Annotated in this window: 108 protein-coding genes, 1 tRNA gene and 1 riboswitch (2 of these 110 cut by a window edge); of the genes, 84 read left to right on the top strand and 25 right to left on the bottom strand. The window is 46.2% G+C overall.

From position 1 onward, the window contains the following. Both MHB71_RS16700 and MHB71_RS16695 read right to left on the bottom strand, forming a co-directional pair. Nucleotides 1–984: the 5' portion of an MFS transporter gene (locus MHB71_RS16700; RefSeq protein WP_101313291.1), read on the bottom strand. Its footprint begins 123 nt before the window's first position; 984 of the gene's 1,107 nt are visible here — the first part of the coding sequence; its start codon is at nt 982–984; its stop codon lies off the left edge, out of view. A gap of 88 nt (nt 985–1,072) precedes the next feature. Further along, entirely contained in the window at nt 1,073–1,603 is a 531-nt protein-coding gene (locus MHB71_RS16695; protein ID WP_036610260.1) for a TetR/AcrR family transcriptional regulator, read from the bottom strand. A 235-nt stretch (nt 1,604–1,838) separates the two neighbouring features. Between MHB71_RS16695 and MHB71_RS16690 the strand changes: the two genes are divergently transcribed. The 3 genes from MHB71_RS16690 (at nt 1,839) to MHB71_RS16680 (ending at nt 3,810) form a co-directional block, all read left to right on the top strand. Beyond that, nucleotides 1,839–2,684: an AraC family transcriptional regulator gene (locus MHB71_RS16690; RefSeq protein WP_340026970.1), complete on the top strand. Its 846-nt coding sequence runs from the start codon at nt 1,839–1,841 to the stop codon at nt 2,682–2,684. Between the two features lie 213 nt (nt 2,685–2,897). After that, nucleotides 2,898–3,029 (top strand): hypothetical protein, encoded by a 132-nt coding sequence (locus MHB71_RS16685; RefSeq protein ID WP_340026968.1) that lies wholly within the window; start codon nt 2,898–2,900, stop codon nt 3,027–3,029. Nucleotides 3,030–3,075: 46 nt separating this feature from the next. Further along, nucleotides 3,076–3,810 carry a YdcF family protein gene (locus MHB71_RS16680; protein ID WP_340019818.1) on the top strand — a complete coding sequence of 245 codons (735 nt, stop codon included), beginning with the start codon at nt 3,076–3,078 and terminating at the stop codon, nt 3,808–3,810. Nucleotides 3,811–3,910: 100 nt separating this feature from the next. Here MHB71_RS16680 and MHB71_RS16675 read toward each other — a convergent pair whose 3' ends face one another. Then, nucleotides 3,911–5,242, bottom strand: coding sequence for a M56 family metallopeptidase (locus MHB71_RS16675; RefSeq protein WP_340026967.1), 1,332 nt, complete (start codon nt 5,240–5,242; stop codon nt 3,911–3,913). 6 nt (nt 5,243–5,248) lie between these two features. Beyond that, complete coding sequence (locus MHB71_RS16670) at nt 5,249–5,623, bottom strand: BlaI/MecI/CopY family transcriptional regulator (RefSeq protein WP_017689706.1); 375 nt, start codon at nt 5,621–5,623, stop codon at nt 5,249–5,251. A gap of 167 nt (nt 5,624–5,790) precedes the next feature. On the opposite strand from MHB71_RS16670, the gene MHB71_RS16665 reads away from it, so the two are divergent. From MHB71_RS16665 to MHB71_RS16585, 17 genes are all read left to right on the top strand, one after another. After that, on the top strand, nt 5,791–6,312 hold the full coding sequence (locus tag MHB71_RS16665; RefSeq protein WP_340026966.1) for a hypothetical protein: 522 nt from the start codon (nt 5,791–5,793) through the stop codon (nt 6,310–6,312). 116 nt (nt 6,313–6,428) lie between these two features. Further along, the gene (locus tag MHB71_RS16660; RefSeq protein WP_340026965.1) at nt 6,429–7,319 is read left to right on the top strand and encodes a TIGR01777 family oxidoreductase; all 891 of its coding nucleotides are present in this window, start codon (nt 6,429–6,431) and stop codon (nt 7,317–7,319) included. Nucleotides 7,320–7,858: 539 nt separating this feature from the next. Next, nucleotides 7,859–8,860: a beta-ketoacyl-ACP synthase III gene (locus tag MHB71_RS16655; protein WP_340026964.1), complete on the top strand. Its 1,002-nt coding sequence runs from the start codon at nt 7,859–7,861 to the stop codon at nt 8,858–8,860. After that, nucleotides 8,850–10,142 (top strand): ATP-grasp domain-containing protein, encoded by a 1,293-nt coding sequence (locus tag MHB71_RS16650; RefSeq protein WP_340026963.1) that lies wholly within the window; start codon nt 8,850–8,852, stop codon nt 10,140–10,142. Before MHB71_RS16655 ends, MHB71_RS16650 begins: the two co-directional genes overlap by 11 nt. Beyond that, nucleotides 10,139–11,134, top strand: coding sequence for an NAD-dependent epimerase/dehydratase family protein (locus tag MHB71_RS16645; protein WP_036610249.1), 996 nt, complete (start codon nt 10,139–10,141; stop codon nt 11,132–11,134). The genes MHB71_RS16650 and MHB71_RS16645 overlap by 4 nt, the downstream gene beginning before the upstream one ends. Beyond that, nucleotides 11,128–11,988, top strand: a complete 861-nt coding sequence (locus tag MHB71_RS16640) for an MBL fold metallo-hydrolase (protein ID WP_340026962.1) — start codon at nt 11,128–11,130, stop codon at nt 11,986–11,988. Before MHB71_RS16645 ends, MHB71_RS16640 begins: the two co-directional genes overlap by 7 nt. Next, nucleotides 11,985–13,313, top strand: coding sequence for a F390 synthetase-related protein (locus tag MHB71_RS16635; RefSeq protein ID WP_340026961.1), 1,329 nt, complete (start codon nt 11,985–11,987; stop codon nt 13,311–13,313). The genes MHB71_RS16640 and MHB71_RS16635 overlap by 4 nt, the downstream gene beginning before the upstream one ends. Before the next feature lie 60 nt (nt 13,314–13,373). Next, on the top strand, nt 13,374–14,294 hold the full coding sequence (locus MHB71_RS16630; protein WP_340026959.1) for an SDR family oxidoreductase: 921 nt from the start codon (nt 13,374–13,376) through the stop codon (nt 14,292–14,294). Between the two features lie 214 nt (nt 14,295–14,508). After that, a complete protein-coding gene (locus MHB71_RS16625) occupies nt 14,509–15,090 on the top strand; it encodes a DJ-1/PfpI family protein (protein WP_017689696.1) in 582 nt (193 codons plus the stop codon). Further along, a complete protein-coding gene (locus MHB71_RS16620) occupies nt 15,087–15,665 on the top strand; it encodes a GNAT family N-acetyltransferase (protein ID WP_076252494.1) in 579 nt (192 codons plus the stop codon). The genes MHB71_RS16625 and MHB71_RS16620 overlap by 4 nt, the downstream gene beginning before the upstream one ends. Further along, a complete protein-coding gene (locus MHB71_RS16615) occupies nt 15,662–16,537 on the top strand; it encodes a serine/threonine-protein kinase (RefSeq protein WP_340026958.1) in 876 nt (291 codons plus the stop codon). Before MHB71_RS16620 ends, MHB71_RS16615 begins: the two co-directional genes overlap by 4 nt. A 100-nt stretch (nt 16,538–16,637) precedes the next feature. Beyond that, complete coding sequence (locus MHB71_RS16610) at nt 16,638–17,006, top strand: hypothetical protein (RefSeq protein WP_076327072.1); 369 nt, start codon at nt 16,638–16,640, stop codon at nt 17,004–17,006. Nucleotides 17,007–17,008: 2 nt separating this feature from the next. Further along, the gene (locus MHB71_RS16605; protein WP_340026957.1) at nt 17,009–17,725 is read left to right on the top strand and encodes a GNAT family N-acetyltransferase; all 717 of its coding nucleotides are present in this window, start codon (nt 17,009–17,011) and stop codon (nt 17,723–17,725) included. Between the two features lie 174 nt (nt 17,726–17,899). Further along, on the top strand, nt 17,900–18,196 hold the full coding sequence (locus MHB71_RS16600) for a GNAT family N-acetyltransferase (RefSeq protein ID WP_340030183.1): 297 nt from the start codon (nt 17,900–17,902) through the stop codon (nt 18,194–18,196). Between the two features lie 67 nt (nt 18,197–18,263). After that, nucleotides 18,264–18,650 (top strand): hypothetical protein, encoded by a 387-nt coding sequence (locus MHB71_RS16595; RefSeq protein WP_340026956.1) that lies wholly within the window; start codon nt 18,264–18,266, stop codon nt 18,648–18,650. Between the two features lie 295 nt (nt 18,651–18,945). Beyond that, nucleotides 18,946–19,728, top strand: a complete 783-nt coding sequence (gene murI, locus MHB71_RS16590) for a glutamate racemase (protein WP_340026955.1) — start codon at nt 18,946–18,948, stop codon at nt 19,726–19,728. A 24-nt stretch (nt 19,729–19,752) separates the two neighbouring features. Further along, nucleotides 19,753–20,304: a histidine phosphatase family protein gene (locus tag MHB71_RS16585; protein ID WP_340026954.1), complete on the top strand. Its 552-nt coding sequence runs from the start codon at nt 19,753–19,755 to the stop codon at nt 20,302–20,304. Nucleotides 20,305–20,372: 68 nt separating this feature from the next. On the opposite strand, the gene MHB71_RS16580 is transcribed toward MHB71_RS16585, so the two are convergent. After that, complete coding sequence (locus MHB71_RS16580) at nt 20,373–20,735, bottom strand: DUF423 domain-containing protein (protein WP_036610220.1); 363 nt, start codon at nt 20,733–20,735, stop codon at nt 20,373–20,375. Nucleotides 20,736–20,799: 64 nt separating this feature from the next. Continuing rightward, nucleotides 20,800–21,729 carry a type I pantothenate kinase gene (gene coaA / locus MHB71_RS16575; RefSeq protein ID WP_091014881.1) on the bottom strand — a complete coding sequence of 310 codons (930 nt, stop codon included), beginning with the start codon at nt 21,727–21,729 and terminating at the stop codon, nt 20,800–20,802. A 195-nt stretch (nt 21,730–21,924) separates the two neighbouring features. On the opposite strand from coaA, the gene MHB71_RS16570 reads away from it, so the two are divergent. From MHB71_RS16570 to odhB, 6 genes are all read left to right on the top strand, one after another. After that, nucleotides 21,925–22,713, top strand: a complete 789-nt coding sequence (locus tag MHB71_RS16570; protein ID WP_340026953.1) for a DUF3891 family protein — start codon at nt 21,925–21,927, stop codon at nt 22,711–22,713. A 238-nt stretch (nt 22,714–22,951) separates the two neighbouring features. Further along, nucleotides 22,952–23,461, top strand: coding sequence for an 8-oxo-dGTP diphosphatase (locus MHB71_RS16565; protein WP_133384110.1), 510 nt, complete (start codon nt 22,952–22,954; stop codon nt 23,459–23,461). 359 nt (nt 23,462–23,820) lie between these two features. Further along, complete coding sequence (locus MHB71_RS16560; RefSeq protein WP_036610208.1) at nt 23,821–24,318, top strand: GNAT family N-acetyltransferase; 498 nt, start codon at nt 23,821–23,823, stop codon at nt 24,316–24,318. Beyond that, a complete protein-coding gene (locus MHB71_RS16555) occupies nt 24,319–24,753 on the top strand; it encodes an NUDIX domain-containing protein (RefSeq protein ID WP_340026952.1) in 435 nt (144 codons plus the stop codon). A 634-nt stretch (nt 24,754–25,387) separates the two neighbouring features. After that, the gene (locus tag MHB71_RS16550) at nt 25,388–28,261 is read left to right on the top strand and encodes a 2-oxoglutarate dehydrogenase E1 component (protein WP_047842236.1); all 2,874 of its coding nucleotides are present in this window, start codon (nt 25,388–25,390) and stop codon (nt 28,259–28,261) included. 5 nt (nt 28,262–28,266) lie between these two features. After that, a complete protein-coding gene (gene odhB / locus MHB71_RS16545; RefSeq protein WP_338708198.1) occupies nt 28,267–29,538 on the top strand; it encodes a 2-oxoglutarate dehydrogenase complex dihydrolipoyllysine-residue succinyltransferase in 1,272 nt (423 codons plus the stop codon). A 129-nt stretch (nt 29,539–29,667) separates the two neighbouring features. On the opposite strand, the gene MHB71_RS16540 is transcribed toward odhB, so the two are convergent. The 4 genes from MHB71_RS16540 to MHB71_RS16525 form a co-directional block, all read right to left on the bottom strand. Continuing rightward, on the bottom strand, nt 29,668–30,648 hold the full coding sequence (locus MHB71_RS16540) for an alpha/beta fold hydrolase (RefSeq protein ID WP_340026951.1): 981 nt from the start codon (nt 30,646–30,648) through the stop codon (nt 29,668–29,670). A gap of 41 nt (nt 30,649–30,689) precedes the next feature. Continuing rightward, entirely contained in the window at nt 30,690–31,667 is a 978-nt protein-coding gene (locus MHB71_RS16535) for a type I phosphomannose isomerase catalytic subunit (protein ID WP_340026950.1), read from the bottom strand. Nucleotides 31,668–31,856: 189 nt separating this feature from the next. Then, nucleotides 31,857–32,441 (bottom strand): class I SAM-dependent methyltransferase, encoded by a 585-nt coding sequence (locus tag MHB71_RS16530; protein WP_340026949.1) that lies wholly within the window; start codon nt 32,439–32,441, stop codon nt 31,857–31,859. After that, nucleotides 32,442–33,395, bottom strand: a complete 954-nt coding sequence (locus tag MHB71_RS16525) for a TIGR01212 family radical SAM protein (RefSeq protein WP_036669734.1) — start codon at nt 33,393–33,395, stop codon at nt 32,442–32,444. 318 nt (nt 33,396–33,713) lie between these two features. On the opposite strand from MHB71_RS16525, the gene MHB71_RS16520 reads away from it, so the two are divergent. Further along, nucleotides 33,714–33,914 (top strand): hypothetical protein, encoded by a 201-nt coding sequence (locus MHB71_RS16520; RefSeq protein WP_036610190.1) that lies wholly within the window; start codon nt 33,714–33,716, stop codon nt 33,912–33,914. Nucleotides 33,915–34,066: 152 nt separating this feature from the next. Next, nucleotides 34,067–34,822: a tRNA (guanosine(46)-N7)-methyltransferase TrmB gene (gene trmB / locus MHB71_RS16515; protein ID WP_036610187.1), complete on the top strand. Its 756-nt coding sequence runs from the start codon at nt 34,067–34,069 to the stop codon at nt 34,820–34,822. A 129-nt stretch (nt 34,823–34,951) separates the two neighbouring features. On the opposite strand, the gene MHB71_RS16510 is transcribed toward trmB, so the two are convergent. After that, nucleotides 34,952–37,204, bottom strand: a complete 2,253-nt coding sequence (locus MHB71_RS16510; RefSeq protein ID WP_340026948.1) for an AraC family transcriptional regulator — start codon at nt 37,202–37,204, stop codon at nt 34,952–34,954. Between the two features lie 408 nt (nt 37,205–37,612). Here MHB71_RS16510 and MHB71_RS16505 point away from each other — a divergent pair, with 408 nt between their 5' ends. The 3 genes from MHB71_RS16505 (at nt 37,613) to MHB71_RS16495 (ending at nt 41,132) form a co-directional block, all read left to right on the top strand. Continuing rightward, nucleotides 37,613–38,518 carry an ABC transporter permease subunit gene (locus MHB71_RS16505; protein ID WP_017689672.1) on the top strand — a complete coding sequence of 302 codons (906 nt, stop codon included), beginning with the start codon at nt 37,613–37,615 and terminating at the stop codon, nt 38,516–38,518. Nucleotides 38,519–38,548: 30 nt separating this feature from the next. Continuing rightward, on the top strand, nt 38,549–39,478 hold the full coding sequence (locus MHB71_RS16500) for a carbohydrate ABC transporter permease (RefSeq protein ID WP_340026947.1): 930 nt from the start codon (nt 38,549–38,551) through the stop codon (nt 39,476–39,478). A 106-nt stretch (nt 39,479–39,584) separates the two neighbouring features. Further along, the gene (locus tag MHB71_RS16495; protein ID WP_340026946.1) at nt 39,585–41,132 is read left to right on the top strand and encodes an extracellular solute-binding protein; all 1,548 of its coding nucleotides are present in this window, start codon (nt 39,585–39,587) and stop codon (nt 41,130–41,132) included. Between the two features lie 140 nt (nt 41,133–41,272). Here the strand turns inward: MHB71_RS16495 and MHB71_RS16490 are convergent, their stop codons facing one another. After that, entirely contained in the window at nt 41,273–42,424 is a 1,152-nt protein-coding gene (locus MHB71_RS16490) for a UDP-N-acetylglucosamine--LPS N-acetylglucosamine transferase (protein WP_036669745.1), read from the bottom strand. Between the two features lie 50 nt (nt 42,425–42,474). Further along, the gene (locus MHB71_RS16485) at nt 42,475–43,002 is read right to left on the bottom strand and encodes a phosphatase PAP2 family protein (protein WP_017689668.1); all 528 of its coding nucleotides are present in this window, start codon (nt 43,000–43,002) and stop codon (nt 42,475–42,477) included. A gap of 711 nt (nt 43,003–43,713) precedes the next feature. Between MHB71_RS16485 and MHB71_RS16480 the strand changes: the two genes are divergently transcribed. The 8 genes from MHB71_RS16480 to MHB71_RS16445 all read left to right on the top strand — a co-directional run bounded on the left by MHB71_RS16480 (nt 43,714) and on the right by MHB71_RS16445 (nt 51,951). After that, the gene (locus tag MHB71_RS16480; RefSeq protein WP_036610177.1) at nt 43,714–44,952 is read left to right on the top strand and encodes a glycosyltransferase family 2 protein; all 1,239 of its coding nucleotides are present in this window, start codon (nt 43,714–43,716) and stop codon (nt 44,950–44,952) included. A gap of 334 nt (nt 44,953–45,286) precedes the next feature. After that, nucleotides 45,287–45,781, top strand: coding sequence for a translation initiation factor IF-3 (gene infC / locus MHB71_RS16475; protein WP_017689666.1), 495 nt, complete (start codon nt 45,287–45,289; stop codon nt 45,779–45,781). A 24-nt stretch (nt 45,782–45,805) separates the two neighbouring features. Next, nucleotides 45,806–46,009: a 50S ribosomal protein L35 gene (gene rpmI / locus MHB71_RS16470; RefSeq protein ID WP_017689665.1), complete on the top strand. Its 204-nt coding sequence runs from the start codon at nt 45,806–45,808 to the stop codon at nt 46,007–46,009. A gap of 88 nt (nt 46,010–46,097) precedes the next feature. Next, nucleotides 46,098–46,457 carry a 50S ribosomal protein L20 gene (rplT, locus tag MHB71_RS16465; RefSeq protein ID WP_017689664.1) on the top strand — a complete coding sequence of 120 codons (360 nt, stop codon included), beginning with the start codon at nt 46,098–46,100 and terminating at the stop codon, nt 46,455–46,457. A gap of 580 nt (nt 46,458–47,037) precedes the next feature. Beyond that, the gene (locus tag MHB71_RS16460; protein ID WP_127544459.1) at nt 47,038–48,078 is read left to right on the top strand and encodes a BMP family ABC transporter substrate-binding protein; all 1,041 of its coding nucleotides are present in this window, start codon (nt 47,038–47,040) and stop codon (nt 48,076–48,078) included. A gap of 299 nt (nt 48,079–48,377) precedes the next feature. Further along, entirely contained in the window at nt 48,378–49,916 is a 1,539-nt protein-coding gene (locus tag MHB71_RS16455; RefSeq protein WP_036610171.1) for an ABC transporter ATP-binding protein, read from the top strand. Then, nucleotides 49,909–50,988 (top strand): ABC transporter permease, encoded by a 1,080-nt coding sequence (locus MHB71_RS16450; RefSeq protein WP_036610168.1) that lies wholly within the window; start codon nt 49,909–49,911, stop codon nt 50,986–50,988. The genes MHB71_RS16455 and MHB71_RS16450 overlap by 8 nt, the downstream gene beginning before the upstream one ends. After that, a complete protein-coding gene (locus MHB71_RS16445; protein ID WP_047842245.1) occupies nt 50,989–51,951 on the top strand; it encodes an ABC transporter permease in 963 nt (320 codons plus the stop codon). Between the two features lie 227 nt (nt 51,952–52,178). Here MHB71_RS16445 and MHB71_RS16440 read toward each other — a convergent pair whose 3' ends face one another. Next, nucleotides 52,179–53,501 carry an IS4 family transposase gene (locus MHB71_RS16440; protein ID WP_340026944.1) on the bottom strand — a complete coding sequence of 441 codons (1,323 nt, stop codon included), beginning with the start codon at nt 53,499–53,501 and terminating at the stop codon, nt 52,179–52,181. 321 nt (nt 53,502–53,822) lie between these two features. Between MHB71_RS16440 and MHB71_RS16435 the strand changes: the two genes are divergently transcribed. After that, nucleotides 53,823–54,212: a hypothetical protein gene (locus MHB71_RS16435; protein ID WP_340026943.1), complete on the top strand. Its 390-nt coding sequence runs from the start codon at nt 53,823–53,825 to the stop codon at nt 54,210–54,212. Nucleotides 54,213–54,218: 6 nt separating this feature from the next. On the opposite strand, the gene MHB71_RS16430 is transcribed toward MHB71_RS16435, so the two are convergent. Next, the gene (locus MHB71_RS16430; RefSeq protein ID WP_340026941.1) at nt 54,219–54,665 is read right to left on the bottom strand and encodes a GNAT family N-acetyltransferase; all 447 of its coding nucleotides are present in this window, start codon (nt 54,663–54,665) and stop codon (nt 54,219–54,221) included. Nucleotides 54,666–55,266: 601 nt separating this feature from the next. Here MHB71_RS16430 and ilvB point away from each other — a divergent pair. The 4 genes from ilvB to MHB71_RS16410 all read left to right on the top strand — a co-directional run bounded on the left by ilvB (nt 55,267) and on the right by MHB71_RS16410 (nt 60,431). Further along, nucleotides 55,267–57,018, top strand: coding sequence for a biosynthetic-type acetolactate synthase large subunit (gene ilvB / locus MHB71_RS16425; protein WP_036610160.1), 1,752 nt, complete (start codon nt 55,267–55,269; stop codon nt 57,016–57,018). Then, complete coding sequence (ilvN, locus tag MHB71_RS16420; protein ID WP_340026940.1) at nt 57,015–57,497, top strand: acetolactate synthase small subunit; 483 nt, start codon at nt 57,015–57,017, stop codon at nt 57,495–57,497. Before ilvB ends, ilvN begins: the two co-directional genes overlap by 4 nt. A gap of 261 nt (nt 57,498–57,758) precedes the next feature. After that, nucleotides 57,759–58,751 (top strand): ketol-acid reductoisomerase, encoded by a 993-nt coding sequence (ilvC, locus tag MHB71_RS16415; protein ID WP_036669754.1) that lies wholly within the window; start codon nt 57,759–57,761, stop codon nt 58,749–58,751. 138 nt (nt 58,752–58,889) lie between these two features. Beyond that, nucleotides 58,890–60,431 (top strand): 2-isopropylmalate synthase, encoded by a 1,542-nt coding sequence (locus MHB71_RS16410; protein ID WP_017689653.1) that lies wholly within the window; start codon nt 58,890–58,892, stop codon nt 60,429–60,431. Nucleotides 60,432–60,691: 260 nt separating this feature from the next. Here the strand turns inward: MHB71_RS16410 and MHB71_RS16405 are convergent, their stop codons facing one another. Beyond that, nucleotides 60,692–61,672: an aldo/keto reductase gene (locus MHB71_RS16405; protein ID WP_340026939.1), complete on the bottom strand. Its 981-nt coding sequence runs from the start codon at nt 61,670–61,672 to the stop codon at nt 60,692–60,694. 233 nt (nt 61,673–61,905) lie between these two features. On the opposite strand from MHB71_RS16405, the gene leuB reads away from it, so the two are divergent. From leuB to MHB71_RS16335, 14 genes are all read left to right on the top strand, one after another. Beyond that, a complete protein-coding gene (gene leuB / locus MHB71_RS16400) occupies nt 61,906–62,991 on the top strand; it encodes a 3-isopropylmalate dehydrogenase (protein WP_036610148.1) in 1,086 nt (361 codons plus the stop codon). Between the two features lie 277 nt (nt 62,992–63,268). Beyond that, nucleotides 63,269–63,808: a peroxiredoxin gene (locus tag MHB71_RS16395; protein WP_036610146.1), complete on the top strand. Its 540-nt coding sequence runs from the start codon at nt 63,269–63,271 to the stop codon at nt 63,806–63,808. 356 nt (nt 63,809–64,164) lie between these two features. Further along, entirely contained in the window at nt 64,165–64,581 is a 417-nt protein-coding gene (locus tag MHB71_RS16390; protein WP_017689649.1) for a hypothetical protein, read from the top strand. A gap of 447 nt (nt 64,582–65,028) precedes the next feature. Continuing rightward, nucleotides 65,029–66,135, top strand: coding sequence for a PAS domain-containing sensor histidine kinase (locus MHB71_RS16385; RefSeq protein WP_036610143.1), 1,107 nt, complete (start codon nt 65,029–65,031; stop codon nt 66,133–66,135). A 121-nt stretch (nt 66,136–66,256) separates the two neighbouring features. After that, nucleotides 66,257–67,222: a MoxR family ATPase gene (locus tag MHB71_RS16380; RefSeq protein ID WP_340026938.1), complete on the top strand. Its 966-nt coding sequence runs from the start codon at nt 66,257–66,259 to the stop codon at nt 67,220–67,222. A gap of 4 nt (nt 67,223–67,226) precedes the next feature. Further along, nucleotides 67,227–68,342: a DUF58 domain-containing protein gene (locus tag MHB71_RS16375; protein ID WP_340026936.1), complete on the top strand. Its 1,116-nt coding sequence runs from the start codon at nt 67,227–67,229 to the stop codon at nt 68,340–68,342. Then, nucleotides 68,339–69,652, top strand: a complete 1,314-nt coding sequence (locus tag MHB71_RS16370) for a DUF4129 domain-containing protein (RefSeq protein WP_340026934.1) — start codon at nt 68,339–68,341, stop codon at nt 69,650–69,652. Before MHB71_RS16375 ends, MHB71_RS16370 begins: the two co-directional genes overlap by 4 nt. An 83-nt stretch (nt 69,653–69,735) precedes the next feature. Continuing rightward, on the top strand, nt 69,736–70,692 hold the full coding sequence (locus tag MHB71_RS16365; RefSeq protein WP_047842252.1) for an aldolase catalytic domain-containing protein: 957 nt from the start codon (nt 69,736–69,738) through the stop codon (nt 70,690–70,692). A gap of 289 nt (nt 70,693–70,981) precedes the next feature. Continuing rightward, nucleotides 70,982–73,108 (top strand): EAL domain-containing protein, encoded by a 2,127-nt coding sequence (locus MHB71_RS16360; protein WP_340026932.1) that lies wholly within the window; start codon nt 70,982–70,984, stop codon nt 73,106–73,108. 160 nt (nt 73,109–73,268) lie between these two features. After that, nucleotides 73,269–73,339 (top strand) — tRNA-Gly (locus MHB71_RS16355). Between the two features lie 519 nt (nt 73,340–73,858). Further along, entirely contained in the window at nt 73,859–75,751 is a 1,893-nt protein-coding gene (gene abc-f / locus MHB71_RS16350) for an ABC-F type ribosomal protection protein (RefSeq protein ID WP_340026931.1), read from the top strand. A gap of 410 nt (nt 75,752–76,161) precedes the next feature. Further along, nucleotides 76,162–77,196, top strand: coding sequence for a phenylalanine--tRNA ligase subunit alpha (pheS, locus tag MHB71_RS16345; RefSeq protein ID WP_017689641.1), 1,035 nt, complete (start codon nt 76,162–76,164; stop codon nt 77,194–77,196). A gap of 82 nt (nt 77,197–77,278) precedes the next feature. Continuing rightward, complete coding sequence (gene pheT, locus MHB71_RS16340; protein WP_340026929.1) at nt 77,279–79,732, top strand: phenylalanine--tRNA ligase subunit beta; 2,454 nt, start codon at nt 77,279–77,281, stop codon at nt 79,730–79,732. Between the two features lie 138 nt (nt 79,733–79,870). Further along, complete coding sequence (locus MHB71_RS16335; RefSeq protein WP_340026928.1) at nt 79,871–82,579, top strand: hypothetical protein; 2,709 nt, start codon at nt 79,871–79,873, stop codon at nt 82,577–82,579. A gap of 104 nt (nt 82,580–82,683) precedes the next feature. On the opposite strand, the gene MHB71_RS16330 is transcribed toward MHB71_RS16335, so the two are convergent. Both MHB71_RS16330 and MHB71_RS16325 read right to left on the bottom strand, forming a co-directional pair. Then, entirely contained in the window at nt 82,684–83,076 is a 393-nt protein-coding gene (locus MHB71_RS16330) for a cytochrome c oxidase subunit II (RefSeq protein WP_036669784.1), read from the bottom strand. 220 nt (nt 83,077–83,296) lie between these two features. Continuing rightward, entirely contained in the window at nt 83,297–83,656 is a 360-nt protein-coding gene (locus tag MHB71_RS16325; RefSeq protein ID WP_036610114.1) for a phage holin family protein, read from the bottom strand. A 187-nt stretch (nt 83,657–83,843) separates the two neighbouring features. On the opposite strand from MHB71_RS16325, the gene MHB71_RS16320 reads away from it, so the two are divergent. The 4 genes from MHB71_RS16320 (at nt 83,844) to MHB71_RS16305 (ending at nt 88,731) form a co-directional block, all read left to right on the top strand. Further along, nucleotides 83,844–86,210, top strand: a complete 2,367-nt coding sequence (locus MHB71_RS16320) for an endonuclease MutS2 (RefSeq protein ID WP_340026927.1) — start codon at nt 83,844–83,846, stop codon at nt 86,208–86,210. 71 nt (nt 86,211–86,281) lie between these two features. Further along, complete coding sequence (locus tag MHB71_RS16315; protein WP_036610109.1) at nt 86,282–86,701, top strand: DUF350 domain-containing protein; 420 nt, start codon at nt 86,282–86,284, stop codon at nt 86,699–86,701. Between the two features lie 119 nt (nt 86,702–86,820). Then, entirely contained in the window at nt 86,821–87,387 is a 567-nt protein-coding gene (locus tag MHB71_RS16310; RefSeq protein ID WP_340026925.1) for a hypothetical protein, read from the top strand. 129 nt (nt 87,388–87,516) lie between these two features. Beyond that, complete coding sequence (locus tag MHB71_RS16305; RefSeq protein ID WP_340026924.1) at nt 87,517–88,731, top strand: MFS transporter; 1,215 nt, start codon at nt 87,517–87,519, stop codon at nt 88,729–88,731. Between the two features lie 95 nt (nt 88,732–88,826). On the opposite strand, the gene MHB71_RS16300 is transcribed toward MHB71_RS16305, so the two are convergent. Beyond that, complete coding sequence (locus tag MHB71_RS16300; protein WP_340026923.1) at nt 88,827–90,047, bottom strand: FAD-dependent oxidoreductase; 1,221 nt, start codon at nt 90,045–90,047, stop codon at nt 88,827–88,829. A 97-nt stretch (nt 90,048–90,144) separates the two neighbouring features. Here MHB71_RS16300 and MHB71_RS16295 point away from each other — a divergent pair, with 97 nt between their 5' ends. The 7 genes from MHB71_RS16295 to MHB71_RS16265 all read left to right on the top strand — a co-directional run bounded on the left by MHB71_RS16295 (nt 90,145) and on the right by MHB71_RS16265 (nt 94,401). Continuing rightward, nucleotides 90,145–90,381: a hypothetical protein gene (locus MHB71_RS16295; protein ID WP_211081151.1), complete on the top strand. Its 237-nt coding sequence runs from the start codon at nt 90,145–90,147 to the stop codon at nt 90,379–90,381. A 31-nt stretch (nt 90,382–90,412) separates the two neighbouring features. Continuing rightward, nucleotides 90,413–90,808, top strand: coding sequence for a spore coat protein (locus tag MHB71_RS16290; protein ID WP_062833450.1), 396 nt, complete (start codon nt 90,413–90,415; stop codon nt 90,806–90,808). A 160-nt stretch (nt 90,809–90,968) separates the two neighbouring features. After that, nucleotides 90,969–91,469: an Lrp/AsnC family transcriptional regulator gene (locus MHB71_RS16285; RefSeq protein WP_024628343.1), complete on the top strand. Its 501-nt coding sequence runs from the start codon at nt 90,969–90,971 to the stop codon at nt 91,467–91,469. Nucleotides 91,470–91,482: 13 nt separating this feature from the next. Next, a complete protein-coding gene (locus MHB71_RS16280) occupies nt 91,483–92,691 on the top strand; it encodes an aminotransferase class I/II-fold pyridoxal phosphate-dependent enzyme (RefSeq protein ID WP_036610094.1) in 1,209 nt (402 codons plus the stop codon). Nucleotides 92,692–92,834: 143 nt separating this feature from the next. Continuing rightward, entirely contained in the window at nt 92,835–93,101 is a 267-nt protein-coding gene (locus MHB71_RS16275) for an aspartyl-phosphate phosphatase Spo0E family protein (protein WP_017689627.1), read from the top strand. Nucleotides 93,102–93,269: 168 nt separating this feature from the next. Next, nucleotides 93,270–93,821, top strand: a complete 552-nt coding sequence (locus MHB71_RS16270; RefSeq protein ID WP_307414228.1) for a hypothetical protein — start codon at nt 93,270–93,272, stop codon at nt 93,819–93,821. Nucleotides 93,822–93,858: 37 nt separating this feature from the next. Further along, nucleotides 93,859–94,401 carry a bifunctional adenosylcobinamide kinase/adenosylcobinamide-phosphate guanylyltransferase gene (locus MHB71_RS16265; RefSeq protein ID WP_036610092.1) on the top strand — a complete coding sequence of 181 codons (543 nt, stop codon included), beginning with the start codon at nt 93,859–93,861 and terminating at the stop codon, nt 94,399–94,401. A gap of 85 nt (nt 94,402–94,486) precedes the next feature. Here MHB71_RS16265 and MHB71_RS16260 read toward each other — a convergent pair whose 3' ends face one another. Further along, on the bottom strand, nt 94,487–95,098 hold the full coding sequence (locus MHB71_RS16260) for a DedA family protein (protein ID WP_036610090.1): 612 nt from the start codon (nt 95,096–95,098) through the stop codon (nt 94,487–94,489). A 148-nt stretch (nt 95,099–95,246) separates the two neighbouring features. Between MHB71_RS16260 and MHB71_RS16255 the strand changes: the two genes are divergently transcribed. From MHB71_RS16255 to MHB71_RS16220, 8 genes are all read left to right on the top strand, one after another. After that, nucleotides 95,247–95,822: a cob(I)yrinic acid a,c-diamide adenosyltransferase gene (locus MHB71_RS16255; protein ID WP_036610088.1), complete on the top strand. Its 576-nt coding sequence runs from the start codon at nt 95,247–95,249 to the stop codon at nt 95,820–95,822. Next, the gene (locus tag MHB71_RS16250) at nt 95,819–96,802 is read left to right on the top strand and encodes an RluA family pseudouridine synthase (RefSeq protein WP_340026922.1); all 984 of its coding nucleotides are present in this window, start codon (nt 95,819–95,821) and stop codon (nt 96,800–96,802) included. The genes MHB71_RS16255 and MHB71_RS16250 overlap by 4 nt, the downstream gene beginning before the upstream one ends. 411 nt (nt 96,803–97,213) lie before the next feature. Next, nucleotides 97,214–97,579 (top strand): arsenate reductase family protein, encoded by a 366-nt coding sequence (locus MHB71_RS16245; RefSeq protein WP_340026921.1) that lies wholly within the window; start codon nt 97,214–97,216, stop codon nt 97,577–97,579. A gap of 139 nt (nt 97,580–97,718) precedes the next feature. Continuing rightward, nucleotides 97,719–98,612 carry a 5'-3' exonuclease H3TH domain-containing protein gene (locus MHB71_RS16240; RefSeq protein WP_017689620.1) on the top strand — a complete coding sequence of 298 codons (894 nt, stop codon included), beginning with the start codon at nt 97,719–97,721 and terminating at the stop codon, nt 98,610–98,612. Between the two features lie 5 nt (nt 98,613–98,617). Further along, nucleotides 98,618–99,724 (top strand): phosphodiester glycosidase family protein, encoded by a 1,107-nt coding sequence (locus tag MHB71_RS16235; RefSeq protein WP_301291341.1) that lies wholly within the window; start codon nt 98,618–98,620, stop codon nt 99,722–99,724. Between the two features lie 30 nt (nt 99,725–99,754). Further along, nucleotides 99,755–100,441: an MOSC domain-containing protein gene (locus MHB71_RS16230; protein WP_340026920.1), complete on the top strand. Its 687-nt coding sequence runs from the start codon at nt 99,755–99,757 to the stop codon at nt 100,439–100,441. A 72-nt stretch (nt 100,442–100,513) separates the two neighbouring features. Further along, nucleotides 100,514–101,392 carry an ROK family protein gene (locus tag MHB71_RS16225; RefSeq protein WP_340026919.1) on the top strand — a complete coding sequence of 293 codons (879 nt, stop codon included), beginning with the start codon at nt 100,514–100,516 and terminating at the stop codon, nt 101,390–101,392. A 176-nt stretch (nt 101,393–101,568) separates the two neighbouring features. Beyond that, nucleotides 101,569–102,570: an HRDC domain-containing protein gene (locus tag MHB71_RS16220; RefSeq protein ID WP_047844208.1), complete on the top strand. Its 1,002-nt coding sequence runs from the start codon at nt 101,569–101,571 to the stop codon at nt 102,568–102,570. Between the two features lie 70 nt (nt 102,571–102,640). On the opposite strand, the gene corA is transcribed toward MHB71_RS16220, so the two are convergent. Further along, nucleotides 102,641–103,576: a magnesium/cobalt transporter CorA gene (gene corA / locus MHB71_RS16215; protein ID WP_036610074.1), complete on the bottom strand. Its 936-nt coding sequence runs from the start codon at nt 103,574–103,576 to the stop codon at nt 102,641–102,643. Between the two features lie 451 nt (nt 103,577–104,027). Further along, nucleotides 104,028–104,151, top strand: a riboswitch (SAM riboswitch). Between the two features lie 236 nt (nt 104,152–104,387). Between corA and metA the strand changes: the two genes are divergently transcribed. From metA to MHB71_RS16185, 6 genes are all read left to right on the top strand, one after another. After that, nucleotides 104,388–105,305, top strand: coding sequence for a homoserine O-succinyltransferase (metA, locus tag MHB71_RS16210; RefSeq protein ID WP_340026918.1), 918 nt, complete (start codon nt 104,388–104,390; stop codon nt 105,303–105,305). Between the two features lie 24 nt (nt 105,306–105,329). Next, nucleotides 105,330–106,517 (top strand): PLP-dependent transferase, encoded by a 1,188-nt coding sequence (locus MHB71_RS16205; protein WP_340026917.1) that lies wholly within the window; start codon nt 105,330–105,332, stop codon nt 106,515–106,517. Then, a complete protein-coding gene (locus MHB71_RS16200) occupies nt 106,514–107,686 on the top strand; it encodes an aminotransferase class I/II-fold pyridoxal phosphate-dependent enzyme (protein WP_340026916.1) in 1,173 nt (390 codons plus the stop codon). Before MHB71_RS16205 ends, MHB71_RS16200 begins: the two co-directional genes overlap by 4 nt. Nucleotides 107,687–107,927: 241 nt before the next feature. Continuing rightward, on the top strand, nt 107,928–109,064 hold the full coding sequence (gene mqnC / locus MHB71_RS16195) for a cyclic dehypoxanthinyl futalosine synthase (protein ID WP_340026915.1): 1,137 nt from the start codon (nt 107,928–107,930) through the stop codon (nt 109,062–109,064). A gap of 232 nt (nt 109,065–109,296) precedes the next feature. Then, on the top strand, nt 109,297–110,271 hold the full coding sequence (locus MHB71_RS16190; protein ID WP_340026914.1) for an aldo/keto reductase: 975 nt from the start codon (nt 109,297–109,299) through the stop codon (nt 110,269–110,271). Then, entirely contained in the window at nt 110,271–111,284 is a 1,014-nt protein-coding gene (locus MHB71_RS16185; protein WP_340026913.1) for a zinc-binding alcohol dehydrogenase family protein, read from the top strand. Before MHB71_RS16190 ends, MHB71_RS16185 begins: the two co-directional genes overlap by 1 nt. An 85-nt stretch (nt 111,285–111,369) precedes the next feature. Here the strand turns inward: MHB71_RS16185 and MHB71_RS16180 are convergent, their stop codons facing one another. The 4 genes from MHB71_RS16180 to MHB71_RS16165 all read right to left on the bottom strand — a co-directional run bounded on the left by MHB71_RS16180 (nt 111,370) and on the right by MHB71_RS16165 (nt 114,825). Then, complete coding sequence (locus tag MHB71_RS16180; protein WP_051447155.1) at nt 111,370–112,275, bottom strand: YitT family protein; 906 nt, start codon at nt 112,273–112,275, stop codon at nt 111,370–111,372. A 113-nt stretch (nt 112,276–112,388) separates the two neighbouring features. Beyond that, the gene (locus MHB71_RS16175) at nt 112,389–113,627 is read right to left on the bottom strand and encodes a cation:proton antiporter (protein ID WP_036610060.1); all 1,239 of its coding nucleotides are present in this window, start codon (nt 113,625–113,627) and stop codon (nt 112,389–112,391) included. Between the two features lie 4 nt (nt 113,628–113,631). Further along, nucleotides 113,632–114,126 carry a cation:proton antiporter regulatory subunit gene (locus MHB71_RS16170; protein ID WP_036610059.1) on the bottom strand — a complete coding sequence of 165 codons (495 nt, stop codon included), beginning with the start codon at nt 114,124–114,126 and terminating at the stop codon, nt 113,632–113,634. A gap of 294 nt (nt 114,127–114,420) precedes the next feature. After that, nucleotides 114,421–114,825 (bottom strand): hypothetical protein, encoded by a 405-nt coding sequence (locus MHB71_RS16165; RefSeq protein ID WP_338708227.1) that lies wholly within the window; start codon nt 114,823–114,825, stop codon nt 114,421–114,423. A 171-nt stretch (nt 114,826–114,996) separates the two neighbouring features. Between MHB71_RS16165 and MHB71_RS16160 the strand changes: the two genes are divergently transcribed. Next, a protein-coding gene (locus MHB71_RS16160) for a putative sporulation protein YtxC (RefSeq protein ID WP_051447153.1) crosses the window boundary here: on the top strand, nt 114,997–115,343 show its start. 607 nt of this gene lie beyond the right edge of the window; only the first 347 of its 954 coding nucleotides appear in the window; it begins with the start codon at nt 114,997–114,999; its stop codon lies beyond the right edge, outside the window.

Raw genomic sequence — 115,343 nt, 5'->3', positions numbered from 1 at the left:
CAGCGCGAGAAAGGCAAGGCTAATTCCGATGGACACATTTGGACTGAATAGTCTCGTCGCCCAAACGATAAATACACTGGTCAGGAAAATATACGTGCTGCCAAATATGATCGCAGAGATGAGACTGGCAGTCATTGAAGGCAGAAGGATAACCCCGAGCGAAATAGCCAATAAAAGTATGCCTATTCGGTAGGACCACCCAATCTCGAACCGTTCAATAATGCGACCAGCGCATCCACCGAGTATCCCCATAACCCCCATCACAATCCAGAACAACACGGCTTCCGAATCGGAGGCCCCTTTCTCGTCTGTGAGGAAGTTCCGGGCAAAGGTCCAGTAGATTGCAGAACTGAAACCTGTCAACAGACAAGCCATGAGCAGAGCAGACCCTGGTCTGGTAGGTTTCATACATGTCCAGAGAGACTTGGTACAAGGCAGTGTCTTGGTTGCCGGAATAACACGTCTGTTCCACAAAAGAACCACAACACCGATTACAGCAAACAGGATGTAGGTTAGACGCCAGTAATCCGTGAACAGCCAGTAGAGTGGACCTGATATTACAATTCCGAAGCTCGTCCCTGTGTTAATCCAGCTGTTGCCTCTTGCTTGTAGCTCGGGAGCAAGCTCCGCATTAACCGTGTTACCGAGGGCTGGAGAGGCCCAGCCTGTACTCAAACCGGCTAGAAATATACTAAATGTAAGAACCCATGCATTCTGAGCCAAGGCGATGCCGGTTAATCCGAGCACTGCGCTGATCCCTGCCAATTGAATGACATAATGATGTCCCTTGCGATTAATCAACAGTGGTGCAGTTAGAAGGGACAGACAGTAGGCAATATACGTTCCTGAGTTAATCGCGCCAGAGGCTGCATCATTTAATTGTAAGGCTTCCGAAATTTCCGGCATAAACAATCCATAACTGAATCGCCCGAATGCATAACATACAGCGATAAGTGCAATGCCTGGAAAGATAATTTTTTTCATTAAATCCACCGCCTTTTAGATAGAACGATCATTATATTTCTTATTAAATAAAAAAGTGAGTTGAAATATTAACTCACCCGGAATAGCTTTATTTGAAACTGGTCTGCGTCATATGGATCAGCTCAAGGCAGACGTCATTTACATTTTCTGTCTCAGCAAGTGCCGTGGAACCCTCCAGCAGCAGGGAGAATCGCAATAGATCTCGATCACTTGCAACAGGCGCCAATGTTTGGATTAAAGTTCGCATATGTCTTTTATGCGCATTTACTGTCTGCACGATGATATGATCTGCATGACCTCCGAATTCTTCTTTGGCGCGTAAAAATAAGCAACCTCTTGATTCGTGTTCCTTCAACCAAGTTGCATGTCCTTCAGCCAGATTGAGGAACATGGGCTGTGCTTTATTGTCTGCATATTGCCTGAGTTGTTCTAAATAACGCTGTTCGCGTCGTAAGAGTACCTGGACAATGAGATCATCCTTGGACTCAAAATGATTATATAACGTCATGATGGCAATCCCGGCATCCGTGATAATCCGCTTCAAGCCGATAGAATGGAAGCCGTGGAGGTAGAATAATTCTTCAGCCACGTTCAAAAGCATTTCCTTTTTGCTGCTCATGATCAGTGATACTCTCCCTTCAAAATAAGATAGAACGATCATTATACTTGTAGGCTATAATATATCTTTTACATTGTCAAATGTTGTGACTCCTCTTGTCTTTGGTTAGTTCAAAGCCTGGGCAGGGCGTTATATGAACAACGTCGTTGCACATTAACCGGACATATGAGAGCACAACATGACAGGTTTTTGGGTGGTTTATCCGTTATATTAGACATCAAGGAGTGATTATTACATGAACTGGATCAACGCATTACAGGTCGCTATTCAATATATGGAAGACCACTTGCTCGAAAATATGACAATGGAGCAGATTGCAGCGCAGGCCCATATCTCTCCTTTTCATTTTCAACGTACCTTTGCCTTATTAACAGATGTTACTGTAGGCGAATACATAAGACGAAGACGATTGACACTGGCGGCACATGAGCTGCTTCAAAGTGATCACAAAATCATTGATCTGGCATTTAAATACGGTTACGACACACCGGAATCTTTCTCCAAAGCATTTCGTAGACAACATGGGATCGCACCCAGTGAGGCTCGTAAAAATAGTAACGCTGTCCAATCGTATAATCGTCTGGTGATTCAAGTGAGTCTAAAAGGAGCAGAGCCGATGAAATATAAAATCGTTGAACATCCCGAATTTACGTTGGTAGGAGTAGAGGAAACTTTCTCATATGCAGATCAAGAACATCTGCAAGGAATCGGGAAGATGTGGCAGGAAGCGTGGACAAGCGGTACAGAGGATCGTTTATTTGAACTGAACAACGGGGATATACCAGGGTTACTTGGCGTCGTTGTGGATCAGAGCGAAATTCAGGAGAAACAGATGCAATACTGGATTGCTACGACTTACGATGGTGAAGTACCGGAAGGATTATCAAGCTTCACCATACCTGCTTCCAAATGGAGTGTATTTGAGGTAGAAGGCCCGATGCCGGAGAGTATGCAGCTTCTGTGGAAACGGATTATTTCGGAATGGTTTCCATCCAACCCTTATGAGCACGCATATATGCCGGAGCTGGAAGTATACCCGGGGCCCAATCAACCTCCACAAATCTGGATACCGATTAAATAAATTTTAACCGTTTCAAACTCGATCATTGTCGCCCATAAACATTCGGATAACCGAAGCTGTTTATGGGTTATTTGGTTGTGGTTAATCAGAGTTCGAAGTTGTACAGAGGATGTTCAAGCGTTGTTCATTTTATTGCAGATAGGTAAACATGATATATTGGAACGAAGGTTAACAGCAATAAGAGGACAATGAGGTAAACCGCAGGAGGCAGATATGTTATATGAGGACCCATTCATTCAGACGATTATCCAACACGAGCAATTAATGCATGACCTGCGGAGAGTTCGTAGTCTCCATTTGCCTCAAAGTTACATAGGTGCAGGATATATTGTAATTATTGAATAATAAGTGATTTGCGGAATAGTGGGTACAAGAAGGAGTGTCTACGGATTTGATAAAAAAGTTCTTACAAAAAAATGGGCTGATCATTGATCTTGTCCTGTTGGCATGTTTTGTGGCGTTCCTGGCCTTCTGGGGCCAAAGATTCCCAGTCATGTTTTTCGGAATGATCACGGTGGCTTTTATCGTTCTAAGACGGATTGACTATCAGAAGCATGTTATTCTGAAACGGATTATCCTTACCGGATTTGGCGTGGTTGCCGTCTCTTTTGTCATTATTGAAGCACTTGTATTCACACAGCTTGGTGCGAATGATCCGGAAGAAGCGGACTATGTCATTATTCTGGGTTCAGGCATCCGTGGAACGGAATTGTCATTGACCCTGAAGCAAAGGTTGGATGCCAGTCTGGACTACATTCGCAGCCACCCTCAGACACCGGTCATTGTATCGGGTGGGCAGGGACCTGGAGAATCGATTCCTGAAGCGCTCGCCATGAAAAACTATCTAATTGAACAGGGGATTAACCCTGCCCAAGTGATTATGGAAGATCGCTCCACAAGTACACAGGAGAATTTGGCCTTTTCCAAAAAAATCATTAATGAGTCCGGGCTGGAGCATCCCGAGATCATGATTGTCACCAGTGACTATCATATGTTTCGATCCAAGTATATCGCTGCCAAGAACGGTTATGCAGCAGAATACGGCATATCGGCTCCGTCACCGGGTTATCTGAAACCCGTCAACATGATCCGCGAATATTTTGCTACGATCAAAACATTTATCTAATGCACATGACAGAGAAACGGAAACAGGACGAAGCGGAGATCTATCATCTATGCTTCGTCCTGTTTGCATATAAGGATGGCTATTGCTCCTTAACGATAGGTTATTTTTCTGAAGGAGCAGGTACAGTTACTGAAACCTTATCCCCAGGGAGGGCTACGATTTCAGGAGATTCACCCGTAAAAGGAACAGTGGCTGATTCTACAACTTTAGCCTCAGAAGGTTCAGTAGTAGATGGAACAGTAATAGAAGGTACAGTAGCAGACGGAACTGGCACAGCTTCGGAGACTTCATCCTCAGGTAGAGCCACGATCTCAGGAGTTTCGGAAGTAGAAGGAGCAGTTACAGCTTCGGAAATTCCGACCTTGTTGGGAGAAGCTACGATTTCAGAAGATCCACCCGTAGAAGGAACAGGCACAGCTTCAGTGGCATGGGCCTCTACTTTAACTGTGTGGTTTGATGCCCATACGGCGGTGGACGTACTTACACCTGTAATAAGCAGGAGGGCTCCCATACTTAACATCCAATGTTTCTTTTTCATTTTATTTACATTAAACATAATCATCAATCTCCTTTTTAATTGTTTGCCTTCACCCGATAGGGACGAACAAAATTGAGCAGGTATTTTCTTGGTTCCCGCCATCACATTTAAAATTGTCTCACCATATCGTCTTCGTTCTTCGTGGGACATCTCTTTCACCACATCTTCATCACAGGCCAACTCGCTCCAGGTATGAATGTCCCGGCGAATCATATGAATCAGGGGATTGAACCAGTGTAGGGCACTAACCCCCAAGGTCAAAGCTTTGACCCACAGATCTTTATGTTTTAGATGTACCAACTCATGATGAATTACCATACTGATGTCCATTTTCAACGTATTTTCGGGTGGCAGATATATCGTGGGTTTAAACAAGCCAACCAGTATAGGACTTCGTACTAGCGTGCTGTGAGCAAGCGTGATATTACGTTTGAGACCCAAAGCCTCTTTGATTAATGGTAGCTGTACAGCTGCCTCACTATGACAGAGGACTGGGGTACGTGTACGAGATAATTCATTCAGAAATCTTCGATAACAGTACGCCTGCCATGCCGAAAAACCAATGACTCCAATGCCCCAGACGCATAACAAGAACCAGGCTGTGGTTACCGAAATGGTTTGTTCCGGGATAAATGTTCCTGCAAGTACGCCCGAAGTTGCTGCATTCTCCGTACCCGGTATAGTTGATGTCGTTTGGAATGCAATATCCAAAAGCCATGAAAGGCCAAGAGATACCGGGAAGAGATAAAACAAGATAGCCAGTTTACCGAGTCTGTAGAGCCACTTGGTCGGAAAAACAGATACGGGTATAAGTCGTAGTGCCAAAATACAAACAGAAACGATACTTCCCGCCACGGTCAGGCTGCACAGAATCTCAAAAAAGATATTCATCATCTGCACCTACTTCTCCGAAAGCCATTTTTTCAGTTCTGAAATGTCATCGTCTGAAAGCTTGTCACCGTCATACATGGCCGAAACCAAATTCTTGACTGAACCTTGATACAGTCCATCAAGAACATGCTGCGTTTCCTGTAGTTTGTAATCTTCGGGTTTCAGAAGAGGCTCATAATCATTGGTCCGTCCACGTCTCGTAACGGTAAGAGCGCCTTTATCCACCAACCGTGACAGAAAGGTAGACATGGTCTGCGCTTTCCACGCTTTCCCCTTCTCAGCAAATATGTCTAATAGTTCTGTGGAGGTGACCGGTGGGGCGCATGACCATATAACAACCATTAACTCCATTTCTGTTTCGGATAATTTTTGAATCTGGTTCACAGTGAACACTCCTTAACATCGTTATGCGTCCATAACGATCGTATTACTACACTACGTAGTACGTATAAACTACTACAACTTGTAGTGGATAGTCAAGTTATCCTGATAGATGATTGCCAAACCATGTTATAATATAGGTCATTAATAGAAGAACGATGTAGGAGTGAATGATCATTACAGCATATCAATTACCTGCTCTCTATGAGCAGAAGCGAGTTTCAATGCACGAGATGGAAGAGATTGTACGCCTGTTAGCTCAGGCACCGCTATTATACGATGATGGACAGAGCATTCAGGTTCAGGATTACATGGGAGGCTTGGAGGTCGAACTTGAGCATGAGGTACGCCGTGCAGTGACCGAGTTGTATGAACTGGCTGTTCAGGCTTGCCGCGTCTTCGCCGATCCATTGGCGTACGAGCAACTTCAGGATGCGCTTGGGTTACAGGCTGAGATATGGCAGGAGGAAGTGCTTACTCTTGCAAAGTGGATGGACTGGCTGAAGCAGATCAGTGAAGGAAAGAGAACACTGCCCGAGTACAACTTTACAGCGATGCTTGGGAACTTGCCGGACGGATTCATGATCCATGATTTTTATGATGAACTCCGATATCAGCTGGAACAAAACCCTGCAAACGCATGGGCTATCGAAGAGCGGGATCGCTTGTACGCAGCTCTGGGTGCTAAATAAATCAAACCAACGGGTCACCGGCGGTGTTAATCTATTATCTGCATTTTGCATGCATAGAAACATTCCAATCTATATCTTGCAAAATCTTTACCCAGTATGGGAAATGAGGGGATACCGTGAAGAAGGTTGTATTAGCTGGTGGAACGGGATTTGTCGGACAGGATTTTGCCCAAAGGTTCAGAAAGCTGGGGTATGAGGTGTTAATTATCTCGCGTCAGCCCGGTCATATTGCCTGGGAGGATCGTGCAGGAATTATAGGGGCACTGGAAGAAGCAGAAATGTTGATTAACCTGGCAGGTAAATCGGTGAACTGCCGTTATACGGATGAGAATCGCAAAGTCATTCTGGAATCCAGAACCCGGACAACGCGCATTCTCGGCGAAGCCATCCTGGCTTGCAATCAACCTCCCGAACTATGGATTAATTCGAGTACAGCGACCATATACAGACATGCTGAAGATCGTCCCATGACGGAAAAAGAGGGCGAGATTGGCTCCGGATTCTCGGTCGACGTTGCCAAGGCATGGGAACAGGCTTTCTTTGAATTCAGTCTGCCATCTACGCGTCAGATTGCACTGCGGATTGCGATTGTGCTGGGCGAGGGCGGCGTGATGGTGCCCATGACGAACCTGGTCCGTTTTGGCCTAGGTGGATCGCAAGGTACAGGAACACAGCAGTTCAGCTGGATTCATATCGAGGATCTGTTCCGTATGGTGATCTATCTGCAGGAGCATCCACACTTGAATGGTGTGTTCAATGCGTCCTCTCCGCATCCGGTGACGAATCGGGAGCTAATGTCGCGTCTGAGAGAACAGATGGGTGTGCGGATTGGACTACCTTCTCCTCGCTGGATGCTTGAACTGGGCGCACGTTTTATTCAGACCGAGACGGAACTGGTTCTCAAAAGCCGTTGGGTGATTCCCGAGCGAATGGAGAGGGAAGGCTTCACGTTCACATACGGTACACTAGATACCGCTCTTGCCGAGATTTTGAATAAGAAGAAATAACACTTCATACAAAAGAAAACACAACAGGAAGGGCAGAGGCATCTGCCCTTTTGTTATATATGTTCAACTAAACATTTACACGATAACGGAGAGGACAGAAATAACTTGAAGAAGCGAAGCGTTCGCCTAAAAGCTTTCTGAAAGAAAGCTGCATCGGAAGCATATGCTTATCCCCAGATTTTCCCTTTTTAAGAAGGGAATCAAAAAAATCTGGGGATAACAGCGATCGGAAAGTTGTTCTGTCATCGCAGTGTCTGTGTAAATACTAATTAGCTGAACTTATAGAGGTTTTTCAAAAAGTCCGCTTTTGATTACGAAGGATGCCTATCGGCATCATCAGCATCGAATATGGAATTCAGCCGAAATAAGCTGGAGGCTTACGAAGTATGTTTCCTTTGGAAACATTATGGTTGCTCACGTAGTTTTCCTACGCTCCGCTACTCCATTTCTAGCTTCATTCCATCTTCTCGGTACTGAAAACCGGTCTTTTTGAATACGAACTTATATATCTGTCAGATGAACAGAAAGAGGTTGGGGAAATGCAACTTAGAAGAGTAAGGATCGCAGGAACAGGGAAGTACCTGCCTGAACAGGAAGTTACCGATGAGGAACTGGATCGCCGCTTGGACGTGCCTGAGGGCTGGGTTAGCAAAGCTACAGGCGTAGGTGTACGTCATTATGCTTCGGGTGAAGAAACCTCCTCTTTCATGGGCGCACGGGCTGCGGAAGCTGCACTGGCGGATGCAGGATTACAATTTAGTGATATCGACTGTCTGGTGTGTACCAGTGGCACGAAGGAACAACCGTTGCCAAGTACGGCGGTATTTATCCAGCAGGCCATGGGGCAGCAAGATTCGGGCGTACCTGCCTTTGATATGGATGCAACCTGCCTAAGTTTCCTGAACGGACTGGATGTGATTTCCTATATGGTAGATGCTGGACGTTACCAGCGAGTACTGCTCGTAGCCACTGAGATTGCCTCAGCCGGACTGAATTGGTCGGATAAAGAAAGTGCGGCCCTGTTCGGAGATGGAGCGGCCGCTGTTATTATTGAGCGTTCGCCTGAAGGGTCATCCTCTCAGATTGTACATGCTTCCCTTCAAACCTACAGTCGAGGTGCTCGTTTCTCGGAGATTGCAGGTGGAGGTACACGGATGCATGCTTCAAATTATAAGGCAGATCAGCCTGAACCCTACCTATTTAATATGGATGGACAGGCGATCTTCCGCATGGCTTCCAGACTTTTGCCTGGATTCATTGGTGATATGCTTCAGGCGACCGGGAATCGAATGGAGGATTTCCAATTGGTCATTCCCCATCAGGGAAGTGCCATGGCGATGAGACTGATTCGCAAGAAGCTTGGCATTGCTGAAGATCGGTTTATGGACATCACACGAAATCACGGCAATACGATTGCGGCATCGATCCCGATGGGTCTGCATGAAGCGATTAGACAACAGCGTATTCAGCGAGGTGATCGGGTGTTGATGATTGGCACGGCTGCCGGATTATCATTGGGAGGACTCATTTTTGACTACTAGATCTGGGGAAACCAGACATCGTACAGTTGCTTCTCTCCGTGTGTTGCTTACAGGCGGAAGGGCTCCCGTAACGCTCGATCTGGCACGCATGCTTCATCGGGCAGGCCATCGGGTCTATGTTGCGGAGAGTGCCTTACGGCATCTGACCAGATCATCCAGTGCAGTGGAACAGTGCGCTGTGGTCCCATCGCCGCGTCATAACACACGTGCGTATCTGGCAGAGCTGGAACGGTTGGTTCAGGATTGGCAGATCGACCTGTTGATTCCGATGTGTGAAGAAGTCTTCTATGTTGCTCAAGGGGCAGACAGACTGCGTGTATATTGCCGTGTTCTGGTTACAACCTTGGAGCAGCTGCATGAGCTGCATCATAAATATGATTTTATCCAGCTTGCAGGGTCACTCGGTCTTTCGGTTCCGGATACACACCTGATCCACAGTCGGGAGGAATGGATGGAAGCTCAGTCTGTTCTGGGAAAAGTAGGAGATTGGGTGTGGAAACCGGTGTATTCCCGTTTCGCAGCCAAAGTTCGCATGCCAATACTCGTGACCGATGACGCTGGGGCAGGGACGGATCAGCAAGGAAACGTAAGTGAAAAGAAACGTCGACATTTCCGTAACGACCCTCCGGACGAGGTAGCATTATCATCTATTACACCTTGGGTTGCACAGGCCTACATTCCTGGTCAGATGTTATGTACATACAGCATAGCGCATGAAGGGCAACTGGTTGCACATGCCACTTACGACAGTCGCTATCGTACAGGAAGCGTGGGAGCCAGTGTTTTTTTTGAACAGGTGGAACATGAGGGTGCCCTTGCGTGGGTGAGACAATTTGTTGAGGCAACGGGTTTTAGTGGACAGATTGGGTTTGATTTTATAGAAGGTCCGGATGGGCAAGTATACGCGATTGAGTGTAATCCGAGGGCAACGAGTGGAATTCATCTGTTTCACCCCGGAGATGACTTGGTGCGTGCACTAACTGAACCGGAGACGTTGGTAAAAGAAAGAAAAATGATCACGCCCGCACGGGGCAGCAAAGCCATGCTCATGCTCCCCATGTTGGGAAGTGGAGTACAGCAGATCTTTGGCAAAGGGAAGCTCCGTGCATGGATAGCTGCATGGCGTGGAACCAGGGATGTGGTCTATGTAGGGCAGGATATCCAGCCTGTATTTGAACAATTCGGAGTGGTGCTAGCCGCATGGCGTCTGGCAAGATCGCAGAAGTGCTCGCTGACTGAAGCTTTGACTCATGACATAGAATGGAACGGTGAACAACAATGAATAGAGCATTGGTTACAGGAGCTACGGGATGTCTGGGCAGGCATCTCGCGATACGACTTGCCAAAGAGGGATGGGAAGTCACTGGCATGGGCCGACAGCCAAAGATTGGTGCAGAACTTGAGTTGGCAGGAATCCGATTCCTGAATGGAGATATACGGGATGAGGCTGCAGTGAACAAAGCGTGTACGGGACAGGATGTGGTGTTTCACTGTGCAGCTCTATCCTCGCCATGGGGCCGATATCGTGACTTTTATAGCAGCAATGTGGAAGGGACGCAGAATCTTGTAGATGTATGCCTGCATAATGAGGTACAGCGATTCATACATGTCTCAACTCCGAGTATATATTTTAATTACAATCTGCGATATAACGTACATGAGAATGATCCGTTGCCATCCAAACCAGCCAATCATTATGCAGCCACGAAGCTTCTCGCTGAGCAAGTTGTAATGGAGGGTCATGCGAAGGGACTTCCATCGATCATGATTCGACCGCGAGCCATTTTTGGTCCGTATGATCAGACGTTATTTCCCAGAATTGTCGCAGCAAACGCAAAATCAGGCGTGCCCATGATCGGTGGTGGACAGGCGTTAATCGATCTGACCTGTGTGGATAATGTGGTGGATGCCTTGTTGTTATGCCGTGATGTTGATGCCGCAGCACTCGGCAGAGCTTACAATATCTCCAATGGCGATCCGAGAGCGTTCAGTGAGTTGGTGAGCAGCCTGTTTGCCATGCTGGATATGCCCTTGCGTCGTCGAAACATTCCTTATCGGATGGCATATGGTGTGGCAGCGTTGCTGGAGCGAGTTCATGGCTATATTCCTGCGTTGGGTGAACCTGCATTAACACGGTATACAGTCGGCTCCTTATCTATTCCACAGACATTGGATATTACGGATGCACGGGAGCAATTGGGCTACATCCCTCGGGTGTCCATTGAAGAGGGATTGCAACAATTTGCAGACTGGTGGAGGGCTGAATCATGCTGACAACAACTCCGGTGAAACTATATTTGGGTGCGGCGGGTTACTGTACACATCCAGAGTTTCTGACGCTGCGTGGTGGTCGATTGAGTCCAGTACATTTCCCGGCAGGATTTGCCTGCATCATTCATCCCGTACATGGACCGATCCTCTTGGATACGGGATATAGTTCCCGCTTTTTTGAGGAAACGGCTCATTTGCCTAATGCAATGTATCGTCATATTACACCAGTGGTCTATCGTGAAGAGGATAGTGCCGTTCATTTTTTGGCTCGAATTGGACTGAAAGCATCGGATATTCGGTATATCATCCTCTCTCATTTTCACGGCGATCATATCGCGGGTGTACGAGATTTCCCAGAGGCACAATTCATTTATCTGCCAAGGGCCTATGATGCTGTGCGCTCACTTGGTCCGATTGCGGCTGTAAAAGCAGGTTTTCTTGCGGGGCTGTTGCCCGAGGATTTTATAGTCAGATCATTGCCAGTTACGTGTGAGCCTGAGCGATGGATAAGAGCGGGGGAAGCTTTCCCTTTTGATGAGGTCTACGACATCTTTGGTGATGGCAGTCTGCTTGGGGTGGATGTATCCGGTCATGCGGAAGGCATGATGGGACTCCTGTTGCGTACAGAAGAACATGACTATTTTCTCTGTGCGGACGCGGTATGGTCGAGTCGGGCTTTTCGTGAACAGCGCAGACCGAATATTCTTGCTGGAATCATTATGTCGAATCGACAGGAATACCATCGTAACTTTGACAAGCTGGTTCAGCTGCATCAGCAATTTCCCCACATTCGGATTGTGCCGAGTCATTGTCGAGATGTACTGGACGCTTGGGGTACAGGAGGGCCGAAACGATGAGTAATACCTTTCGTATTGTGGTTCATTATGCACTCGCACGTGGGCTGCGAACATGGAAAACACGAGAACAACTTGAGCGCTGGCAAGAGCGCCGGATTATTCGGCATGTTCATCAGATCCGTGCCCGATCTCCGTTTTACCGGAAGTGGTGGGGTGGCGTGGACGCAACCGACTGGAGAAGCTTTCCGTTGATTGACAAATCAACCATGATGGAACATTTTGATACACTGAACACGGTGGGTATTACCAAGGACAAAGCTCTGGCTCTTGCAGGTGAAAGTGAAGAAACACGTGATTTCAAACCTTCCATTCAAGGCGTGACGGTTGGACTGTCTTCGGGCACGTCAGGGAACCGGGGGATATTTCTGGTGAGTGATCGGGAGCAGGATGCGTGGACGGGTACGGTGCTGGCCAAGTTGCTGCCTGGTGGACTGTGGAAACCTGCGAAGATTGCGTTTTTCCTGCGGGCCAACAGTAATCTGTATGAATCGGTGCAACGTGGCAAATTGCAGTTTCAGTACTTTGATCTGCTGGAACGTGTGGAGACCTTGGTTAAGCGGCTGGAAACCTACCAACCTACCGTGTGGGTGGCTCCTCCATCCATGCTGCGTCTGTTGGCGGACGCTTATGTAGCAGGCCAGTTGACCGCTGTACCGGATAAAATCATCTCTGTTGCCGAGGTGCTGGACCCCCTGGATCGCAAGGTGTTGGAGAAGATCTTCGGACAGACCGTTCATCAAGTCTATCAGTGTACAGAAGGGTTCCTGGGTGCAACCTGTCGTTATGGCACACTGCATTTGAATGAAGATATCGTGCATATTGAAAAAGAGTTCATTGATCCCGCCACCCGACGGTTCGTGCCCATTATTACGGACTTCTCCAGAACATCACAGCCGATCATACGATATCGGTTGAATGATATTCTGACCCAAGCGGCGCTGCCATGTGCCTGTGGTTCCCCGTTTACTGCCATTGAGCGTATTGAAGGCCGCTGTGATGACACGCTTTATTTTTCAAACATGCATACGGGTGAGGCGGTACCGGTCTTTCCGGATTTTGTCACTCGTTCGGTCATAGCGGCTTCGCCGGATATTGAACATTATCGTGTGGTGCAGCAAGGGGACGGATCAATGGAAGTATCTCTTCGGCTTGGCGGGAGCGCAGTGCTGGAGCAGGTCGAGACCAATGTACTGCTGGAACTGATGAAGCTGGGAGAGCGTCTGGAATGTACTTTGCCTGAGGTCAGATTTGTTCCGTATACGTTTGAACCGGGAATTACAAAGCTACGCAGAGTTGAGAGACGGCATAACGGAGTGACGGATTAAGCAGGAGTCTTGCGGTCTAGGTAGGAAGTAAGCAATTTACCGAGGAAAGAAGGTCACGCCGTGACAGTAGAGGAACACTTAACAGAAGCCGGACAGGGGCGGATTAATGTAGGTTCTGATGTAGTGAAAAAGACGAAGGAAGGAACTAACGCTCCGGTGGCCTTAATTACGGGTACCTCCAGTGGTTTCGGTATGCTCACCGCAATCACCCTTGCCAAGCAGGGGTATCATGTTGTTGCTACAATGCGTGATCTGAGTCGAAGAGAAGAATTGGTGAAACTGGCTGAACAGGCGGGGTTAGCTGAACGTTTGCAATATGTGCAACTGGACGTGACCGATGCTGAATCCGTGCAGAAAGCTGTGCGGTCCGTACTTCATAATAATGGCCGAATCGACATGCTGGTGAACAATGCAGGATTTGCGGTGGGCGGGTTCATTGAGGAAGTGTCGATGGAGGATTGGCGGCGCCAGATGGAAACGAATCTGTTTGGATTAATCGCCGTGACACGGGCGGTCCTGCCTGTGATGCGTGAACAGAAGCAGGGGTTAATTATAAATTTGTCCAGCGTCAGTGGGTTGTCCGGTTTTCCAGGGTATGCGCCATATGCTGCCTCCAAATTCGCTGTGGAAGGATTCACGGAAAGTTTGCGGCATGAGATGTCTTCGTTCGGTGTTCGGGTGGTATTAGTTGAGCCTGGCTCTTATCGCACACCGATCTGGAATAAAGGTTTGGGTGAGATTCACCGGAGCGAGGACTCTCCGTATAAGCATAAGCTGGACGCGGTTCTTCGTTATTCCAAATATGCGAGCGAGACAGCGCCTGATCCACAGGAGGTAGGCGATTTGATTGGCCGAATTGCACGGATGCGTGCACCAAGACTTCGATATGCGCTCGGAAAAGGTTCGCGTGTGCTCATCATAGGTAAAGCACTGCTACCCTGGAAGTGGCTGGAGCGGATCATCGCCCGTGGATTAAAATAGAGATTAGGCAGGAACCAAAATTGTACAGTTTGCAGACGGGAGGGGTTAGCCATATTCGAATTCATCGTCATTATTTTACTTCTTGCGATTGTGGGTCTGCTCTTTCATATCAATAGCAAGCTGCCAGCGCGTGACCGGGTGAAGGAAGCAATGGAACGGGATCGGAATCAGAAACATAATCAGGATGCTCCAAATTAAAACGCGGAGGTTACCAATGAAAATGGCATTCGTTTTGTTTGATGGACTGACTTTCCTTGATTTTGCAGGATTTTATGATGTGATCAATCGGTTGAATTTCTTTGAACCTACCAAAGGAACGACGTGGGAAACCTGTGCCATGACAGACCAGGTCACGGATGAGTCTGGTCTAACATTGAAGGTGGATCGAGTGAAGCCTGACCTATCGGAATATGATCTCGTGTTTATCCCCGGAGGCATGGGAACGCGCAAGCTTCGATATGACGAGGCCTTTGTAGGTTGGCTGAAACAGGCTGAGTCTGTGCCTTTGAAGGTTTCGGTGTGCACAGGCTCTCTGCTGCTGGGTGCGGCTGGTTTTTTATCCGGCAAAAAAGCAACAACACATCCCCGTGCATATAATTTGCTTGAGCCGTATGTCACCGAGGTGATTCAGAAGCGGATTGTAAAAGATGGAAATGTAATAACTGCCGGTGGTGTGGCCACGTCCATTGACCTTGGGATTTATGTTGTTGGGTTGCTTGCAGGACAGGAAGCGGCAGCGAATGTAAAACTTCAGATCGATTATCCTTATGAGATGCAGGGAGTGGTCGAAGAATGAATGCAGATCGCAAGCAAGAGACTTATATCATTCGCAATATTCAGCGGGATGAAGCAGACATCTACTGGCCTTTGCGACTGGAAGCACTGAAAACACATCCTGAAGCCTTCGGGGCTTCGTTCGAGTTGTCCATTCAACTCCCCATGAGTGAAGTGCAGGAGCGCATACATAATGAACCGGATGATTATATTCTGGGAGCATACACAGAAGAAGGAACCTTGGCGGGAATGATGGGTTTCAAAAGAGAATATGGCCTAAAGCTCAGGCACAAAGGCATGATCTGGGGCGTCTATGTTGCTCCGCCATATCGGGGAAGTGGGCTGGCTTCGCTCTTGCTCCGCGAGGTGCTGGATCGTGGAAGACATCTGGAAGGCATCAAGCAGATTAATCTGAGTGTAGTGACAACGAATGAATCAGCCCGACGTTTATACGAGCGATATGGATTTGAAGTTTTCGGCATCGAGCGTAACGCATTGGAAGTCAACGGTCAGGGATATGATGAGGCGCATATGAATTACTTTTACACGGAGCATTCAACATTGAATGAAGATACCAGCACAGGAGGAGTCCGATGACAGATCAAGTTGAACTTGAGATCGACGGTGTTTCCTTTGTCTTAAAAGAGTCTCATTCTTTCGACTGGTTACAGCCCTTGGGTACGGTCTTTCGCGTATTCGATCAGCAGGATTCAGGGAATCTCTCTTTTGGTATTGTGCAAAAGGATGGAAAGCGATTGTTCGTTAAATATGCGGGAGCACATACAATTCATGCGAATCATACGGGAAGTCCCCCGGAAGCCATTCTTAATCTGAAATCATCTGTTTCCGTTTACGAAGATTTGGCGCATGACACGTTGATTCGACTAACGGATCATTTTGCAACGGATGAGGGGTATGCCTGTGTATTCGATTGGGTGGATGGGGAGTGTCTGCATTCCCACTGGTATTTTCCGCCTCCGGCCAAATATGAAGATCCGCGTTCGCCCTACTATCGGTTCAGACAGCTTCCTGTTGAGACACGCATTCGGGCAATGGAGCAGATTCTGAATTTTCATATCGATGTGGAACGGAGAGGTTATGTGGCTGTTGATTTGTATGATGGCAGTCTGATCTATGATTTTGACAGAAACTTTATGAAAATTTGTGATATCGACTTGTATCGGAAGGGCTCTTTTACCAATACCATGGGGCGCATGTGGGGATCTTCCCGCTTTATGTCCCCTGAGGAATTTGAGTTGGGTGCACCCATAGATGCGGTTACCAATGTATTCAACATGGGGGCAATGGCGTTTGGGTTGCTTGGTGGGGAGAAAGATCGTTCTTATGACAGATGGGATGCCGGAGAAGCATTGTATCAGGTTGTGATACGTGCAGTGAGCGATGATCGGTCCGAGCGGTACGCATCGATTGCGGAACTTGGTGAGGCCTGGAAACAAGCTACGATTTAAGGTCAATGAGTGAGTGGTGGAATTTTCGCAAATGTGCAAAATCCATTCGTATACGTGTGTGAAATCCCGTATAATGGAAATTATTAAGGGGGTGCAGATGATGTGCAGATATGCCTTGTCAGGACCATATAAAGACATCTATGCATGTTTCATTTGTCGCAAATCATTTAAACAAGTTTCCAGACATGACCTGAGCCCTGAGGTGGTGGCACAACTTGAATATAAATGCCCGCAATGTGCCACATCTATGGTTAGCATGGGACACGATTTCCAGGCGCCCAAGCAAAATGATACCAAACAATGGACCAAAGTGATGATGCTGTACCGTCATGGTTATACCTATCATAATTGCGGGTGCGGGGCTGGATATCGTCCTGCAGAATTACGTCAATTATCCGAATTTCTGGAGCAACAGGAAGCTGGTAAAGGCAGTGTAGGCAAACGATTATTGCAAAGGTTAACTTCTTAGTTATGGTTCCAAAATCGAACCTGTCGTCTATGGAAATGTTGAAAATACAGGTGAGTACTTTATATACGATCAACGAGCAGCAGCGTCTATTAAGCATCAACGAGCCGGGTGGTGGGCAGGCTCCAGCCATTTTTATCGGTATGACTTCTGCCAGTTCACTGATCTATTATCATGAGCAGTTACCGCCGGATCTAATGGATGAGTTGGGTAAGGATAGCGAGCTTCCATTGGATATTCCGAAACTGATTCGCAAGGTGGAAACCTTTGAGACAGTTAACCGTGTGTGGATAGGACCCGCCTATGCTTTTCCTGAGATATCTCACGAGTGGAATCAGAAGGTTCAGTTGATTGGTCAGGAGCAGCATTATTTGCTGGCAGAGCATTTCCCTGAATTAACAGACTACTTGTATGAAAAAAGCCCTGTTGCCGCTTATGTTATTGGGGATTCTGCTGTGGCAGTGTGCTGCTCCGCAAGGTTTTCCGATCATGGGGCGGAAGCGAGTCTGTATACGGCACCCGGTTATAGAGGACATGGATATGCAGCGGAGACAGTAAAGTGCTGGCAGTATTATGTCAAGGAGCGTGGACGCATGCCAATCTACAGTACATCTTGGGATAATCTTGCTTCACAGCAAGTTGCCCGTAAACTCGGATTAATTCAGTTCGGTGTGGATTTCAGTATCACAACTGTGGATTTGAGGAAGGACTGTGATGTCTGATGATTCGCACTTTCGTACAAAAGGATCTGAAGTATGTCATTGAAGCGCATATCCGAATTTATCGAAACGAGTATAATTATGATCATAGCTTTGCTGAATTTATCACCCATGCGGTGAATTCGTTTGGAATTAAAGGCAATCATTCGAGGGAGATGTTATGGATTGTTGAGTTAGATCAGACCAGCTTCCGGCTCCATAGGACTTACTCAGGTGAATGAAAATACGGCTCAACTTCGCTGGTTTTTGATCGAACCGGAAGCACGTGGTGCAGGATGGGGCGGGGAGCTTATCAAACAGGCAATTCTTTTTGCAAAAGAAAAGGACTACACATCCGTGATCCTGTGGACCAATGAGTCTTTGATCGGCGCGCGTAGATTATATCAATCTGTGGGCTTTGAAGTGAAGGAAGTCCGCAAGCAGATGTTGTCAGGTCAGGAGCTTACCGAAGAACAATGGGAACTTGTTCTGTAGTTGGCCGAGGGATTGAGCATGAAAGTCGAATCTGTTGCGTTAACTCGTTGTTGAAAGGAGTGGTACAGTGAATCGGAGAAGACTGATTCTGGGTTTGTTATCCGTATGCACAGCATTGACGGTAGCAGCATGTTCGATTCGGACAGAAGACCAAGCATTAACAGCATCGATTGAAAGCAACCTGCAGCAGATGGTTAGCGACCCTGTCCTCCTGACCAGCAGCAATCCGAATGATTATATTGCTGGTAACCGGGAGGCTTACGACGACATCTTGAATACGGGGGAGGCAGGACTGCCTTTCCTGCTACAGCAGCTCGAATCCAGTCCGGATAATGGTCTCAAGGAATGGATCATGGCTCAGGCAAGTACTGAACTGCTTGGAGAGCTTAACCCTCTAGAGGCGTGGCATAGTGGCAAGGACTGGCTCAGACAGTATAAAATGAGCGTAGAATAATGGCTCATCTTCTCTATAGTACCTGACTTAGCGGAAGTAATGGAGGGGGCGGAATCGATTCTGAAGAAGCGATAGCGTTCGCCTTTGTCTCCGAATTTATACATCTATAAGGTTATTTAAGAAAATTTGGAGACAACAGCGATCAGAAGAACGATCCGTAACCGGAATGGTTCCCGCAAGCCGTCAAGCACTGTAGTGTGTGATGAGCCGGAAGTACAAACCTCACCTCCAGTCAGCATGAGCAGCATTGAGAGGTTCTTGGAACCCGAAAGAATACATTATAGAGGTGAAATCCTTGAATAAAAAAATTGCTTTTTTTGATTCAGGCATCGGTGGTTTAACCGTTTTGCATAAGGCATTACTACAGTTTCCGGAAGAACAATTTTTGTACTATGCGGATACCCTACATGTCCCGTATGGAACCAAATCTGCGGATGAGGTTAGAGGACATATTTTTGATTGTGTGGAAGCCATCGTTCAGGAGGATGTCCAAGCAATCGTGATTGCTTGTAATACAGCAACAAGTCTGGCTGTGAAGGAACTGCGCGCCAAGTACGATATCCCGATCATTGGCATGGAGCCTGCAGTGAAACCAGCCGTGGAGATGAATCGCAACAGTGGGAAGAGGGTGCTTGTATTTGCTACGGCCCTCACCTTGAGCCAAACCAAGTATAACGAACTGGTATCACGTGTTGATGATCACCACAGTGTGGATTCCATTGCGTTGCCGGAACTTGTGGAGTGGTGTGAACAGCTGGATTTTGATCCGGGCAAAATCGCTGATTATTTCCGGTTCAAACTGGCAGATCTTGATCTTCAAGGGTATGGCACAGTGGTGCTTGGCTGCACGCATTATCCATTCTATACGTCCATTCTGCGCACGGTTCTGCCCGATCATATACAGATCATTGATGGCAGTACAGGCACAGTGAACCATCTGAAGCAGCGGCTTGGACTGGTGGCTCAACATGGAGACAGGACAGGGGAACAGGTCACTTTCCTCAGTTCATCAGGCCGACCGGAAGAGCAGGAGAAGATGTACAGTGCACTTCAATATCTTGAGATGAACTCCAAGTAAGTTACACCATAGGAGGTGATAGCTATGCAGTCCATTTATCTTATCCGTCACGCCAAGGCCACAGGGCAGGAACCCCATGCAGAGCTTACAGATGAAGGGATCAGGCAGGCTGAAAAACTTGCAGATATCTTGGCTCATCATTCCATAACGTATATTGTCTCCAGTCCATGGAAAAGGGCCGTTCAGACGGCTATGCCACTGGGCATAGCAACGCTGCAACATATACATACGGATGAACGTCTCCAGGAGAGGGTACTTAGCTCTCTTGATCTGCCTAACTGGATGGATGCACTGAAACGTACATACGATGATGTGGATTGGATGGAAGAAGGCGGGGAATCTTCGAGAAACGCGGCTACAAGGGGGCTGGCACTACTGGAAGAGTTGTGGAGCAGACCGGAACAGCACGCGGCCGTGGTTACACATGGAAACTTGTTATCACTGCTTATTCGTGAGTATGAACCATCCTTTGGTTATGAAGAGTGGACCAAACTGTCTAACCCGGATGTGTATGTGCTGGAGAGACAACGACCGGATGCAGGGCTGTCCACCATTCGAAGAATGTGGACAGATTAAACAGCAAAAGAGTGCTCCAGCGATATTATATCAGCCAGAACACTCTTTTCGTTTATCCACGGGGCATATTACAATGCAGCAATCATGATCATAACCCATCCAGCCAAAAATGCGACTCCGCCAAGTGGGGTAACGGCTCCCAATTTGCGAACACCCGTCACACTTAAAACGTACAGGCTGCCAGAGAACAGGATAATCCCGGCGAACATCAGCCATCCGGCAAGCATGACGAGTGAAGAGGATTCAAGACGGTCTGCCAGCAGTCCGATCAGGATGATGCCCAGTCCGTGGATGAGGTGATATTGAACACCAGTTTCATAGATTTTGATCATGTCAGCCGATAGTTTGCGCTTGAGCGCGTGTGCGCCAAAAGCACCCAATGCAACAGCCAGGAACATCATAATACTGCCGAGTATAATCAGGGTTTGCAATGTGTTTTTCTCTCCTTTTAAGGGTAATTAGATATAACATCAAAGTGTACTGCACGAGTGTTGTCTACAGTTTGCGCAATTGAATCTGCCCAATGGAGTGATCGGCTTCCTTTTTCAGAATCAGTCTGGCACGTCCTTTGGTTGGCAAAATGTTTTCATGCAGGTTTTTGGCATTGATATCTTGCCAGATCTGGTTGGCCGTACGTACGGTTTCTTCTTCATCGATATTGGCGAATCGTTGATGGAAAAAGGAATCTGTGTTCTGGAACGCTGTATTGCGGAGTAGCTTGAAACGCTCAACGTACCAGTGTCGTATATGCTCTTCTTCCGCATCAATGTAGATGGAAAAATCGAAGAAATCACTAACCAGCAAAGGCGTTTCCTTTTTGATCTGAAGTACATTGATACCTTCAATAATGAGAATATCCGGTTGACAGATCTGCTTCTCTTCTCCTTGAATGACATCGTAGGCGAGGTGAGAGTAGACGGGTGCTTTCACTTCGGGTTTGCCAGATTTCACATCACCCATGAACTGAATCAGGGATTTGATATCATAACTTTCCGGAAATCCCTTGCGGTTCATGATGCCCTTCTCTTGCAGCACCGCATTGGGATATAAGAAACCGTCGGTTGTGACAAGGTCAACCTTCGGGCTATTCTTACCTCTGGCGAGCAGTGCCTGTAGTAAGCGGGCCGCTGTACTTTTGCCCACGGCAACACTCCCCCCGATTCCAATGATGTAGGGAGTGGGGAGGGCTTCTTTTTTCATAAAGGTGGCCGTCAGTTGATTCAGCTCTCGTGAAACTCTTGCATATAGGTCAATAAAGTGGGTAAGAGGCAAATATATATCTTCGACTTCTTGAATCGATACCTCTTCATTCAATCCCTTTAACTGTTCTAATTCGGCTTCCGTCAGTGGAAGAGTGGTCTGATGTTCTTTAAGTTCAGCCCATTCCTTGCGGTTAAACTCGATGTAAGGAGAGTATAAATTCATGAGATCCCGCTTTCTGTATGTAATATAATTGTGGACACAACCTTTAGTGTATCAAATTTCAGCAAACTGACAACACCTTTACATTGTGCCTTTCATAATGCCTTTCGTCAAAATGGAGCGAAAAACAACTTACTAGGAAAGTTTAACCCAATTTATGTTAAAGTCAACGTATACCATGCGGAAGGGTGACAGCAAATGATCGTATATGAGAGAGAGCATGATTTTGTTTTGACTGCACAGCATGAGCATGGATTAGTAGCCGGAGAGATGGCTTCCCACTGGAAAAATGAATTACTAGCCGATGCTGCGCATCGGGATGAATTGATTCTAGCGGTCAAGGAACATGACCGTGGTTGGATTGAACTGGATTCATCTCCGTTCTGGAATGATTACAGTCAATCGCCGTATTCGTTTCGTGACTTTCCATTGCGTCCGCGTTTTGTATTCTACCATAAAGGGATTGAAGAAGTTCGTCAGAAAAACCTCTACGCCGGATTATTGTGTAGCTTGATGTACACGGAGCTATTTCAGAAAAATCTGGGGGCCAATGCTCAGGATGATGATGACATCCGAGATTATCTGCAACAAGAACACGAACGTCAGCTGGATTGGGAGAAACAGCTTGGTGGTGATGCTGAAGCACTGAAACAGAGGCTGCAAAGTGATGTGGAGATTATGCTTTTCTGTGATCAGCTCAGTCTGTTTCTCTGTATGGAGGAACCTGGAACACCTGCTGCGCGTTATGATTTTTTTGCAGAAGGACTCAGTTGTACATTTGATGCCTGTTCCAGACAACCGATTCAGGCAGAGTGGTTATCCAATGAAAAAGTAGGCCTGTCTTTTTTCCCGTTTGATGAGGACTTTACGATCGTTTTACCATATAAATCGGTACCAAAGGCAAGTATCCGCAAATTTGGTATGCAACAGGCTTATCGCCGGGCTGAATGGAAGGAACGCCGGGTGTTGATTACGGAATTGAACTGAGAACTGGAAACTCCAGGCTTGAGGAAATAGCAGCATAGAATATAACAAAACAGGCGGGCTTCTGATGTACAGGTGTACAGGGCGTCCGCCTTTCGTATGCATATATATCATCATAGACTATACTGTGAGACCGGTGAAAATACGAATGATTCAGAGTGGGAATAAAGAAGGAAAACACAGGTTATTCCCAGAAATGTTAGTGTACAGCAGAGAAGCGCATGTTAGCAGGAGGACGAATATGGATACTAGGATAGAAATATTAACGATGTGTATGGTATGGGACAAAATGAATGATCAGGTGTTGTTAATGAATCGGCCGGACCGCAAAGGATTTCCGGGATACATTGCTCCTGGGGGGAAGGTAGACTTTCCGGAGAGTATCGTGGATGGCGCCGTGCGGGAGGTTCTGGAGGAGACGGGGCTAGTAGTTAATGAAATTACGTATAAAGGGCTTGATGAGTTCTGTGATCCCGAACAAGGATTGCGGTACATGGTATTTAACTATTTGGCGACTTCATTCGAGGGTCAGTTATTGCAAGATCCGCCCGAAGGCGAGCTGTTATGGGTGCCGATGAAGCGGGTTTTTGAGCTGCCTATGCAGGATTGGTTCGCTGAACGTTTCCCACGTTTTTTCCAAAAAGGCACTTTTGAGCGGAGTGTGATCTGGGAGAAGTCATCCGGACGTACCCTGCAAGAGACATTTATGGTGTATAGCGATTCCGTACTTGAACAGAGTGGGACCCGATAAGTTAAACCGTCAGAAGGAGGAAAAATCATGGGATACCAGCATGCCCTGCAAGGATACATTGCGGCGACGCTTGATGGGGAATGGAAATTAATCCATGAGCATTTAAGCTTGGGTTAGGATAAAAATAATGCCTCATAATGTATCATCCATATCTATATATTTATATCCAAATATTATGATATAATGAAGTTTACTATTTTTATAGGAGATGACTAGTCTGTGGGTAATAGTGTGTGATTAATAGATTGAGTAAACTAGTTTGTTGAAATGAAGAATGATATATTTGTGGATTTGCCATACATAGGCTTCTGCAAACAGAACGTAAATGAATATTGTACGATGAAAAGGTGGAGATTGGCATGAAATTGTCGTTCCGGATTTTGGACTGGGAAGAAGAGAGACCCTACGAACTTTTGTTGATGGCTGATCCTTCAAAAGCAATTGTGGATGAATACCTGAGTCGGGGTGTTTGTTTTATTGCCGAGTATGAAGGAGAGATGGTTGGGGAGTTCGTATTGTTGAAGACTCGTCCAGAGACTGCGGAGATTGTTAATATTGCCGTACAGGAAGAACTGCAGGGACAAGGTGTAGGCAAACACATGATTAAGGAAGCGATGGAAGCTGCACGTAGATTGGGATGCCGAATTCTCGAGATTGGGACGGGCAACTCCAGCTTTCATCAATTGAAGTTATACCAACGTTGCGGTTTCCGCATTATCGGGGTTGATCGTGACTTCTTTGTGAGGCATTATGAGGAAGAGATTATAGAGGATGGTATCCGCTGTGTGGATATGATCCGTATGGCCATAGATCTGGATGCTGTTACAGAGGATGAAAACGAAAGGAAGAGTCCTTAAGTGAATCGGCATACACATATTGGGGTATATGGCTTGGTAGCTTGGGAGGGCCAATTCCTGTTGATTCATAAGGCTCGCGGAGCATATCAGGGGCAATGGGATTTACCAGGCGGAAGGCTGGAATTTGGCGAGCAACCAGAGACTGCTCTTCATCGTGAGATTGAAGAGGAGACGGGCCTGACCCATCTACAAGTGATGATTCGTTCTGCGGAGTCTACGGTACTGGAATGGGTGTATCAAGGTGAGCCGGAAGAGTTGCACCATATCGGGATGTTGTATGATGTTGTTTTGACCGCAGCCAGTCAGCCGGATCATATCAAAAAAGAACCCGATGGTGAAGATTCGTTGGGCGCGGACTGGTTTCCACTGGAGCAAGTTAGAGATCTTTCCCTAACGCCGTTTGCAGAGTATATGATTAGCAAAAGTACATCTTGATGTGCATCCTCAACTTTATTGTTAACTTAAATTTGATGAATCCAAAGAAGCTGCTCGGATAATTTATGTCTGGGCCAGCTTTTTGCTGTGGGTCTCCTGAAGAAACCCCCAATTATTTGTTGAATGTGACGTCAAATGGTTAATGTTTAACTTGACGGTTTGTTTTTGCACATAATGGACCACAATTCAATTAAGGAGGTAAAATGGGAGATCGTATGCCTATTTTGTTGTAATTAAGCGTTCGTTGTTCTACCCAAATTGATCGATTTATTCGATTCATCTAATTTATGCATCAATTGAACTAAAAATAGGAAATGCTCCTGAGCGTAAAAGTTTATAGAATAGATAGTAGAACATGGACTTCACTTGAAGAAGTGGAGAAAGTGTAACCTTCGAACGGATCAGGACAGTATTCGACATCTGTGCGACGGTATATACAATCATTGTTTTACTTTGATTTTGAAAACGCAGACAAACCTTGACGGGAGCGTCGGACTAACGTTACTACCACCAACAGCACGATTATTGGACTTCATGAAAAATTTCGCTTAAAATGTTGAACGAACGCAAATTACGGCTTAGTCAATGATTTCCGTCAAAAACTTATGACTAAATCAAGACGGAGGGAACGTCGATGACGATCGTGGAAGGCAACAAGAAGCCCTGGGAAAGTTACTATGGCCCCAATATGGGATACGTACAGGAACAATATGAATTATTCACTCAAGACCCTGGTTCGGTTACACCGGCTTATCGTGAACTATTTGAACAATGGGGTGCACCGCCGATGTCTGGCAGGGATGCACGCACAACCTTGAATTCCGGCAACGCCCAATCGGCTTCCGGAAGCGTAGACATTCAACTATTACAGAAAGCGGTTACAGCGGGTAAACTGGTATGGAACATCCGCACCTATGGTCATCTTGCTGCAGATATAGATCCGCTTGGAATCAGTGAAGATACAGACACATCTTTGCTGGAACCTCAGCATTTTGAATTAAACGAAGAAGATCTGAAAGCTTTGCCTGCTTCCCTGATCTGGGAAGGTGCAGATGGGCAGACAGCAACCGGATGGGATGCAATCCAACGTTTGCGTCAGATATACACTGGACCCATGGCCTACGAATTCAGTCATGTGCACGAAGTTCAAGAGCGTGAGTGGCTGAATCGTCGTGCGGAATCTCGGACATCACCGGCTCCACTTACGCCGAAAGAACGTAAGGCTTTGCTGGAACGTTTGGTTGAAGTCGAGCAATTTGAAGATTATCTTCACAAAACATTTGTTGGGCAGAAACGTTTCTCCATCGAAGGTAACGATGTGCTTGTGCCGATGCTGGATGAAGCTGTTCGCATCATGGCAGAAGCCGGATCAAGCCACATTCTGATGGGTATGGCCCACCGTGGACGGTTAAATGTACTGGCTCATGTTTTGGGCAAACCGTACAGCAAGATTTTCTCTGAATTTCATCATGCTCCGAACAAAGATTTGGTTCCATCGGAAGGTTCGACTGGGATCAACTACGGTTGGACGGGGGATGTCAAATATCATATGGGTGCCAACCGTTTTGTGAAAGACGGGGAAACTGTACAGGCACGCCTTACTCTGGCGAATAACCCGAGCCATCTGGAATACGTTAATCCGGTTGTACAAGGGTTTGCTCGTGCGGCTCAGGATGACCGTCGTGACCCTGGGTATCCGAAGCAGGACGTGACGAAGGCAGCTACCATTTTGATGCACGGTGATGCAGCATTCCCTGGAGAAGGGATCGTTGCAGAGACGCTTAACTTCAAAGCTCTGCCAGGATATCAGAATGGCGGAACCATCCATATTATCGTCAACAATCGTCTGGGTTTCACTACAGATAGCAGTGATTCCCGTTCAACGTACTACGCAAGTGACCTTGCTAAAGGGTACGAAATTCCGATTGTACACGTGAATGCGGACAATCCGGATGCTTGTATTGCAGCCATTCGTATGGCAGCCGAGTATCGCAATCGCTTCAAAAAGGATTTCCTGATCGACTTGATCGGTTATCGTCGCTACGGCCATAACGAAACCGATGATCCCGAAACAACTCAACCTATCGTTTATGACAAGGTGAAAAACCATCCAACGGTAAGCCACTTGTATCAGGATCAGTTGAAAGAGGAATCGATTATCGATGATGCATCCATTACGAGCATTCGCGATGGAGTAACGAACAAATTAAAAGAAGCTTATGACCAGATGAAGAAAAATGAAGTGCATGAATATTATCAGCGGAAAATCAGTGAGCCGGAGGCTGTTACGATTACTCCGACTGCGGTACCGCTTGAGAATCTTCGCAGCATTAATGCCGATCTGCTGAAATGGCCTGAGAACTTCAATGTGTATCCGAAGTTACAGCGAATTTTGCAACGCCGGAGCACTTCCCTGAACGAAGGGGAAAAAGTGGATTGGAGCCTTGCGGAGACACTCGCATTTGCAACCATTCTGGCAGATGGCAAGCCAATTCGGATTAGTGGACAGGATGCCGAGCGTGCTACATTCGCTCATCGGAATCTGGTGTTGCATGATTCGGAGAATGGAGCAAAGTTCTGCCCATTACATCACTTGCCACAGGCAAGAGCATCCTTTGCAATCTATAACAGTCCGTTGTCTGAAGAATCCGTTGTTGGATTCGAATACGGATATAACGTATATTCACCCGATACACTGGTCATCTGGGAAGCTCAATTCGGTGACTTTGCCAACTGTGCACAGGTTATCTTTGATCAGTTTGTATCCGCGGGTCGTGCCAAATGGTCTCAGAAATCCAGTCTGGTCATGTTGCTTCCACATGCGAATGAGGGTCAGGGACCTGAGCATACAAGTGCTCGTCTTGAACGCTTCCTGCAGCTTTGTGCAGAAGACAACATGACGGTTGCCAACTTGTCGAGTGCTTCGCAGTACTTCCACTTGTTGCGTCGTCAAGCTTCGTTGACTGAAACGGAAGATGCTCGTCCACTTGTGATGATGTCACCAAAAAGTCTCATTCGGAATCCGCGTGTTGCTTCACCGGCAGTCGAATTCAGTGAAGGCAAGTTTGAGCTTGTGCTGGAGCAAGCCGGACTGGGCACACAGCCGGATCGCGTAGAGCGCATTATTTTGTGCAGTGGCAAGATTGCCATTGACTTGGAAGATGCTTTTGAAAAAGATAAAGCTGATTGGTCATGGCTTCACATCATTCGAGTGGAACAGCTATATCCGTTCCCGGCAGAAGAGATCAAACGTATACTCGCACGTTTCAGCAATGTAAAAGAACTGGTATGGGTACAGGAAGAAAACAAAAACATGGGTGCCTGGACATACATGGAGCCTCGTCTTCGTGAAGTTGCCCCGGAAGGCACAACCGTTAGATACGAAGGTCGCCCGGAACACGCAAGTCCTTCCAGCGGTTATCAGCTTGTGCATAGTATGGAACAGCAACAGATTATTACATCTGCGTTGAAACAGACGACGAAGAATAATATTCCACTGGGGAGGTAACAGCTGTGAGTGAAATTAAAGTACCTGCAATGGGTGAGTCAATAACTGAGGGAACTGTATCCAGATGGATGGTTAAAGAAGGGGATACCGTTAATCAGGGTGATGTGCTTCTTGAACTGGAAACGGATAAAGTAAATATTGAGATCAGCGCAGAAGAAAGTGGCGTGCTGGAGAAGATCATTCGTCAGGAAGGAGAGACGGTAGTGATCGGTGAAACGATCGGTACACTCTCAGCTGGTTCTGGAGGAGGAAGCGGTGCACCCGCTTCCGAACCAGCAGCTGAAGAGAAAAAGGCCGTTACTCCTGCACCTGAAGCTCCAACACCACCATCGGCACCTGTTGCGGCAGCGCCAGAGTCATCTGATAGTGCTAAGACGGCTTCACCGTCTGCCCGTAAGCTTGCACGTGAACGTGGTATCGAGTTGGATCAGGTTCAGAGCAAAGATCCAATTGGACGGGTATACCAGGACGATGTGAAGAGTCATAACAATCAGGCTCCTGCTCCTGCTGCTCCACCTGCGAGTAAAGCTCCAGCAGCACCAAGTGCTCCGGCAGCTGGAAATTCAACCTATACCAAACCAGTGGAGCGTCAGCGGATGTCTCGCCGTCGTGCAACCATTGCGAAACGTCTGGTAGAGGCTCAGCAGACAGCAGCCATGTTGACTACGTTTAATGAAGTTGATATGACTGCGATCATGGATGTACGTAAACGCCGTAAGGACAAGTTCAAAGAGAAACATGAGATTAACCTGGGCTTCATGTCCTTCTTCACCAAAGCGGTTGTGGGGGCTCTGAAAAAATTCCCTACAATTAACGCAGAGATTGATGGCGAAGATGTTGTACTCAAAAAGTATTATGATATCGGCATCGCCGTATCTGCGAAGGAAGGACTGGTTGTACCGGTTGTGCGTGATGCCGATCGTCTGGGCTTTGCCGAGATCGAGAAGAGCATTGCGGACCTGGCATCAAAAGCTCGTTCCAACACGCTGGCGTTATCTGATCTGCAAGGTGGAACGTTCACCATCACCAATGGTGGAACATTTGGTTCCTTGTTGTCTACGCCAATTCTGAATACACCTCAAGTGGGTATTCTGGGGATGCATAAGATCCAGCTTCGTCCAGTGGCGATTGATGCAGAACGGATGGAGAACCGTCCAATGATGTACATCGCGTTGTCCTACGATCACCGGATTATCGACGGTAGTGAGGCTGTTCGCTTCCTCGTAACCGTGAAAGAACTGCTTGAAGACCCGGAATCCCTGTTAATTGAAGGTTAATCCATAACGTTTGATTATAGCTATTATTCATATCGCTTGACAAGAAAACCCCTGAACTGGTGCGCAGCGTGAGCTGTGCATCCGATTCAGGGGTTTCTTTTGGCTCTTGGTATGTTGTCTCCGACTCTATTATATAGAGTCAGCCGTCTCAGTCAGGTTCAACGGACTAGGGGGTGTATTCGAGTCAGGGGTATTCCGCTTTAGCCAGTTCACAACGTGCTGGGCCACTTCTGTTCGGTTAATCTCATGCAGCATTTCATGGCGTCCATCCGGATAAAGGCGATACTCAATATTCTCCAGGTGAAGTTTCTTATACTGCGAGACCAGATTAAGAACGCCTTTGCCATGAAGTCCGACAGGGTCCTTCTCACCTGAGAACAGGTATACGGGTTTGTGTTTGGGTATGCGCTCCATATTGTGTGGAAGATGGACTTCAAGTAGCAATTTGAAGAAGTCGCGGAAAAAGCCTGCTGTACAGACGGCTCCGCACAGGGGGTCATCAATGAATCGCTGAACCTCTTGTGAGTCCCGGGACAACCAATCAAACGGTGTCGTTGCAGGGCGGAAAGAGCGATTAAATCCACCAAATACAATCGCGTTGAGCAGCATGCTGGGGTGGGTAGCCCCCTGAATGCCGCATTGTAAAAAGGCGAGTTTCTCTCCAAACCGGAGCAGACCACGTCTGCCGTTTGTCCCGGATAAAATAAAGGCATGGTACTGCTCATGACCAGCGTACATGAGATGTTGTACCAAGAATGAGCCCATGCTATGTCCCATTAGAAATAGGGGCACCCCAGGATTCTCTTTGGCGGCTACTTCGCCCAGATTGATCATATCACTCGCCATCCAGCGGAAGGCATCGATACCAGCATTACCAAGCAACTTGGCATTCTCCACAGTTTTGCCATGACCCCGATGGTCATTGGCATAAACCGCATAGCCATTTTGGGTAAGGATGTCGGCAAATTCGGCGTATCGGGCTGCTGTCTCGCCCATGCCGTGTGCAATTTGCACTACACCTTTAACGTTGCATTCCGGATCGGGAAGCCAGCGGTACACATGAATACGGGTACCTTCACTAGCGACCAAGGCAAAGGTAGATTCCTGCATCTCGTGTAATTCCTCCTTCACAGGTTACATATAAGCTTGATTTAGGGCAGATAAGAGCGAAGAACAGTGGTGTTCCCGTTCAATGTATAAGAACCCAGATTGGCTGGCAAGAGATAACATTGTCCAGCTTTCAATTCAATGCTGTCTGATTCAGCATGTGCCCACTCCAAAGTTCCTTCTCCTTCACAGACAACGAGAATCGTGAAGCTGTCAGGATTGGTGGAGAGTTCCCAACGTTTATTCACAATACCTTTTTCAACTACAAAATAAGGGCATTCCGCAAGCTTGAGCCATTCACCAGGAGTAGCGTTATTTGTTTTCATCGTTGAGGCACCTGCGCCCTCATAGGCGGTGACATTTAATGAGTCTTCAACATGCAACTCACGTGGTTTGCCATCCAGCCCTGGACGATTGTAATCGTAGATCCGATACGTCGTATCTGAGTTTTGCTGAATCTCAGCGACAACGACACCTGCACAGAGCGCATGCACTGTTCCAGCAGGGATAAAGAACGTATCACCAGCTTCTACAGGTACCTGACGAAGGGTATCCATCACCGTGCCGTTTTCCAATGCTTCTTTTAATGTTGCCCGATCAACGCCTTCATTCAAGCCATAGATGATGTGCGCGCCCGGTTTTGCGTCGAGTACATACCACATTTCTGTTTTGCCAAGCTCGCCAAGAGGAAGTGCCTCATACTCGTCAGTTGGATGAACCTGAACGGACAGGTCATCGTTGCAGTCAAGCAGCTTAATCAGAAGGGGGAAACGGCCGCCTTTTTCAGAGACACCTTTGGTTCCAAGCCATTCGGTGCCCAGTTGTTCACGAACTTCATCCAGACCCTTGCCAGCCAGTGCTCCATTTAATACCTTGGTTGTACCGTTGGGATGATCTGCAATCATCCATCCTTCTCCGATATGTCCTTCAGGGGGCGTAAGGCCGAATTGCTCCAGCGCACGACCGCCCCACACACGTTCTTTGAACTCAGGTTGGAATTGTAATGGGTATGGCGTAGACATCAGTAATCTCTCCTCTAGTATATGAAATGGTGGATCGCTTTAATCAGTCATGGGCATGTAGTCGCCATGAGCAAACAAGTGAATACGTTTGCATATGTAGATGTAGAACACAGATCGCAGTAAGAAAAAGCCGTTAATAGCTCGCCTTGCGATTGTGTCTAGTTTATTGTATTTGGTGAACAAAGGAAATTATTTTTTCTCGATTCCGATCAGAAAAGGAGAAGTTTCTCGCTGCAATTGGCGATAGATCACAACCTGTGCCTGTTCCACCGGAAGGGCAGAGGACCAGCCCAATACAGCTTCTGCTTCCTGTGCCCCTCCGTCATGACCGGGGTAGAGCACAACCGTAATAATTCCGCGAGGACGTAATAAAGCGAGTGCAGCCTCGAGTGCAGCGATCGTGCTGTCAGTCTCGGTGATGATGGAGGAATCTGCACTTTCTGAAGGCAGGTACCCCAGATTGAACATAACTGCACCAACCGTACCAAGCCAGGACTCAGGAACTGCTTCTGCCATTCGATCATGGCTTAGTTGAAGCATGGAGATGGAGCCAAGCTTGGCTTCATCATTTTGTTTTCGAATCCGGGCCTGTGCCAGCGTGAGGGCTTCACTTTGAATATCGAATCCAATGACTTGACCACGCCGGCCAACTTGTTGTGCCAAAAATAGTGTGTCTGCTCCTGTACCCACCGTTGCATCTATCGCCAGATCACCTGGCTGCAGACGGGAAGCAATCCACTGATGCGCACAGCTGAGAACCGAAAGAAAGCCCATCTATGCTCGCCTCCAATACTTACCTTGCCATGAATCCCGCTCTCGCAGCTCACGATCAATGGAGTTTAACACTTCCCATTTGTTCATGGACCACATCGGTCCAATCAACAGATCACGCGGTGCGTCGCCTGTAAGACGGTGTACGATCATTTCCGGTGGAAGCATCTCCAGTGTATCTACGATCAGTTTGATGTACTCGTCCTGATCCAGAAAACGTAAAAGACCAGCTTCGTATTGCTTCACCATTGGTGTTTTGCGCATCAGATGTAACAGGTGAATCTTGATTCCCTGTACATCCATATTGGCAACTGCCCGTCCAGTGTCCAGCATCATCTCATGTGTCTCTTGAGGCAGACCATATATGATATGTGTGCACACACGTATATTCCGTTTACGCAGTTTCTCAACCGCCTCTTCGTAACACTTCGTGTCGTGCGCGCGATTAATCAATGTTGATGTGGAATCATGGATGGTTTGAAGCCCCATCTCAACCCACAGATAGGTGCGTTCGTTCAGTTCAGCCAAATAATCAACAACGTCATCTGGCAAACAATCCGGGCGAGTGGCGATGGACAAACCAACAACACCGGGTTGCTCAAGAATTTCTTCAAAATATTCGCGCAGCTCCTCAACCGGAGCATACGTATTCGTATAGGCTTGGAAGTAGCCAATATAATGGGCTTTAGGCCACTTGAGGTGCTGTTTATCTCGAATTGTATTGAATTGGGTGACCAGATCTTCACGTCTGCTGCCAGCAAAATCGCCTGATCCACGCGCACTGCAGAAGGTGCAACCACCTTTGGCAATGGAACCGTCGCGGTTGGGACAGGTGAATCCAGCATCCAGCATTACTTTGAAAACCTTATTGTTAAATTGATCTCGCATCTCATAATTCCAGGTATGGAATCGTTTATCTCCCCACAGGAGAGGGGACTGTAATGCAGGTGCATTCATTTTCAGGGTACTCCTTTGGTTGTCGAATTACCGTAATCATACGTGAACAAAAGAAGAAGCGCTATGCGATTTCCGTCATAGACGATGGATAGCGATTATAGGTGTCTTCATGAACTTTTATCATTGTATCAAAAAACTAAAAAAAAAGGGAATCGAAACGCAAAAATAGGCCGTAAAATCAAGGTTTTCTCCTTGCTATAGTTTACACCTTATGTTATATTTAAATCAGCGTCAGACACCATCTAATGGGTATTATTCATCATAGCATTTGAATCAACGTTGACGTCATGGACCATACTATACCGTGAGGTGATATGAATGAATTCCCAAGTTAAAAACAATGAATTGAATCATGTGTCTGTTGAATTGACGGCAGAAGAAGCACTGGCTTTAACAGGTGTTCGTTTTAATGGAAATCCGAAAGTGAAAGCGGCTGCAAGACAAAAAGTTCGCGATGCTTTCGAAAAGACATTTGATTTTTCACACCAAGATAAGGTAGACTATGAACTACTAAAGTAGTTGGACCCCAATTCCAAATAAATCGAAGAGGGAATCTTTGAGATTTGCCCAAAGTGGCAGATCCGAAGATTCCCTTTTCATTGCTCTTTACAATTTGCCAGTTCTTCGGCAAAATAAGTCTGAGACAAGTATGGGACAAACGGAGGAATAAAATGCGTTTACGTGGTAGAAAAGGGATAAGAGAAAATCTGGAGCAACAAGTTGATCTTGTTGTACTGGACCCGAAGCAACATAAAGGAAAATGGTCTGAACTGTTTGGCAATGATCACCCGATCTTCGTGGAATTTGGTATGGGTAAAGGTCAATTTATCAGCCAAATGAGTTATAAATATCCGGAATTTAATTTCATCGGTATTGATATGTATGATGAACTGGTGCGTCGTGCCAGTGAGAAAGCTCGTAATGCGTGGAGTCAGGCTGATGTGGAGACACCTCCGAACCTGAAGCTTGCGCTGGCGAATATTGAACAGATCGAAGAAGTTTTTGAACCGGAAGAACTGGAACGCATTTATTTGAACTTCAGTGATCCTTGGCCAAAAGCAAAGCATGCACGTCGTCGTTTGACGCACCCGCGCTTCCTGAAGAAATACACGGAATTGCTTAATCCCAAAGGTGAGATTCATTTCAAAACCGATTCGGAGACGCTGTTTGATTTCTCACTCAACGCCATTGCCGACTTCGGCCTGCAAATGACCAATATTTCTTTGAATCTGCATCGTGATGGTTTGAATGAAGAACATGTGATGACGGAGTACGAGCAGAAATTCATGGGTAAAGGTATGAACATTCACCGGGTTGAAGTGATTGTGGGTGAAGAGGCCCTGCGTGAGTATCAGCAGACACGTCTGGACAAGTATAAAGTTCGTGAAGCTTCTGATGAGTCTGGTGAAGATCAGGAACAGGAATAAATCGAAATCTAACTTAAACTCATTAAAGAAGAGCGACACATGAGGTGAATGATTCATTCTCATAGGTCGCTCTTTTTTTGCATAAACAATCCATGTGCAATGCTCCATAAACTCAAGTCTGGTATGATTTCAAAAGTTCTCTGAATGAAATTCTTTGCGGCGATAATCGTTTGGTGTAACACCATTGAACTTTTTGAACATGCGATAGAAGTATGAACTGTTGGTGAATCCGGTTCTCTCGGCAATGTCGGCAACGGAGTTCTCCGTCTCCACCAGCAGATGCTGGGCCTTGGCTATGCGGGTTTCGTTAATCACGTCCGTGAGCCCTTTCAGGGTGAGCTGTTTGTAGAGCCTGCTTACATAGATGGGCGACATGCCCAACTCATCTGCGATAGAAGTTAGACATAGATTGGGGTCCGCATAGTCCCGCTCAATAATGCCATTGATTTTACGAATCAATTCTTCGTGCTTCAGCGTACGTTTCTCCTCGACTTTGGAACCAAGCTCATCAAACATCCGATAAAAGTGTTCATGTACTTCACTGATGTCTTCCGCGTCTTTGACAGGCAGCATTAGACCATCCGAGACTGAATCAAGCGTAAGTTGATTATTCTTCTTGAGGGTATTTCGTACATGGTTCAGTGTCATCGTCAGATGGGATAAAGCTAGCTGAAAGACGGTAAATGGATATGCGGCTGTCTCGCCGACGATGTCTGCATAGACTTGTTTTGCTTCTCGCGTCTTACCTGTCATTAGATGATCAACAAGCTGTCTTTCCTTACCTGCTGGGAATGCGTACTCCTTGGTGTGATAAGCCATGATGTCAGAGGTATAGATTAGACAGCCCGGTCCCATGAACAAACGATGCAGTGAGGCTTCGGCTGATCTGGTGTAGGATGCAATACTGTCTTCCAATGAATCTTCTTCCGTGCCGATCGTACAGGAGATGGAGCATTTCAAATGGGTCATTACAGCTGCCTGCATCATACGTAGCAGCTCTTCGATCCGGTTATGAGCAGGTTGCTCAAGTTCATGGTTTTCCGCTTTTTCATTGAAGATGAGTGTGATCAGATCACCGCCCATATCCACAGCTTCCGCATTGTAGTGGAGATCGGCTGTCTCGGTGCAGATGTTCATCATGGCGTATTTTACAAGCTGGGTCTCATCACGATACGTTTCGCTGAATTCGGTAAAATGGTCAATACGCAGCAATACCAGTCTGGATGCACGGTGAACATCAATAGAGGAGCCGTAGAACTTCATCCGTTCTTCCAGCATACCCCCAGTTACTGTTTCGCGGCCCTGTAGGGCCCCTCGTAGAAAATCCTGCCGTAACAAATGAAGACTGCCACGTCGCTCTGCTTCCATCACACGTAAACGAACAAGCACCTTATCAATAGGGTGATATAGTTTTCGGGACACAAGGTAAGAGAGCAGTAACCCTGCGAAGAGAAGTCCAACACAAAACAGAACGGTATGTGTGCGCATACTCCGTATATCTGAGGTAATCAGATCATAAGGTGTTATTCTTACATAACGCCAACCCAGGTCATCGGGAGCGGTATAGGTGATGAGCGATTTTTCTCCGTCGACTTTCTCGGTAAAGTAAGCTGATTGCCCCGTATCCTGGATAATTGGCTTCATAAAAGCTTCGTTGGAGAGATTTTTCATCAATGCACGGTCGCCAAAGTCAGATAAAAGGTCTCCCTTCTCATTTACGATAAAGGTCTTGCCTGGTTGATCCACAGCATTCATATTTGGACTGAGCCAATCATCCTTGATATTAACGATGACAGCGTAGTTTAGTTTGGCATTGTCATTGATCGTGTCATAACAGAGATAGGTGTAGCTGTTAACCTCTGTCGCTTCGGTAGAACCGACCTGATATGTACGCGGGATGGGAACAAAAGGTTTATAGTCATGGAAGTTCTGGAGGATACTTTTAATCCCCTGATCGTCGATCTCCGAGATAGACTGCTGCCCATTGCGCACGTCGGAACTGATAAAGAATTCATTGCTTTTGGAGTTATATACATAGATAGATTCGATAAAGGGAAGGGACATACGGTAGTTGTCTAGCTGCTCCATCGCGGATGTGATTTCATAGATATTTGGTTTGGAATAGAGCAGTAATGAAGAGATGGTGTAGTCCTGATAAATCTGATATGACAATGATTTTGCAGTCTCGGTCATTTTGGCCACTTCACGGCTGGTTTGAGTAAGACTGTTCATATCTGTACGATACACCTGGCGAAGAGCAATCCGATTATAGTTGACGTACAAAATAGAAGAAGCCACAAGTAAGGTAGCGACGGTACTGATAATAATGCCGATCAGAATCCGTGTGAAGACCTTCTGACTGTCCTCTGAACGTTTACGCATTCTGTTTCCCCCTCAGACCTCCTATTTTGGGTGAACAACATAGAATTTCATATACATATGTGAGGCTTCATATATCGATGTACAGAAGAGCAAGAGTAACTTGAATTATATATTATGTATGCGTTTACATCAATGCTGGACAGGCCATTTTGCCTGTTTTCTCTACATAAAGTTCAACTTTCGCTGGATTGTTCACTAGGTGTAGCCTATGCACGATATCAACATTTGTGAACGGATGTATGTGAATGTCTGTTCATTTCATGGTTCGTTCATTTTGTTCATAGTTCATTTCGCAGAATCGTTCATTTTCTGAAGGGAAGCTTCAGTATCCGTGAGTGAAGAGAGCATCTACAATAAAAAGAGAGCTCCACCACGTAGCACCGCAAGAAATTCGGGAGGGATCGAGCCATGCTCAAAGAATTGAACAAAAACAAAATCATGTTTCTGATGCTGTTGCCCACGCTGATCTTTTTTCTGATTAACTCGTATTTTCCGATGGTCGGCATCTATTATGCGTTCACCCGGTATGATTTTGAAGGCGGATTATTTGGTAGTCCATTTGTCGGTCTGGAGAACTTTAAGTTCCTATGGCAATCCGGAATGTTGCTGAAGCTCACAACCAATACCGTGGGTTACAATCTCGCCTTCATTATATTAGGAAACGGTCTGGCGATCTTCTGTGCGATCATGCTTAGCGAGATCCGGGGCAGGTTATTCAAAAAAATCACGCAATCCGTCATGTTTTTGCCGTATTTCATCTCATTTGTACTATTAAGTGTAATCGCTTATAACATGTTCAACTACGAGTCGGGTTTTGTGAACACGGTGCTCAAACGTTTTGAGGCCGGCCCGGTCGACATTTATAACACACCCTGGATCTGGGTGTTCCTGATCATCATCTTTTATCTATGGAAAAATCTTGGATACAGCATGGTCATCTATCTGGCCGCCATAACGGGTATCAGTGACGAGTATTATGAAGCTGCCCGAATCGACGGGGCGAATATATTTCAGCGGATCTGGTACATTACGGTACCCATGCTGAAGCCAACCTTTGTCATCCTGTTGTTGTTCTCACTCGGCAGCATTATGAAGGGGCAGTTTGACCTGTTCTATCAACTGATCGGTAATAATGGGGTGCTGTACAATGCTACAGATATTATTGATACGTATGTGTACCGTTCACTGAAAGTAACGTTTGATATCGGGATGGCAACGGCTGCTGGTCTGTATCAGTCCTTGTTTGGATTCATTTTGATCATGACCGTCAACTATATTATCCGCAAAGTAAATGAGGACTACGCCTTGTTCTAGAACGCCCGCAGGGCAGGAGGGAGAACGATCATGAACACGCCAATGAATACTAACACTCGTACGAATACTCGTCTCAGAGATTCGGAATTCACTTTCATGTTTCAACTGATTTCCTACAGCTTCATCATCATTTTATCGATCATGTGTCTGCTACCGTTTCTGCTGATTCTATCCGGTTCATTCAGCAGCAACGAGTCCATTGTGAGGGATGGTTATCACCTCTTTCCAACGGACTTTTCCCTGGAAGGTTACAAAATGGTTTTTACATTCCCTACAAAGGTACTCAAGGCTTATGGGGTAACGGTCTTTACAACGGTGGTGGGGACTACGCTTGGGCTGTTCCTCATCACGATGGCCGGATTTGTGCTCCAGCGTAAGGATTTTAAATATCGGAACACGTTCTCGTTTTTTATCTACTTCACAACCCTGTTTGGTGGGGGACTTGTGCCTTGGTACATTATGTTGGCGAACTACTTCAATCTCACAGATACGTACACCGTACTGATTTTCCCGGGGTTGATGACGCCATTCCTCATTATCCTGATGAAAAACTTCATTCGCTCGGCAGTGCCGGATGAATTGATTGAGTCCGCCAAAATTGATGGAGCGAATGACTTCCGCATCTATTTCAGCATTGTGTTGAAACTGGCGATGCCTGGTATCGCCACCGTAGGTCTGTTCTTGGCACTCGGTTACTGGAATGACTGGTTTACCTCATCCCTCTTCATTAACAACCCGGATATGTACCAACTGCAATTTTATCTCTACAACACGATGAACACGATCACATTCATTGACCAGATGGCGATTGGCACAGGGATCACACTCAGTCAGGATGTGCCTACCGAATCAACCAAGATGGCAATGGCCATCGTTGTAACGGGACCGATTTTGTTCCTGTATCCGTTTGTACAACGTTATTTTGTTAAAGGACTCACCATTGGTGCAGTGAAAGGTTAGAACGTGAACGCGCTGTGGGCGTCAGGCCATTGACATCATTTCAGGTCTGAAGCATGGCGAGTCTGCGCTAACATATAAAGGTTCACCACAAAAAGGGAGGATGCGTATGCGTAACAAAACAATTCGGCACCTGTCTCTGGTACTTGCCCTGATGTTGTTCGCCGGGGTACTTGCCGCATGTAATAACGGTTCGGGGGGATCGACGCAAGGAAGCGAGCAGGGAGGAACATCCGGGAACAAAGGCGAGAAAGTCACGCTTCAATTTTACATGCTTGGGGATGCTCCGAAAGATCTGCCTGTCATTGAATCCGAGATCAATAAGCTGGCTGAGGCTGATCTGAACGTCAATGTGAAATTCAACTACACCTCATGGACCGACTGGGATCAAAAATATAAATTGTTGCTGTCTTCCGGGCAGCCGATCGATCTGATCTTCACAGCGGATTGGACATTCTACCAGTCCTATGCCAAGAAGGGCGCGTTCCTGCCACTGGATGAAATGCTGCCTACGGCAGCGCCGGCGCTGAAAGCTCATGTACCTGATGACATGTGGAATGCTGTCAAAATCAATGACAAAATCTATACTGTTCCATCCACTTGGATTGAGTATGTAACCGAGGGAATTGCGTACCGTGAGGACTTGCGCGAGAAGTACAATCTTCCAAAACCGGAATCCTTGGAGACGCTAGAAGCGTATCTGGAGGGCATCAAAGCCAACGAACCCAATATGATTCCGATTGCGGATAGCAATGCCAACCATACCCATGGTATTCGTCAATTGACATCCAAGCTGGTTAATACAGCAGGTCAACTTCCATATGGGCTGGATATTATGTATGAAACACCAACAACCGTGACGTCCTACTGGGGATCGGCGCAACATCTGGAAGACCTGAAAACATACAAACGCTGGATGGATAAAGGCTTTTTCCCGAAAAACGTACTGAATGTAAAGGATACTTCCAACTCATTGCTGCAAAATGGAAAAGCGGCTGTTGTTCTGTCCGGGGAGAACCCGAACAAATTTAATGCAGATGTTATCAAGGTGCAGTCTACTCATTCAGATTGGAAACTGGCTTATTTCCCGTACCCGAATGCGAAAGGGTTTGCACAACCGGTTCACCCGATCCACAATGGTTTTGCGATTCCGCGTAGCAGTAAAAACCCGGAAAAAGCATTGGCATTTTATGAGAAACTGGTGACAGACAAACGATATAATTGGTTGACTGAATACGGCGTTGAAGGCAAAAACTTCGAGGTAGATAATGGATACTACAAAATGGTCGGAGATGCACAAACCAACGGCTTCCCACGTGAGGGTATGAATGGTTGGGCATGGCGTAATCCGGAATTCATGCTCTATGATAAAACCTTTGATGACGTGCTAACCATGTTTGAAGATCTCGACAAAATCAAAAAGCCGGATATTTATACCGGATTTGCTGAAGACTGGACACCGTACCAAGCCGAGAAGGCTGCATTGGAACAAGTGGAAAAACAATATCTGTATCCGCTTAATGTAGGTTTGGTGGCAGACGTAGAGGCTGGGTTGAACACATTTATGGAGAAGGCTAAACAAGCAGGATTGGAAAAAATTCAGGCAGAATACACCAAGCAGTGGCAGGAGTATTTGAAGTCTACAGGCATACAATAGTTTGTACTTTCCTTCATAAAGAAAAGGTGCCTTCTGATTCGAAGGCACCTTTTCAATGTGGTTGCAGGCTTGTTTGAAGCCGTTGGTTAGAGGCGTGATTGGACGAAAAATACAGGAAGCGACATCCTAATGGGATAAATTCATAAACGGGCCTCTTCTGCGGATGAAGGACGAACGTCCTCCAGCAGATCGATAATACTTTGAGCGCTCTGCATTGGATGAACCTTGGCGATTTCCGCCAGATGACGTTTGCGTTTACGTACAACATCCGGGTAGTGATGCAACAGCTTGTTCATCCATTTAACCACTACGTCGGGCGAAGTTATGGGTTCTCCCAACCCTCTTGCTGTAAAATAATGGACGTTTTCTTCTTCCTGACCAGGTATAGGGTTGTGGAACAACATGGGAATTCCTTTCGCCAAGCCTTCACTGCATGTCATTCCCCCAGGTTTGGTGATCAGAAGGTCGGATACTTCCATTAATTTGTCCACTTCGTTGGTGTACCCCATAATGTGAATATTTTCTTTGCGATACATCGGGTTCTGTTCCATGCTGATCCGTGTTTTATCATTGCGACCCAGACAAAAAATGATCTGAATATCTTCATGCCAGCGTGTCAGCAACGGATGGACCAGCTTGTCGCTGAGCATTCCCCAACCGCCGCCCATCACCAGTACAGTAGGCATGTTCTTGAGGTTAAATCTGCTTCGGATCTCTTCTCGCCCGGGATGCTCCCAAAAATTTGGATGCACCGGAATGCCCGTGACTCGAATGTTGTCTGCAGGTACGCCTCGTAGCATTAGTTTGGACTTAACCTCATCTGAAGAAACCAGATAAAGGTCTACTTCACGGTTAATCCACGTCCCATGTGCATCATAGTCGGTGATGACTGTGCATAGGGGAACCTGTACACCCAGACGTTTCAGTCTGGATATGACAGCACTTGGAATCGGATGTGTACAGACAATCGCATCGGGACGTAACTGGCGCACAACGCTGCGTGTGTGTGTATAGAACAGTTTATGCAACGCCAGTGTGGTCAGCCTGTTCAATGATTTTTTATATTGGTGTCTGTATACGTATCCGAAAAGTTTGGGTTGGTTGGTAACCGTTTTTTTGTATGCTGTTATAATCAGAGGTGCAACCTTTGGATTTAAGAAACTTCCCAGTTCAAGCACTTTTGTCTGCACGTCTGGCGAGAGCTTTCGCAAATTGCTGGACAGTGCATAGGCGGCTTGAGTATGACCCGTACCAAAGCCTTCAGATAATAGTAATACTCTTTTTTTCTCCACGCTTACTTCACCTGTTCCTGCTAGGTTTTTCTGAGTCTAACATATCGGCTTTAAGACCAGAATGCAACTGTTGCAAGTGCGACTAAAGTACCTATTGTGGCACCCGCCAGAACATCGGAAGGATAGTGTAACCCCAGATAAATTCGAGAGAATCCGACAATAAGGGCCACAGGCAACAATATTAGCAATAAGATCGGATCAGTGGTCATAAAGGGAACTGTGACCGAAAAAATGGCAGTTGTGTGCCCTGAAGGAAACGAGTGATCCGTCAGGGGATTACGGAACGTAATTGTATCCGGCAAGGCCAGATAAGGTCGAATGCGTGGATACAATTTTTTCGCGATAGCTACAGGGATGTGGCTGACCGCAAGGGCGATACATGCCTGGAGTCCTGTTGTGCTCCATGGAGCTGGAGCAAGCAGCCAGATTAACAACGATATTGCAATAGATGAAGTTGCTCCACCCAGGTGGGTGAAATAATACAGCCAAAAATTCATAAAACGATTATGAAGTCGGCCGTTGATCCACATAAAAACATTTCGATCATAATCTTGAAACTTTAAGAATAAACGGCTCATATTGGCCTCCTGCCAGTCAGGCCGCCCGTAATGGCGGCATTATTTCCGGTGATTTTCTGCATCCGGTTTCGTCCTGATTAGTATATAACCGTTTTTCATGAACTTGAGGTTATTTCAGGTATATGTTTATCATATTTTTAAATGTTGTCCTTTTCAAGAAGAACCCATGTAAAGAACGTGAAATTCATGTTAAAGAGTGGATATATACCCATCTTAACTTTTTGACTTGGGTCAGCCAAAAAAGATACAATGATTCAACATGGCTGAAATGAGGTAAAAAAAATGTGAGTTCTGTTTCAAACTTTTTGAGGTCTGTTTGCGTTATTTGTTATAGAGCCTCTGACGAAGAATAACATGCTGATGAAAAAAGCAGGGACTTTAGAAATAAAAATCAAGTAAACGGCTGAAAATAAGATATAACAGGCATGAATGCGAGGTTGTGGTATCACGAAGTGTCTATTCAGCGTTTAAAGATCACATTTCTGCTTCAAAAAGTGGAATTGGGGTTTTGACAAATGACTGAAAAGGATACAGAATCGATAAAGCAGCCAACTGATAGCAACCAAGCTTTGAAACATTGCCTGATATATTCACGTAGTACACAAAAGAACAGGGTCATATTCTGCAGATCAAAAAAAAATAAATTGCAGAATCAGGAAGAGAAATGCTTGAGTAAACTGGGTTTTGAAAAAAAGGGGGTAACAGAGAACGATGTTGGACGCTATATTCGTCACGATGCAGGTCATTCTGGCACTGCTAGCCGTGTACCAATTCACGTTTTCGCTGTTCGGTCTGATTAAGAAAAAGAAAAAGAAACATTATCCGGCGACAAAGTCATTCGCTGTACTCGTCGCAGCACACAATGAGGAACAAGTCATTGGTGCCTTGATGGAGAACTTGAAACAACTTGATTATCCGGAAGATCTGTACGATGTGTTTGTCATCTGTGACAACTGTACGGATGGAACGGCTCAAATTGTCAGAGAGCATGGATTAAACGCCTGTGTACGTACCAATGCCGATTTAAGAGGTAAAGGGTACGCCATCGAATGGATGCTTAAGTACCTGTGGAAATTGCCACGTCAGTATGACGCAGTTGTTATGTTTGACGCGGATAACCTGGTTGACCGTAACTTCTTGCTTGAGATGAATGATGACTTGAACAATGGTTCACGTGTTATCCAAGGATACATTGATACGAAAAATCCGGAGGATTCCTGGATTACTGCAGCTTACGGTGTTTCTTACTGGTACATCAACCGTCTGTGGCAGTTGTCTCGTCATAACTTGAATATGGCGAATTTCCTCGGAGGAACCGGAATGTGCTTTGAGACCAACCTGTTGAAGGAAATTGGTTGGGGTGCAACAAGTCTGGTTGAGGATCTGGAGTTTACGATGCGCAGTGTGCAACGTAATGTGTATCCTGTTTTCAACTATGACGCCAAAGTATTTGATGAGAAGCCATTAACATTCAAAGCTTCAGCGAGACAACGTCTGCGCTGGATGCAAGGTCACTTTACAGTTGCGCGTAGATACTTCTTCCCGCTGCTATGGCAGTCCATTAAGGAAAGAAGCTTGGTGAAATTCGACCTTGCTATCTATGGAGCCAATGTCTATGTGGTGTTGCTTACGTTCCTGATGACGGCTGTGATGTGGGTAGACATGGCGATATTCAGTGGTCCGCACATTGCTAATATTTATGGATACTTCCCGTTATGGGTTGGGTTCGTGGCTATTGGTTTGAACATTCTGACGTTCCTGTTGTCCATGGCGCTGGAGAAGGTTACCTTTGCCAAAGTTTATCTATATCTGATTCTGTTCCCGATCTACCTGCTGTCTTGGTACCCGATTACGTTCTACGCTTTCTTTACGCAGAACAACAAACAGTGGAGCCACACTCAACATACACGTGTTGTACGGTTGGATGAGGTGCAAAGCAAACAAGGGTAAGGAACCTGCATTTGATACTTTGTTGACATCTGATATCACAAATGGGTAATTCACGAAAAAAGTTGTGAAAAATGTTGACAATGTATTTCATGGGTGATATAGTATTTAAGTGCCTTAAAGCGAATAGCAATGGAATCACAAGCAGAAGTCCGACTTCTCACCTGATCAACAAACATGTTGGCTGGTCAACGATCCCAATAATTTATGAAGTGTATACTCATGAAGAATTGTGTTGATTACAGGGATGTCGGTAGCTTGACCGGCATCCCTTTTATTTTTGTGTAACTGGATATTCAAAATGACCTGGAGGTGGACGATTATTAGTAAAGATCACATGATTAATGATGAGATTCGGGCGAAGGAAGTACGCCTTGTCGGAGCTGAAGGAGAACAAATTGGGATTACGCCCATTCGCGAAGCACTGCAAATGGCGATTGACCTGAATTTGGATCTGGTCAATGTGGCACCACAGGCTAAACCGCCGGTGTGTCGTATTATGGACTATGGCAAATTCCGCTATGAGCAACAAAAGAAAGATAAAGAAGCCCGTAAGAACCAGAAAATTGTTGATATTAAAGAAGTATGGTTCCGTTCCAATATTGAGGAGCACGATTATCAAACGAAGCTTCGTAATGTAGTTAAGTTTTTGAACGAAGGCGACAAAGTGAAATGTTCTGTTCGTTATCGCGGACGTGAAATTGCACATGCCGCGATTGGTCAACGGATTTTGGAGCGCGTTAAGGTAGAAGTTGCAGAACTTTGTACTGTTGAACGTCAACCGAAATTGGAAGGCCGCAGTATGATCATGATCTTGGCTCCTAAAGCCTGATAACATTGGAGGAGGAAACACAAAATGCCTAAAATGAAAACACACAGCAGTTTGAAAGGACGCTTCAAAATTACCGGTTCCGGTAAGGTCCTTCGTTACAAAGCTCACAAAAACCACTTGCTTTCCCACAAATCCAAACGTGCTAAGCGCGTTCTGAACGGTAACCCAGTTATGGCTGCCGGGGATGTTAGACGTTTGAAACAAGGCTTGGCTAACTTGAAAGGCTAATTCTAATTAGTAGATTCCGTATGGGGGATCGGCTACGGCCGTACACATACCACGGATACATTTATATTTATTTGGGAGGTTCTTTAATATGGCAAGAGTAAAAGGCGGTTTTGTAGTACGTCGTCGTCATAAAAAGGTTTTGAAACTGGCAAGAGGTTATTTCGGTTCCAAACACCGTATTTTTAAAACAGCTAACGAGCAAGTAATGAAATCCCTGGTATACGCATACCGTGACCGTCGCAACACGAAACGTAACTTCCGCAGACTGTGGATCGTTCGTATCAATGCTGCAGCACGTATGAATGGTTTGTCTTACAACAAACTGATTCATGGTTTGAAACTTGCTGGAGTAGACATGAACCGCAAAATGTTGGCTGATCTGGCCGTTAACGACATCAATGCGTTCAACTCTTTGGCTACTGTAGCTAAAGGCAAAATCAACGCTTAAATTGTATGATACAAGCCGCCGTACCTATATGGCGGCTTTTTTTACGGCTTGGAAGAAATTCGAGGATGAATCTCTGAATGAGTTAGAGCGAATAGGTTGTAGTCTGGAAGGGAACAATGAAACCAGATAACTGGTGAATAACGGTCCATGGGAATACATAAAATACGAACGGTGAAATAATACAAATAAAAACAGGTAAATCCCTCTCATCACTAAAGTTCGCGATATGTTTTTGTTATATAACATCACATCGTTGTAACGTTAGTGTGTTAAAACGCTAAATTATTAAGCGTTTTCAATAAAAAAAGAACAAAAATATGTGATATTTGGTGATGAAACATCTGGATTTTAACACTGGTTGATTGTATAATCACCTCTAGTAGGCTAGTCCTAGATTTTTCTCTCCATGTCATAATGTTCGGTTTTTCGACAGATGATAGGATGCTTCAAGGGTGAGAATGCGCTTGTAATGTCGAAGAAACCATACATTCTGCATAAAAGTCATTCCTGCTATCTGTTAACCGTTCAATTGTAGGCTGGATTGGAATGAGGGATATATCATTAAGGGGGAAAAAGAGAAATGAAAAAGATGCTCAGCTTGTCTTTGGTAATGTTGCTGGCGGTATCGGTTATGCTCGCAGGTTGTGGTAGCAAACCGAAAGAAGAAACAAATGCCGGAGGAGATACAGGTGGCACACCCACTGAAACGAAATCCGATCTCAATATCGGTATGGTTACTGACGTAGGTGGAGTTAATGACAAATCCTTTAACCAATCCGCTTGGGAAGCTTTGCAAGCGACTGAAACAGAAACAGGTACTGCTGTTAAATACCTGCAAAGTAAATCCGATGAAGAGTACATTCCTAACCTGAACGAATTCGTTAAAGGTGGATATGATCTGACTTGGGGTATCGGTTTCCAATTGGCTGATGCAATCAAAACTGTAGCTGAGCAAAACCCTGATGCTAAACTCGCGATCATCGACAGTGTTGTTGATGCTCCTAACGTTAAATCCGTAACATTTGCTGAAGAAGAAGGATCTTACCTAGTTGGTGTTGTGGCTGGTCTGACAACAAAATCCAACAAAATTGGTTTTGTAGGCGGTATGCAAAGCCCACTGATCAAAAAGTTTGAAGTTGGATTCAGAGAAGGTGTTAAAGCAGTTAACCCTGACGCTAAATTCATTTCTAACTACACAGGTGCATTTGATAAACCTGACTTGGGTAAAGCAGCAGCAGCAACACTTTACAATGAAGGCGTAGATATTATCTTCCACGCTTCTGGCGCAACAGGTAACGGTGTGTTTATCGAAGCAAGTGCTCGCAAGAAACAAGGTCAAGATGTATGGGTTATCGGTGTTGACAAAGACCAATCTCTTGAGTTTGGTGATGAAATCACTTTGACTTCAATGATCAAAAAAGTTGACGAAGCTGTTAAGCGCGTAAACCAAGAAATCATCGATGGTACCTTCAAAGGCGGAGCTGAGAATCTGACTTTGAAAGACAACGGTGTAGGTGTCGCTGATACTTCCACGAAAAATGTTTCTGCTGATACACTTGCAAAAGTGGACGAGTACAAAGAAAAAATCATCAGCGGCGAAATCAAAGTTCCTACAGAGTAATTTGATCTTCGTTGCAAAAGAATAATCATTGGGGCCGGTCTTGACCGGCCTTATGATTTCAAGAACAGGAACATTTGATCAAGTCATCATAACAATTGTACAAGGTCACTGTGCACCAACGCTCCGGTAGGAGCTTTTCTTAAGATAATGGAATTTATACGTTCTTAGCGGAGCTGAACCATTCGATTATCGCAAGAAAAACTTCAGCTAAGCGAGGTCTGTCTTCTTTGAAAGTACGTCGATAGACGTTTTTTTTTACGTTTGCGGAACCACACTATATCAGTTATAAGGGTGATTACATGGGTGCAGCAACCCCCGTCGTTGAGTTAAAACAAATTACGAAGCGTTTCCCAGGCATTGTTGCCAACGACGCCATCAGCCTTCAGCTTCGTAAAGGCGAGATCCATGCGCTACTGGGCGAAAACGGCGCTGGTAAGTCAACGTTGATGAATATTGTTTTTGGTCTCTATCAGCCAGATGAAGGTTCCATTGAAGTGAATGGCAAGCCTGTCATCATCGACAGTCCTAACCGAGCGATCGATCTTGGCATAGGCATGGTGCATCAGCATTTTAAACTTGTACAGCCGTTCACGGTAACAGAGAACATTATTTTGGGATCTGAACCAACGAAGGGTCTCAATATTAACTATAAAAAAGCAGCCGCTGAAGTTCAGCGTCTTTCCGAACAGTATGGACTGAAGGTGAATCCTCATGCCAAAATTCATGATATTTCTGTCGGAATGCAGCAACGTGTAGAGATTGTTAAAACGTTGTATCGCGGTGCAGACATTCTGATATTTGACGAGCCTACAGCCGTATTGACTCCTCAAGAGATCAAAGAACTGATGATTATCATGAAGAAGCTTGTAGCTGAAGGAAAGTCCATTATTTTGATCACGCACAAACTGAAAGAAATCATGGAAATCTCCGATACGGTAACGATTATCCGTCGGGGTAAAGTAATTGATTCGGTTAAAACATCGGAAACCAATCCGAATGAGCTGGCAGAGAAAATGGTGGGGCGGAATGTCACATTCAAAGTGGACAAAAAACCGGCTACACCTGGAGCCAATGTGCTCGAAGTCAGTAAATTAACGGCCAAGAATAAAGAAGGTATTTCGGTTCTGAACCAACTTAACCTAAACGTACGTGCAGGAGAGATTGTCGGAATCGCAGGCGTGGATGGTAACGGGCAAAGTGAACTGATTGAAGCTCTTACCGGACTTCGTAAAGTAGAGAGCGGTTCGATTCTTTTGGAAGGCAAGGAGCTGTCCAATCATTCTCCGCGCCATATCTCGGAGTCGGGTGTAGCCCACATTCCGGAAGATCGCCATAAACACGGACTTGTACTTGATTTTTCAGTGAGCGAAAATATCGTTCTGGAATCGTATTATAAAGCACCATACACCCGTAAAGGGTTCCTTAACTTCGATGCCATCAAACAGCAGGCGAAGCGGCTTGTTGAGGCATTTGACGTGCGTACACCAAGCATCGAGACCAAAGCTCGGTCCTTGTCCGGAGGAAACCAGCAAAAGGCCATTATCGCCCGTGAGGTAGATAAAAACCCTGAACTGCTTATCGCTGCGCAACCAACACGTGGTTTGGATGTAGGGGCTATTGAGTTCGTGCAAAAGCAACTGATTGCACAGCGCGACCAAGGGAAGGCTGTTCTGCTGATTTCATTTGAGCTTGATGAGATTATCAATGTATCTGACCGAATTGCTGTTATTTATGAAGGCCAGATCGTTGGCGAGGTGCTGCCGGAAGAAACCAATGACAGGGAGCTCGGCTTGATGATGGCGGGCAGCACCCAAAAGAGAGGTACTGCGCATGAATAACGTATTGAAATGGTTTACCCGAGATTCATTTATTTTGCCTGTAGTAGCTATTATTATGGGTCTTATTCTCGGTGGAGTTGTCATGCTGATTGGTGGTTACAATCCAATTGAAGCCTATGGTGCATTGTTCACCAAGGTATTTGGCGACATGTACAACTTTGGTGAAGCAGTACGGGAAATGACGCCACTGATCATGACTGGACTCGCATTTGCATTTGCATCACGTGCAGGGTTGTTTAACATTGGTGGAGAAGGTCAATTTCTCGTTGGTATGACCGCTGCAACATTTGTTGGTGTTAAGTTTGCAGGTTTGCCGATCTACCTTCATGCGCCACTGGCTTTGATTGCCGGTGCATTGTTTGGTGGTCTGTGGGCCGCGATTGCTGGTTATCTGAAAGCAGCGCGTGGGGTCAATGAAGTTATCAGTAGTATCATGTTGAACTGGATTGGTCTATATCTCGCCAACCTTATCGTTCGCCAATTCTTGCTGTTAAAGGGCGAGAATCGTTCCGTGGATATCAGCGAATCGGCTTCGATTAGTTTGACATGGCTCTCTGAACTGATGGGCAATTCCCGTGTACACATGGGGACGTTGATTGCCCTTGTGATGGCTGTGCTCTTTTATATCTATATGTGGAAAACAAAACAAGGTTATGAAATCCGCGCAGTAGGTTACAACCCTAATGCTGCTGAATATGCAGGTATGCATGTTAACCGGAATATCGTAAAAGCGATGTTTATCAGTGGTATGCTTGCCGGTCTTGGCGGTGCATTCCAGGTTCTTGGTGTGTTCCAATACCAAACCGTAATGTCGGGTTCACCGGGAACAGGCTTTGACGGAATTGCGGTTGCCCTGATTGGTTTGAATCATCCGTTTGGGGTGTTATTGGGGGCAGTGTTGTTTGGTACCCTCACGTACGGATCTGCAGGTATGAGTTTTGCTGCGGATGTTCCGCCTGAGATTATTCGGATTGTGATCGGTTCGATTATCTTCTTCATTGCGGCACAAGGCATCGTGCGCTGGATACTTAAACCGTTCTATTCGAAGCGTAAGAAAGAGAAGGTGTTGTAGATGGACTTGTTGACAATTGGGCAAATTATCAATACGACGCTTGTCTTTGCTACGGCATTGATTTTTGCATCACTCGGCGGAATTTTTTCGGAAAAATCAGGTGTAACCAACCTTGGACTTGAAGGTTTTATGGTCTTTGGTGCCTTTGCAGCTGGAATCGGGGCGCATTATGCTCAAGAATCGGGCATGGGCGGAACGACATCGGCCTGGATGGGAGTTTTGCTCGCGATTGTATTGGGCGTACTGGTATCTCTGATTCATGCCGTTGCGTCTATCACATTTAAGGCAGACCAGATTATCAGTGGTATCGTCATTAACTTTTTGGCAGCAGGAAGTACGTTGTACTTGGTTAAACTGTTGTTTGAAGGTTCTGGTGATTCACCGTTGGTTCAAGGCTTCAGCAAGTTTGATGTGCCATTGTTGAAAGACATTCCTTTGCTTGGAGAAGCCTTCTTCAAGAACGTATATCCAACAACATATCTGGCCATTCTGTTCGTATTCCTGACGTATTACATCATGTTCAAAACGCCATTTGGTCTGCGCCTTCGTTCTGTAGGTGAACATCCAAGTGCGGCTGATACGGTTGGTGTTAAAGTGCTTCGTTATCGCTATATTGGCGTTATGATCAGTGGTGCGCTTGCGGCTATTGGTGGAGCTGCGATTACTTTGACGACTACGGGTACATTCTCACACAATACGGTTTCCGGCCAAGGTTATATTGCCATTGCAGCTATGATTTTTGGTAAGTGGAATCCGATTGGTGCCTTTGGTGCGGCTGTCTTCTTTGGATTCTCACAAGCGATCCGAAACTATGTACAGTTGTTTGAATGGTCACAAAGTATTCCCCAGGAAATTATTTTCATGTTGCCTTACCTGCTTACCATCATCGTTCTCGTTGCAGCGGTTGGACGTTCTTCGGCTCCGTCTGCACTCGGTGAAGCATATGATCCGGGGAAAAGGTAACAACCTTTTCCATATCAGTTTAGCTATTCAGAGTTTTGATAAAGGGTCCGCCTTGTGCGCAATGTCATTAAGTTTAGCTCAAAGACAAAACTGAGAATAAAATGAAATCTGAAACGGCATGGGAAAAAGTCCCGTGTCGTTTGTTTTTTTGTGTATGCAAGGAAAAAAGCGTACAGCAAACAAACGGATGGATGATCCGCTTAAAAAAGTGTTCATACGAACCGAATTTATGCTACTCTGTAGACGAAGCTAACCGATGATTTATAACGTATTTTGCGCGTATTCTGCTGCCCTGGTCGAATGGGTCGAATCGGCAAAACGTTTTTGCGAATCAGTGCTTCAACATCGGGCGGGGGGTCATCGTCTCTTGAGCGCAGGAAATGTCTACAAACATGAACGGCAACCGTGAAGTTGACTTGGTAGTGGTACTGTTTAGCTTTTTGGGAAATGACGACGTGCGAGGTCATCATTTCTGCAAAATTGTACATGATCATTCTTGCAAAAATCTCTTGGATGACGGACTCTCGTCTCTTTGCGTGAAAATGGGTCAGACCGACGGTGTATTTTAATGCCCTGAACGAGGTTTCAATTCCCCACCGCATGTTATAGATGGACCTGAGTTCATCGGGTGGAAAATCTGCGTCAGATAAATTCGTAATAACGGTCTCATAAGCGCCATCCGGCAGGACAAACCGAACGACTCGAAAAGATATGGGGTAGTACAGATGCTCCTTCAAATCTAAGAAATCAAAGGTAGACTTAGAAGGGATGAACTTGTACATTTCGGGATGAGCTTTGATCTCTTTGGTTTGTTTTTTAGTAAGCACTAGATGAACCTCCTGATCAAACGAACCGCTATCGGGTAAACGCAAGCCCGAGAGAATACCACTGGAGGCCAGATCTTTTACTCGAATGACATAGCTCCACCCTTTGCGTTCAATATGTGCGAAATTGTTGTAACTTTCATAACCTCGATCGGCAATGACAATGGTTTTTCCCTCGATGCAGGAACGGTCAACCATATCCCCTAACGCTTTTCTCTCATTACTTAATCTTCGCGGTTGAACAATCGCATCCACGTAAAGTCTGTTGCAAAGGTCATAGGTGGCGTTTAAATGCAGCAGATTATAGCCTCTTGCTTCCGGTTGACTTTGAAAATAGGTGTCGGTATCCGCAGGGTCAGTGGCGAAATGCAAATCCGAACCGTCAATGGCGAGTAACCGATACCCTCGGTAGTTCTTGAGATCCGTATACGATTGCGTAAATTCTTGAAACAAATATGCCATTGCAGACGGCAAGATTTTATTTCTCTGTTGGACAAAAGCAGAAGAAGTGGCCGTATTTACATCATAGCCCTGTGATTCCAAGAGTTCCTTGTATAAACTGTTTCCGCCCATAGAGATCAGTAGTTGCATAACCGTTTCAAACGGTAACTTCTTCTTACGGGTAAAATCTTTTTCAGGATTTTTGACATAAGGTGCTGGTGCAACTGACATTTCTCGTATGAGGGAGGTCAGTTTTTCTTTTAGCGAATTCGCATATTCATTCATTGGCGTAACCCCCTCGTTTTCCAAGGGCTTCGCCACACCTTTTTACCTGCTTGTCAAGTCTTTTTTCTTATTTCACACAAAAAAGAGCAGGCTATCTTTTCGATAACCTGCTCTTTTTATTGATTTTTGGTCCTGTTCCTTATCTTAATGACATTGGCCTTGTGCGGGCCTTTTTTTGTTTTCTTGAACGCCCATCGACTTTTACATGCTTAACTTGGTTCTCGTGCAGATACCCATATTTTCAGGTAGGGACAAAGAAACAGGCGAATTCAGTGATGGACGAATACACTGTTTTGAACGATCCGAGGAGGAGGGGAAAGTATGAAACAACAAGTTACGCGTGATGAAGCGATGAAATTAATAGGCAAAAATATTGTTGCAATCAAAAAAGACGGCACTCGGGTTACGGGAAAGCTGTTGAAAGTATCGGGCAACAAACTGGTACTCAAGCGTTTGAATGGCAAAAAAGTACGTACAAAAGCGATTCTGCCACTGGTATTGTTTGATCTGCTCGCTATTGCCACACTGCCTTATGCTTATGGAGGTGGTCCCGGCTTTGGTCCCGGATATGGACCTGGACCAAAACCAGGCCCTGGATATGGTCCAGGCTACGGACCGGGATATGGACCTGGAGGACCTGGTGGCGGATATGGACCTAGTCCTGGATTCGGCCCTTATGGTCCAGGTCCACGCCCGCCAGGATTTTTCTAGGACATTCTATAATGTTTTTTCCAATTCGTAGCAGCGGCTTATCATGATGTATCGAATCGCGCTGTATCCATTTTTTTGATAAAACTGAAGCCCTTTGGTATTGCCCTCATCCACCATCACTTTAGATCTTCGACAACCCCGAGATATCGCAAAGCTCTCTGCTTTGAGCAACAAAGTTTGCCCGTAACGTTTGCGTTGTTCTTTCGGACTAACGGCCATCATATCGACATAGAGCAATTCCCCATGCATGAGAAAATGGATGAATGCCACAGCAGCTTTGTCTGGCTCCGGCGAGACAACAAAGGTCATGCCCCTGTTCATTCGCAGGGGTATTTCTTTGCGGATTTTATTAATTTCCTTTTCGCTCATATGGGATAAAGGAACAAGTTGAGTGTCAATCAGCTTCATGATGGCGCCATCATCTAGCTTGGATGTGCGTTGCCGAATCACCATGCGGAGCCTCCTTTCAGGACCAGTCGTGCTGCTCGTATATCCTATGCCCGAAGCAAGATAAAAGGTGACTGAATGAAGCGCTGGGATTAGGGCAACCTTATAGGCTGAAGAGGGAGGAAGGAAGGTTCTCTGAATTTTTATGCAAAACAGGTATTGACTTATCGGTTGGAGGAATCATATAATGTTCCTAACATTTAACGAGAATATTTCATCGGCTATGAAGAGGACGAAGTTTTAAGGGCTCTTTTGCTCAGAGAGTGGCTGGAATTGCTGAAACCACCACCATTATCCCTTATATACGAGCTCACCTCGGAGCTGTTTTCCTGAAAAGCACTGGATGTCACTCCTTTCGCGTATTAGGGAAAATCGTATGTCTGCGTTACAGACAACAGGTATGGGAAACGACTATGTTCGTTTGAGCTATTCGTTTTGTTGTACCTGGTAAGGTCCGTTATTGCGAAATTTCGGGCAAAGTTGGGTGGTACCACGGAAGCGATAACCTTTCGTCCCTCGCAAGCATGAACTTGTTTGCAGGGGATGGAAGGTTTTTTTTGTAACTTTAAATGTCAGAATGGTGTAAATTCCGAGAGGAGGATGACTAATGGGAGCTCAAATTCCAGAAGTACGATCGACAGATGAATTACGTGAAAAATGGATGAAGCCGGAGGTCATTAGCGGTTCCGAGATTCTGCTGAGAAGTTTGTTGCTTGAAGGTGTGGATTGCGTATTTGGTTACCCGGGTGGCGCAGTGTTGTACATTTACGATGCAATGTATGGTTTCGAGGATTTCAAACACGTCTTAACCCGTCACGAACAAGGTGCAATTCATGCAGCTGACGGATATGCACGTGCAAGCGGCAAAGTTGGTGTTTGTATCGCTACCTCCGGGCCGGGAGCAACCAATCTGGTTACTGGAATAGCCACGGCATATATGGATTCTGTGCCGCTGGTTGTCATTACGGGAAATGTTAATTCCAGCCTGATCGGCTCCGATGCTTTCCAGGAAGCGGATATTACCGGGATTACAATGCCGATCACCAAACACAGCTATCTGGTAAAAGATGTTAAGGATTTGTCGAGTATCATTCATGAGGCATTCCATATTGCCAACACCGGCCGTAAAGGTCCTGTACTGATCGACATTCCGAAAGATGTCTCAGCCAACAAAACCTTGTTTGAACCAAGTACTGAACCTGTTACATTAAGAGGGTACAATCCACGGACAGTACCAAACAAACTGCAGGTTGACCGTTTGGCTCAGGCCATTCAGGAAGCAGAACGTCCAATGATTCTGGCCGGTGGCGGTGTGGTATACTCGGGAGGACATGAAGAACTGTTCGAGTTTGTTGAGAAGACAGGCATTCCGATTACGACAACCCTTCTGGGGCTTGGTGCATTCCCAAGTGGGCATGAACTATGGACAGGGATGCCAGGAATGCACGGAACATACACATCCAACCTGGCCATCCAACAGTCGGATCTGCTGATTAATATCGGCGCACGATTCGATGATCGGGTAACAGGTAAGCTGGACGGATTCGCTCCACATGCCAAAATCGTTCATATCGATATTGATCCGGCTGAGATTGGTAAAAACATTGCAACCGATATTCCAATCGTTGGTGATGTGAAGACCGTACTTGAAATAGCCAACAAAGAAGTTGGACGTGCAGAGCGTGCAGATGCATGGAGAGACCAGATCAAACAGTGGAAACAAGAGAAGCCATACAGCTATACGGATTCAGACGAAGTGCTGAAACCGCAGTGGGTTGTTGAAATGTTGAATGATACAACCAAAGGTGAAGCGATTGTGACTACGGATGTGGGACAACATCAGATGTGGGCGGCACAATATTACAAGTTTAATCAACCACGTTCATGGGTAACTTCGGGTGGTCTAGGAACGATGGGCTTCGGATTCCCTTCTGCAATTGGTGCTCAGATGGCCAATCCGGACAGACTCGTTATCTCCATTAACGGTGACGGCGGAATGCAGATGTGTTCCCAAGAACTCGCAATCTGTGCTATTAACAATATACCGGTAAAAATTGTGATCATTAACAATCAGGTACTTGGAATGGTTCGCCAATGGCAGGAACTCATCTATGAGAACCGTTACAGCCACATTGATCTGGCAGGAAGCCCGGATTTTGTAAAACTGGCTGAAGCATATGGCGTGAAAGGATTGCGTGCAACGAATAAAGAAGAAGCAGCGCGTGCTTGGCAGGAAGCTTTGGATACACCAGGACCAGTCGTTGTAGAATTCGTAGTACGCAAGGATGAAAATGTGTATCCAATGGTTCCGCAGGGAGCAACAATTGATCAAATGCTGATGGGGGATGCTGACGAATGATTAGACATACGATTTCAATATTGGTAAACGATCAGCCAGGCGTCCTTCAGCGTGTATCAGGGTTGTTCGGTCGACGCGGATTTAACATTGAGAGTATTACCGTAGGTCAATCGGAAGAAGCTGGACTCTCCCGGATGGTTATTGTCACCATTGGTGACGATAAAACGCTGGAGCAGATTGAGAAACAATTGTATAAAATCATCGATGTTATTAAAGTGGTTGATTTCAGCCTGAAACCGATGGTAGCCCGTGAACTCGCTTTGATTAAAGTGAAAGCAGAGCCTTCCGAGCGTCCTGAAATTCTGGGTGTGGTAGAAACATTCCGCGCATCCGTTGTAGATGTTGGTCCGAGCAGCCTGATTGTGCAGGTAGTTGGAGATACGGACAAAATTGATGCTATGATTGAATTGCTCAAGCCATATGGCATTCGCGAATTGTCCCGTACAGGCATAACTGCATTGGTACGCGGCAACGTATAAAGTTATAATGAATGAAGAGGGACGACGGTTAGCTAACATATACAGTTGATCTTATGTGAGTGTCAGTCCCTTAACAGTTGTAATTTAACATTTTAGTGATGTAACGCTTGAAAATATAGCTACATTCCCGCATTAATGGGCGGGTGTCTGAACGGATCGGATCAGACCAGAGATGCTTTTGACACTCCAAGCGAGGCGGTCCCTTGAGACACCCGCTCATTAATGAAGGGTTCTTTACAATACAAAGGAGGACTTATAAACATGCCAGTAACTACTTATTATGAACAGGATGCAGAGCTTAACGTATTGAAAGGAAAAACGATCGCGGTAATCGGTTATGGTAGCCAGGGCCACGCCCAAGCTCAAAACCTTCGTGATAGTGGATTGAACGTAGTCATCGGACTTCGTGAAGGTAAATCCTTCGACACTGCAAAAAATGACGGATTTGAAGTTCTGTCCCCGGCTGAAGCAACAAGCCGCGCAGATGTAGTTCAAATCTTGCTGCCAGACGAAACTCAAGCTTCTGTATACAAAAACGAAATCGAACCAAACCTGAAAGAAGGCGCTGCATTGCTCTTCTCACACGGTTTCAACGTTCATTTCGGTCAAATCGTTGCTCCAAAAAACAGCGATGTATTGCTGGTAGCTCCTAAGTCCCCTGGTCACATGGTACGTCGTACTTATGTGGAAGGTTTTGGTGTACCGGGCCTGATCGCGATTGAGCAAGATGCAACGGGTAAAGCTAAAGAAATCGGTTTGGCTTATGCTAAAGGTATCGGTTGTACACGCGCAGGGGTTATCGAAACTTCCTTCCGTGAAGAAACAGAAACAGATCTGTTCGGTGAGCAAGCTGTTCTGTGTGGTGGCGTGAGTGCATTGGTAAAAGCTGGATTCGAAACATTGACAGAAGCGGGTTACGCTCCTGAAATGGCATACTTCGAATGTCTGCACGAACTGAAGCTGATCGTTGACATGATGTATGAAGGCGGACTTTCAAGCATGCGTGATTCCATCAGTAACACAGCTGAGTACGGTGACTATGTAACTGGACCTCGCGTTGTAACTGAAGATACTAAGAAAGCAATGAAAGAAGTCCTGACAGATATCCAACAAGGTAAATTCGCACGCGACTTCATTCTGGAAAACCAATCCGGACGTGCATTCTTGACAGCAACTCGTCGTAACGAAGCTGAACACCCAATCGAAGTGGTTGGCGGACAATTGCGTGAGATGATGCACTGGATCAAGAAGTAAGCATTAACTTCTAGAACATGCACTTTAAGGTATTCAAGTAATCTTAGAGCTTTAACTGGGAATAGCGGCCGTGCTTATGCGTGAGCCGCTATTGCTGGTTCAGAGAAACATATATAACAAGTACAGGAGGTGCGAAGCGTGCGTAAAATCTATGTATTTGACACAACGCTGCGTGATGGAGAGCAATCCCCGGGAGTCAATCTGAACACTCGTGAAAAGGTGGAAATTGCCCATCAGCTCGAGCGGCTTGGCATTGACCGGATGGAAGCGGGTTTCCCGGCGGCATCTCCAGGTGATCTGGCAGCTGTCAATGCAGTAGCAAATGCGGTCAAAAATGTGACTGTAATTGGCTTGTCCCGTTCCAGAGAGCAAGACATTGATGCGGTTAAGGAAGCACTTAAAGGTGCACAGGACCCGTGCATTCACGTTTTCCTGGCAACTTCACCTATTCACCGCCAACATAAATTGCGTATGGACAAAGCGCAGGTACTGGATACAGCTCGTTCCGCGATTCGTTATGCAAAGAAAACATTCTCGAAGATCGAATTCTCCCTTGAGGATGCAGGTCGTACCGAGTATGATTTCCTCGTGGAAATGGTGAATATGGCTGTTGAAGAAGGTGCAGCCGTCGTGAATATTCCGGATACGGTTGGTTACCTGAGCCCATATGAATACGGAAACATTTTCAAACATCTCAAGGAGAATGTACACGGTATTGAAAAGGTACAGCTGAGTGCCCACTGTCATAATGACTTGGGTATGGCGACGGCCAATACACTTGCAGCCATTCTCAACGGAGCCGATCAGATCGAAGGTACGATCAATGGCATTGGTGAACGTGCCGGAAACACGGCGATCGAGGAAATTGCTATGGCGCTGGAGACACGTCAGGAATTTTTCCAAGCGAAAACATCGCTGCAGTTGTCTGAGATTGCACGGACCAGTCGTTTGGTTAGCCGTTTGACAGGTATGGTTGTGCCTGGAAACAAAGCTATTGTTGGGGCAAATGCCTTTGCACATGAATCCGGCATTCACCAGGATGGCATGTTGAAGGAAAAAACAACGTACGAGATTATGACTCCAGAGTCCATCGGTCTGAAGGAAAGTAAACTTGTACTGGGTAAACATTCTGGTCGTCATGCCTTCCGTGAACGGTTGATTGATCTGGGATATGAGCTGGAAGAAGAAGCATTGAATCGGGCTTTCGCCCAGTTCAAAGATCTGGCTGATAAGAAAAAAGAAGTTACTGACGAAGATCTGCTTGCCGTAATTGAAGAGAAATTGCAGGATGCACCTGAGGTGTATAAACTGGAATCCATCTTCGTAACGTACGGAGACGAATCGGTACCAACGGCCAAAGTCCGCATTGCAACGCTTGACGGGGATACGCTTGAGAAGCAAGCAGAAGGTAACGGATCGGTAGATGCGATCTACAATGCGATTGACCAAGTGAGTGGGGAAGATGTAACGTTGTCTGACTACTCCATCAAATCGGTAACGCACGGTAAAGATGCATTGGGTGAAGTACATGTTGTGCTGACTCAGAATCAGGTTTCGGTACAAGGACGTGGCGTAAGCACAGATATATTGGGTGCAAGTGCACGTGCCTATGTAGACGGCCTGAATCAATTGATTGAGAAGCGCAAGACATATACGAACCGTGTAAACGTTAACCTGTAGGCTCCAATGCAAGAAGCACGCACCCTTCATTGAACTGAACTTTAGCTGAGGCACATGTATGCTGCTAGAATGATCTATCTTTAATTTAACGGATATAGAAGATCGTTCGGCTTGCTTTGTTACGTTTAGTGAGGTACGTAAAGAGTCTGACTCTCCTGTGGAGGGCCAGACTCTTTTGCTTATTATTTATATGATTATGGCAGTAAAACACAGAACCTTTTCTACGCTTACCTATTGCATTGGCTTACTCTATCAAGCTATTACCACGCGTATGCATTAGGTGCATGTCCACCTGGACCTGGGAAAATCTCATCCAGACGTTTGAGCACGGCTTCATCCAAAGTCACGTCCAGACATTTGAGTGCGGTCTCAAACTGCTCCAGCGTACGTGGTCCGATAATCGGGGCGGTCACTGCCGGATTGGCTGCAACCCATGCCAAAGCCACCGTATCCTGTGGTTCACCGAGATCACGACACAGTGTGGCAAAGTCTTCAAGCTGAGTTTGCTGCTGCTCGATCCGTCCAGCGATGCCCCCGCTGCGTGTTCCTTCCAGCTTCTGCAGAGCGTTACGTCCCAATAAACCACCATCCAGTGGACTCCATGGAATAACGCCGAGGCCCAGCTCTTTGGCTGCGGGCAGTACTTCCAACTCAGGCAAACGACAGTTGAGGCTATATTTATGTTGTTCGGAAACCAGGCCGAGGAAATGACGATTCTTGGCTTCGCTTTGAGCGATTGCAATCTGCCATGCAGCAAAGTTACTCGATCCTACATAACCGATTTTACCCTGATGAACGGCATTTTCAAATGCGCCCCACAGCTCATTCCACGATATGGCAGGGTCTACATGATGCATCTGGTATAGTTCGATATGATCGGTCTGTAAGCGGCGGAGGGAACCCTCGAGATGCCGTCTGATTTTGTAAGCGGAGAGGCCAGCTTCGTTGTTGGGGCCATCTGTATCATCATGCATGGAGCCATAGACTTTGGTGGCCAGAACCACTTTCTCACGTCTGCCACCACCCTGGTTGAACCAGCGTCCGATAATTTCTTCGGTAAGACCGGAATTCTCACCCCAGCCGTAGATGTTAGCGGTATCAAAAAAGTTCACGCCTGCATCGAGTGCTGCGTCCATAATGCGAAAAGCTTCTTTTTCATCTGTAGCAGGCCCGAAATTCATGGTACCGAGACAGATTCGGCTGACCTTGAGGCCTGATTTACCCAAATACGAATATTGCATGTTGCTTATCCCTCCTGCGTACCTGATTTGAATTCAGATATATTTTAACCCAGCCGGGAGGTCAGAACAACTTGGAAAGGCCAATCTCTATTGGCTTATAGGTAAAATCTATTAAAGTCATAGATTGTATATCTTGGTCAAATGACCTTGGAATATGATACAAAAGAGAGAGTTAATATGAGACGTTACTTTATGAATAATTAATGAATGAAATATAAGGAGTGGACAACCCAATGGCAGACGTGAAAAAAATTGCAGTTATTGCAGGTGACGGAATTGGCCCTGAAGTCGTAGCTGAGGCTGAGAAAGTTCTTAAACGTACGGAGGAAGTATTCGGTTATCGTTTTGAGACAGAGCATGCGTTGTTTGGCGGAATCGCGATTGATGAGAAGGGTACACCTCTTCCTGAAGAAACACTGAGCGTATGTAAAAGTGCAGACGCGGTCCTGCTTGGAGCAGTTGGCGGTCCAAAATGGGATAACAACAGCAAGGAGCTTCGTCCGGAAACTGGCCTGCTGGGTATTCGCAAAGCACTTGGATTGTTCTCCAACCTGCGTCCGGCTGTTGTATTTGATTGCTTGAAGGATGCTTCAACTCTGAAGCCTGAAGTACTGGAAGGTACAGATCTGATGGTGGTACGTGAGTTGACAGGTGGGATCTACTTCGGTGAGAAATTCAGACGTGAAAGTGCACAGGGCGAAGAGGCAGTAGATACATGTGCATATAATGTAACAGAAGTGGAGCGGATCGTTCGTCAGGCGTTCGAAATTGCGCAAGGACGTCGCAAAAAGCTGGCTTCTGTAGACAAAGCCAACGTATTGGAAACTTCCCGTCTCTGGCGTGAAGTTGTGAACCGGGTAGCACCGGATTATCCGGATGTTGAACTGGAGCATGTACTGGTAGACAACTGCGCGATGCAATTGCTGCGTCGTCCGTCCAGCTTCGATGTCATCGTAACGGAAAACATGTTTGGAGATATCTTGAGTGATGAAGCAGCGATGTTGACAGGTTCCATCGGTATGCTCGCATCTGCATCACTGGGAGAGGGTAGCTTCGGACTCTATGAACCGGTACACGGTTCCGCACCGGATATCGCAGGTCAAGGCCTCGCTAATCCGATTGCAACCATTCTCTCTTTGGCGTTGATGTTCCGTACAACCTTTGGTTATACAGAAGGTGCGGATGCCATTGAAGCAGCTGTGTCGGATGTATTGAATGCAGGACACCGCACGAGTGATATTGCTGTAGACAAGAGCACAGCGATCAGCACGACCGAAATGGGCGATTTGATCGTGGCGGCTATTCAGAAACAGGCGTAATTATATTACCAACTACAGGCAGCCCTTTGTTTCCAGTTATGGAATGTACAGAGGGCTGTTCCTTTATCATTTTTGCCACGAAAAATCCTTATTTATAATGATTATAAAAAAATAATGTTTATAATCTTGACTTTGGGAAGTCCGGATGATAACATTTTACTTGTACTTGTTATCAAGGTTCAAATCATTTTAATTACAGGAAAAGCGTACGCGTTTTTCTTGATGATGAGCAATCCGCAAGGATGCTTACATAATCCCAAAGGAGGAATTTTTAGTTATGGCAGAACGTTTGGTAGGTAGACCAGCACCGGATTTCGCAATGGAAACAGTATCGGGAGACGGACAAGACTTCGGTTCCGTTAAACTGTCCGATTATCGTGGCAAATGGCTTGTATTCTTCTTTTATCCTTTGGACTTCACATTTGTGTGCCCAACTGAAATTACAGCTTTGAGCGTTGCTTCCGAGCAATTCAAAGCTTTGGATACAGAAATCCTTGGCGTGAGCGTAGACTCCGTACACAGCCACAAAGCATGGATCAATACACCTGTAGACAGCAATGGTCTGGGTCAATTGAACTTCCCACTGGCTTCCGATATCACGAAGCAAGTGGCTAAAGATTACGGCGTTCTGATCGAAGAAGAAGGCGTAGCATTGCGCGGTCTGTTCATCATCGATCCAGAAGGCGAACTGAAATATCAAGTGGTTAACCACAACGATGTAGGCCGTAGTGTTGAAGAAACACTTCGCGTACTGCAAGCATTGCAATCCGGCGGATTGTGTGCAATGAACTGGAAACCAGGCGACACTAACCTGTAAGCCAAGTTAACTTGAACGGTTTTTGTTCAAGCCCTCATCCCGTTAGGGATTGAGGGCTTTTTGCACCCTTTTGCCGGAAGTTATCACGAAGTTAATCAAAAGTGTTTGAACAAGCAGCTAAGCGTGTTAATAATATATTAGAAGAAAGTCTTCTTTTTATCTGTTGAAAGAGGAATTGATGGCCTTCAAGGCGAATAGGGTATGGAAACCCGGTAAATATTCCGGTGCTCTGCATTTATAATCTATACATGAATGTGATACACTGATGGAACTATTCCTTTTTGGAAGTGCTGTAAGTGTACGGGATTGCATTTTAATAAAAAAGTCCCGGCACGTAATAAGGAGGGTGAACAAAAATGAGTTACTGTTGTGGGGCAAGTATGGTTGGAACGAAGGGCACGCTGAAGCATTACCGCACCCAGGTTCATAATGTTCCCCTGCTGTTTTGCCCGGTGTGTCACCGGGTTGAGGTGCATTATAAAGTGGAAAATGAATACGAAATCCTGGCTGAATATGCGCATGGAGACGGTGCATCCGAGATCGACTTTCAAGATTATGTTACAGAAGATGAGGATGCGATTTTCGAAAACTGTGTAAACCGTGAGAGCGAGGATGCCATGGTCATTGTGCAGCGCCAGATTGATATGGCTCTGGATTTGCTCAGGCTCGCGAAGGAAACCAAAGACGAGAAGTGGGAAAGCGAACTTAAACGTCGATTAGCTGTGATGAGTCAGCGCAGACTGAAAATTCAGCATAATAAGACCGGACTATAGATGAACTCGGATATATCACCAATTAAAGATATTAAAAACGAAGCTGATTTGCCTACTGGGTGAAACGGCTTCGTTTTTGTGCGTTGTTCTGGAACTAATTCGAGGTTTTTTTTAAAATAATTTCCATTCGACACTTTCTCCGATTGACTCTCTTCTATAAACTTGTCTATGATAAAAACAGACTTGCAAAAGAGGCGGAGCAAAAAATGTTCGTGTTTGGGAATAGGAGAAGGTCAGAATGGAACAAACGTATATGATTTTCCGGATCGACTGTTGGTTACCGGGAATAGACCAGCTTGAGTTCCGGACATGCCATCCATATTTTCGGCTCAGCCCCCCAACGAAAGGGCACCGGTAATGAACAATAAAATCGGCCCTTCCTGTTTCTGTGATGATATGATGTCCGAATGGCAAGTTTATCATTTACGTGAAAAGGAGGAACCTGACATGATTAGTGAATTTCAGGATACAGTGCCTCAACCAACGGATGGTTTCCCGCCTGTGCATCTGGATAACAACAAGTACGAGAATGTACTGGAACATCTGGATAGCGGTATTATGTTGTTTGACAGTCACGGTGTATTGACGTTTATTAACGTTCAGATGGCAAAGTTGTTGGAACTTCCAAGAAGTCTGTTGAGCGGCTGCACCCTGATGCAAATGCTGCATCATCCGCAGATGAGCCGATTCAAGAAAAAGAAAATTTTACGTATCTATCGGGAAACTATTTTTCATCGTAAGCGCTATCATGAGTTGATTGATGAATACGGAAGGCATTGGCTGGTTACTGTGACGTACGGTGATCAGATGGATGGCGACTTCTTGTTCAGCGTCAAAGATGTATCTGATTATAAACAAATTGAACAGACCGCTTATCAAAATGACAAACTTGCGATGCTGGGGCGAATTTCAGCATCTATTGCTCATGAAATTCGTAATCCGTTGACTGCAATCCGTGGGTTCATTCAACTGCTCAGGCCCCATTTGCTGCAGCTCGGCAAAGACGAGTACGCTCGAATCATACTGACGGAGATTGATCGGGCGAATGACATCATCTACGAATTTTTGAATTCTTCCAAACCGTCAGCTCCACAGAAGACCGTGATATCCGTCGACTCTTTGCTCAAAGAGGTGGTCTTGCTGACCGAAAGCGAAGGGTTGATGAAGGGATGCGAGATCGTACTGGATGAAGGGGATGCCCCGCTGAATGTGTCCATTGATGTCAAACAGATTAAGCAGGTTATTTTGAATATGGTGAAAAACGCAATGGATGCCATTGAGGAAGTTGGCGAAGAACATACGGGTCTAATTCGAATATCTACCGCCACGGAAAACAAATTCGTGCAGATCTCCATCGCGGATAACGGTCATGGGATGGACCATAACACGCTTGTACGTCTGTTTGATCCATTCTTCACGACCAAGGAGAGCGGAACGGGGCTTGGACTTTCGGTGAGTTACCGGATCATCAAGAACCATGGAGGCACTATCTCTGTGGATAGCAAAAAGGGCGAAGGCACGCGGTTTATAATTATGTTACCCTTGGTATATTGAGAAAAGCGGGGAGTCGAGGAGTTGGCCATTTGCCAACTCCTTTGTTTTATGTTGCCAATAACGGTTATAGTTAGTAATGAATGCGAATACATAAGCTCCATAACGGAAGGATGAGATGCAGATGGAAATCCAAGGAATGGAACGAATGAATCAACAACTGATGGATCACGTGGGAAAAGTGATTGTGGGAAAAGAGCATACGATAGAGCTGGTGATGACAGCGATCATAGCGTCAGGACATGTGCTGCTGGAGGATGTACCGGGTACTGGGAAAACGATGCTTGCCAAATCGGTAGCCTCTTCATTGGACTGCACATTCCAACGGATACAGTTTACACCGGACTTGCTGCCCTCGGACTTAACAGGGATTCATTTTTTTAATCAAAAAGAAGGGGATTTTGAATTCCGACCCGGCCCCTTGTTTGCCAATCTTGTACTAGCTGATGAGATTAACCGGGCTACACCGCGTACACAATCAAGCTTGCTGGAGTGTATGGAAGAGCGCCAGATCAGTATCGACGGTTCTACGAGACAGCTGGAACGGCCATTCATCGTTATCGCCACCCAGAATCCTGTAGATAACCAGGGAACTTTTCCACTACCTGAAGCGCAGATGGATCGTTTTATGATGAAAATTCGCATGGGTTATCCAAGCAGTGAAGAGAGTGTAGAAATTTTGAGACGTACGGTAGCCAGTCGTTCTGTTGATGATCTCTCGGCAGTGATCAGTCGTGAAGAACTTTTGAAGGCGCAGGATACGTATAAAACAGTGCAAATCAACGAAGATCTGCTACGATATATCATTCAGTTAACCGAAGCAACAAGGCAACATCCCGAGCTTTCGCTTGGCGTAAGTCCACGAGGGGCTCAGGCATTACTCAAGGCAAGTCAGGCATGGGCTGCACTGCATGGCAGAGACTTTGTTTTGCCTGATGATATTAAAGTACTGGCGGGACCTGTGCTGGCGCACCGACTGGTATTCCGTAACCGGATCAGACAACAAGAGGGCTTGGCGGAGCGTATCATCCAGGAACTTCTGAATCAGATAGAAGTGCCTACGGAGAATCTCGCTACAAGCGGGCGTTAATCTTATGGCATTATTATGGCTTGTCCTTGTTGGAGGCATTGTCGTTGTTATACATGGTGTGTGGTTTGGACGACCTGCACTGCGAAAACTCAGGTACAGCAGACAATTCAGCAAGCTGCGTTGTTATGCTGGAGATGAACTTGAGATGGTGGAGACGATATCGAATGAGAAACGAGTCTCCGTACCGTGGCTCAGACTTGAATCGATGATGCCAGTGTCGTTTGTATTTCGTTCCGGCTCAGGTATGGATATTAGTCAAGGCGAAATCTATCAGAACCATAAGAGTATTTTTACGTTGAAACCGTTTACTCGCATTACGCGCAAGCATCCTTTTACATGTACTCAACGTGGGATTTATCCATTAAATACAGCAACGATGACAGGTGGGGATCTCTTTGGTGTGTGGCGTTCCACCAAACCGATTCCTTTGCAAATGTCTATGATCGTGTACCCTTCATTAGTGAATGCAGAGGATCTTCCTGCAATTTATCAGGTATGGCAGGGAGAAGTGGAAGTATCACGATGGATCGTTGAAGATCCTTTCTTGATCCTGGGTGTTCGGCCTTATGGTGCAGGCGACCCCATGAATCGTATTCACTGGAAAGCGAGTGCACGTACAGGTGAATTACAAGTCTACAAACAGGGATGGACGGCTGATCCGCAATCCTGGATTGTAGTCAATATTCAGGAATCTGCAGATATGTGGAGTGTTGTTACTCGACCGGAAAAGATTGAACGGGCACTTCGTTACGCTGCCACGGCTGCAGTGGATGCTATCGGGAGAGGGTTGCCGGCAGGCTTCGCCCATAATGGTTATCATGTGGGTGGAGGCCGCGATACACTTCGGATTGAACCGGATTATGGCACGCCCCATCTGGAACGGTTACTGGAAGCTATGGCTGAGACAGAGTTGAAATGCATGGTGCCCATGGAGCAATTCCTGAATGATGAAGTACGTCTGAATGAAGAAGCACAGAAAATCCGCAGCTATCTGCTGATTACATCCTATGTATCTGCCGCTATGGAGCACGAGATTGCACGTCTGCACGAACAAGGACATCGTGTAACGATTCTCCCGGTAGAGGACGTGAAGGGTAATACGAAGGCGGTGAGTGCATGAGGAACAGACCGGTAGCGACGACCACAGGACTCATAGCAATGCTTGCCGTCTTGATGGCTGGCATATACCTTTTTCCGATATTTACGCTTGCTTCATTCTACGCAATGGAACATTTGCCGTACACATTATTCATCCTGGTTGTTTTTGCAGGTTGGTTGGGACAGTTCATTCAGCATAAAATTCCAGGTTTTAGCGAGAAAAGTACACTCATTCGTGGACTAGCGGCACTCGTCATAGGATTTCTCTTCGCACTCGTTGTTGGGATGGGCCTTATTCTCCCGTTGCCGGATATCATCACATTGGTACTGTGTGGAGTCATCTCGGCTTATGCAGGTCTGACCTTCCAGCCAGTCTTTCATTCTGTGTTGTTATGGCGCTTGCAGATTATGGGTGTAATCAGTGCAATCGTGCTTATGATTGCTTCGAATTCGTTGGAATTCATGCAGCCGATACGAACCTATAACCTATGGATCTATATTGCGGGAGTGATCAGCTTTGCTTTTTGGCTGGTTGGACGATATATGCTGCAACTGGATCAGGCAATACTCAATGACGGCAAGAGAAGATTGGTATTAAGAGATTTTGCACGTGCGAATCATCAGCGGTTCATGTGGATGTTTATTGTTATCGTCGCGATTGGTGCTTTCCCAAGTCTGGCTGCCTGGCTGGGACCGCTACGTGATCGCTTGCTCGCATGGATCAGGGGATGGTTTGGTCCGATTTCCGGCGAGGAGCCACGATTACCAATGGACAACCCCAATCAGCAGTTAAATATACCGAATGACTGGAGAGAGCCTCCATCCGAGCCCTCAGTCTTCTGGAACATCCTTGGATGGGTAGTGATGTGTGCTGTAGCAGGAGCAATCCTGTGGCTGCTTCTGAGGTTGGGTCAAAAAACGATAAACAGACTTATGGACCAATTCAAGGGGATGTTACAACCAGGTGAAAAGAAGGCAGAACCACGGACGGAGTATATCGATGTCAGTGAGACGCTTGATGCGCCAGCAAAAGTCCGAAAGAATTGGTTTCGCAAGAAAGAGGCGCCACCTGCACAGGATGCTGAACGTGTTCGGTATTACTATCGGACTTGGATTGAAAGAGCAGCTCATCGAGGCGTGGAAATACAGGGGACACACACTCCGCTGGAGGCTGCACAGACCATTATTCAGAATGGTATGAAGGTAGAAGAAGATGAGCTGTCTGCGAGACTGCCAGATACGTATAATGCCGTCCGTTATGGAGAGAAAGCTCCCGATCGTTCCGATATGGTTGAGATTGACCGAATCTGGAGATCTTATCGAAGTAAATAAGTCCGGAATCCCTTTACTTTTCTTGTCACGTTCAAGTATCATGAGAGGAATACACAAGTTGGTCAGAAAAGGAGCAGACATTAATGAAGACAAATCATTGCAAAATTGTAGATTGTACGATCCGTGATGGCGGATTGGTGAATAATTGGGACTTTAGCGTGGACTTTGTTCAACAGCTATATGCTGGATTGAATGAAGCTGGCGTTGATTATATGGAAATTGGATATAAGAACTCTCCGAAGTTGCTTAAAGGTGCCGAGGAAGCAGGACCATGGCGTTTCCTGAACGATGATTTCCTGCGCAAAGTTATTCCTCAAAAAGGAAATACCAAACTGTCTGCGCTGGTTGACGTAGGTCGTGTGGACGAAAATGATATCTTGCCTCGCAGCGAGAGCATGCTGGATCTGATCCGGGTTGCCTGCTACAGCAAAGATGTGGACAAGGCACTTGCACTGGTTCAAACATTCCACGATCGTGGATATGAAACTACACTTAATATTATGGCACTCTCCAATGTTATGGAGAATGAATTGCTGGAAGCATTTGAATTGATCAAAGAAAGCGCTGTGGATGTTGTTTACATTGTAGACTCCTACGGTAGCTTGGACCATAATGATGTGAAATATCTGGTAGAGAAGTTCAAGACTCACTTGCCTAACAAACGTCTTGGTGTTCACACACATAATAATATGCAACTTGCGTTTTCTAACACATTGGTTGCGGCAGAACTTGGCGTTGAACTGCTTGATGCTTCTGTGTATGGTATGGGACGTGCGGCAGGAAACTGTCCAACCGAATTGCTCGTAGCTCATCTGAAAGGAACAAAATACAATCTGCGTCCAGTACTTGGTGTGTTGGAACAGTTGATGGTTCCACTCAGAGAAAAAGAAGAATGGGGTTACATTCTGCCTTACATGATTACAGGCGCGTTGGACGAGCATCCACGTTCAGCAATGGCGATTCGCTCATCGGAAGACAAGGATAAGGTTGTTGATTTCTATGATAAATTAACAACACCAGAAGTGAATTTTGATAAGTAATATAGTCTGAAATACAGTTGTAAAATAGGAAAACATGGACTCTAACTGGAGATCCATGTTTTTTTAGTTCTTAATGCCTTGTTTTTCTCTATATTTGTGAATAAATATTCCTAGGAGTAACTATTTTTTAGTTCACGTATACAAAATTAAATGTTATTATGTACCAGATAGCATGTGTATGCATGTGAATTGAACGTTGGTTAATATGTTTTTTGTCGAATCGTGTAGTAAGTTTTTAAGTTTGGTTAATGTAATTCAGGATAGGTGATCCCGGGAAGGAAAACACGGCATGAAGGTTAATCTGCAAGATCAGAGAAAAATAATTTGGGTCGCTGTGGGCGGCTTATTATGTTTCCTCGCAAGTCAATGGTTTCGTTCTTCTTCAAGCTCTGATCTGATCATATCGGGTTACCCGGTTTTGACACTCTTGGGTGGATTTGCTGCGGTAGCGGCTTGTATCGGCATCTATAATCAAAGCTGGTTGTTTCGGACACAGAAGCTAACGCTTCGGAGGACATTATTGACAACACTCTTTTTATTGATTGGTCTGTTTGAACTGGTTCATATCGTTTCATTTGCAGAAGAGATTCCAAATGGAGCCATGATGGAATCGGAGTTCTCCTTAATGATGTCAACCATGGGATCTTTGGTATGTTCCGTAGGTTTACTGCTCGTGTATACCTTAAATGAGAAAGAATTTGCATTACCACGCAAATTCTTACTTTTAAGTGGGACATTGGGTACCTTTGTTATTTTGTACATACTGGCTATTCAGGAATGGAGCATGTTGCCGAGTATGCTTGATGGGGAAGTGCTTGGTGGTATCTTCACTCGAGTTCATCTTATGGTTGGATTGCTCTATGGCATTATTGCAGTTCTTTTGTTTGTACAATGGAAAAAAAACAAAGACGGTGATTTACCAACCATTCTATGTGGCATTCTGTGTTTCTTTTTTGGTGAATGTTATTTTGTTTCAGCAACTGGGGTGAACGATCTCAATCTGTTATTAGGATTGATGAGTAATTGTATGGCATATTTTTTCATTCAAAAAGGGCTGTATACGTCCGTAGTGGACACACCTTTCCTGCAACAGCAGGTCGCGGAAGCCAAGATGAACTATATTGCTCATCATGATGATGTAACGGGACTTCCAAACCGTCGTCGCCTTTCACAGCAGTTGAAAAAGATGATGGATGATGCCGTGGTACAGGAACAGCTTGTTGGTGTATTGGTCCTGAATATTAATCGGTTCAAAACCATTAATGATTCGCTTGGACAGCAAGCGGCTAACCGTGTTTTGCGTCAGGTAGGTCAACGACTGAAACAATTGTCCCTTCCAGGAGAAGAAGTCTTTGGATTGGGAAGAGATGAGTTTGCATTAACGATGACAGATTTCAGTTCAACCGATACAGCGCTGCGTCGGACAAGATCCATTTTGCAACTTTTTGAGAAGCCCGTCTTGGTTGATGGCAATGAGTATCATCTGACACTTGGAATTGGGATGGCTATTTTCCCACATGATGGGGAGTCACCACTGGAGATTATTCAAAATGCCGATACGGCTTTGCACAGTGCTAAGGAACAAGGAATGGAACTGAATCGTTTTGCCCATGCGATGCAGATGAAGGCACAGGAGCGTTTGCAGCTTGAGAATGATCTGCGCAAGGCGTTGGATCGAGGTCAGTTCTACCTGGTCTACCAGCCGCAGGTTAATCTGCAAAGTGGGCTAATCGTTGGCATGGAAGCCTTGGTGCGTTGGCAGCATCCGCAACGAGGCTCGGTATCTCCGGCGGACTTTATTCCTCTGGCAGAAGAGAGTGGGCTCATTGTGCCACTTGGCGAATGGGTGCTTCGTGAAGCGTGTGCACAGAACAAACAGTGGCAGGAAGCCGGTTATCGTAAACTGTGTGTTTCGGTGAATCTGTCGATGAGACAATTCAGGCACTCCCATTTGTTGGACAATATCAATGGCATTCTCAAAGAGACGGGACTAGAGCCTGTATGGCTTGAACTGGAGATTACAGAGAGCATGACATTTGATAAAGACCGGTCATTCGAACAGTTGCGCAAAATCAAAGAAATTGGTGTGCATATCAGTATCGATGATTTTGGAACGGGATACAGCTCGTTGCACTATCTGAAGGATCTGCCAATTGATCGGCTCAAGATTGACCGTTCATTTGTGAATGAAGTCATGGAGGACAGCAATAACGCAGCGATCGTATCTACCATCACTTCAATGGCGCATCATTTACAACTGAAAGTCACAGCTGAGGGCGTGGAGAACGAAGATCAGATGGTCTTTCTTCGCAATCAACACTGTCACGAGGCTCAGGGTTATTTCTTCAGCAAACCGATTAAAGCCGCTGAATTTGAAAAGCAGTTTTTGAGAGATGTGGATAAGCCTACAGGATAGGGAACAGCGGGGGCGCGAGGGTGCTCCTGCTTTTTTTTGATGGATGCGTAATGAAAAAAATGGGAAATATGACTTGCATGCTATAGAGGATCATGGTATATTATTATTTGTAAAATCACTGTTAAATTCCTAAGGAACTTAACAATAAATCTTCAATCATGCGGGTGTAGTTCAATGGTAGAACTTTAGCCTTCCAAGCTAATAGCGTGGGTTCGATTCCCATCACCCGCTTAACGAAGCAGTACCGAAGCCCTTGCGATGCAGGGGCTTTTTCTATTACCTTAAAAGAAATCTCGTGGTAACAGCGATCAGAAGATTGTTCTGTTTTCGGAGTGGCGAGTAAGTAAGTATTCTTTAGTTTAATGTATATACCCTTTGCTTTTTTACAATGATCTGGTACAATAACGGAGAAATTGATACTACACATGAATGAGAGGTAACCATACGTCCCATGAAGTAAAACACATGAATTGAACCCCAGTTAACTGCAGACGGTTTTATGACGCAGTCAGCCAGAGCGGCTGAGCAATGAGGGGATTCGTGTGTCCAAATTCAGCTATGGGAAAAGGTATGGAGCAAGTAAGCCATTGAGGTTTACGTGTACCCTGTATTTTGGGTTTCTTTGTTCATGCCGTAGCTTACCTTAGATCTGTCTTTGAATGCTTGATCCAACCCTGAATTGCCAAACCGCCGGCTGATGCCAGCGGTTTTTTTTGTTCGGCAAAAAGGATGCAGGAAGGATGAGGCCTCATGATGACATTGGTACGCTTACATGAAGTATCAAAAGAGTGGAACGGTATTGAATTGTTTACAGGATTGAATTTGGAGATTAATGAGGGCGAACGACTCGCCATTTTGGGTCGCAACGGATGCGGCAAGACAACGTTGTTACGCATCATTTTGGGTGAGGAGCATGGTGGTGGACGGATCGAACGTCATAGCCCTCAGCAGGAATGGGGGTTCATGCGCCAGCGCTCGGAGATTGAGACCGGGATGAATGTACTGGATGCGGTCCGGCGTGAGAGCGGTCAGATCTATGAAGTGAAACGGAACTTGGAAGAACTGGAACAACGGTTGAGCATGAGCACTGAAGCGGATGAAGAGCTGCTTGCAGCTTATACACAAGTGATGGAGCAATATGAACAGTTGAACGGTTATATGTGGGAGACTGAGGTAGAGAAGGTACTGACTCGCCTTGGATTATCCGCAGAGCATTGGAACAGACCCTATCATTCCTTGAGTGGTGGACAAAAAACAAAGGCTCGTTTGGCGGGGCTACTTGTCAGCAAACCCAAATTCCTGATCCTGGATGAACCGACAAATCATCTGGATGAGGGAAGCATGCGCTGGCTGGAAGAGTGGTTATCCTCATATGAAGGTACGCTGTTATTTGTATCACACGATCGTACGTTTATTGATCAGGTAGCAACAGGAGTCATTGAGTTCAGTCCAGATGCCCTGACCAAATACAAGGGCGGATACTCCGACTACAAGATCCACAAAGAGCGTGAATTACGCGAACAGGAAACGATCTACCGCAGGCAGGAATTGGAACGTAAGGCGTTGGAAGAAACGATTCGAAATTATCAGGAATGGTTCCATAAAGCGCATAATTCGGCGACCGATGTAGAGGTGAAGATCACCCAGAGCTTCTACAAGGCCAAAGCCAACAAAAATATTTCACGATACCATGCTAAACAAAAACAGCTGGAACGTTTGGAGCGGGAACGGGTGGATAAACCTCGTGAAGCTGCAAAGTTGAACATGGAATTACAGATGAATCCACTGGCCGCACGCCAACTGCTTGCGCTGGAAGAGGTGAGTTTTTCATATACGGGAGAGAAACCATTACTGCGTGATCTTCGGATTGCTGTGGAACGTGGAGATCGGCTTGCTGTACGAGGTCCTAATGGAACGGGCAAGACAACACTGCTGAAGTTGATGATTGGTGAACTGGAGCCTTCGCAAGGCAAGGTCACACGGCATCCACAGCTGAAAATCGGTTACTTTTCACAGGAGCTGGAAGGGCTCCCCGAGAATCAGACGCTGCTGGACAGCTTGCTTACTCTTCCATCCATGACACAAAGTGCGGCACGTACCATTCTGGGATGTTTCCTATTTTCCAGAGATGATGTATTCAAGCGCATTGGGGATTTGAGCATGGGGGAAAAGTGCAGAGTGGCATTTCTGAGACTGTATTTTGGCGGAGCGAATCTGCTGGTGCTGGACGAACCAACGAACTATCTGGACATCGATACCCAGGAAGTCATGGAAAATGTATTAAAACAGGCTTCAGGTGCTTTGGTGCTTGTATCCCATGACCGGATGCTGACGAAGTCACTCGCGAATCGGTTATGCGATCTGGAGGCTGGTGGCACAGCAACTCTGTTTGAAGGAGGAGTGTCGGATTGGGAGCAGTCCAACAAACTTCGGGAGGTGGCGCTGGAGACCCGGGAATCCGATGACGAGCGGTTACGATTGGAGATGCGCCTATCGGAGTTGCTGTCTCCTGTGAGCACTGCTGGGAAAGACAGTCTGACACAGCCCGAGCATTCGAATGAGCGAGCAGTCGAGGCAGCTGAGATTCGCGAAATCCAGCAGCGCCTGAAACAATTGAAAGATAAAGGTGCAAGCATAAATTAGAATATGGACGGCTTGCTATTTCGATCTATTTTGCATATAATTATGAACGATCATCGATGATTACATCGATATAGGTAAACTAAGCAAACGTGATGATGGAGATAAGTAAGCAGTGCCTCTGGACAGGGAGGAAGCGCCGTAGATTGAGAGCGTTTCTGTAGAACAAGGCTGCCGAAATTCACTCCGAAGCGGTTCCCTGAACCTGTTTGTGTGCAGACACAGAGGCAACAGTAGGGGCAAACGGTTAACGGTCGTTATTCCGTACAAAGTGAGACAGAACCAGTTGCAGGCCATAAGGGCCACGCAGCAATGGATGTCTAACAAGGGTGGTACCACGGTCTTTTCGTCCCTTCAGGGGAGAGAAGGCCTTTTTTTGTTGCAAAAACACCACAAAAAGGGGGCAATTACACATGAAAGAACGTTTAGAGGCATTGAAGATCGAAGCGCTGGAGCAGTTGTCTGGTGTGAATGATCCGCAGACGCTCGGTGATCTGCGTGTAAAGTATTTGGGGAAAAAGGGTGCATTAACTGAGATTTTGCGTGGTATGGGTGCGCTTAGTGCGGAGGAACGTCCAGTTATTGGTCAAGTCGCCAATGATGTTCGGGCTGCCATTGAGGAAGTCATCGACAGCAAGCAGGATCAGTTCCAGAAGGAAGAGACGGCGAAGCGTCTGCAATCCGAGAAAATTGATGTGACCCTGCCAGGACGTCGCGGACGTCAAGGCGGGCTGCATCCACTGACCAAAGTGGTACAGGAGATCGAAGATATTTTCATCGGTATGGGATACCGCGTTGCGGAAGGTCCTGAAGTCGAAATGGATTATTACAACTTTGAAGCATTGAATCTGCCGAAGAATCACCCGGCGCGCGATATGCAGGATTCTTTCTATGTTACCGAAGACTTGTTGATGCGTACCCATACATCTCCGGTTCAAGTACGTACCATGCAGAGCATGAAGGGCGAAGTGCCTGTCAAAGTCATCTGCCCAGGTAAAGTATACCGCCGTGATGATGACGATGCGACGCACTCTTTCCAATTCAACCAGGTTGAAGGATTGGTCATTAGCGAAAACATTCGTATGAGCGATCTGAAAGGAACCCTACTGCAATTCGTACGCGAAATGTTCGGTTCCCACACAGAAATTCGTCTGCGTCCAAGTTTCTTCCCATTCACAGAGCCAAGTGCGGAAGTGGATGTAACTTGTGTACAATGTGGCGGCAGCGGCTGTCGCGTATGTAAGCAAACAGGCTGGCTTGAAATTTTGGGCGGCGGTATGGTTCACCCGAAAGTACTGGAAATGGGTGGATACGATCCGGAGAAATACAGTGGTTTTGCATTTGGAATGGGCGTAGAACGTATTGCGATGCTGAAGTATGGTGTCGATGATATCCGTCACTTCTACAATAGCGATCTGACCTTCCTGAAGCAATTTGGACGGCTGTAACTTTAAGACAAGAAAGATTAACCATATAGAGCAAGCGAATGAACCGGGAACACCAATTTATAGATGAAGGAAGTGAACGTCCATGAGAGTATCGACAGATTGGCTGTCTGATTATATTTCCCTTGAAGGTGTGACGCCACAGGAATTGGCGGAGAAAATCACCCGTGCGGGTGTCGAAATTGATGTAGTGGAGAACCGCAACAAGGGCGTCAATAAAGTTGTTGTAGGTTATGTGAAGAGCAAGGAGAAACACCCCGATGCAGACAAACTGAATGTATGTGTCATCGATGCTCGTCAGGAAGAAGATCTGCAGATCGTGTGTGGTGCGAAAAATGTGGATGCAGGCCAAAAAGTAGTCGTAGCCCTGGTTGGAGCAAAGCTCCCTGGTGGATTGGATATCAAAAAAGCCAAACTGCGCGGTGTTGTCTCCCTTGGCATGATCTGTTCCGCCAAAGAGCTGGGCATGAACGACAAATTGTTGCCGAAAGATCAGCAGGAAGGTATTCTCGTTCTGCCGGAACAAACAGAGGTTGGCACGCCAATCAGCCAGGTTCTTGGTCTTGACGATCATGTTCTTGAACTGGACCTGACACCGAACCGTTCCGACTGTCTCAGCATGCGTGGTGCAGCTTATGAAGTGGGTGCCATCCTGGGTCGTGAAGTGAAGCTGCCAAGTCCCAAAGACCAACTGGTTGAAATTGGTGATGCAGCCGCGAATCATATCTCTGTAGAGATCAAGGCACAGGAGCAATGCATTCACTATGCAGCTCGTTATGTAACCGGCATTAAGCTGGGTGCTTCCCCGCTGTGGATGCAAAACCGTCTCATGGCGGCAGGTGTTCGCCCAATCAATAACATCGTTGATATCACGAACTATGTCATGCTGGAATACGGTCAACCGCTACATGCTTTCGATGCGGATAAGCTGGAAAAGGGCCATATTGAAGTGCGGATGGCCAACGAAGGCGAAACGATTGTTACGCTGGATGGACAAGAGCGTAAGCTGGAGCCACACATGTTGCTCATCACGGATGGCGTGAAACCAGTAGCCATCGCTGGGGTTATGGGTGGCGAGAATTCCGAGGTATCGGAAGACACGGTGAATCTGTTGCTGGAGTCCGCCAAGTTCGACGGCGGAACCGTTCGGAAAACGTCGCGCCAACTGGGGCTACGTTCCGAAGCAAGCATGCGTTTTGAGAAGGAAGTAGACCCGGGTGCGGTGATTACGGCTTTGGATCGTGCGGCTGAACTGATTCAGCGTTATGCTGAAGGTGAAGTGCACCAGGGAATCGTGGAAGCTGGAGCAGAAGCTGCGGAGAAACGTGTAATTCAATTGTCGCTGGACAGACTGAATCGTTATCTGGGAACTGATCTGTCTTTGCTTGAGGTAAAAACGATCTTCGCTCGCTTGCACTTTGCATGTGGTGATGCTGATCAAGGATTGCTGGATGTGGAAGTGCCAACACGCAGAGGGGATATTACGCTCGATGTAGACTTGTTTGAAGAGATTGCACGCCTGTACGGATACGACAACATTCCAACCACATGGATTGAAGGACCGACGACTCCAGGGGCATATACACGCTCTCAAGCAATGCGCCGCACGATTCGTGGATTGCTCTCAGGCAGTGGCTGGCATGAAATGATCAGTTACTCCTTTGTACACCCGGATAAAGCGACATTGTTCCCGGCATTGACACAAGGCAGTAAAGCCGTGAAACTCGCGATGCCTATGAGTGAGGACCGCAGTGTGCTTCGTACGAGTATTTTGCCGCAAATGCTGGATGCAGCGGTGTATAACATGAACCGTAAACAGGATTCACTGGCTGTATTTGAAGTGGGCAATGTGTTCTTCACCGAAGAAGATCAGTTGACCAAGCAACCGCATGAGATCCCAGTACTGGGGCTGCTGCTCACCGGGAATCGTGCAAGCCAGCAGTGGAATGTTGGAGCGGAGAAAGTAGACTTCTTCGATCTGAAAGGTGCTCTTGAGCATCTGTTCGCCTATGTGGGGCTTGAACAACGCATTCGCTTGGTAGCAAACAGACCTGAAGGATTCCATCCGGGACGTTCCGCATCGGTTTACCTGGAAGGTAAGGATGGCGGGGAAGGCACATTGATCGGTACATTGGGTCAATTGCACCCGGAACTGCAACAGCAGTATGATCTGAATGATGTATATATCGCAGAGATTGCACTTGAATCGATTTACAATGAAGCAGACGCTGACATTCGTTATCGTGAACTTCCGCGTTTCCCAGCCATGGAACGTGATATCGCGGTTGTTGTGAATGAGGATGTTGAAGCTGGAGACATGCTGCGTACCATTCGTGAATCGGCGGGTGAATTGTTACAAAATGTACAGGTATTCGATGTGTTTACTGGCAGTAAACTGGGTGAAAACAAGAAAAGTGTGGCGATGGCACTGGTATACCGGAATCGTGAACGTACACTCACCGATGAGGAAGTTACTGAAGTTCATGCCCGTGTAGTGGCTCGTCTGGAAGAGCAATTCGGAGCGGAATTGCGTAAATAGGACAAAAGAAGATTTTTTGAACAAAGATTAGCAGGAATTGTTTGAAGTCACATCGAATCCTTAGCATTAGAGGATCGATGTGACTTTTTTGTGATTACAGCTTAGAATCAACATACAGACTTGAAGGAGGGCACAACTGTGACTACACCTGATCGTACACGCGTCACCGTAGAGATCTACGGGACTTCCTATAAACTGGTTGGCAGCAGTGCCGACTATATGAAACAAGTAGCTAACCTGGTAGATGAGCGTATGGGCGCGATCTCCAAGCAAAATTCCCGTCTGGATACTCCGCGTATTGCGGTACTGGCGGCTGTACATATGGCTGAACAGTCTCTTCAGACTCAGGAAATCCGTAATGAACTGAAGATGCTCACTGGAGAACGTACAGAACTGAGAAACGAATTGAATCGGTTAAACGCCATACAAAATGAACATCAACAAGAATTGGAAAGGCGTGACCAGGCTCTTGCTGATTTGCAACAGCTGAAGATTGAAGCAGAGCAGGCGTTGCAAAAGTCCGAATCGGACAAAAATTCAGAGATAGCCAAGTTGAATAAGCTGCTGGAGCAAGAACGCGCTCAAGCAACGGAGCGAGTGCAGAAATTGCAGGCCCAAGCGACAGCACAACTGAAGGAAGCAGAATCCAAGGGAACGAAACAGCTGAAGGAAATGGAAGAGAAAGCGGCTAACCAGCTTAAAAATGCACAGGCACAGGCTGCTTCCCAGCTCAAAGAAGCTCAGAACCGTTCTGCAGCCGAATTGCAGCAGGTGCAGGCCAAAGCTGCGGCGCAATATAAAGAGTTGCAGGACAAGACTGCAGCTCAATTAAAAGAAGCCGAAAGCCGTGCCGTTGCAGAACGTCAACAGATTGAAGCCAAGGCTGCGCAGCAGGTTCAGACAGCCAAGGAAGAAGCCGAGTCGGCCATTTTGTCCGAGTTGGAGCAGGCAGAGAGCAATCTGAAGAAAGCTCAGGAAGAGGCAGCGCTGCAATATAACGAACTTCAGCAACAGATGGAACTTCGTCTTCAACAGGCTGAAGAAAAAGCCCTGCAACAGACACAAGAGCTCACGGATCAGGCGAATCAGGAACGGGCTGACTTGCAGGAACAAGCGGAGCAGAAGCGCCTGACTGAGATAAATCAGTTGAATGCGGAGTTCAAGGCGTTATCCGAGCAGTTGGAACTCGAATGGATGGAAAAAGAAGCAGCCCTCGAGGAACAATTGCAGCAAGCCAAGGAAGCAGCAGCGTCCCAGGCGAAAGAAGCCGAAGCGGCGGCAGAGGCCTTCTTGCAAGAAGAACAGGGCAAGCTCAAGCAGCAACTTGAGGAACAACGTAAACAGGCGGAGGCTCGACTATTAGATGTCGAAGAACAATTAGAAGAAGTAATGACCCAGCTCATTAGTGCACAGGACTTGGTTGCAGAGCAAGAACAGCAGCTTCAGCACGAGCGTGGTCAATTGGAATCGTTACGTCATGAGCATGGGGTCCGTAAACAGGAACAGGAAGTTCAGACTCGCCGAATTACGGAACTGGAGCAACAACTGGAGCAGTTGAAAGAGGACCGTTCCCAGTTGCAGGAGCTTCTGCGTGAAACGGAACAGGCTGCCCAGCAATCCCGTGATCTACAGGAACAATGGAAGCAGAAGTATAATGAAACTGTGGATAGAGAAACCTCTCTCGCAGCGCAGCTACGCAAACTTCAGGAGCAACATGCACAGCTTGAACAGGAAGCCCAAAAGCTTCGTGAGGCTGAAGTGAAGTCGGAAGAGGAACAGCGCAGACTGCAAAAAGTGCTTGAACAGGCTCATGCTGCGGTGCGTACATTGCAGAATGAGATCGGCACGCTTACGGAACGTGAGCAGTCCTTGAAGGATCTTGCTGAGCAGCGATTGGCTGAGATCGGAGACCTGGAGAATCAGATTCTTGAAGTTGCTGAACAAAATGAAACGTTGGAGTCTGGTGTGCAATCCCTTCATGATGAATTGTCCGTGGTGAAGGAAGAGTCTCGTTTCAACCATGAAGAGGCTGTGCAATACCAGAAGGATGCAGAGCTTTTGGAAGAGAAACGCAATCAGCTTGAAGTTGAGCTAAATGTTGTTCGGGAAGAGCTGAACCGACTTCAGGATAACTATAAACAAATCCGTAATGATTACAGTGATGCATTACAACGGGAAGAGAATTACAGTTCCAAGCTTGATGAATTGAGCAAGGAGAAACAAGAGATTGTGAGCGCACTTGAAGAAGCGAGACAGTCTTCAGCTAAACTTTCCGAGCGCTACTCGGAGCAAGAGAGCCGGCTAGCCCAGACTGAGGAAGAAGCGTTGGAATGGCAGATCAAACACGAAGAACTGTCAGCCAAACAGACCGAGTTGGCATCCCGTCTGGAGCAGTTGACAAGACGTGAAGAAGAACTTCGCTCAAGCGTTGAACAAGCAGAGCAGAACGACCAGGTATGGCAACGCCGTGCAGATGAATGGGCGGCTCAGGAACAATCCTGGCAGGAACGCTGGGCTGCACTTGAGAATGAACTAACGGTTTGGAAGAGAGAAAGTGCGGCAAGTAGTGAGTTGCTGGAGGGACTGGAGCAAGAACGACAGCAGCTGGACAAGTTACGTGCAGAAGCGACCCAAGAGAAAGAGATCATGGAAACTGAACTGCTTGAGATGGGGGAGCGTTACGAACTAGCGGCCAATCAATTACGTTTGTTACAGGTTGAACGTGAAATGGAGCAGGAGAAGGCAGAGCAGCTGAACACGGAATATCGTCAGTTGCATGATGAATATACGAAATTGCAGACGGAATATAACGAATGGATTGAATTGATTGAACAGGACCAGACCTAGCGGAATGAATGCAGCAGAACTGGCTCGTGGGCAACGTACTCTGGTACAATTTGTTATACTAAAGAAGGAGCTCCCGTCGCTGCGGGGGCTCCTTGTCTTGAATACTATTCTTCAACGATAATTTTGGAGATCATGCTGCTGTGTCCTGAACCACAGAAGACAGAACAGGACATTTCAAACTCACCAACTTTGTCCGGGGTTATGACTTTGGAGCTATTTCTGGTATCCAGTTGAAGATTCAGCTCAGGCACAAGGATACCGTGATTTCCGTTTTCATTTTTATAAACAATGTTAACGGGAACGCCTTTTTTAAGATGGTACTCAGGTTGATCGAATTCATAGTTACTCGCCTTGATGACCAATTCTTCACTGGCTGTAACTCCAGCATCAGCATCGGATCCATTGCTGCCAGATTCTGCGGACTGTTTTGCTCCTCCACATGCAGTGAGGACCAGAATTAACATACAGGCAGCAAGCCATGTTATGCCTTTCTTCATCATGTGCCTCCTTAAAGCGTGATATGGATAAAATTTGAATGATTGCTCCAGTCATCATACCGCAATATGTGGATGCCTGTACACGCTGCGTATGTCGTTTTTTTGAAAATTGTACGTGTACGGCAGAGCGTGTGTACTGCCCGAATGAAATAAACCCCTTCCGGCACAGGGCCTTCAGAGGTTTAGGAGAATACATGGGGACGTTAGGGTGAAGTGGAGATTAACTTTTGGAGCTTCGTCCGGCATCAAAAGGGGTGGAAACCGGGATGAAGAGATCGATAATCCCGATAACCAGCGCAGCGAGAATGGCACCGAGCAGGCTGACTTCAACATGATCTACAACATATTGACCAAGCCAAATCACCAGTGCGCTAACGATAAATCCGACAATACCGCGACCAAACGGGTTGACCCTTTTGCCGAAGATACCTTCAACGATCCAGCCGAGCAGGGCAATGACAAGAGCAAGCAACAGAGCGCTCCAGAAGCCACCAACGGCGAATCCGGGAACGATCCAGCTGACCACCATTAATACAATTGCAGCGATGACAAATCGCACGACATGTCCCAGGAAATTCATGGTGTTTACCTCCTTTTATTCGGATTGAACTGAGCAGGTCAACTCCAAGGGGATGGAGAGGTTGCACAATCCTGACACCTGTAGTTTGTGGTGTTAGGGTTGAAGTTATGTGTGGAAGGATTCGTTAAATAGCGTAAGAAAGTTTCTTTCGTTATAATACAGATATAGTTTGGAAGGAGTTGTACACTTGGACACGAAAATTTTACACACACTGGAATATCGCAAAATTTTAAATACATTGCTTAGCTTTGCCCAGACGACCATGGGAAAAAAGAAAGCGGAGCAACTTGAACCAAGCAGTGAACTTGAAGAAGTGAAGCGGTTGCTGCAGCAAACTGATGAAGCCTTCACATTTGATCGCTTGAAAGGCTCACCGTCGTTTGGGGGAATTGTAGATATTACGGCTTCCATCAAACGTGCTGAAATTGGAGGCACACTTAACCCTCACGAACTTTTGGGAATATCCAATACAACCTTTGCGGCGCGGCGATTGAAACGTCAGATTGGTACTTTGCATGAAGATGAGCCCATCGAATCATTGTTCTATATCAGTGATCAACTGTCAGAGCAAAAAACGCTTGAGGATGCCATCAAAATCTGTATTGACGATAATGCAGAGGTTGCTGACAGTGCAAGCGTAACGTTGGCGCAGATTCGTCGTGAGCTGCGAGGAGGAGAAGCACGGATTCGCGAAAAACTGGATTCCATGATTCGATCCTCTACCGTATCCAAGATGCTTCAGGATCAGCTCATCACCATCAGAGGAGACCGTTTTGTGATCCCGGTGAAAGCTGAATATCGTTCGTACTTTGGCGGGATTGTGCACGATCAATCCGGTTCGGGTGCGACATTGTTCATTGAGCCGGAATCCATTGTTGCAATGAACAACAAATTACGCGAGACCCGGATTCGGGAAGAACGCGAAATAGAAATTATTTTGCAGAAATTGACGGCACTTGTCAGTGAGCAGGGAGAGTGGCTGTTGTATGATGTCGACTTGCTGGGATCACTTGATTTTATCTTTTCCAAAGCACGTCTGGCTCGTCAACTGAAAGCAACATTGCCTCGCATGAATGACCGCGGGTTCCTGAAGCTCAAGAAAGGCCGTCATCCACTGATTCCAATTGAAAACGTGGTTCCAATCGACATAGAGTTGGGCAATGATTACACATCCATTATCGTGACAGGTCCCAATACAGGTGGTAAAACGGTAACGCTCAAAACAATTGGATTGCTGAGCCTGATGGCCATGTCCGGTTTATTTGTTCCGGCTGAGGATGGCAGTCAGTTATGTGTATTTGATGCGATCTATGCAGACATTGGGGACGAGCAGAGTATCGAGCAGAATCTGAGTACTTTCTCCAGTCATATGACCAACATCATTCGTATTCTGAAAAACATGACACCAAAAAGTTTGGTATTACTCGATGAACTTGGCGCAGGGACAGATCCGGCTGAAGGTTCCGCACTGGCGATCTCCATGCTGGAGCATATGCACCGGACGGGATGTCGCATGGTTGCAACCACTCACTACAGTGAACTGAAAGCATACGCATATGAGCGTAAAGGTGTCATTAATGCCAGTATGGAATTTGATATCAACACACTGAGTCCAACCTATCGCCTTCTGGTGGGTGTACCTGGACGAAGTAATGCATTTGCCATTGCAGAGCGACTGGGACTGCCGGGTTACATTCTCGACTACGCCCGTGGCGAAGTGAAGGAAGAGGATCAACGGATTGAACACATGATTGCTTCTCTTGAAGAGAACCGTCTTACGGCTGAACAAGAGCGTGAGAAGGCAGAGAGCTTGCGCCAGGATATGGAGAAATTACGCAGTCGTCATCAGACCGAACTGGAGAAGCTGGAACAGCAGCGTGATCGCCGGATTGAAAAAGCAGAAGAAGATGCACGCAGCATTGTGGACAAGGCTCGCGCGGAAGCGGAGAAGATTATAGCCGATCTTCGCCTGTTGGCTATGGAAGAAGGTGCTTCCGTGAAGGAGCACAAACTCATTGCTGCCCGCAAACAGCTGGACGAGGCAGAACCTGAGAAACGCAGAAAAACGGTCAAGAAGACGGCAACAGCGCCGAAGACTCGTGCTATCGGTCCTGGTGATGAAGTGCTTGTCTACAGTTTGAATCAAAAAGGCCATGTTGTAGAGATGGCGGGCAGCAAAGACGCTATGGTACAACTGGGGATTATGAAAATGAAAGTATCCCTGGATGACCTGGAACTGCAGCAATCGGCTCCCGCAGCCAAACCAAAGCAAAAACCGGTAACGGGTATGAAGCGCACACGTGATGACAATGTGAAAAGTGAATTGGATCTGCGTGGTACCAACCTGGAAGAAGCCCTGATGGAGACAGACCGGTTCATTGATGAAGCTTTCCTTGCCAACCTGGGCCAAGTTTATATTATTCACGGTAAAGGTACAGGAATTTTACGTTCCGGTATTCAGGATTACCTGCGTAAGCATAAACATATTAAAAGCTACCGGCTGGGCAATTACGGAGAAGGCGGGAACGGTGTGACCGTCGCAGAATTGGAATAGCCGGTCCATGAATCAATGATATTCTGCGACCTTATTCATGAAGGTCGCAGATGGGGAGAGGGGAACGGTGCGTGATAGAAAGCATTGACCAATTGCTGTCTCATCCCTTGGGGATGGTACTCGGTTTTTTCTCGGTAGCGATTATGGAGCTGCTCGTATTTCTGGCTTGCTTCGAACTGGTGACCAAGTATAAATGCTGGACGGAGATCAAGAAGGGCAATGTGGCCGTTGCGATGGCTACAGGAGGTAAGATCTTCGGGATCTGCAACGTATTGCGGTTCTGCATACAAGCGAAATCTTCGGTATATGAAGCCATGACATGGTCATTCGTAGGGTTTATCCTTCTGCTCATTGCCTACTTTTTGTTCGAATTCCTGACACCCGTGTTCTCCATTGATAAGGAGATCGAATCGGATAACCGAGCTGTCGGATTGATATCCATGATTATTTCAGTCTCGCTGTCGTTTGTTATTGGCGCGAGCATTATCTAGGGGGACCAGTCATGAAGATATTGATACGGATTCTGTTTGCGGCATCGATCGTGTTTTTTGCCATCGGTGTCATCTATGTAATGAATACATGATTATATGAAAGAGAAAGGTTGATCAATATGGAAACAACAGTATGCCCTTGGTGTCAGACGGAGATTGTATGGGATGAGGAACTCGGTCCTGAAGAAGAGTGTCCTTATTGTCACAATGAGTTAAAAGGATACCGTACACTCAACATTAACATCGATGATGAAGAGAACGATGAAGCTGAGGACGACATCTATGATGTAGACGATGTAACGAACGAGAAACAGACTACGGATCTTTCAGATCTGTGGGGGGATGAAGTCGAACTCAAATTGCCGGAGTTGCGAACGTTAACCAAATACGCGGATGAAGGTAATGATCTCATTCAGTATGAACAAGGTGTACAGAAGCAACTTGATCATCAGGAAGAAGTACCAGAGTGCCCGAATTGCCGGGAATTCATGATTCTCGCAGGTACACAAGCTGCAACGCAGGATAACTTCACACCAGTTGCTAACGCAGCTTCAGGCGAAGGGTCACTATTGGCATCACCGTTTAAAGTATTGACCTATGTATGCTCTGGATGTTTCCAAGTTCAATACAGTCTGTCTGAGGAAGATCGTCTGCGTCTGATCAAGAACCTGAGTACGCAGGGATAAACATTTCGGAGATTCTAACCAATTTCATAGCAATCCTGAAGATTCATCATGTTTTCCTCTTGCTTGGGGCACGTTAACCCTAAGACCTACCTGTACATAGTTCACTTCAGGTGGATGAAGGAGGAGCAGATGAAGATTACTTTAGGCCGACAATCCATTCTGCTTTTGGGCGTGAATGGATTGTTTGCGTTAGCCGGAGCGCTGTCGGGAACCTTTTTGAATGTGTTTCTGTGGAAAAGCCGTCCGGATTATGCCATGTTGGGGTGGTTCACTCTCAGCCAGCAACTGGCCATTGGACTGACATTCTGGCTTGCTGGCAAATGGGTCAAGGAACACAATAAAATGAGTGCACTACGACTAGGTACTGCGCTGTCCGGCATATTTTATATGATAGTCCTCTGGGCTGGGTCCAAAGCTGTAGACTGGATATGGCCTCTGGGTATGCTACTAGGTTGTTCCTTGGGGTTATTCTGGATTGCATTTAATGTTGTGTATTTTGAAATAACGGATCGGGAAAACAGGGATCTATTCAATGGCTGGGTCGGGTTACTTGGTTCGATGACAGGAATTATAGGTCCATGGTTCTCCGGTCTGATTATTACTCGAATGACAGACAACACAGGATATCGGCTCATCTTCACGGTATCACTCGTTATTTATGTCATAGCAGTAGTTTTTAGTTTTTTTCTGAAAAAAAGAAAGGTGAGCGGTACATACCGCTGGTCGGAACCTTGGATACAGCTATCCAAGCGGGATAGTCCCTGGAGGACCTTAGGCTTGGGTTTATTCGCTCAGGGTGCACGTGAAGGTGTCTTTGCCTTCCTGATTGCACTGCTTGTATATTTGGCTACCGCACAGGAGTACAAATTGGGGCAGTTCTCACTCATCACTTCTGCTGTGGCACTAGTAAGTTATTGGGCAGCCGGGAAATGGTTCAAACCACAGTATAGATCAAAAGGCATGTTCATTGGAGCCCTCATTCTGCTCGTTGTGCTTCTTCCTCTTCTCTGGAAAGTGACCTATGGTACGCTGTTAATCATGGGGATTGGGAGTGCTGTTGCGATGCCGTTATATGTATTACCGATGATATCAGCGGGATTCGACATGATGGGCACAAGTGGTGAAAATGTGGAGAAAAGGGTTGAACTTGTCGTTTTGAGAGAGTTATGCCTGATGCTTGGCAGACTATGTGGATTGGCCATATTTATTGTGACGGTCTTAAATGCTCCGTCTCTACGCATGTTAACCTGGCTTATTATTGTCCTCGGTGCTTCTCCGCTAATTGGATGGCTCTTTATGCGCAAGTTATTGAACCGAACGGAAGGGCAAGAGCCCTCGGCTTAGCAGGCTTCACAATATATAAACAGGGTACAGCGGCGGGAAAAGAGAACTTTCCGTGTGCTGTACCCTATTTGTAGTTGTATTGATTCAGTTGTTGGTTATACAGGAGATGGTTTACTTGTACGTGTGAGAGAGAACAGATCCATATCAGGGTTTTGTTTGCCAGTAATAGCATCCACAATTAAGGAAGCAGCAATCATGCTGTATACGGTTCCGTTACCTCCATATCCTTCTACAAAATATGAATGCGGATAATCGGGATGTGTGCCGATCAGGGGGAGTCCATCATTCGTATTACCAAACACGGCACCCCAGGCATAATCGACTTCAAGATCATCTAAAGGGAAATAGGAACGGACCTCTTCCAGGAGTGTGTCTCCCCGGTGTTTTGACCGTATTTCACGTTGATCCTCTCGAGGTGTTTCTTCATCCAAACCGCCTGCGATGATTCTTCCGTCCGGTGTTGTTCGCATATACAAATATGGGCGAGCTGTCTCCCAAATCATGCTGTTTTCAAACCATTCACTAAGATCAGACAACGGTTTGGTAGCAATCGCGTAGGTCGTTTTCAGATAGGCTCCGCGATCCTTTTTGATGTCCTGTGTCTCGTAACCGGCAGCAAATATGACTTTCTTGGCACGGATTTTACCGTTGGCAGTGTGGCAGACTACACTATCTTCATCGTATTCACAGTGTATCATCTCCGTCTGACCATAGATTCGAGCGCCGCGCTTATTGGCGGATTCAAACAAGGCATGAACAAAACGATAGGGATTCACTTCTGCATCTCCCATGGTGTACAGTGCAGCGGGTTTGCTGAAGGGGAAATGCTGGCTTATTTTGTCGGCATCCCACAGTTCAGCTTCAAAACCATAACGCTTCAAGGTCTGATATTCTTCCTCCAATAGGGCCACATCATCTTCACTGCTCGCAAAACAAAGACTTGTTCGTGGAATAAACCAAGGGTCTGTATCCAGGCTGTCTGCAATTTGAGCAAGTTGTTTCATGGCTTCACGACAAAGCTCATAAAAACGTACGCCTGTTGCTTCACCAAAAGTGTGGATACATGAGGTTAGTGTCTTGTCATTGGTGTATTGTAAAAGACCTGTATTGGCAGAACTGCTGCCGTTGGCAATGTCTCGCTTATCAATCACAACAGTGTTAACACCCTGTTCCGTGAGTAGTTTAGATGTCAATGCGCCCCCCATGCCCCCACCAATGATGAGGCAGTCACAAGAGATGTCTTCTTGCAGAGCAGAATAATTAAATGTTGAATTGAAAGTGGAGGGCCAGAAAGGTGTGCCATAGACCAGATCCATTAGAAACATCTCCTTTATAATTTAAATTTGTATACTTTTGTGTGACCGGGTTAACAATAATTGCGCATAAACTTTATGCCGAGGAGGCCATCGAAACATGCAGAATCATACTATGCAAGCGCTGAGTCCCAAGGAATTGAACTACATTGCGGACTCTATCACCAATGAAGAACTGCTGATTAAGCAGTGTGCAGCCACAGCTTCCATCACACATAATCCACAAATTCAACAAGCTCTGACTCACTATGTTCGCTCACATGAACAACATCTGAACACGCTTGTCAATGCACTGCAGCAACATCAGTCTCTTGCACCGGCGCAAGTCAGTAATTGAAGACAACTCTAACTGTATAGGAGGAAAACGCATGTATTCTCAATCTTTATCATCTAATGGCGCTTTTATGCAGGAGCAGGATCTGCTGAAGTCGATTCTTGCAGATTTAAGACGAACCTCGCGCGAATATACAACTGCGACAACGGAAGCTTCCTGCCCCATGACACGTCGAATGTTCACAGACCTGACGAACGATACCCTAAGATTACAAGGGGAACTGTTCAATCTGATGCAGCAAAATAACATGTATTCTGTCTCGTCCAAGGCACTTCGTCAGGATGTGGACAAGCAAATTCAGTCCGCCCACCAGACCCAACAAAAGTGTCAGCAATTCATTCAGGAAAAGAATACGCAGAACAGTTCATATAGCCAAGCTCCTAATGTGCCTCAGCATCAACCGAATTACGGTAACCCTTATTACATGTAACCTTTGCAAAAGAGGTTTGAAGCACCTAACGTTACAGGACCATACCACCGCTTGCCTGAATTCAGGGCAGGCGGTCTTTTGTCTATGCATCAACGTCAAATTCATGTAATATAAGTATTAATTCATTTTCAGGAACCTGGATGACGCTGGAGGGAAAACCATGAAAGATTTGAACGATCTGCAATTAAAAGTTCTGGATCTGCTGAAAGAAGACGCGAGAAGGACTCCCGCACTGCTGTCGACGCTGCTGGGGGAGTCGGAAGACAAGATCAAGAACGCCGTGGCACAGCTAGAACAAGACCACGTCATCGTGAAATACGCAACCGTCGTGAACTGGAGCAAAATAGATGATGAGAAAGTAACGGCCCTGATTGAGGTGCAGATCACGCCGGAGCGTGGTCGTGGTTTTGAAGGGATTGCTGAACGCATATATCTCTATCCGCAAGTGAAGTCCGTATATCTCATGTCCGGTGCATACGATCTGCTCGTTGAAGTAGAAGGTGGCAACCTGCGTGAAGTCGCTAATTTTGTGTCGGAGAAACTGTCTCCGATAGACTCTGTACTTTCAACCAAAACGAATTTTATTCTCAAAAAATATAAGCAGGACGGGATTATCTTTGAAGACCATCAGGAAGACAACCGTCTCATGATCTCGCCGTAAAGGAAGATGTGTCATGATAGTGAATGAACAGACAACCGGGAACAACAAGAAAATGACATCTTATCTGGCACCCCTCGTGCAGCAGATACCTCCATCCGGAATTCGTAAATTTTTTGATCTGGTTGGAGACAACAAGGATATTATCACATTGGGTGTGGGTGAACCTGATTTTGTTACCCCTTGGCATATGCGTGAAGCTTGTGTATACTCGCTGGAAAGAGGTATGACCAGCTACACATCCAACGCAGGTATGCCGAAGTTGAGAGAAGCCATCAGTGAATATCTGGATACTCAGTTTGATACCAAATACGATCCCAAGGATGAGATTATTGTTACCGTGGGTGGCAGTGAAGCGATTGACTTGGCTTTGCGCGCATTAATCGTACCTGGCGACGAGATTCTCATTCCTGAACCTTCGTACGTGGCGTATTCACCAATCGCTTCTATCGGTGGCGGTATACCAGTTGGTGTTGAAACCTACGCGAAAGATCAGTTCAAGTTAACGGCCGAAGCACTTGAAGCTGGTATCACACCGAAGTCGAAAGTGGTTATTCTGTGTTATCCGAGTAATCCCACTGGAGCCATCATGACGTATGAAGAGTGGCTGCCTATTGCTGAAGTGATTAAAAAGCATGATCTGATTGTGATCGCGGATGAAATTTACGCTGAATTGACGTATACGCAAAAACATGTTAGCTTTGCAGCTATCCCTGACATGAAGGAGCGGACCATTCTCGTAAGCGGATTTTCGAAGGCTTTTGCAATGACAGGTTGGCGGATCGGTTACATGTGTGGTCATCCTGAGCTTATTGCAGCCATGCTCAAAATCCATCAGTATACGGTAATGTGTGCGCCGGCCATGGGTCAGGTTGCTGCACTTGAGGCGTTGACAAATGGTTTGGGTGAGAAAGATCGGATGGTAGAATCGTATAATCAGCGTAGACGTTTAATTGTGCAGGGCTTCAGAGATATTGGACTTGATTGTCATGAACCTCAGGGAGCATTCTATGCATTCCCGAGCATTCAAAAGACGGGTATGAGTTCAGACCTGTTTGCTGAGCGATTGTTAACGGAGAATAAAGTGGCTGCTGTTCCGGGCAATGTTTTTGGCCCTCAGGGTGAAGGCTTCTTGCGTTGTTCTTACGCTACTTCTGTAACCCAATTAAATGAAGCTTTGGAACGAATCGGAAACTTTGTTTACAAACTTCAAAAAGAGGGTTAATACTAAAGTAGAATCTTTTTACAAAAGTTACATTTTTATCATTGGAAAAAAATAACTTTCTTTTACAAAATAATGTGATATAATTTCAATTTGAAATAAGTTTTCATAAATTTGGAAACCATTTTTCCAAGGAGGGGTTAGCTTTGTTTTGTGTTGAATATGATTTACCGACGAATCGTGGGCACTATCTGGCAGAAGGCGATCATGGCGACCGATGGTCGGTGAAACCCGATAACGCATCTTTGCATGACATTTCCTTGGAAGATGAAATTCATATGCTTCGTCGCAAGATGGAACAGATCTTCCTCGAAGAGAAATCATTCACATCCGATATTGTAATTGAAATCAGCAGTTTGCTGGATTTAAAGATTAATGAATATATGAAGGCTAACCCGATTAAAGCAAAATAACGTTTATGCTGGATTGAAACGTTTCATTAATCGAATTAGAAAGGGAGACCTGAGAAGGTCTTCTTTTTTTGTGTGTAAAGGCAGGGTGATCCTCCGATAAGCCAGGTTATTTTTTTGCGTGGAACAATTGTGATATATTGGACATAGGAGACTAAAGGGGGAACTGGAATGAAGAGATTTTGGGGGCTTACTGCAATCATTTCTATCGTTTTTCTGCTTGCTGGTTGTGGAGGTAAAGATGGTTTTTCCATTTTCATCATTGATAACCAAGGAAATCCATCTGTAATCTCAGAACAGTTACAGGCCAATCTGCAACAGAAACTGGGTGAGGAACCCAAGGTGGAAGTGATCACCAGTGCGATGTATGATGTTCAGAAAATTATGGTAGAATATGCGGCTGGAGGACATGATATTTTCATTTTGCCTGAGTCCGACATGAAACAATACGGAAGTAATGGCTCCAATGTTCCGCTGGATGATACCTTTGATCCCAAGATGTTTGAACGGGGTGTATTTGAGGGTGGAGTATTGGTAGAGAAGGGGGAAGGAGATGAAGGTTCAGACATCAAGCAAGAATCACATCTTTACGGCATTCCACTTGAAGATATGAAAATGTTTAAAGATGTAGAATATGCTGCGAGCAATTTGTTCGCCACCATTCCAGTGTCATCTTCCAATGTCGAAGAATCCAAAAAAGTGCTGAAGGCGCTGACAGAGTAAAGAAAATTCAGAATGGCTATGGAAGGAGGGAAGCGGATTGCTGATTACGGTCACAGGCGGCATAGGTAGTGGTAAAACCCGGTTTGCCCTCAAGTACGCAGCCGGGATTAGCCGGGAGGGTGTATATTTATCCACCGGTGATCATGATCCCGTTATTCCCGAATTGCCATCCGCTCATTATCGTGCCATTCATGCCGGGAACGGTCAGCATCTGACAGAGGTGATCACCCAGATTAATCGGGAATCCAATCTGTTTTTGGCGGATCAGCGAATTGTAATTGTAGACAGTCTGACCTCCTGGATGGCTGCCGGTTTCAGGGCAACAAAGGATCTGGATCATCAGCGTTCAGAGACACAGCTTTTGCTTGATGCATTATTGTCTTATCAGGGGAAGTTGCTTGTGATTACCAATGAAATGCATGGCACATTGCATCCTACCGAGGAAGAACGAATATTTACAGCGAGAATGGCTTCGGTTAATCGGATGCTGCAGATACATGCTGAAAAGATGTACTTGCTGGTATCTGGTCTGGCTATCGATCTTAAAAGTCAGGGCATGCGAAATGAAGATGAACGATAGTGAGATGACATAAACGGGTGATATAAAGAAGCCTCCTTAACCACGAATTGGTGGCGAGGAGGCTTTATTTATTAAGCTATTCTTTTTATTTCTGCTTTTTGCTACGTCTGATCCACCATATGATACATCCGATGAGAATGATGGCCAGAATGACATACACTACAATGGAATAGACGTCCATAAAGTGCAAAATGCTCTCCCATGATGCGCCAAGCGCAGCACCAACGCAGACTAGAATGACATTCCAGATCAATGTACCAATGGTTGTGAAGAGAAGGAATAAACCAAATTTCATATTGGACATGCCTGCGGGAATGGAGATAAGACTACGAACGAGGGGAACCATTCGGCAGAATAATACGGTCCACATGCCATATTTGTCAAACCATGCATCGACACGGTGAATATCCTCTTTTTTGATGCGCAGAACATGTCCCCAGCGTTCCACAATTTTCTCAAGGCGTTCGACGTCAATGAGTAAACCAATACCATACAGGATCACAGCACCAAAGACAGAACCAATAGTTGCGGCGATAATAACTCCTGGAAGAGTGAGACTGGTATAGGTGGTCATGAATCCGCCAAACGGCAAGATGATTTCGGATGGAATTGGGGGAAATACGTTCTCAAGAGCAATGATGAGTGCAATGCCTATGTAGCCGTATTGTTCCATGAAATCGGTTATCCAGTTTTGCATAATCGTCTCCTTTACTTTTGGTTTCCTTTGATTTGTCGTATACTCGGCAGAGCACACCAATTCTTATATACGTGTAAAGCGATAGACGGGTTTCTGAAAAAATGGCATTCCCGTATTCATTATTATATTACCAATTGGAGGGATAACGATGGGCATATATACACGAACAGGTGACGAAGGACAGACTTCGGTCATCGGTGGACGCGTCATCAAGGATGATGACCGAGTTGAGGCTTATGGCACGATTGATGAATTGAACTGTTTTGTAGGCCAGGCGATCAGCCTTATTGACTCTGCTCAAGGGGAATTTGAAGATCTGCGTGAACATCTGCTGGAAGTTCAGCAGGAACTGTTTGATTGCGGGTCGGATCTGGCCTTTGTGAAGATTAGTGAGACCAAATATAAGGTGAGAGATGAAATGGTCACACGTCTGGAACAATGGATCGACCAGTATGATGCAGAGAATCCAAAAGTGGAACGGTTCATTATTCCTGGTGGTAGTCAGCTTTCTTCTGCTCTTCATGTGTGCCGTACTGTATGTCGTCGCGCAGAGCGTCGCACGGTAACACTCGGACAACATACAGATATTAATCCGTCTGTACGGCGGTATCTAAACCGACTGTCTGATTATTTCTTCGTGGTTGCACGGACGGCCAACGCGAGACAACAGGTGGCGGATATTGAATATGTGCGGAGCAAAAAAGTCTTCCGCCGCAAAGAATGAGCCAGTATTATTCGCCGATTGTCTACACGGTGACCGAACAAGAAGATGGCTGGCTGCTGAAGACCGTGCTTCAGCGGCGGCTGCTGGTGTCGCGTAAGCTTTTGTCCAAAATTAAGCTGACCGAACAAGGTGTCATGTTAAATGGAGAGCGCGTGTACATTAGCGTCAAGGTAGCTGCGGGTGATGTCGTTGAAGTTCGGATGGAGCAAGAGGAATCGGATGATATTTTGCCTGAGCTTATTCCCTTTACCGTTCTGTATGAAGATGAGCACTTGCTTATTGTCAACAAGGATGCGGGCATCATCGTTCATCCGACGCATGGACATTATACGGGTACTTTGGCAAATGGCGTTGTTCATTATTGGAAATCTAAGGGTGAGCGCTTCCGGTTCAGACCGATTCATCGACTTGATCAGGAAACGTCAGGTGTGCTCGCAATAGCCAAGAACCCTTATGTGCATCAACATGTATCTGAACAGATGATTGCAGGGACGGTGGATAAGAAATATATTGCACTTGTGCACGGAAGCCCTGTCCCGGAACAGGGATCAGTAGATGGCCCGATTGACCGCGATCCTGAAGAGCCACACCGCCGAATCGTAACACCTGATGGTTACGCTGCAAGAACGTTGTACACGACCGTAACACGTTGGGCAGAAGGTAGCGCCAGTGCGATAAGTCTCAAGCTGGAAAGTGGCAGAACCCATCAAATCAGGGTACATATGACTTCTATCGGATGCCCGTTGATAGGTGATCGAATGTACAAGACACTACCTGTGCATGAGATCGATGAGCAGACCATGGCTGTTCGAGAAGAACGGGATACCTGGATCGAACGCCAGGCATTACACGCTTGTGAATTGACGTTTGAACATCCAATTCTAAAGGAACGCATAACGTTTCAAGCTCCTTTTCCAGCAGATATGGCCGCGCTAGAGAAGCGTTTGAATGATGAGGCAGCTCCAAGGGAGATGCTCTAAGAGAGAGCGTCGGAGCACTTCCCTAAGATATGAACCCTTTGCCGTAGCTTGTGCAAGGCCCGTCCTGTTTGGGGTTCAATGCTGTTTGCTAACCCTTGTGAGGGATGCTTCATGCACCCGAACAGTATGCCGTAGGCTAATCTTTATGGTTTAATGTATTGATGTTTACCAATTTCATGTTAAATACTTCAAGAATTCAAATCTTTTGAAGCTTTTAAAGAAATAAAAGCTGTAAGATTTTGACCCAAAAAATATCGCGAATGTGTGTTTTGATCTCATTCGCAAAAGTCAGTAAAATTACATGGCGATGGTATCGATTTGGAGCGACTTTTGGATTTGCGAAGCAAACCAAGGGAAGCGAGAAGTCGAAACCGGAGCCACACGAAACCGGAGCAGAGGAGGAACACATACATGAGTAACTTAAAAATATATCAATATGCCAAATGCGGCACATGCCGCAAAGCTGTAAAATGGCTTGAAGCTCAAGGACATGAACTGGAGTTAATCCCTATTTTTGACTCACCGCCATCAGAATCTGAACTAACAGAACTCATCCAAAAGAGCGGGCTGGAAGTGAAAAAGTTCTTTAATACGAGTGGGGAAGTATACAAAGAACAACAATTGAAGGACAAGCTTCCAGGCATGTCCGCTGATGAACAGATTAGTTTACTGGCTTCCAATGGTCGACTGATCAAACGTCCGATCGTTACGGATGGAGAAAAGGTGACGGTTGGATTCAAGGAAGAAACGTATGAGCAGGAATGGAATAACGCATAAACGCGCTGAATATCAGCCTTGAATTGTTCAAAATTCAGGGCTTTTTTGGCTGAACGATGGTTGGCGGAACTATGCTATAATGATAGAATTAGTTTCGATATTTTATATGCTAGATTTAGATAGGAGAGAACAAATTCAAGTGAATCAACGTAATGAACCTACTTTGTTGCTGGTAGACGGTATGGCGGTGTTGTTCCGTGCTTTTTATGCGACATCTGCAAGCGGATATATCAGACGTACAAAGGCAGGATTGCCTACCAACGCAGTCTACGGATTTATCCGTTATTTCTGGGATGCGGTTCAGACTTTTGGGCCAAGTCATGTCGTATGTTGTTGGGATATGGGCGGTAAGACGTTCCGCGGTGAAGAATATGCAGCCTACAAAGGCAACCGGGCCGAAGCTCCGGATGACCTGATTCCCCAATTTGCTCTGATTCGTGAAGTCATGGATAGCCTGGGTATTCCGAATATAGGTGCACAAGGATTCGAAGCCGACGATTGCATCGGGACGCTTGCGAAGTATTATACCGAAGAGACCGATATGAATGTTATGGTACTGACGGGTGACCACGACATGTTGCAACTGATCAATGACCGCACAAGTATCATTATTATGAAAAAAGGCCATGGCAACTACATGGTGTACAACCCTGAAACGCTCATGGCTGAGAAACAACTGACACCTCGTCAAGTGATTGACATGAAGGGTCTGATGGGAGATGCCAGCGACAATTATCCCGGAGTACGGGGAATTGGTGAGAAAACAGCGTTGAAGCTTGTACAGGAATACGGCTCCATTGAAGGGATTCTGAGCAACATGGATAAACTGACCCCTTCGGTGCGTAACAAGATTGAGAATGATCTGGACATGCTTCATCTGTCCCGCAAACTGGCAGAGATTCATTGTGCTGTTCCGGTTGCCTGTGCGCTGGATATCTGTGAATTGCGTCTTGATCCGGATATGGTGATGGACAAGTTTGAACAACTTGAGATGAAGAGCCTTGGCTCTTGGATGGGAGTGGCAATAGGGTGAGCAACATGAAGAACGTACGAACAGGCAAAAAGTGGTGGACAGGGGCTATGGCCCTCGTCCTGGCCTTGCCCGTAATTCTTTCGGGAGCAGTTAGTGCACCACAGACAGTGGATGCCAAAGCAGCAATTAGCACCAAAGTACAGAAAGTAAAAGCAGCAGGACGTAATTTTACCGTACAGACCGTTTCGATTCCAAAGGGAACACCGGTTACCGTGGGACTCGCGAAGAAGCAAGTTGGCCAGACGGCAACATTGCCATCGATTGTGAAAGCCTATGGTGCGCAAGCAGCCATTAACGGAGCGTTTTTTGAAGCATATAACGGAGCACCAGATCCATACGGTATGTTAATAGCAAATGGTAAGGTCATACATATTGGAAGATACGGAACATCCATCGGATTTAAGGAAGACGGCTCGGCGATCATGGACTCACTTCAGGTGAGTTTGACAGGTAAAGTAACGGATACAAAAGGTAAATCACGCAGTTGGTATGCAACCTTTATTAATCGAACACCTTCAGCGAACGCGAGCATAACAATGCTGTATACCCCTGAACGAGGTGCCACAGTAGGGTTCAAAGGTGGCACTGCGGTTGTTATGGAGAAAGGTATCGTGACCAAAAAAGTGCCCAATACCAATGTAGCGATTCCTAAGAATGGCTCGGTACTGGTCTTCACAGGTAATCAGAAGTCTTCTTCGGACCGTTTCACCGTTGGTTCGACCGTAGAAATGAATTATAAGTATACGAACGCAGCAGGCAAAGAGATCCCTTGGCAAGATGTAGTGACTGCTGTTGGGGCAGGACCCCGTCTGGTAAAAGACGGTAAGGTAGCTGTCAATCCGACGAGCGAAGGTTTCAAGGATGCCAAGATTCTTAATGCTTCCGGAGCCAGAAGTGGTATTGCGATCATGGCGGACGGCTCTGTTATGCTGGCTACCGTTTCCGGAGCAACAATCAAGGAGTGGGCAGCAGTGATGCAGAAGCTTGGTGCCAAACAGGCCATGAATCTGGATGGCGGTGCTTCCTCGGGTATGTATGCCGGGGGCAAAATGCTGACTTCTCCAGGTCGGCTATTGAGTAATACACTCGTATTTGGCGGCTCTGTGCGTTAAAAGAAAGTGATTATGGGAGGTATGACGCAAATGACACTCACATCTGATCGAAAGCCAGGGGAGGGCAATACAGCTGTTCTGGCCATTAATGTAGGACTGCCGCAACTGCTCCCTGGGCAGAAGCGTGAAGTGCTGAGCGGCATTGTGAAACATCCTGTATCCGACGCGGTTTTCCTGTCATTCACTGGAATGACAGGGGACGCGCAGGCGGATCTGGTGCATCATGGCGGCCCTGACAAAGCCGTTTGTGTATACGATTACAGTCGTTATCCGGCGCTGGAACAACTGATGAATCGCAAGCTGGATTGGGGAGCTTGTGGAGAAAATCTGACGGTTGAAGGCTGTGCCGAAGAAGACGTACGGATTGGTGATGTGTACGAGTTGGGCGAAGCCACAGTGCAGGTCAGTCAGCCCAGACAACCTTGCTTCAAGCTGGGTGTGAGGTATGACTATAAGGAGCTGCCTGTTTATTTTCAGGAGAGTGGATATACCGGCTTTTACTTTCGTGTACTGCAAGAAGGTGAGGTAGGGCCTTTATCGATATTTCGACGGATCAGCACCGATCCAGCCTCAATGACGGTTCTTGAAGCCAATCGAATCATGCATCAGGGGAAAGAAAATGTCGAAGGTATTCAGGCGTTGCTGGCCATTCCTGCGCTGTCAGACAGCTGGAGGCAAACGTTAATGAAACGATTGTCCAAGCTGGAGAACAAGTAGCAGGGTAATTATCGTGTCATCAAGTAAAGCAATTTGAATTCCTTTTTAAACTAACTTGGGAGTGTGACTAACATGACGATCTTAGGCGCAATTGAAGCAGGCGGAACCAAATTTGTATGTGGTATTGGCACAGAAAACGGAGAAGTTCTGGAACGCGTAAGTTTTCCAACAACAACACCGGAAGAGACCATGGCTCAAGTGATTTCATTTTTTGAAGGCAAAGGCATTGAAGCTCTGGGTGTAGGTTCATTCGGTCCGATTGATCCGATTGAAGGAAGCCCAACATATGGCTATATCACAACAACACCTAAACCACATTGGGGACAGTATAACGTGATTGGCAAGCTCAAGGAGCATTTTGATGTGCCGATGACATTTGATACGGATGTGAATGGTGCGGCACTTGGAGAAGCAACCTGGGGCGCTGCACAAGGTCTTGAGAGCTGTCTGTATATCACTGTGGGTACAGGTATTGGTGCAGGTGCTGTGGTTGGCGGTAAAATGGTCCATGGATTGTCACATCCAGAGATGGGACATATCATTGTACGCAGACATCCGGAGGATACATACGAGGGTTTCTGTCCGTATCATGGTGACTGCCTCGAAGGCCTTGCAGCAGGTCCAGCCATTAACAAACGTTGGGAGCAACCGGCTTATGAACTGCCTGCAGATCATAAATCTTGGGAGATCGAAGCACATTACCTGGCACACGCCCTGATGAACTATGTTCTGATTCTCTCTCCGCAGAAAATTGTCATGGGTGGAGGAGTAATGAAGCAGGAGCACCTGTTCCCGATGGTTCGTAGCAAACTGCAGGAGTTGCTGGCTGGATACGTTCAGCATCCGGCACTTCAATCCGACATTGACCAGTATGTTATTTCACCAGGACTTGGTGACAATGCGGGTCTGTGTGGTTCACTGGCGCTTGCCAAGTTGGCATTGAATAAGTAGGTCATTAAGGGATTGACGAATTTTACCATTGTGGTATGATATGGGCAACAGCATAGTACGGTTAATGAGGAAGCACCTCTCTTGCATGGATTTTGCAGGAGGGGTGTTTTTTTGTGCTGCCTATAGGTAGCATCTTTAACTCGTATAAGCTGAATATTCAAAGGGAGGGAACGAAAATGGAAGTCATTTTCATGAACAGATTGTCCAGAATGTCAGATCAGAATGCAGAGTATGCACAGTTATGGATTGGGGAAGAGGAAGATAGTTGGCAGCTGGGATGGAGTCGCTACGAGGAAGGAGAGCGTGAGGACAGCATCTGGTATGAAGGGACTTCTTGGGAGGAGCTGCTTCATATTTACCGTCATCAGCTTGCCATACAGATGAGTGAGGGGTACCGACCGCAGTTGCAGGGGTTATTTCATGAGAATGATGATCTGAAGTCACGCAGTTATGGTGGACAGCGGCTCCATTGTTACAGTGAGTTATACGGCAATGAGCAATTATATACGGATCTGTGCACATGGCGCAGGAAGAGAGCTGTGTCTGACCGGAAGGCACCGTATTTTATTGCAACGAATCGTCTGTTGCGTTTGATCAGTGCCTTTGTTCCGCAATCGCTGGATGAACTGATGCAACTTCCGGGCGTAGGAGAGAGCAAAGCAACTGAGTATGGTACGGAATGGATGGAGATTACAAACGGGTTGGAACGTTCAACGACATTCCCGCTGGACTGGGTATACACGGCGCTGAAGGAAGAAGAGTATGAGAGTTGGTTATACAAGCAGAGAGAGCAGAAGTACAAGCAGGAACTTGATAAGTTCACCACGCGTAAGCAGGTGCTTGAAGGCATGAAGGAAGGGTATACGTTAGAGGAGATTGTTAATCGATCCGGATTATCCCGACGCGAGTTGGTTGAGCTGTTAGAGGCACTGGATCACGAAGGTTATGACACCGATTGTCTTCTTGATGTGGAGCTGGCAGTGATGCCAGAGAACGAACAAGAGGCCGTATGGAGTGCGTATGAGGAGCTGGGAGATACGTTCCTGAAGCCAGTATTACATAAGGTGTATGGAGGAGAGAAACCCGATGGAGGAAGTCTGGAGCAGGTCTATGAAAGACTGCGCATGATTCGAATCCGCTTCCGTCGGCACGCAGAGACAGAGAAGAATGTTGGTTAATGATCAGAAATGAAAAAAGACGAGGCGTTTCTCCCGGAGGAGCGCTTCGTCTTTCTTATTTCATACGAGTTCATACCCAGTCTTTCTTGCGGAAAATGAAGAACATGCTCAGGCCCAGGGTAACCATCAGGCCAATCACAACAAAATAACTGTATTTCCAGTTAAGCTCTGGCATATTCGTAAAGTTCATGCCGTATATACCGGTAATGACCGTCAGCGGCATGAAGACCGTGGTAATGGCGGTAAATACACGCATGATCTCATTCGCCCGGTTCGCAATACTGGATTGGTAGGCTTCTCGCAAGTTGCCCATCAGGTCGCGATATGTCTCAAAGGTTTCAGATATTTTTACGGCATTCTCATAGATGTCACTGAAATACTTTTGCAGTTGATCATCGATGAGACGCAGATCTTTTTTGTTGAGTGTATTAATGACCTCTTTCTGAGGTCCGAGCACTTTCTTCAGCCACAGAATCTCACTGCGCAGCCCGATAATTTCACTCAAATGTGACTTTTTGGTGTGCATCAGAATGTCTTCCTCAAGCTTCTCGATTCGTGCTTCAATTCGGTCACCTACGGTGAAATAATTATCAACAATCAAGTCAACCAGCAAATACAGCAGACGATCCGGTGTACTGATTTCCTGTTCCCACAGGATCGGTTTCAGTGTGCGCAATTCGCTGATCTTGTGCTTGGTAACACTAATAATGAAATGTCTGCCAAGGAATAAGTTGACCGCACGTAGAAATATCTCTTCATCATCAAAACGGATGCTATTAATCACAATAAAATAATGGTTCTCATAAATTTCAATCTTCGGACGTTGTTCTTCGTCACTAAGACAGTCTTCTACAGCCAGATCATGCATCAAGAACAGCGGCTGAAGTACCGCCAAATCGTCTACGTCTGCATCAATCCAGTAAAATCCTTCCGCTGGTGGAGTCAGCGCCTGCTGAATGTCGTCCACCGGAATAAATACACCGTTGTTTACCAACCGGATTTTCATCGTTAATCTACTCCTTCTGCACCCGCCAACTTGGCGGATATTATCATTATGGGCGCAAAAAGAACAAATCAGCCGGTCGGCAGCGGAGCCTGGAGATCAGGGCTGCGTTCACTATATAATCAAACGGAAGTCACGTCCCGCTGCCGGCATGCTGATGTCAGTTCTCTATGCAGTTTGTCGGAATTCGGCTGCCAGTCAGGCCTCGGGTCGCCATCCATTTAATATGTCACCTCTCACATAAGGGTTTATAACACCTTGTTTAGTATACCGCTGGTACAAGGTGCTTTCAAGCGCAAAAATGTGTCTATTTCGCGCCCTGAGGCAGTGTATGACAACGGATGATGAACGGTTCCGATCTGGGAAGCAGACATCGAACTGCATCTTGACGTGAGGGCATTAATGTAATAAAGTAGACGGTGAACCATATTTAATTACAATCTAATACAGCGAAATCTTATCAAGAGTAGGTGGAGGGACTGGCCCGATGAAACCCGGCAACCGGCGGTATACCGCACGGTGCTAATTCTTGCAGCGACTAAGTGTCAGGTGGCACTGTTGTAACTGAGAGATGAGAGAGGCGCATATCTATTTTACATATGACCTTTCTCGAAATCCGAGGAAGGTCTTTGTCATATGCCCCGACTTCTCAGCAGTGATTTTCGCTAAGGAACTTGAGGTTGTTTGTAACGTTGGATGAAAGAGCAATTCAATGTTTTTACAAGCTCAAGGCAGTCTATAACTGTATTGATGTGAAGACATCAAGCCAGGGGTGGCTGCATCTATCTATGCACAAGGAGGAGTTAGACTTACTATGCCAATCAAAATACCCGATACGCTACCAGCAAAAGAAGTACTTGAAGGAGAGAATATCTTCGTCATGGATGAAACTTCTGCATATCAGCAGGATATTCGTCCACTCCGTATCGCTATATTAAACCTGATGCCCACAAAGGAAACGACCGAAACACAATTGCTTCGTCTGGTGGGAAACACGCCTATTCAGGTGGATGTCGTTCTCGTACATCCCAAATCCCATACGTCGAAGAATACGTCTCAGGAGTATTTGGATCTGTTCTATAAAACCTTTGATGAGATTGAACACCGTCGTTTCGATGGAATGATCATTACGGGCGCCCCTGTGGAACAGATGGATTTCGAAGACGTGAACTATTGGAATGAAATCCAGGAGATCTTCGAATGGACTAAAACCAATGTGACTTCAACCCTCCACATATGTTGGGCTTCCCAGGCAGGTTTGTACCATCATTTTGACGTACCCAAGGTTGCACTTGATGAAAAGTGTTTTGGCGTTTTCCCACATACCATCAACAAACCACATGTTCCGTTGTTGCGTGGATTCGATGAAGTATTCAACGTTCCACATTCCCGTCATACGGAAGTGAGACGCGAAGATATTGAAAAGAATGAGAAATTAGAGATTTTGGCTGAATCTGAGGAAGCGGGGATCTTCCTGGTTGCTACCAGAGACGGCAAACAGATTTTTGCCACAGGACATGCCGAGTATGACCCGTTCTCATTAAAGTGGGAGTATGACCGGGATACAGCTAAAGGGTTGGATATCGCATTGCCTAGACATTATTATCCGAATGACGATCCTTCCCGTGTGCCACCAGCTACTTGGCGCGCTCATGCCAACTTATTATTCTCTAACTGGCTCAATTACTATGTGTATCAAGAAACACCTTACGATATTGGCCCGCAAATCTAATCGAGATTACAGGAGGATGCAGCAATGGAAGACAACAACAAGTTGAAAATCGAAAGCCGCTTAGCACAAATTGGGTCCATCAATGAACCGGTTACAGGCGCCATTAACTTTCCGATCTATCAATCCACTGCGTTTCGCCACCCGAAGCTTGGACAAAGCACGGGGTTTGATTATATTCGTACGACCAACCCAACTCGCAAAGTGTTGGAAGAGGCGGCCGCAGCGCTGGAGTCCGGTGATGCAGGATTTGCCTGTAGCTCAGGTATGGCCGCGCTACAAACCATCTTTGCCATGTTCGGTCAAGGGGATCATCTGATTGTATCGCTGGATCTATACGGCGGAACCTATCGTCTGCTTGAACGCATCTTGTCCCGTTTCGGTGTAACCGCAAGTTATGTGGATACAAATGACATTGCAGCACTGGAAAATGTTCGTCAGCCGAATACCAAAGCTGTATTTATTGAGACACCAACCAATCCGTTGATGATGATCACAGATGTGGAAGCTGTCGCTTCCTGGGCGAAAAGTTACAACCTGTTGACCATTGTTGACAACACGTTGCTGACTCCATTTTTCCAACGTCCGATTGAACTGGGTGCCGATATCATCATTCATAGCGCTACCAAATATCTGGGTGGACATAATGATGTGCTCGCCGGACTAATTATTACCAAGGGTGAGGCATTATCTGCTGAGATGGCGTTCCTGCATAATTCCATTGGAGCGGTATTATCTCCAAGTGACTCCTACCAGTTGATGAAAGGTATGAAAACGCTGGCTCTTCGCATGGAGCGTCATGAGCACAATGCACTTACTATTGCCAAATACTTGCTTGAGCACCCAGCGGTGGTTGAAGTGTATCATCCAGGTCTATCCGATCACCCGGGGTATGAGATACAGAACAAACAATCCACGGGTAATACAGGTATCTTCTCTTTCAAAGTGAAGGATGCACGTTATGTTGAACCGTTGCTGCGTCATATCCAACTCATTGCTTTTGCCGAAAGTCTCGGCGGAGTTGAATCACTCATGACTTATCCCGCAGTACAGACTCATGCGGATATTCCGCTTGAAATTCGTGAAGCCGTAGGTGTGGATGACCGTTTGCTCCGGTTCTCCGTAGGCATTGAACATGCAGATGATCTGATTGCAGATCTCGGCAATGCTCTGACAGTTGCACAACAGGAAGTGGAAGGAGGCGTGCACTCATGAGTGAGTCCAACAACAAGCCCAAATCCGAGTTAAAATTTGATACCAAATTGCTCCATTTTGGAGATGAGATTGACAAAACGACTGGAGCGTCCAGTGTACCGATCTACCAAGCATCAACATTCCATCATTTTGATATCTTCAATCCGCCTCAACATGATTACAGTCGTTCGGGTAATCCGACACGTCAGGCTTTGGAAGATTACATCACACTGCTGGAGGGCGGTGCACGAGGATTCGCCTATTCATCGGGAATGGCCGCGATATCCAGCGTGTTCATGATGTTCTCCGCAGGGGATCACATGATTGTAACGGAAGATGTATATGGAGGTACGTATCGTTTGCTTACTTCCATATTGAGCCGTATGCAGATCGAGACGACCTTTGTAGACATGACCAATATAGATGAAGTAAAAGCGGCGCTCAAGCCGAACACCAAGGCAGTTTATATGGAAACACCGTCCAACCCGACACTGCGAATCACGGATATCGCTGCTGTGACTGACTGGTCGAAGGAACATGACCTGATCACGATTCTGGATAACACTTTTATGACACCTTACTATCAGCGTCCAATTGAGCTTGGTGTGGATATCGTCGTACATAGTGCTACGAAGTTTCTCGGAGGTCACAGTGATGTACTGGCAGGGTTAGCCGTTGCTCGCACGGAATCACTTGGCGTACAACTGAAACAGTTGCAAAATGGACTCGGAACTGTACTTGGGGCTCAAGAATCCTGGCTTCTGATGCGCGGCATGAAAACCTTGGGAGCTCGCATGGCTCACAGCGAACAGAGCACAGCCAAACTGGCGGCTTGGCTTAATGAGCGCAGTGATATTACCGCTGTCTTTTATCCTGGACTGGAGGATCATCCGGGCCGTGAGGCACATGAGCGCCAGTCAACGGGGTATGGAGCTGTCGTTTCGTTTGACGTTGGTTCAGGCGATCGCGCAAAAGCAGTTCTTAACCGGGTGAAGCTACCCATTGTCGCTGTAAGCTTGGGAGCTGTGGAGAGCATTCTGTCTTACCCAGCGATGATGTCTCATGCGGCAATGCCGGCTGAGGTTCGCCGTGACCGAGGCATTACAGATGGGTTGCTGCGTTTCTCGGTGGGTCTGGAAGACATCGAAGATCTGATTGTAGATTTGGAACAAGCACTTCAGGAATCCTAACAAAAATGGATGCCCGAATCCGCCGATGCGTATCACTTAAGTTCGAACTAATTCTTTTCCATATGTAAAAATTTTTACTTATTTTTAAAGCACCTGTACATAAGGTGCTTTTTTTCACATGTAACCTGTGTTACGATATGTGGAGTACAGAAATACGATGTTGCCACCAGAACTTGCTTCTCTTGAACAAGTTGGGACGGATCGTTATATAATTTCTCTTCATGAGGGAGGCTTTTTTACGATGAGTACGGTAGACCGTATCTTAGATAAAGCCCTTCGGGGCGAACGTTTGGACTTGGAAGACACGATTCAGTTATTTGAATCCAATGAAGTGGACAAAATCGGGGCAGCTGCTAATGTCATTATGAAACGCATGCACCCTGAACCATACAGAACATTTGTAATTGGGCGTAACGTCAACTACACAAACGTGTGTGATGTGTACTGCCGTTTTTGTGCTTTCTACCGCAGACCTGGTTCGGATGAAGGTTATGTGCTCCCGGACGAAGTTATTTTCCAGAAGATTCAGGAAACGGAAGATGTGAATGGTACCGAGATTTTGATGCAAGGTGGAACGAATCCAAACTTGCCTTTCAACTATTATACAGACCTGTTGAAAGCCATCAAAGAGCGTTTCCCAAACATCACGATGCACTCTTTCTCCCCAGCGGAGATTATGAAAATGGTTGAAGTATCCGATGGCCTTACATTGGAAGAGGTTGTTCGTGCTATTCACGAAGCTGGACTGGATTCCTTGCCTGGTGGCGGTGCCGAAATTCTGGATGACCGCACACGTCGGAAGATCAGCCGTTTGAAAGGTTCATGGCGGGATTGGATGGACGTTATGCAAACTGCACACCGCATCGGTATGAACACCACGGCAACGATGGTTATCGGACTTGGTGAATCGATGGAAGAGCGTGCATTACACTTGCTCCGTGTACGTGAAGCTCAGGACGAATGTATTGCGAACAAGTATGACTCCGAAGGTTTCCTGGCGTTTATTCCTTGGACTTTCCAGCCAGACAATACCAACCTTAAGCTGGAGCGTCAGACTCCGGAAGAGTACTTGAAGACTGTAGCCATCAGCCGACTGGTGCTGGATAATATCAAGAACATTCAATCCTCTTGGGTAACCATGGGTCCTGAGATCGGTAAGAAGTCGCTTGAATTTGGTTGTAATGACTTCGGTAGCACGATGATCGAAGAGAACGTTGTATCTGCTGCTGGTGCAACTTACAAAGTTAACATTGAATCCATTCTGCGTTTGATTCGAGAGTCCGGTTATATTCCGGCACAACGTAACACCCGATACGAGATTGTGCGCATGTTCGACGAAGAAAATGCCGTACATGAAGATTTCGTAATGCAGAACTAATTCTAATTAATTCAATACTACTCTTTATAAACTTTGATCGTTAGATAAGTATTTATGAAGCCAAGCCCGCTGACTACTCCGTTTGGAGAGACGGCGGGTTTTTTGATTTCTTTCTGCGGTTCGAGGTCATCAAACAGTACATGTTACGCAATTGGCGATATTTTATATTGAAATTGAACTGTTACAATGAAAGGGAACTTGTGTAGTCAGACACGCTGGAAGGGGTAAACCGATGAAGAGAAGAATACTTGGCAAGACGGAACTGGACGTACCTGTATTGAGTTTTGGAGCATCCTCACTCGGTTCTGTATTTCGTGACATTGACCGGGACGAAGGGATTCGCACTGTACATGCGGCCGTAGATGCGGGGATGAATTACATAGACGTTTCGCCTTACTACGGGCTGACAAAAGCGGAGACCGTGTTGGGTGAAGCTATCCGCAGCTTGCCGCGTAGTTCATATATGTTATCAACCAAAGCCGGACGGTATGGGGAAAATGAGTTTGATTTTTCACGTCAGCGGATTCTGGATAGCGTGCAAGAGAGCCTGGATCGACTGCATACAGACTATATCGACATTCTGTTCCTGCATGATATTGAATTTGTGCCAGCAGAGATCATCGTAGAAGAAGCCTTTCCAACGTTGCTGCGTCTGAAAGAGCAGGGAGTTATACGACATGCGGGCATTTGTGGATTGCCCTTACCATTGTTTGAGAAGGTTCTGCCACAGATCGATGCGGATGCGATCATCTCGTATTGTCATTATTCATTGAATGATACCTCATTATTATCGTTATTGCCCCTGTTGGAAAAAAAAGAAATTGGTCTCGTCAATGCTTCGCCTCTTTCTATGGGCTTGTTGAGTACCCGAGGGGCTCCTGCCTGGCATCCGGCAGATGATCGGGTGAAAGAGCTCTGCCTGAAGGCTGCCCGCTTCTGTGCAGAACAAGGCAGTGACATTGCCAAGTTGGCCGTGCAATTCTCCACGTCGAATGAACGAATTCCGACAACACTGGTGAGCAGTGCCAATCATCACAATATTGTTAATAACGCTGCTTGGATTGAAGAACCGATCGATCAGAGCCTGCTGGATGAAGTGCTGCGCATTCTGGCTCCATTGCATAACGAGACTTGGTCAAGCGGACGACCTGAATATAATACGAAGCCAAGCAACACGACAGCAGAAGCATCCAAGGGGGAACATTGATGAGAGCCATTGTGTGTGAAGAAATAGATCAATTGAAGCTCCAGGACCTGCCTCAACCGGAACGAGCAGAAGGAGAGGCGCTGGTTGTCATTCGGCGGATTGGGATCTGTGGAACGGATCTGCATGCGTACAAAGGCAACCAGCCATTCTTTACCTATCCTCGTGTTCTGGGTCATGAACTGGCGGCTGTTATTGAAGAAATCGGTTCGAACGACGCAGGATTACAGCCTGGGGATCAGGTAAGTATTATTCCGTATCTGCACTGCGGTCACTGTATTGCATGTCGCAGTGGAAAAACCAATTGTTGTGCGTCCATGCAAGTCATGGGTGTGCACGTAGACGGAGGCATGAGAGAAAAAATCAGCGTGCCTGTCTCACATCTGCTCTCAGCAGAAGGTTTGACGCTGGATGAGACGGCAATGGTAGAACCATTAAGCATTGGAGCCCATGCCGTCAGAAGAGCAGGAATTAAACCTGGTGAGCATGTAGTTGTGATTGGAGCTGGCCCCATTGGATTGGGTGTGATGGCATTTGCCAAACAGGCGGGGGCGCGTGTTATTGCCGTTGATCGTAATCTGGACAGGCTGGAGCTTAGCCGGACTTGGGCTGGAGCGGATGACCTGGTACAGGCCAATGAACATGCTGTACAACAAGTGGCTGAAATTACGGGAGGCGACTATGCTACAGCTGTCTTCGATGCAACAGGTAACGTGAATTCCATGAATGAGGCTATACAATATGTGGCGCATAGTGGTCAACTCATTTTTGTAGGACTGGTGAAAGCGGATATTACTTTTCATGACCCCGAATTTCACAAGCGGGAGATGAGTATCCTGGGCAGTCGAAACGCAACCCGTGAAGATTTTGAACAAGTCCTGTCGACCTTGCGTCAAAAGAAATTAAGCATGGATGGGTATATCACACACCGCGTGGAATTTGATGAGTTACCTACTGCAATAGATCAATGGCTTTTGCCAGATTCACATGTAGTCAAAGCTATCGTTGAACTATAATATCAATTAATTATAATAACAGAAAAAAACGCTCTCTGACCTTGGTGGACAATACTGTCCATCCATAGGGGAAGAGAGCGTTTTTTTATTTTTCCGGATTCGTTACAATACCCGCATGTGGATCAATGTGACGCACAATGGACTTCAACCAGATCATCTCCAGCACATGTACCTCATAATAAAGTGCACCCGGGATTTGCCTGATCCATCCTTCCGCCATCGCGAGTTGTGTTGAGTCAGAAGTGGCTTCCAGAATTCCAGGTTCACGGCGTAGCCGTTTGCGTACAGCTTTTTCAACTTGAGAGCTTTGTGTAGTCAAAATGCATACTTTGCGTTTGGAAGAGAAGCCCCTGAACGCAATGTACACCATTTCATAAGCAATAAGGTAGGCGATTACGGAATACATCGCTTGGTCCCAGCCAAAGACAACACCAGCGGCTGTCAGTATCAACAAGTTAAGCAGCATGATTATTTTTTCGATAAGCATCCGTTTTCCGCTAAACACACGTTCAGGTGGGCGGGAAGACGGATCACCGATTTCCAGCGTATCCAGTGTCCCGCCATACCGCACGACGAGTCCAATTCCGAGTCCGAGGCATAATCCGCCAAACATGGCGGCAGCCAGCGGATGCTCTACAAGTGGCGGCATGGGATGAAGCACAATGGCACCGATCGAAAAGACAACCAGACCTAGAACAGTAACCAGTACAAATTTCTTCTGCACAATCTTGTAAGACAGAAATATAAACGGCACATTGAATAAAAATAGGAACAAACCAATCCTCATTTCGGTCCAGTGGGCGAAGAGTGAGGAAATGCCTGTAATGCCTCCAATAATAATCTTATTGGGGTGTAAGAACAATTCAAGTCCCACGGAGGCCAGAATTCCGCCCGCAATAACGAGAAACAGGTTTAACCAGCGGCGGGTAGACGATATCCTGGTCTTGGCGGTGTTTGGCACCGGATTAGCCGATATCAGAGGTGCTTTCATAGGTCATCCTCCTTAGTGCGGCTTTCGAGCCATTCTCCCTGGGTTAGTCACAGAAAGATCGGCGTAAGAGCCGCGAAGTACGTTAGTATGTCTGTTCTGTACAGACATAGGTGTTATCCTTCTTTCTGCAGCACCTTTGGTTCTTCTTTCTTTTTCCGAGGATCTTTGAACTTGAATATTTTATCCAATAAACGGAATACATGTTTGGACTCTTTGGTTAATAAAGGACCCAGAATGGCCAGAATTAGGACATACAGCGCGGCAAACGGTTGAATCATTGGCAACAGTCCCCCGGCTTTACCCATGTTCGCCAAGATGATGGAAAACTCACCCCGTGACACAATGGTTAATCCAATATTCGCCGATGCTTTGGGTGATAGTCCTGCACTGCGCCCAGCCAGCATACCCGCCAGGAAGTTACCGAACAATGTAATAACAACTGCAATCAGAGCTAACCATACGGCATCGCCACCCAAGGACAACGGATCAATGGACAATCCAAAGCTGAAGAAGAAGATTGCTCCGAAGAAGTCACGGAACGGTAGAATCAAGTGCTCAATCCGTTTCGCGTGTTCTGTTTCAGCAAGCACCAGACCAACCAGTAATGCACCAATCGCTTCGGCAACATGAATAGTTTCAGAGAAACCAGCTACCAGGAACAAGGCTCCAAATACAACTAGAGAGAATAGCTCATTCGATCGAATTTTAAGCAATTTGTTTAGTAGCGGTGTTGCTTTGCGTCCAAGGATAATCACGATAAGCATGAATCCGAGGGCAATAAGTGCAGACATGATGACGCCTCCGATGGAGGATGAATCACTAAGCACAAGTCCGGACAAGATCGAGATATATACAGCGAGGAATACATCTTCGAACATAATAATACCCAATATCATCTCTGTTTCCGGGTTGGCCGTTCGTTTCAAATCAACGAGTACCTTGGCCACAATGGCACTGGAAGAGATGGTAGTTATACCTGCGATAATAAGTGCTTCTGCAACTGGGAAACCGGACACAAAACCGAATATTAATCCCAGCGTAAAGTTAATGCCGATGTAGATCGAGCCGCCAACTGCAATAGAGCGACCCGATTTAATTAAACGACCTACCGAGAATTCAAGTCCAAGGTAGAAGAGAAGGAACAGGATACCGATCCGACCCATAAATTCAATAAAAGGCTGACTCTCAATAAAACGGAAGTCCAGATGCCAGATTTTCATGGCATGTGGCCCCACGGCCATCCCGATCAGAATATAAAATGGAACGACCGAAAATCTTAGTTTTGCCGATAAAAGGCCGGCTGCTGCAATAAGCACAAGGGCCAGACCTACTTCGAATATCAAATGATCCATCTATTTACCCCCTTCCAGTCAGGAGGAGGGATTTAAACAGTTTCTGCTGATTGCGTTCGCCAACGGCTACCACCGTGGATTCTGCACTGATAACTACCTCCGGACCTGGGCTGATATGTTTTTTGTGATTTTTCTCTACAACGGCGATAACCGTTGCCCCAGAGTTTTGACGTACGTCCAATTCACCGATGGATTTACCGATACTTCCGAAGGATGGTTCGATTTTGTACCACTCGATAATCAGGTCGTCAAACGTTACTTCAATATTTTCAAGCTGTTTTGGTTTGTAAGTTAATCCGCCAACAATAGCAGCAATCTGTCGTGCTTCGTAATCGTCAAGTGTGATCATCGAGATGCTTTGATCGGGATCATCATACTCGAAGTGGTACATTTCCCGGCGACCGTCATCGTGAATAATAATGACAATTTTATCACCGCTGCTTGTTTCAATCTGAAATTTTTTGCCGATTCCCGGCAAGTCTGTTTCGCGTACATCCATGGATTGTTGCCTCCTTATAATTAGGGGCTGGCCATAGAAGACAGGCTTATTTCCCGAAAATGATTAATCTGCTGCTCAAGGGAACATCAAAAGATGCGGGTAAACAGAGCCAGAAATTCCTGACACAGCCATATGATTTGAATTTGTCGGTGTGGGTACAACAAAAATAGGTACTGTCATAAACATAGGTTTATCTAACGTGTGCTAAAAGGGTTATAAGTTATGCACAAGCGCACCGTCTTTAATTACAGAGGTGTCTTCATGCAAAAGCAACCTGTAAATACGTCGTAACGGCTAGTGAAGAGCGTTCACGTATTTTGGTGCTATAGGGGTGAGGGATACATACATGCTGGTAAACTTAATAGGTAGCAGAAATAATCTGCGTTTAAACAGACAATACCACGGTTTAAAGGACAGACCCGTTGTAGGGATTCGCAGCATCAATACCAATGCGAGGACAAGAAAGACAGGCTTATTATGCGTAACCGCAATCAGCTTGGACATAACTTGTGGGTATTTGCGAATGACAGGTTTCTGCTGGGGTTCGGGTATTTGCAACAGCACTTCCTTGTTGGAAGTTGCTTCTACAGACACCCCAACGGCAGATTCGGTCTGCATCGGAATAGGGAAGCACAAGGCTTGGAAAACGCACAAAATGATAATGATAGTGTAGTGGAGTATTCTAGGTTGTTGTCTCATTTTGGCTTCCCTCCTTTCCCGTGAAATATACTGTTATTAAAATAATAACACATTTTTGTCTTAACTCCAAACCTCTTTATAATATACTGAGAAATCATGACACGCTTTCCATCAATCCGCTTCGTATATCCCCATCGGCCTTGCCATATACTTTGAACAGGAAGGAAAGGAGTGATTCTTGTGGAACTGTTTGCTGTATGGACCGATGTATCGGGGCAAGAGGAAGCGGATCAATTTTATCGTTGTGTCAAGGAAAAAACCAAAGGTTTACATATAAGTAAAAGAGGATTTCGGCTCACCTTCAAACATAATGATGGAAGAGCAACCTGGGTGTGCAGAGGGAATGAGAATCACGAAGACTTCCAGCAATGGCTTCCCCGGATCAGTGATCTGCTCTCCCTTGGACTCGCCGACTTCATTATGGAGACACAAGAACGGAGCATGGTGGAGGATATGATCGCCAAGGCGTGTTCTGTCATGGATGAGCATGAGGTGGAAAAGGTCAATCGAATCTGCAT

Origin of the sequence: Paenibacillus sp. FSL H7-0940 (assembly GCF_037979415.1) — a bacterium.
Taxonomy (GTDB): domain Bacteria; phylum Bacillota; class Bacilli; order Paenibacillales; family Paenibacillaceae; genus Paenibacillus; species Paenibacillus amylolyticus.
Note: the sequence above shows the minus strand (reverse complement) of the source record. Positions and strands in the feature narration are given on the sequence as shown.

Excerpts from the sequence above, each read along its gene's own strand:
- MHB71_RS16695 (WP_036610260.1), bottom strand. The coding sequence starts at position 1,603 with ATGAGCAGCAAAAAGGAAATGCTTTTGAACGTGGCTGAAGAATTATTC.
- MHB71_RS16690 (WP_340026970.1), top strand. The coding sequence starts at position 1,839 with ATGAACTGGATCAACGCATTACAGGTCGCTATTCAATATATGGAAGAC.
- MHB71_RS16685 (WP_340026968.1), top strand. The coding sequence starts at position 2,898 with ATGTTATATGAGGACCCATTCATTCAGACGATTATCCAACACGAGCAA.
- MHB71_RS16675 (WP_340026967.1), bottom strand. The coding sequence starts at position 5,242 with ATGATGAATATCTTTTTTGAGATTCTGTGCAGCCTGACCGTGGCGGGA.
- MHB71_RS16665 (WP_340026966.1), top strand. The coding sequence starts at position 5,791 with ATGATCATTACAGCATATCAATTACCTGCTCTCTATGAGCAGAAGCGA.
- MHB71_RS16655 (WP_340026964.1), top strand. The coding sequence starts at position 7,859 with ATGCAACTTAGAAGAGTAAGGATCGCAGGAACAGGGAAGTACCTGCCT.
- MHB71_RS16645 (WP_036610249.1), top strand. The coding sequence starts at position 10,139 with ATGAATAGAGCATTGGTTACAGGAGCTACGGGATGTCTGGGCAGGCAT.
- MHB71_RS16640 (WP_340026962.1), top strand. The coding sequence starts at position 11,128 with ATGCTGACAACAACTCCGGTGAAACTATATTTGGGTGCGGCGGGTTAC.
- MHB71_RS16635 (WP_340026961.1), top strand. The coding sequence starts at position 11,985 with ATGAGTAATACCTTTCGTATTGTGGTTCATTATGCACTCGCACGTGGG.
- MHB71_RS16625 (WP_017689696.1), top strand. The coding sequence starts at position 14,509 with ATGAAAATGGCATTCGTTTTGTTTGATGGACTGACTTTCCTTGATTTT.
- MHB71_RS16620 (WP_076252494.1), top strand. The coding sequence starts at position 15,087 with ATGAATGCAGATCGCAAGCAAGAGACTTATATCATTCGCAATATTCAG.
- MHB71_RS16615 (WP_340026958.1), top strand. The coding sequence starts at position 15,662 with ATGACAGATCAAGTTGAACTTGAGATCGACGGTGTTTCCTTTGTCTTA.
- MHB71_RS16610 (WP_076327072.1), top strand. The coding sequence starts at position 16,638 with ATGTGCAGATATGCCTTGTCAGGACCATATAAAGACATCTATGCATGT.
- MHB71_RS16605 (WP_340026957.1), top strand. The coding sequence starts at position 17,009 with ATGGTTCCAAAATCGAACCTGTCGTCTATGGAAATGTTGAAAATACAG.
- MHB71_RS16585 (WP_340026954.1), top strand. The coding sequence starts at position 19,753 with ATGCAGTCCATTTATCTTATCCGTCACGCCAAGGCCACAGGGCAGGAA.
- coaA (WP_091014881.1), bottom strand. The coding sequence starts at position 21,729 with ATGAATTTATACTCTCCTTACATCGAGTTTAACCGCAAGGAATGGGCT.
- MHB71_RS16570 (WP_340026953.1), top strand. The coding sequence starts at position 21,925 with ATGATCGTATATGAGAGAGAGCATGATTTTGTTTTGACTGCACAGCAT.
- MHB71_RS16565 (WP_133384110.1), top strand. The coding sequence starts at position 22,952 with ATGGATACTAGGATAGAAATATTAACGATGTGTATGGTATGGGACAAA.
- MHB71_RS16560 (WP_036610208.1), top strand. The coding sequence starts at position 23,821 with ATGAAATTGTCGTTCCGGATTTTGGACTGGGAAGAAGAGAGACCCTAC.
- MHB71_RS16550 (WP_047842236.1), top strand. The coding sequence starts at position 25,388 with ATGACGATCGTGGAAGGCAACAAGAAGCCCTGGGAAAGTTACTATGGC.
- MHB71_RS16540 (WP_340026951.1), bottom strand. The coding sequence starts at position 30,648 with ATGCAGGAATCTACCTTTGCCTTGGTCGCTAGTGAAGGTACCCGTATT.
- MHB71_RS16535 (WP_340026950.1), bottom strand. The coding sequence starts at position 31,667 with ATGTCTACGCCATACCCATTACAATTCCAACCTGAGTTCAAAGAACGT.
- MHB71_RS16530 (WP_340026949.1), bottom strand. The coding sequence starts at position 32,441 with ATGGGCTTTCTTTCGGTTCTCAGCTGTGCGCATCAGTGGATTGCTTCC.
- MHB71_RS16525 (WP_036669734.1), bottom strand. The coding sequence starts at position 33,395 with ATGAATGCACCTGCATTACAGTCCCCTCTCCTGTGGGGAGATAAACGA.
- MHB71_RS16520 (WP_036610190.1), top strand. The coding sequence starts at position 33,714 with ATGAATTCCCAAGTTAAAAACAATGAATTGAATCATGTGTCTGTTGAA.
- trmB (WP_036610187.1), top strand. The coding sequence starts at position 34,067 with ATGCGTTTACGTGGTAGAAAAGGGATAAGAGAAAATCTGGAGCAACAA.
- MHB71_RS16510 (WP_340026948.1), bottom strand. The coding sequence starts at position 37,204 with ATGCGTAAACGTTCAGAGGACAGTCAGAAGGTCTTCACACGGATTCTG.
- MHB71_RS16505 (WP_017689672.1), top strand. The coding sequence starts at position 37,613 with ATGCTCAAAGAATTGAACAAAAACAAAATCATGTTTCTGATGCTGTTG.
- MHB71_RS16500 (WP_340026947.1), top strand. The coding sequence starts at position 38,549 with ATGAACACGCCAATGAATACTAACACTCGTACGAATACTCGTCTCAGA.
- MHB71_RS16495 (WP_340026946.1), top strand. The coding sequence starts at position 39,585 with ATGCGTAACAAAACAATTCGGCACCTGTCTCTGGTACTTGCCCTGATG.
- MHB71_RS16485 (WP_017689668.1), bottom strand. The coding sequence starts at position 43,002 with ATGAGCCGTTTATTCTTAAAGTTTCAAGATTATGATCGAAATGTTTTT.
- MHB71_RS16480 (WP_036610177.1), top strand. The coding sequence starts at position 43,714 with ATGTTGGACGCTATATTCGTCACGATGCAGGTCATTCTGGCACTGCTA.
- infC (WP_017689666.1), top strand. The coding sequence starts at position 45,287 with ATGATTAATGATGAGATTCGGGCGAAGGAAGTACGCCTTGTCGGAGCT.
- rpmI (WP_017689665.1), top strand. The coding sequence starts at position 45,806 with ATGCCTAAAATGAAAACACACAGCAGTTTGAAAGGACGCTTCAAAATT.
- rplT (WP_017689664.1), top strand. The coding sequence starts at position 46,098 with ATGGCAAGAGTAAAAGGCGGTTTTGTAGTACGTCGTCGTCATAAAAAG.
- MHB71_RS16460 (WP_127544459.1), top strand. The coding sequence starts at position 47,038 with ATGAAAAAGATGCTCAGCTTGTCTTTGGTAATGTTGCTGGCGGTATCG.
- MHB71_RS16455 (WP_036610171.1), top strand. The coding sequence starts at position 48,378 with ATGGGTGCAGCAACCCCCGTCGTTGAGTTAAAACAAATTACGAAGCGT.
- MHB71_RS16450 (WP_036610168.1), top strand. The coding sequence starts at position 49,909 with ATGAATAACGTATTGAAATGGTTTACCCGAGATTCATTTATTTTGCCT.
- MHB71_RS16445 (WP_047842245.1), top strand. The coding sequence starts at position 50,989 with ATGGACTTGTTGACAATTGGGCAAATTATCAATACGACGCTTGTCTTT.
- MHB71_RS16440 (WP_340026944.1), bottom strand. The coding sequence starts at position 53,501 with ATGAATGAATATGCGAATTCGCTAAAAGAAAAACTGACCTCCCTCATA.
- MHB71_RS16435 (WP_340026943.1), top strand. The coding sequence starts at position 53,823 with ATGAAACAACAAGTTACGCGTGATGAAGCGATGAAATTAATAGGCAAA.
- MHB71_RS16430 (WP_340026941.1), bottom strand. The coding sequence starts at position 54,665 with ATGGTGATTCGGCAACGCACATCCAAGCTAGATGATGGCGCCATCATG.
- ilvB (WP_036610160.1), top strand. The coding sequence starts at position 55,267 with ATGGGAGCTCAAATTCCAGAAGTACGATCGACAGATGAATTACGTGAA.
- ilvN (WP_340026940.1), top strand. The coding sequence starts at position 57,015 with ATGATTAGACATACGATTTCAATATTGGTAAACGATCAGCCAGGCGTC.
- ilvC (WP_036669754.1), top strand. The coding sequence starts at position 57,759 with ATGCCAGTAACTACTTATTATGAACAGGATGCAGAGCTTAACGTATTG.
- MHB71_RS16405 (WP_340026939.1), bottom strand. The coding sequence starts at position 61,672 with ATGCAATATTCGTATTTGGGTAAATCAGGCCTCAAGGTCAGCCGAATC.
- leuB (WP_036610148.1), top strand. The coding sequence starts at position 61,906 with ATGGCAGACGTGAAAAAAATTGCAGTTATTGCAGGTGACGGAATTGGC.
- MHB71_RS16395 (WP_036610146.1), top strand. The coding sequence starts at position 63,269 with ATGGCAGAACGTTTGGTAGGTAGACCAGCACCGGATTTCGCAATGGAA.
- MHB71_RS16390 (WP_017689649.1), top strand. The coding sequence starts at position 64,165 with ATGAGTTACTGTTGTGGGGCAAGTATGGTTGGAACGAAGGGCACGCTG.
- MHB71_RS16385 (WP_036610143.1), top strand. The coding sequence starts at position 65,029 with ATGATTAGTGAATTTCAGGATACAGTGCCTCAACCAACGGATGGTTTC.
- MHB71_RS16380 (WP_340026938.1), top strand. The coding sequence starts at position 66,257 with ATGGAAATCCAAGGAATGGAACGAATGAATCAACAACTGATGGATCAC.
- MHB71_RS16375 (WP_340026936.1), top strand. The coding sequence starts at position 67,227 with ATGGCATTATTATGGCTTGTCCTTGTTGGAGGCATTGTCGTTGTTATA.
- MHB71_RS16370 (WP_340026934.1), top strand. The coding sequence starts at position 68,339 with ATGAGGAACAGACCGGTAGCGACGACCACAGGACTCATAGCAATGCTT.
- MHB71_RS16365 (WP_047842252.1), top strand. The coding sequence starts at position 69,736 with ATGAAGACAAATCATTGCAAAATTGTAGATTGTACGATCCGTGATGGC.
- MHB71_RS16360 (WP_340026932.1), top strand. The coding sequence starts at position 70,982 with ATGAAGGTTAATCTGCAAGATCAGAGAAAAATAATTTGGGTCGCTGTG.
- abc-f (WP_340026931.1), top strand. The coding sequence starts at position 73,859 with ATGATGACATTGGTACGCTTACATGAAGTATCAAAAGAGTGGAACGGT.
- pheS (WP_017689641.1), top strand. The coding sequence starts at position 76,162 with ATGAAAGAACGTTTAGAGGCATTGAAGATCGAAGCGCTGGAGCAGTTG.
- pheT (WP_340026929.1), top strand. The coding sequence starts at position 77,279 with ATGAGAGTATCGACAGATTGGCTGTCTGATTATATTTCCCTTGAAGGT.
- MHB71_RS16330 (WP_036669784.1), bottom strand. The coding sequence starts at position 83,076 with ATGAAGAAAGGCATAACATGGCTTGCTGCCTGTATGTTAATTCTGGTC.
- MHB71_RS16325 (WP_036610114.1), bottom strand. The coding sequence starts at position 83,656 with ATGAATTTCCTGGGACATGTCGTGCGATTTGTCATCGCTGCAATTGTA.
- MHB71_RS16310 (WP_340026925.1), top strand. The coding sequence starts at position 86,821 with ATGGAAACAACAGTATGCCCTTGGTGTCAGACGGAGATTGTATGGGAT.
- MHB71_RS16305 (WP_340026924.1), top strand. The coding sequence starts at position 87,517 with ATGAAGATTACTTTAGGCCGACAATCCATTCTGCTTTTGGGCGTGAAT.
- MHB71_RS16300 (WP_340026923.1), bottom strand. The coding sequence starts at position 90,047 with ATGGATCTGGTCTATGGCACACCTTTCTGGCCCTCCACTTTCAATTCA.
- MHB71_RS16295 (WP_211081151.1), top strand. The coding sequence starts at position 90,145 with ATGCAGAATCATACTATGCAAGCGCTGAGTCCCAAGGAATTGAACTAC.
- MHB71_RS16290 (WP_062833450.1), top strand. The coding sequence starts at position 90,413 with ATGTATTCTCAATCTTTATCATCTAATGGCGCTTTTATGCAGGAGCAG.
- MHB71_RS16285 (WP_024628343.1), top strand. The coding sequence starts at position 90,969 with ATGAAAGATTTGAACGATCTGCAATTAAAAGTTCTGGATCTGCTGAAA.
- MHB71_RS16280 (WP_036610094.1), top strand. The coding sequence starts at position 91,483 with ATGATAGTGAATGAACAGACAACCGGGAACAACAAGAAAATGACATCT.
- MHB71_RS16270 (WP_307414228.1), top strand. The coding sequence starts at position 93,270 with ATGAAGAGATTTTGGGGGCTTACTGCAATCATTTCTATCGTTTTTCTG.
- MHB71_RS16260 (WP_036610090.1), bottom strand. The coding sequence starts at position 95,098 with ATGCAAAACTGGATAACCGATTTCATGGAACAATACGGCTACATAGGC.
- MHB71_RS16255 (WP_036610088.1), top strand. The coding sequence starts at position 95,247 with ATGGGCATATATACACGAACAGGTGACGAAGGACAGACTTCGGTCATC.
- MHB71_RS16250 (WP_340026922.1), top strand. The coding sequence starts at position 95,819 with ATGAGCCAGTATTATTCGCCGATTGTCTACACGGTGACCGAACAAGAA.
- MHB71_RS16245 (WP_340026921.1), top strand. The coding sequence starts at position 97,214 with ATGAGTAACTTAAAAATATATCAATATGCCAAATGCGGCACATGCCGC.
- MHB71_RS16235 (WP_301291341.1), top strand. The coding sequence starts at position 98,618 with ATGAAGAACGTACGAACAGGCAAAAAGTGGTGGACAGGGGCTATGGCC.
- MHB71_RS16230 (WP_340026920.1), top strand. The coding sequence starts at position 99,755 with ATGACACTCACATCTGATCGAAAGCCAGGGGAGGGCAATACAGCTGTT.
- MHB71_RS16225 (WP_340026919.1), top strand. The coding sequence starts at position 100,514 with ATGACGATCTTAGGCGCAATTGAAGCAGGCGGAACCAAATTTGTATGT.
- MHB71_RS16220 (WP_047844208.1), top strand. The coding sequence starts at position 101,569 with ATGGAAGTCATTTTCATGAACAGATTGTCCAGAATGTCAGATCAGAAT.
- corA (WP_036610074.1), bottom strand. The coding sequence starts at position 103,576 with ATGAAAATCCGGTTGGTAAACAACGGTGTATTTATTCCGGTGGACGAC.
- metA (WP_340026918.1), top strand. The coding sequence starts at position 104,388 with ATGCCAATCAAAATACCCGATACGCTACCAGCAAAAGAAGTACTTGAA.
- MHB71_RS16205 (WP_340026917.1), top strand. The coding sequence starts at position 105,330 with ATGGAAGACAACAACAAGTTGAAAATCGAAAGCCGCTTAGCACAAATT.
- MHB71_RS16200 (WP_340026916.1), top strand. The coding sequence starts at position 106,514 with ATGAGTGAGTCCAACAACAAGCCCAAATCCGAGTTAAAATTTGATACC.
- mqnC (WP_340026915.1), top strand. The coding sequence starts at position 107,928 with ATGAGTACGGTAGACCGTATCTTAGATAAAGCCCTTCGGGGCGAACGT.
- MHB71_RS16190 (WP_340026914.1), top strand. The coding sequence starts at position 109,297 with ATGAAGAGAAGAATACTTGGCAAGACGGAACTGGACGTACCTGTATTG.
- MHB71_RS16185 (WP_340026913.1), top strand. The coding sequence starts at position 110,271 with ATGAGAGCCATTGTGTGTGAAGAAATAGATCAATTGAAGCTCCAGGAC.
- MHB71_RS16180 (WP_051447155.1), bottom strand. The coding sequence starts at position 112,275 with ATGAAAGCACCTCTGATATCGGCTAATCCGGTGCCAAACACCGCCAAG.
- MHB71_RS16175 (WP_036610060.1), bottom strand. The coding sequence starts at position 113,627 with ATGGATCATTTGATATTCGAAGTAGGTCTGGCCCTTGTGCTTATTGCA.
- MHB71_RS16170 (WP_036610059.1), bottom strand. The coding sequence starts at position 114,126 with ATGGATGTACGCGAAACAGACTTGCCGGGAATCGGCAAAAAATTTCAG.
- MHB71_RS16165 (WP_338708227.1), bottom strand. The coding sequence starts at position 114,825 with ATGAGACAACAACCTAGAATACTCCACTACACTATCATTATCATTTTG.